Annotated in this window: 112 protein-coding genes, 1 tRNA gene, 1 other RNA gene and 1 pseudogene (2 of these 115 only partly in view); 58 read left to right on the top strand and 57 right to left on the bottom strand. The window is 58.3% G+C overall.

Annotated features, from left to right (window positions below):
• Positions 1-474 carry the 3' portion of a 16S rRNA (guanine(966)-N(2))-methyltransferase RsmD gene (rsmD, locus tag Q0903_RS04885; protein WP_299413333.1) on the top strand. Its footprint begins 78 nt before the window's first position, so the window shows 474 of its 552 coding nt (coding positions 79-552); the start codon falls outside the window, past its left edge; its stop codon occupies positions 472-474.
• Positions 475-596: 122 nt separating this feature from the next.
• Here rsmD and Q0903_RS04880 read toward each other — a convergent pair whose 3' ends face one another.
• The 3 genes from Q0903_RS04880 to sfsA all read right to left on the bottom strand — a co-directional run bounded on the left by Q0903_RS04880 (position 597) and on the right by sfsA (position 2839).
• Positions 597-839, bottom strand: a complete 243-nt coding sequence (locus Q0903_RS04880) for a hypothetical protein (RefSeq protein ID WP_299413330.1) — start codon at positions 837-839, stop codon at positions 597-599.
• A gap of 430 nt (positions 840-1269) precedes the next feature.
• Entirely contained in the window at positions 1270-2079 is an 810-nt protein-coding gene (map, locus tag Q0903_RS04875; protein ID WP_299025858.1) for a type I methionyl aminopeptidase, read from the bottom strand.
• Positions 2080-2110: 31 nt separating this feature from the next.
• Positions 2111-2839 carry a DNA/RNA nuclease SfsA gene (gene sfsA / locus Q0903_RS04870; protein WP_299413327.1) on the bottom strand — a complete coding sequence of 243 codons (729 nt, stop codon included), beginning with the start codon at positions 2837-2839 and terminating at the stop codon, positions 2111-2113.
• Between the two features lie 46 nt (positions 2840-2885).
• On the opposite strand from sfsA, the gene Q0903_RS04865 reads away from it, so the two are divergent.
• Genes Q0903_RS04865 through Q0903_RS04850 form a run of 4 tightly spaced genes read left to right on the top strand, consistent with a single transcriptional unit; the run spans position 2886 to position 5813 of the window.
• Positions 2886-3605, top strand: coding sequence for a molybdopterin-binding protein (locus Q0903_RS04865; protein ID WP_299413325.1), 720 nt, complete (start codon positions 2886-2888; stop codon positions 3603-3605).
• A complete protein-coding gene (locus Q0903_RS04860; RefSeq protein ID WP_299413323.1) occupies positions 3602-4321 on the top strand; it encodes a GNAT family N-acetyltransferase in 720 nt (239 codons plus the stop codon). Before Q0903_RS04865 ends, Q0903_RS04860 begins: the two co-directional genes overlap by 4 nt.
• Positions 4322-4332: 11 nt before the next feature.
• Positions 4333-4902, top strand: coding sequence for a peroxidase-related enzyme (locus tag Q0903_RS04855; RefSeq protein ID WP_299413321.1), 570 nt, complete (start codon positions 4333-4335; stop codon positions 4900-4902).
• Complete coding sequence (locus tag Q0903_RS04850) at positions 4899-5813, top strand: OmpA family protein (RefSeq protein WP_299413318.1); 915 nt, start codon at positions 4899-4901, stop codon at positions 5811-5813. The genes Q0903_RS04855 and Q0903_RS04850 overlap by 4 nt, the downstream gene beginning before the upstream one ends.
• Positions 5814-5886: 73 nt before the next feature.
• Here the strand turns inward: Q0903_RS04850 and Q0903_RS04845 are convergent, their stop codons facing one another.
• From Q0903_RS04845 to Q0903_RS04835, 3 genes are all read right to left on the bottom strand, one after another.
• Entirely contained in the window at positions 5887-6792 is a 906-nt protein-coding gene (locus Q0903_RS04845) for a LysR family transcriptional regulator (RefSeq protein WP_299025846.1), read from the bottom strand.
• A 146-nt stretch (positions 6793-6938) separates the two neighbouring features.
• Complete coding sequence (locus tag Q0903_RS04840; RefSeq protein WP_299413315.1) at positions 6939-8147, bottom strand: Hint domain-containing protein; 1209 nt, start codon at positions 8145-8147, stop codon at positions 6939-6941.
• 115 nt (positions 8148-8262) lie between these two features.
• Complete coding sequence (locus tag Q0903_RS04835) at positions 8263-10290, bottom strand: NADPH-dependent 2,4-dienoyl-CoA reductase (protein WP_299413313.1); 2028 nt, start codon at positions 10288-10290, stop codon at positions 8263-8265.
• Positions 10291-10446: 156 nt separating this feature from the next.
• Between Q0903_RS04835 and Q0903_RS04830 the strand changes: the two genes are divergently transcribed.
• Entirely contained in the window at positions 10447-10929 is a 483-nt protein-coding gene (locus Q0903_RS04830; protein ID WP_299025840.1) for an RNA pyrophosphohydrolase, read from the top strand.
• 2 nt (positions 10930-10931) lie between these two features.
• Here Q0903_RS04830 and Q0903_RS04825 read toward each other — a convergent pair whose 3' ends face one another.
• From Q0903_RS04825 to nth, 3 genes are read right to left on the bottom strand one after another with little or no spacing between them, the layout of a single operon-like run.
• Positions 10932-11522, bottom strand: coding sequence for a GNAT family N-acetyltransferase (locus tag Q0903_RS04825; RefSeq protein WP_299413310.1), 591 nt, complete (start codon positions 11520-11522; stop codon positions 10932-10934).
• On the bottom strand, positions 11522-12514 hold the full coding sequence (locus tag Q0903_RS04820; RefSeq protein WP_299025835.1) for an adenosine kinase: 993 nt from the start codon (positions 12512-12514) through the stop codon (positions 11522-11524). Before Q0903_RS04820 ends, Q0903_RS04825 begins: the two co-directional genes overlap by 1 nt.
• The gene (nth, locus tag Q0903_RS04815; protein ID WP_299025833.1) at positions 12511-13164 is read right to left on the bottom strand and encodes an endonuclease III; all 654 of its coding nucleotides are present in this window, start codon (positions 13162-13164) and stop codon (positions 12511-12513) included. Before nth ends, Q0903_RS04820 begins: the two co-directional genes overlap by 4 nt.
• 62 nt (positions 13165-13226) lie before the next feature.
• Between nth and Q0903_RS04810 the strand changes: the two genes are divergently transcribed.
• The 3 genes from Q0903_RS04810 (at position 13227) to Q0903_RS04800 (ending at position 15647) form a co-directional block, all read left to right on the top strand.
• On the top strand, positions 13227-14105 hold the full coding sequence (locus Q0903_RS04810; protein WP_299413307.1) for a bifunctional helix-turn-helix domain-containing protein/methylated-DNA--[protein]-cysteine S-methyltransferase: 879 nt from the start codon (positions 13227-13229) through the stop codon (positions 14103-14105).
• A gap of 158 nt (positions 14106-14263) precedes the next feature.
• Positions 14264-14941, top strand: a complete 678-nt coding sequence (locus tag Q0903_RS04805) for an OmpA family protein (RefSeq protein WP_299025827.1) — start codon at positions 14264-14266, stop codon at positions 14939-14941.
• 163 nt (positions 14942-15104) lie between these two features.
• The gene (locus tag Q0903_RS04800) at positions 15105-15647 is read left to right on the top strand and encodes an NADPH-dependent FMN reductase (RefSeq protein ID WP_299413304.1); all 543 of its coding nucleotides are present in this window, start codon (positions 15105-15107) and stop codon (positions 15645-15647) included.
• Here Q0903_RS04800 and Q0903_RS04795 read toward each other — a convergent pair.
• Positions 15644-16042, bottom strand: a complete 399-nt coding sequence (locus Q0903_RS04795) for a VOC family protein (protein ID WP_299413303.1) — start codon at positions 16040-16042, stop codon at positions 15644-15646. The genes Q0903_RS04800 and Q0903_RS04795 overlap by 4 nt on opposite strands.
• The gene (locus Q0903_RS04790) at positions 16039-17070 is read right to left on the bottom strand and encodes an FAD-dependent oxidoreductase (protein WP_299413300.1); all 1032 of its coding nucleotides are present in this window, start codon (positions 17068-17070) and stop codon (positions 16039-16041) included. The genes Q0903_RS04795 and Q0903_RS04790 overlap by 4 nt, the downstream gene beginning before the upstream one ends.
• A gap of 58 nt (positions 17071-17128) precedes the next feature.
• Between Q0903_RS04790 and mnmD the strand changes: the two genes are divergently transcribed.
• Both mnmD and Q0903_RS04780 read left to right on the top strand, forming a co-directional pair.
• A complete protein-coding gene (gene mnmD, locus Q0903_RS04785; RefSeq protein WP_299413298.1) occupies positions 17129-17788 on the top strand; it encodes a tRNA (5-methylaminomethyl-2-thiouridine)(34)-methyltransferase MnmD in 660 nt (219 codons plus the stop codon).
• A complete protein-coding gene (locus Q0903_RS04780; protein ID WP_299413296.1) occupies positions 17785-18654 on the top strand; it encodes a DMT family transporter in 870 nt (289 codons plus the stop codon). Before mnmD ends, Q0903_RS04780 begins: the two co-directional genes overlap by 4 nt.
• Here the strand turns inward: Q0903_RS04780 and Q0903_RS04775 are convergent.
• Positions 18619-20592, bottom strand: coding sequence for a lytic transglycosylase domain-containing protein (locus Q0903_RS04775; RefSeq protein WP_299413294.1), 1974 nt, complete (start codon positions 20590-20592; stop codon positions 18619-18621). The genes Q0903_RS04780 and Q0903_RS04775 overlap by 36 nt on opposite strands.
• A gap of 162 nt (positions 20593-20754) precedes the next feature.
• Here Q0903_RS04775 and dapA point away from each other — a divergent pair, with 162 nt between their 5' ends.
• Both dapA and Q0903_RS04765 read left to right on the top strand, forming a co-directional pair.
• Positions 20755-21630 carry a 4-hydroxy-tetrahydrodipicolinate synthase gene (gene dapA / locus Q0903_RS04770; protein WP_299025807.1) on the top strand — a complete coding sequence of 292 codons (876 nt, stop codon included), beginning with the start codon at positions 20755-20757 and terminating at the stop codon, positions 21628-21630.
• A gap of 91 nt (positions 21631-21721) precedes the next feature.
• Positions 21722-22885, top strand: a complete 1164-nt coding sequence (locus Q0903_RS04765; protein ID WP_299413292.1) for a M20 aminoacylase family protein — start codon at positions 21722-21724, stop codon at positions 22883-22885.
• 9 nt (positions 22886-22894) lie between these two features.
• Here the strand turns inward: Q0903_RS04765 and Q0903_RS04760 are convergent, their stop codons facing one another.
• The 7 genes from Q0903_RS04760 to Q0903_RS04730 all read right to left on the bottom strand — a co-directional run bounded on the left by Q0903_RS04760 (position 22895) and on the right by Q0903_RS04730 (position 32353).
• Positions 22895-23362: a GNAT family N-acetyltransferase gene (locus tag Q0903_RS04760; RefSeq protein ID WP_299413290.1), complete on the bottom strand. Its 468-nt coding sequence runs from the start codon at positions 23360-23362 to the stop codon at positions 22895-22897.
• Complete coding sequence (locus Q0903_RS04755; RefSeq protein ID WP_299025797.1) at positions 23359-24231, bottom strand: DmsC/YnfH family molybdoenzyme membrane anchor subunit; 873 nt, start codon at positions 24229-24231, stop codon at positions 23359-23361. The genes Q0903_RS04760 and Q0903_RS04755 overlap by 4 nt, the downstream gene beginning before the upstream one ends.
• Positions 24231-25010, bottom strand: a complete 780-nt coding sequence (locus Q0903_RS04750) for a 4Fe-4S dicluster domain-containing protein (protein WP_299413288.1) — start codon at positions 25008-25010, stop codon at positions 24231-24233. The genes Q0903_RS04755 and Q0903_RS04750 overlap by 1 nt, the downstream gene beginning before the upstream one ends.
• Positions 25011-25104: 94 nt before the next feature.
• On the bottom strand, positions 25105-27945 hold the full coding sequence (locus Q0903_RS04745; protein WP_299025792.1) for a molybdopterin oxidoreductase family protein: 2841 nt from the start codon (positions 27943-27945) through the stop codon (positions 25105-25107).
• A gap of 18 nt (positions 27946-27963) precedes the next feature.
• A complete protein-coding gene (gene pta, locus Q0903_RS04740; protein WP_299413286.1) occupies positions 27964-28962 on the bottom strand; it encodes a phosphate acetyltransferase in 999 nt (332 codons plus the stop codon).
• Between the two features lie 41 nt (positions 28963-29003).
• Positions 29004-30782, bottom strand: a complete 1779-nt coding sequence (gene xsc, locus Q0903_RS04735; protein ID WP_299025786.1) for a sulfoacetaldehyde acetyltransferase — start codon at positions 30780-30782, stop codon at positions 29004-29006.
• 83 nt (positions 30783-30865) lie between these two features.
• A complete protein-coding gene (locus tag Q0903_RS04730) occupies positions 30866-32353 on the bottom strand; it encodes a PLP-dependent aminotransferase family protein (RefSeq protein ID WP_299413284.1) in 1488 nt (495 codons plus the stop codon).
• 269 nt (positions 32354-32622) lie between these two features.
• Here Q0903_RS04730 and Q0903_RS04725 point away from each other — a divergent pair, with 269 nt between their 5' ends.
• Complete coding sequence (locus Q0903_RS04725) at positions 32623-32991, top strand: BrnA antitoxin family protein (RefSeq protein WP_299025780.1); 369 nt, start codon at positions 32623-32625, stop codon at positions 32989-32991.
• 54 nt (positions 32992-33045) lie between these two features.
• Here Q0903_RS04725 and Q0903_RS04720 read toward each other — a convergent pair whose 3' ends face one another.
• Positions 33046-33525 carry a GNAT family N-acetyltransferase gene (locus tag Q0903_RS04720; RefSeq protein WP_299413282.1) on the bottom strand — a complete coding sequence of 160 codons (480 nt, stop codon included), beginning with the start codon at positions 33523-33525 and terminating at the stop codon, positions 33046-33048.
• A 329-nt stretch (positions 33526-33854) separates the two neighbouring features.
• A complete protein-coding gene (locus Q0903_RS04715; protein WP_299413281.1) occupies positions 33855-35246 on the bottom strand; it encodes an aminotransferase class III-fold pyridoxal phosphate-dependent enzyme in 1392 nt (463 codons plus the stop codon).
• A 693-nt stretch (positions 35247-35939) separates the two neighbouring features.
• Here Q0903_RS04715 and Q0903_RS04710 point away from each other — a divergent pair.
• The 3 genes from Q0903_RS04710 (at position 35940) to Q0903_RS04700 (ending at position 39149) form a co-directional block, all read left to right on the top strand.
• Positions 35940-36944 carry an ABC transporter substrate-binding protein gene (locus tag Q0903_RS04710; protein WP_299414478.1) on the top strand — a complete coding sequence of 335 codons (1005 nt, stop codon included), beginning with the start codon at positions 35940-35942 and terminating at the stop codon, positions 36942-36944.
• Between the two features lie 133 nt (positions 36945-37077).
• Positions 37078-37884, top strand: a complete 807-nt coding sequence (locus Q0903_RS04705) for an ABC transporter ATP-binding protein (RefSeq protein WP_299025772.1) — start codon at positions 37078-37080, stop codon at positions 37882-37884.
• Positions 37881-39149, top strand: coding sequence for an ABC transporter permease (locus tag Q0903_RS04700; RefSeq protein WP_299025769.1), 1269 nt, complete (start codon positions 37881-37883; stop codon positions 39147-39149). The genes Q0903_RS04705 and Q0903_RS04700 overlap by 4 nt, the downstream gene beginning before the upstream one ends.
• 177 nt (positions 39150-39326) lie before the next feature.
• Here Q0903_RS04700 and Q0903_RS04695 read toward each other — a convergent pair whose 3' ends face one another.
• Positions 39327-41489 (bottom strand): DEAD/DEAH box helicase, encoded by a 2163-nt coding sequence (locus Q0903_RS04695; RefSeq protein ID WP_299413279.1) that lies wholly within the window; start codon positions 41487-41489, stop codon positions 39327-39329.
• A 203-nt stretch (positions 41490-41692) separates the two neighbouring features.
• Here Q0903_RS04695 and Q0903_RS04690 point away from each other — a divergent pair, with 203 nt between their 5' ends.
• From Q0903_RS04690 to Q0903_RS04670, 5 genes are all read left to right on the top strand, one after another.
• Positions 41693-42415, top strand: a complete 723-nt coding sequence (locus tag Q0903_RS04690; protein WP_299413277.1) for a hypothetical protein — start codon at positions 41693-41695, stop codon at positions 42413-42415.
• Positions 42336-43850: a DNA polymerase Y family protein gene (locus Q0903_RS04685; protein WP_299413275.1), complete on the top strand. Its 1515-nt coding sequence runs from the start codon at positions 42336-42338 to the stop codon at positions 43848-43850. The genes Q0903_RS04690 and Q0903_RS04685 overlap by 80 nt, the downstream gene beginning before the upstream one ends.
• Before the next feature lie 143 nt (positions 43851-43993).
• Positions 43994-47308: an error-prone DNA polymerase gene (locus tag Q0903_RS04680; protein ID WP_299413274.1), complete on the top strand. Its 3315-nt coding sequence runs from the start codon at positions 43994-43996 to the stop codon at positions 47306-47308.
• Positions 47309-47354: 46 nt separating this feature from the next.
• Positions 47355-48851 (top strand): malonyl-CoA synthase, encoded by a 1497-nt coding sequence (locus Q0903_RS04675; protein ID WP_299413272.1) that lies wholly within the window; start codon positions 47355-47357, stop codon positions 48849-48851.
• Positions 48848-50107, top strand: coding sequence for a glycerate kinase (locus Q0903_RS04670; protein WP_299413270.1), 1260 nt, complete (start codon positions 48848-48850; stop codon positions 50105-50107). Before Q0903_RS04675 ends, Q0903_RS04670 begins: the two co-directional genes overlap by 4 nt.
• Before the next feature lie 26 nt (positions 50108-50133).
• Here the strand turns inward: Q0903_RS04670 and Q0903_RS04665 are convergent, their stop codons facing one another.
• The 6 genes and pseudogenes from Q0903_RS04665 to Q0903_RS04640 form a co-directional block, all read right to left on the bottom strand.
• On the bottom strand, positions 50134-50400 hold the full coding sequence (locus Q0903_RS04665) for a hypothetical protein (protein ID WP_299413268.1): 267 nt from the start codon (positions 50398-50400) through the stop codon (positions 50134-50136).
• Between the two features lie 473 nt (positions 50401-50873).
• Complete coding sequence (locus tag Q0903_RS04660) at positions 50874-53087, bottom strand: hypothetical protein (protein ID WP_299413266.1); 2214 nt, start codon at positions 53085-53087, stop codon at positions 50874-50876.
• Positions 53088-53292: 205 nt separating this feature from the next.
• A pseudogene (locus tag Q0903_RS04655) lies at positions 53293-54768 on the bottom strand (hypothetical protein); the annotation flags it as partial.
• 12 nt (positions 54769-54780) lie between these two features.
• Positions 54781-55392 (bottom strand): hypothetical protein, encoded by a 612-nt coding sequence (locus Q0903_RS04650; RefSeq protein ID WP_299413262.1) that lies wholly within the window; start codon positions 55390-55392, stop codon positions 54781-54783.
• Positions 55393-56387: 995 nt separating this feature from the next.
• Positions 56388-56463, bottom strand: a tRNA-Ala gene (locus tag Q0903_RS04645).
• A gap of 152 nt (positions 56464-56615) precedes the next feature.
• Complete coding sequence (locus tag Q0903_RS04640; protein WP_299025745.1) at positions 56616-56945, bottom strand: TIGR02300 family protein; 330 nt, start codon at positions 56943-56945, stop codon at positions 56616-56618.
• A 128-nt stretch (positions 56946-57073) separates the two neighbouring features.
• Here Q0903_RS04640 and Q0903_RS04635 point away from each other — a divergent pair, with 128 nt between their 5' ends.
• Complete coding sequence (locus Q0903_RS04635) at positions 57074-57760, top strand: SprT family zinc-dependent metalloprotease (protein ID WP_299414476.1); 687 nt, start codon at positions 57074-57076, stop codon at positions 57758-57760.
• Here the strand turns inward: Q0903_RS04635 and Q0903_RS04630 are convergent.
• From Q0903_RS04630 to Q0903_RS04620, 3 genes are read right to left on the bottom strand one after another with little or no spacing between them, the layout of a single operon-like run.
• Positions 57757-58071: a multidrug efflux SMR transporter gene (locus Q0903_RS04630; protein ID WP_299413260.1), complete on the bottom strand. Its 315-nt coding sequence runs from the start codon at positions 58069-58071 to the stop codon at positions 57757-57759. The two genes, Q0903_RS04635 and Q0903_RS04630, sit on opposite strands and share 4 nt — an antisense overlap.
• Position 58072: 1 nt before the next feature.
• Positions 58073-58282 (bottom strand): helix-turn-helix transcriptional regulator, encoded by a 210-nt coding sequence (locus Q0903_RS04625; RefSeq protein WP_299025742.1) that lies wholly within the window; start codon positions 58280-58282, stop codon positions 58073-58075.
• Complete coding sequence (locus Q0903_RS04620) at positions 58279-58674, bottom strand: hypothetical protein (protein ID WP_299413257.1); 396 nt, start codon at positions 58672-58674, stop codon at positions 58279-58281. The genes Q0903_RS04625 and Q0903_RS04620 overlap by 4 nt, the downstream gene beginning before the upstream one ends.
• A gap of 128 nt (positions 58675-58802) precedes the next feature.
• On the opposite strand from Q0903_RS04620, the gene Q0903_RS04615 reads away from it, so the two are divergent.
• Positions 58803-59453, top strand: a complete 651-nt coding sequence (locus tag Q0903_RS04615) for a GntR family transcriptional regulator (RefSeq protein WP_299025738.1) — start codon at positions 58803-58805, stop codon at positions 59451-59453.
• A 77-nt stretch (positions 59454-59530) separates the two neighbouring features.
• On the opposite strand, the gene Q0903_RS04610 is transcribed toward Q0903_RS04615, so the two are convergent.
• The 3 genes from Q0903_RS04610 to Q0903_RS04600 form a co-directional block, all read right to left on the bottom strand.
• On the bottom strand, positions 59531-59962 hold the full coding sequence (locus Q0903_RS04610; protein ID WP_299413255.1) for a hypothetical protein: 432 nt from the start codon (positions 59960-59962) through the stop codon (positions 59531-59533).
• Between the two features lie 47 nt (positions 59963-60009).
• Positions 60010-60972 (bottom strand): acetyl-CoA carboxylase carboxyltransferase subunit alpha, encoded by a 963-nt coding sequence (locus Q0903_RS04605; RefSeq protein WP_299413252.1) that lies wholly within the window; start codon positions 60970-60972, stop codon positions 60010-60012.
• Between the two features lie 62 nt (positions 60973-61034).
• Positions 61035-61628, bottom strand: a complete 594-nt coding sequence (locus Q0903_RS04600) for a LysE family translocator (protein WP_299413249.1) — start codon at positions 61626-61628, stop codon at positions 61035-61037.
• Positions 61629-61700: 72 nt separating this feature from the next.
• On the opposite strand from Q0903_RS04600, the gene Q0903_RS04595 reads away from it, so the two are divergent.
• Entirely contained in the window at positions 61701-62153 is a 453-nt protein-coding gene (locus Q0903_RS04595) for an Lrp/AsnC family transcriptional regulator (protein WP_299413247.1), read from the top strand.
• 276 nt (positions 62154-62429) lie between these two features.
• On the opposite strand, the gene Q0903_RS04590 is transcribed toward Q0903_RS04595, so the two are convergent.
• Complete coding sequence (locus Q0903_RS04590) at positions 62430-63386, bottom strand: L-malyl-CoA/beta-methylmalyl-CoA lyase (protein ID WP_299413242.1); 957 nt, start codon at positions 63384-63386, stop codon at positions 62430-62432.
• Positions 63387-63632: 246 nt separating this feature from the next.
• On the opposite strand from Q0903_RS04590, the gene dgcN reads away from it, so the two are divergent.
• The 3 genes from dgcN (at position 63633) to Q0903_RS04575 (ending at position 66556) form a co-directional block, all read left to right on the top strand.
• Entirely contained in the window at positions 63633-64634 is a 1002-nt protein-coding gene (gene dgcN, locus Q0903_RS04585) for an N-acetyltransferase DgcN (RefSeq protein ID WP_299413240.1), read from the top strand.
• A gap of 91 nt (positions 64635-64725) precedes the next feature.
• Positions 64726-65691 (top strand): N-acetyl-D-Glu racemase DgcA, encoded by a 966-nt coding sequence (gene dgcA, locus Q0903_RS04580; RefSeq protein WP_299413238.1) that lies wholly within the window; start codon positions 64726-64728, stop codon positions 65689-65691.
• Between the two features lie 4 nt (positions 65692-65695).
• On the top strand, positions 65696-66556 hold the full coding sequence (locus Q0903_RS04575; protein WP_299413236.1) for a D-amino-acid transaminase: 861 nt from the start codon (positions 65696-65698) through the stop codon (positions 66554-66556).
• A 13-nt stretch (positions 66557-66569) separates the two neighbouring features.
• On the opposite strand, the gene Q0903_RS04570 is transcribed toward Q0903_RS04575, so the two are convergent.
• Entirely contained in the window at positions 66570-67301 is a 732-nt protein-coding gene (locus Q0903_RS04570; protein ID WP_299025715.1) for a Crp/Fnr family transcriptional regulator, read from the bottom strand.
• Between the two features lie 66 nt (positions 67302-67367).
• Here Q0903_RS04570 and Q0903_RS04565 point away from each other — a divergent pair, with 66 nt between their 5' ends.
• Positions 67368-67784, top strand: a complete 417-nt coding sequence (locus tag Q0903_RS04565; RefSeq protein ID WP_299413233.1) for a hypothetical protein — start codon at positions 67368-67370, stop codon at positions 67782-67784.
• A 42-nt stretch (positions 67785-67826) separates the two neighbouring features.
• Here the strand turns inward: Q0903_RS04565 and Q0903_RS04560 are convergent, their stop codons facing one another.
• Entirely contained in the window at positions 67827-68141 is a 315-nt protein-coding gene (locus Q0903_RS04560; protein WP_299413230.1) for a DUF1244 domain-containing protein, read from the bottom strand.
• 190 nt (positions 68142-68331) lie between these two features.
• On the opposite strand from Q0903_RS04560, the gene pyk reads away from it, so the two are divergent.
• The 5 genes from pyk (at position 68332) to Q0903_RS04535 (ending at position 71984) form a co-directional block, all read left to right on the top strand.
• Positions 68332-69777 (top strand): pyruvate kinase, encoded by a 1446-nt coding sequence (pyk, locus tag Q0903_RS04555; protein WP_299025706.1) that lies wholly within the window; start codon positions 68332-68334, stop codon positions 69775-69777.
• Between the two features lie 32 nt (positions 69778-69809).
• Complete coding sequence (locus Q0903_RS04550; protein ID WP_299025703.1) at positions 69810-70034, top strand: hypothetical protein; 225 nt, start codon at positions 69810-69812, stop codon at positions 70032-70034.
• A 130-nt stretch (positions 70035-70164) separates the two neighbouring features.
• Complete coding sequence (gene rpmI / locus Q0903_RS04545) at positions 70165-70365, top strand: 50S ribosomal protein L35 (protein ID WP_025059312.1); 201 nt, start codon at positions 70165-70167, stop codon at positions 70363-70365.
• Between the two features lie 11 nt (positions 70366-70376).
• Entirely contained in the window at positions 70377-70742 is a 366-nt protein-coding gene (gene rplT / locus Q0903_RS04540; protein WP_299025693.1) for a 50S ribosomal protein L20, read from the top strand.
• A 162-nt stretch (positions 70743-70904) separates the two neighbouring features.
• Entirely contained in the window at positions 70905-71984 is a 1080-nt protein-coding gene (locus tag Q0903_RS04535) for a Hint domain-containing protein (RefSeq protein ID WP_299413226.1), read from the top strand.
• On the opposite strand, the gene Q0903_RS04530 is transcribed toward Q0903_RS04535, so the two are convergent.
• Positions 71981-72394, bottom strand: coding sequence for a GFA family protein (locus tag Q0903_RS04530; protein ID WP_299413224.1), 414 nt, complete (start codon positions 72392-72394; stop codon positions 71981-71983). The two genes, Q0903_RS04535 and Q0903_RS04530, sit on opposite strands and share 4 nt — an antisense overlap.
• A gap of 176 nt (positions 72395-72570) precedes the next feature.
• Here Q0903_RS04530 and Q0903_RS04525 point away from each other — a divergent pair, with 176 nt between their 5' ends.
• Positions 72571-72984, top strand: coding sequence for a BLUF domain-containing protein (locus Q0903_RS04525; RefSeq protein WP_299413222.1), 414 nt, complete (start codon positions 72571-72573; stop codon positions 72982-72984).
• 6 nt (positions 72985-72990) lie between these two features.
• Here Q0903_RS04525 and Q0903_RS04520 read toward each other — a convergent pair whose 3' ends face one another.
• From Q0903_RS04520 to Q0903_RS04510, 3 genes are read right to left on the bottom strand one after another with little or no spacing between them, the layout of a single operon-like run.
• Positions 72991-73224 carry a hypothetical protein gene (locus Q0903_RS04520; protein ID WP_299025682.1) on the bottom strand — a complete coding sequence of 78 codons (234 nt, stop codon included), beginning with the start codon at positions 73222-73224 and terminating at the stop codon, positions 72991-72993.
• Positions 73221-74159 carry an OmpA family protein gene (locus tag Q0903_RS04515; RefSeq protein WP_299413219.1) on the bottom strand — a complete coding sequence of 313 codons (939 nt, stop codon included), beginning with the start codon at positions 74157-74159 and terminating at the stop codon, positions 73221-73223. Before Q0903_RS04515 ends, Q0903_RS04520 begins: the two co-directional genes overlap by 4 nt.
• Positions 74160-74198: 39 nt before the next feature.
• Entirely contained in the window at positions 74199-74396 is a 198-nt protein-coding gene (locus tag Q0903_RS04510; protein ID WP_299413217.1) for a hypothetical protein, read from the bottom strand.
• Positions 74397-74657: 261 nt separating this feature from the next.
• On the opposite strand from Q0903_RS04510, the gene pheS reads away from it, so the two are divergent.
• The 6 genes from pheS (at position 74658) to Q0903_RS04480 (ending at position 80741) form a co-directional block, all read left to right on the top strand.
• Complete coding sequence (gene pheS, locus Q0903_RS04505; RefSeq protein ID WP_299027685.1) at positions 74658-75731, top strand: phenylalanine--tRNA ligase subunit alpha; 1074 nt, start codon at positions 74658-74660, stop codon at positions 75729-75731.
• Positions 75728-76300, top strand: coding sequence for a hypothetical protein (locus Q0903_RS04500; RefSeq protein WP_299413215.1), 573 nt, complete (start codon positions 75728-75730; stop codon positions 76298-76300). Before pheS ends, Q0903_RS04500 begins: the two co-directional genes overlap by 4 nt.
• A gap of 224 nt (positions 76301-76524) precedes the next feature.
• Complete coding sequence (locus tag Q0903_RS04495; protein WP_299413213.1) at positions 76525-77319, top strand: polyhydroxybutyrate depolymerase; 795 nt, start codon at positions 76525-76527, stop codon at positions 77317-77319.
• Between the two features lie 66 nt (positions 77320-77385).
• Positions 77386-79785 carry a phenylalanine--tRNA ligase subunit beta gene (gene pheT, locus Q0903_RS04490; RefSeq protein ID WP_299413210.1) on the top strand — a complete coding sequence of 800 codons (2400 nt, stop codon included), beginning with the start codon at positions 77386-77388 and terminating at the stop codon, positions 79783-79785.
• Positions 79786-79875: 90 nt separating this feature from the next.
• A complete protein-coding gene (locus tag Q0903_RS04485) occupies positions 79876-80319 on the top strand; it encodes a YtoQ family protein (protein WP_299413207.1) in 444 nt (147 codons plus the stop codon).
• Positions 80319-80741 carry a hypothetical protein gene (locus Q0903_RS04480; RefSeq protein ID WP_299413203.1) on the top strand — a complete coding sequence of 141 codons (423 nt, stop codon included), beginning with the start codon at positions 80319-80321 and terminating at the stop codon, positions 80739-80741. The genes Q0903_RS04485 and Q0903_RS04480 overlap by 1 nt, the downstream gene beginning before the upstream one ends.
• On the opposite strand, the gene Q0903_RS04475 is transcribed toward Q0903_RS04480, so the two are convergent.
• Positions 80738-81358 carry a LysE family translocator gene (locus Q0903_RS04475; RefSeq protein ID WP_299413201.1) on the bottom strand — a complete coding sequence of 207 codons (621 nt, stop codon included), beginning with the start codon at positions 81356-81358 and terminating at the stop codon, positions 80738-80740. The genes Q0903_RS04480 and Q0903_RS04475 overlap by 4 nt on opposite strands.
• A 62-nt stretch (positions 81359-81420) precedes the next feature.
• Entirely contained in the window at positions 81421-82122 is a 702-nt protein-coding gene (locus Q0903_RS04470; protein WP_299413198.1) for a glutathione S-transferase N-terminal domain-containing protein, read from the bottom strand.
• A gap of 151 nt (positions 82123-82273) precedes the next feature.
• Between Q0903_RS04470 and mscL the strand changes: the two genes are divergently transcribed.
• Entirely contained in the window at positions 82274-82705 is a 432-nt protein-coding gene (gene mscL / locus Q0903_RS04465; protein ID WP_299025653.1) for a large conductance mechanosensitive channel protein MscL, read from the top strand.
• 55 nt (positions 82706-82760) lie between these two features.
• Here the strand turns inward: mscL and ald are convergent, their stop codons facing one another.
• Complete coding sequence (gene ald, locus Q0903_RS04460) at positions 82761-83876, bottom strand: alanine dehydrogenase (protein WP_299413195.1); 1116 nt, start codon at positions 83874-83876, stop codon at positions 82761-82763.
• Positions 83877-84014: 138 nt separating this feature from the next.
• On the opposite strand from ald, the gene Q0903_RS04455 reads away from it, so the two are divergent.
• Positions 84015-84470: an Lrp/AsnC family transcriptional regulator gene (locus Q0903_RS04455; RefSeq protein ID WP_299025648.1), complete on the top strand. Its 456-nt coding sequence runs from the start codon at positions 84015-84017 to the stop codon at positions 84468-84470.
• Positions 84471-84482: 12 nt separating this feature from the next.
• On the opposite strand, the gene Q0903_RS04450 is transcribed toward Q0903_RS04455, so the two are convergent.
• The 3 genes from Q0903_RS04450 to rpsU form a co-directional block, all read right to left on the bottom strand.
• Entirely contained in the window at positions 84483-85649 is a 1167-nt protein-coding gene (locus Q0903_RS04450; protein WP_299413191.1) for a surface lipoprotein assembly modifier, read from the bottom strand.
• A gap of 38 nt (positions 85650-85687) precedes the next feature.
• Entirely contained in the window at positions 85688-86365 is a 678-nt protein-coding gene (locus Q0903_RS04445; RefSeq protein WP_299025642.1) for a hypothetical protein, read from the bottom strand.
• Between the two features lie 226 nt (positions 86366-86591).
• Positions 86592-86798: a 30S ribosomal protein S21 gene (gene rpsU / locus Q0903_RS04440; protein WP_025051451.1), complete on the bottom strand. Its 207-nt coding sequence runs from the start codon at positions 86796-86798 to the stop codon at positions 86592-86594.
• A gap of 109 nt (positions 86799-86907) precedes the next feature.
• Here rpsU and Q0903_RS04435 point away from each other — a divergent pair, with 109 nt between their 5' ends.
• Positions 86908-87612, top strand: coding sequence for a COQ9 family protein (locus tag Q0903_RS04435; protein ID WP_299413187.1), 705 nt, complete (start codon positions 86908-86910; stop codon positions 87610-87612).
• On the opposite strand, the gene Q0903_RS04430 is transcribed toward Q0903_RS04435, so the two are convergent.
• A complete protein-coding gene (locus tag Q0903_RS04430; RefSeq protein WP_299413184.1) occupies positions 87609-87962 on the bottom strand; it encodes a hypothetical protein in 354 nt (117 codons plus the stop codon). The genes Q0903_RS04435 and Q0903_RS04430 overlap by 4 nt on opposite strands.
• Before the next feature lie 105 nt (positions 87963-88067).
• Between Q0903_RS04430 and Q0903_RS04425 the strand changes: the two genes are divergently transcribed.
• Genes Q0903_RS04425 through Q0903_RS04415 form a run of 3 tightly spaced genes read left to right on the top strand, consistent with a single transcriptional unit; the run spans position 88068 to position 89936 of the window.
• Positions 88068-88799, top strand: coding sequence for an ABC transporter ATP-binding protein (locus Q0903_RS04425; protein ID WP_299413182.1), 732 nt, complete (start codon positions 88068-88070; stop codon positions 88797-88799).
• Positions 88774-89388 (top strand): energy-coupling factor transporter transmembrane protein EcfT, encoded by a 615-nt coding sequence (locus tag Q0903_RS04420; RefSeq protein ID WP_299413179.1) that lies wholly within the window; start codon positions 88774-88776, stop codon positions 89386-89388. The genes Q0903_RS04425 and Q0903_RS04420 overlap by 26 nt, the downstream gene beginning before the upstream one ends.
• Entirely contained in the window at positions 89385-89936 is a 552-nt protein-coding gene (locus Q0903_RS04415; protein WP_299413176.1) for a biotin transporter BioY, read from the top strand. The genes Q0903_RS04420 and Q0903_RS04415 overlap by 4 nt, the downstream gene beginning before the upstream one ends.
• Here the strand turns inward: Q0903_RS04415 and Q0903_RS04410 are convergent.
• Together Q0903_RS04410 and Q0903_RS04405 are read right to left on the bottom strand one after the other, a co-directional pair.
• Positions 89925-91025, bottom strand: coding sequence for an acetyl-CoA C-acyltransferase (locus Q0903_RS04410; RefSeq protein ID WP_299413173.1), 1101 nt, complete (start codon positions 91023-91025; stop codon positions 89925-89927). The genes Q0903_RS04415 and Q0903_RS04410 overlap by 12 nt on opposite strands.
• Positions 91022-92221, bottom strand: a complete 1200-nt coding sequence (locus tag Q0903_RS04405) for an AMP-binding protein (RefSeq protein ID WP_299413170.1) — start codon at positions 92219-92221, stop codon at positions 91022-91024. The genes Q0903_RS04410 and Q0903_RS04405 overlap by 4 nt, the downstream gene beginning before the upstream one ends.
• A gap of 141 nt (positions 92222-92362) precedes the next feature.
• Between Q0903_RS04405 and Q0903_RS04400 the strand changes: the two genes are divergently transcribed.
• Positions 92363-93349 (top strand): NAD(P)H-quinone oxidoreductase, encoded by a 987-nt coding sequence (locus Q0903_RS04400; protein ID WP_299413167.1) that lies wholly within the window; start codon positions 92363-92365, stop codon positions 93347-93349.
• Between the two features lie 116 nt (positions 93350-93465).
• On the opposite strand, the gene Q0903_RS04395 is transcribed toward Q0903_RS04400, so the two are convergent.
• Positions 93466-94104, bottom strand: coding sequence for a ribonuclease T2 (locus tag Q0903_RS04395; RefSeq protein ID WP_299025606.1), 639 nt, complete (start codon positions 94102-94104; stop codon positions 93466-93468).
• A 128-nt stretch (positions 94105-94232) separates the two neighbouring features.
• Between Q0903_RS04395 and Q0903_RS04390 the strand changes: the two genes are divergently transcribed.
• From Q0903_RS04390 to Q0903_RS04380, 3 genes are all read left to right on the top strand, one after another.
• Positions 94233-94997: a DUF1013 domain-containing protein gene (locus tag Q0903_RS04390; protein ID WP_299413164.1), complete on the top strand. Its 765-nt coding sequence runs from the start codon at positions 94233-94235 to the stop codon at positions 94995-94997.
• A gap of 102 nt (positions 94998-95099) precedes the next feature.
• Positions 95100-96191 (top strand): endonuclease/exonuclease/phosphatase family protein, encoded by a 1092-nt coding sequence (locus Q0903_RS04385; RefSeq protein WP_299413161.1) that lies wholly within the window; start codon positions 95100-95102, stop codon positions 96189-96191.
• A 237-nt stretch (positions 96192-96428) separates the two neighbouring features.
• On the top strand, positions 96429-97607 hold the full coding sequence (locus Q0903_RS04380; protein WP_299413159.1) for a type III PLP-dependent enzyme: 1179 nt from the start codon (positions 96429-96431) through the stop codon (positions 97605-97607).
• Between the two features lie 132 nt (positions 97608-97739).
• On the opposite strand, the gene recR is transcribed toward Q0903_RS04380, so the two are convergent.
• From recR to Q0903_RS04365, 3 genes are all read right to left on the bottom strand, one after another.
• Positions 97740-98333 (bottom strand): recombination mediator RecR, encoded by a 594-nt coding sequence (gene recR / locus Q0903_RS04375; RefSeq protein ID WP_299025595.1) that lies wholly within the window; start codon positions 98331-98333, stop codon positions 97740-97742.
• 62 nt (positions 98334-98395) lie between these two features.
• A complete protein-coding gene (locus tag Q0903_RS04370) occupies positions 98396-98740 on the bottom strand; it encodes a YbaB/EbfC family nucleoid-associated protein (RefSeq protein WP_299025592.1) in 345 nt (114 codons plus the stop codon).
• Between the two features lie 249 nt (positions 98741-98989).
• Entirely contained in the window at positions 98990-100738 is a 1749-nt protein-coding gene (locus Q0903_RS04365; RefSeq protein ID WP_299413156.1) for a DNA polymerase III subunit gamma/tau, read from the bottom strand.
• Between the two features lie 291 nt (positions 100739-101029).
• On the opposite strand from Q0903_RS04365, the gene Q0903_RS04360 reads away from it, so the two are divergent.
• Positions 101030-101875: a neutral zinc metallopeptidase gene (locus Q0903_RS04360; RefSeq protein ID WP_299025586.1), complete on the top strand. Its 846-nt coding sequence runs from the start codon at positions 101030-101032 to the stop codon at positions 101873-101875.
• Positions 101876-101992: 117 nt separating this feature from the next.
• Here the strand turns inward: Q0903_RS04360 and ffs are convergent.
• Positions 101993-102090: signal recognition particle sRNA small type (ffs, locus tag Q0903_RS04355), an RNA gene on the bottom strand.
• 37 nt (positions 102091-102127) lie between these two features.
• Positions 102128-103957, bottom strand: a complete 1830-nt coding sequence (locus Q0903_RS04350) for a 5'-nucleotidase C-terminal domain-containing protein (protein WP_299413153.1) — start codon at positions 103955-103957, stop codon at positions 102128-102130.
• Positions 103958-104086: 129 nt separating this feature from the next.
• On the opposite strand from Q0903_RS04350, the gene nudC reads away from it, so the two are divergent.
• Together nudC and Q0903_RS04340 are read left to right on the top strand one after the other, a co-directional pair.
• Positions 104087-105055 (top strand): NAD(+) diphosphatase, encoded by a 969-nt coding sequence (gene nudC, locus Q0903_RS04345; protein WP_299413151.1) that lies wholly within the window; start codon positions 104087-104089, stop codon positions 105053-105055.
• 131 nt (positions 105056-105186) lie between these two features.
• Entirely contained in the window at positions 105187-105651 is a 465-nt protein-coding gene (locus Q0903_RS04340; RefSeq protein WP_299025579.1) for an SRPBCC family protein, read from the top strand.
• 3 nt (positions 105652-105654) lie between these two features.
• Here Q0903_RS04340 and Q0903_RS04335 read toward each other — a convergent pair whose 3' ends face one another.
• Positions 105655-106509 (bottom strand): prephenate dehydratase, encoded by an 855-nt coding sequence (locus Q0903_RS04335; RefSeq protein WP_299413148.1) that lies wholly within the window; start codon positions 106507-106509, stop codon positions 105655-105657.
• Between the two features lie 129 nt (positions 106510-106638).
• Between Q0903_RS04335 and Q0903_RS04330 the strand changes: the two genes are divergently transcribed.
• The 4 genes from Q0903_RS04330 to Q0903_RS04315 form a co-directional block, all read left to right on the top strand.
• Complete coding sequence (locus Q0903_RS04330; protein ID WP_299025573.1) at positions 106639-107139, top strand: cytochrome c family protein; 501 nt, start codon at positions 106639-106641, stop codon at positions 107137-107139.
• Between the two features lie 175 nt (positions 107140-107314).
• Positions 107315-109246: an extracellular solute-binding protein gene (locus Q0903_RS04325; protein ID WP_299025570.1), complete on the top strand. Its 1932-nt coding sequence runs from the start codon at positions 107315-107317 to the stop codon at positions 109244-109246.
• A 6-nt stretch (positions 109247-109252) separates the two neighbouring features.
• Entirely contained in the window at positions 109253-110407 is a 1155-nt protein-coding gene (gene yejB, locus Q0903_RS04320) for a microcin C ABC transporter permease YejB (RefSeq protein WP_299025567.1), read from the top strand.
• Positions 110407-111377: the 5' portion of an ABC transporter permease gene (locus tag Q0903_RS04315; RefSeq protein ID WP_299413143.1), read on the top strand. Its footprint extends 142 nt past the window's final position; only the first 971 of its 1113 coding nucleotides appear in the window; it begins with the start codon at positions 110407-110409; its stop codon lies beyond the right edge, outside the window. The genes yejB and Q0903_RS04315 overlap by 1 nt, the downstream gene beginning before the upstream one ends.

Raw genomic sequence — 111377 nt, 5'->3', positions numbered from 1 at the left:
CCCACCTCTGATCGCGTGCGCGAAAGCCTGTTTTCCATGCTTACCCATCTGGGTGTCATCAACGGCGCGCATGTGCTGGACCTGTTCGCAGGGACAGGTGCGCTGGGCCTTGAGGCGGTGTCGCGTGGGGCGCGGGATGCGGTGTTTATTGAAAACGGGCGTGTCGCGCAAAAGCTGATTGCACAGAATATCAATAAGTTACGGGTAGACGACCAGACCCGTGTTCTGCGGGAAGATGCCACGGCGCTGGGTGTGTGGGCAGGCGCGCCGTTTGATCTGGTCTTCCTCGATCCGCCCTATGGCAAGCGCATGGGACAGCAGGCGTTGGCGGCAGCGCGCAGTGGCGGATGGCTGGCACAGGGCGCGGTTATAATCTGGGAAGAGAGCGCGCCGATGGATGCACCCGTAGGGTTCACCCGCACCGACAGGCGTAAATACGGCGACACCCATGTGACCCTGTTGCGGCATGACTAGAGGCGGGGTGCCATGGGTACACCCGCTGTACACCCCGCGTACACCGGCGCGGTGCCAACAGGTAGAGCGGCCAGTCTTAAAACCGTTGCGGCTTTTCACGATCATGGCCATGACGGGAGCCGTTACGGGGGGGCCATGCGCATCACCATGCGGCGCGTAAAGGCAGGCTTGCCACGCTCGGCCATTGATCGGTGATTGGAGGCGATGAAGCGCTGAGCGCCCGGCATCTCTTTGCGCAGTCTGGCACACTCGACCATGCCTGTGATGATGCCACCAAATTCGGTACCGCCGTCATTTTCGCGCATGCCATCGGTGGTCTGGCACGTGGACCCACAGAAAAACCGCAGCGGCGTATCGGTTGCCACATGGGTGGACCAGGGGGCCGCAACTTGGGCTTTGATAAAAGTGCGGTTGACGGATTTGGTGGCGTCGTTGGTATCGTTTGGCGTTACTTTCTGGCGACTGTATCAGCGGTGGTTTTAATCAGGCTCTTCCGGTCTGGCCAATGGGCGGAACAGCCGTGAATCCAACGCGCATTCATCAGCTGGAGGGGTAGCGCATTTGGGTAAAGACAGCGGCTGCGACCGTCTTTTTGGCTGGTGATCAGATCGGTATCAGTCAGGGCGCGCAGGTGGTTCATTGCTGCCACGCGAAAGACATCGAAGCCTTTTGCGCACCTGTTCTGATCCGCGCGAACGTCACGCCGCTGTGCGGCGAAACTGTGCTGTCGCTGCAAAGGCAACAAATGATCCCGAGGGATTTGGAAAAGTCGTAAATCCGCCCACAGCGCCGCAGTTAGTATGTCGGGTGGAACTTACCTGCGGGCGAGAGGGTAAAAATCTCATAGCCTGTTTCGGTTACGCCGATGGAGTGTTCGAACTGCGCGGAGAGGGACTTGTCGCGGGTGACGGCTGTCCAATCGTCGGCGAGGGTCTTTGTCTCGGCGCGGCCTAGGTTCACCATCGGCTCAATGGTAAAGAACATACCCGGCTCCAGCACCGGTTTGGTGCCTGCCTTGCCATAGTGCAGCACATTTGGCGGGGCGTGGAACACGCGGCCAAGACCGTGACCGCAAAAGTCGGTCACGACGGACATGCGGTGGCCTTCGACAAAGCTCTGGATTGCGTGACCGATATCGCCGAACGTATTGCCGGGTTTGACCACTTCGATGCCGCGCATCAGCGCCTCATGGGTGATCTCGATCAGGCGCTCGGCCTTACGGGCCAGTTTGCCCGCCACATACATGCGGGAGGTATCGCCGAACCAGCCATCGACGATCACGGTCACGTCGATGTTGACGATATCGCCGTCTTTCAGCTTTTTCTCACTCGGGATGCCGTGACAGACCACATGGTTGATCGAGATGCAGCTGGCATGCTGATAGCCCTTGTACCCGATTGTCGCGGATTTTGCCCCTGCGGCGGTGACTTTCTGTTCGATGATACGGTCGATCTCGGCGGTGGTCTGGCCTACGGTCACATGCTCTGCGATTTCGTCCAGAATGGTCGCGGCGAGGCGGCCTGCTGCGTGCATGCCCGCAAAATCAGCGGCCTCGTGGATGCGAATGCCGTCTTTGGTTGTGCGACCTTTATGGGTGTCTGTCACCGCTGTTTCTCCATCATGTATTCGGGCCTGTTTAGCGTGGTGGGCGGCCAAGGGCCAGTGGGCCGGTGATATCAATGCCCTGCGGGGTGATGTGGGTGCCAAGGGCGATGGTTTCAACGCCTGCGGCGGTGGCTGCTGCATGGGCTGCCGCATATTTCGGGTCAATATCAGCAGCGATATCTACGTGGGTGCAATCGGTGCGTTGCACCAGATAGATCAGAACGGCACGGTGGCCGGCGCGGGCCACATCGGCCAGATCGTTCATATGTTTGGTGCCGCGCGCTGTCACACTGTCGGGGAATTCGGCCAGCGCGGGAGCGCGGCACAGGGTAACGGATTTCACCTCGACATAGGCATCGGGCAGACCATCACCGCGCAGCAGGAAATCAACGCGGGAGTTTTCGCCGTATTTAACCTCTGGCTGTATCGAGGCGTAGGCGGCCAGCGGACCAACCTTGCCCGCCTCCAAGGCGGCGCGCAGCACGCGATTGGGCAAAGAGGTATCGACGCCTGTGAAATGGCCGTTCTCGTGATCGACCAGCCGCAAGCCGTATTTCAGCTTTTTCTTGGGGTCATCGTTTGGTTCCAGCCAAACGCGTGTGCCTGCTTCGGCCAGTCCCAACATTGAGCCGGGGTTGGCGCAATGGGCGACAATCTCGGTAAGGCCTTTGGAATCCGCAACCTCCAGCGTGCAATCGGCAAGAAACCGTTTGTAGCGGCGAATGAGGCGGGCGGGGACAAGATCGGTTTGAAAGCGCATGTGATGGGGCTATACCGTATCGAACACAGGCTCAAGGAGAGGCGAAATGGCAAACCCAACGGCGGCGATGTTGGTGATCGGAGACGAGATCCTATCGGGACGGACGCGGGATGCGAATATGCATTACCTCGCGGGGCAACTGGCCGAGGCGGGCATCACGCTGGCCGAAGTGCGGATTGTGGCCGACGAGGCTGCGAATATCATTGAGGCGGTGCGCGCGCTGTCTGCTACCTATGACACGGTATTCACCTCGGGCGGGATCGGGCCGACCCATGATGACATCACCGCCGATTGCATGGCGGCGGCCTTTGGCCAGAGTATTGATGTGCGCGATGATGCGCGCGCGATCTTGCAGGCGCATTACGACAAGGCGGGCACGGATCTGAACGAGGCGCGGCTGCGCATGGCACGGATACCTGCGGATGCTGCGTTGATCGATAATCCAGTATCAGCCGCCCCCGGTTTCACGATCGAGAATGTTCATGTCATGGCGGGTGTGCCGAGTGTGTTCAAAGCGATGGTTGCCAGTGTGCTGCCCACTCTGACAGGGGGCGCGCCGCTGATCAGCAAAACGCTGACTGTGTACCGCGGCGAAGGCGATATTGCGGGGCCGTTCGGCGCGTTGGCCGAGGCTTATCCTGATTTGTCCATGGGCAGCTATCCGTTCCAGCGCGATGGCAAATACGGGGCGAACCTTGTGGTGCGGGGACAGGACGCCGCCCTGTTGGACGAGGCGATGGGCAAGTTGGCCGAGGTCTTTGCATGAGCATCACTGCCCACCAGCTTTATGATGTATGCGAGGGGACATGGCCGCCTGCGCGCACATGGGACGAGGGGCCGTGGACCTTGCGGGACGGTGCAGGCGGGGGCAAGCGCGTCTCTGCTGCGACGGCGCTGGGCGACGTGACAGACGGTGATATTCCGCGCGCGGAAGCGGCGATGCGCGACATGGGGCAGCAGCCGCTGTTCATGATCCGCGATGGTGATGATGCGCTGGATGCGCTGCTGGAGGCGCGTGGCTATGACTTGATCGACGAAGTGGTTCTGTACAGCGTCCCGATAGATCAGTTGACAGACAAGCCGCTGCCGCGTGTGACATGTTTCAACATTTGGGAACCGCTGGCCATTATGAAAGAGATATGGGCGCAGGGCGGCATTGGCCCCGCACGTCTGGATGTGATGGAACGGGCACAGACCAAGACGGGGATACTGGCGCGCTGGAACGAAAAACCCGGAGGCGCGGGGTTTGTCGGCATCCATGAAGGCATCGCCATGGTACACGCGCTGGAAGTGCTGCCAGACCAGCGCAAACAGGGCGTTGCGGAGTGGATTATGCGCGCGGCCTCTCTGTGGGGCGCCAAGCATGGCGCGACCCATATGGCGGTTCTGTGTGTGACGGCGAATAAACCTGCCAACGCGCTTTATACCAAGCTGGGCTTTGCCCGTGTTGGCACGTATCATTACCGTATCTTACCCGAATAAAGGAGCCTACTATGGCTGACGATGCCCCAACCGCCCTTGACCTGCCAATGGTTGATCCGCTGCCCGCAGCGACACAAAAGTACTTCGACATCTGTACTGAAAAGTTGGGGATGGTTCCGAATGTTTTGCAGGCCTATGCGTTTGATATCGACAAGCTGAACACCTTTACCGCGCTGTATAACGACCTGATGCTGGGGGACAGCAACCTCAGCAAGCTGGAACGCGAAATGATCGCGGTCGTCGTTTCAGCTGTGAACAAGTGTTTCTATTGCCTGACAGCGCATGGTGCGGCGGTGCGCGAGCTGTCTGGTGACCCGATACTGGGTGAGCAGATGGTGATGAATTACCGTGTTGCCGATCTGGACCCGAAAACGCGAATGATGCTGGATTTTGCGGTCAAGCTGACCGAGGCCCCCGAGATCATCGAGGAAGAAGACCGCGAAGCATTGCGCGCGATCGGATTTAGTGACCGCGATATCTGGGACATCGCATCGGTGGCGGGGTTTTTCAACATGACCAACCGTGTGGCAAGCGCGTCTGACATGCGGCCCAACAAGGGCTATCACGCGCAATCGCGATGAAGCGGATCGGCTGGGCGCTGGCGGCGTTATGGGTTGCAGGCGGCGCGCAAGCGGTCGAACTGCACCTGCCGACCAGTGCGCGGCAGATGATTACCCGTGATACGGCACAGGACCGCTATGAGCTGCCTGTGGCCCCGTTTGCGGACGGGCATTTGCCCACGCAGCGTATTGTCGGTGCCGTGGCGCGCAGTGCGTGGCGGATTGATCAGGCGGGGCTGACACCACTGCAAGTGCTGGCCCCGCTGCGCACGCAGTTGGAGGCGGCGGGTTTTACGATTGTGCTGGATTGCGCGGCGGCTGCCTGTGGCGGCTATGATTTCCGATTTGGTGCTGAAGTGCTGCCCGCGCCGAACATGTACGTCAACATCCGCAACTACCACGCATTGTCGGCCCTGCGTGGTGAAGAGGCCGTGAATATTCTGGCAAGCGCGTCCAGCGGGGCGAGCTTTGTCCAGATTATACAAGCAGGCAGCAATGCGGCGACAGAGGATGTTGCAGCTGTTGCCGAAGCCCCTGTGGTTCTGGATGTACCGCAAGGCAGCATGTCCGCGCTTTTGCAGAGCGACGGCTACGTGGTGCTGGCAGGTCTGGATTTTGAGAGCGGCACATCGGAACTGGGCGCTGGGCCGTTTGACGTGCTGGCTGAGTTGGCAGAAACGCTGGCAGCGCGTCCGCAACTGCGCATCGCACTGGTGGGCCATACGGATAATGTGGGCAGTCTGGACGGCAATATCGCCCTGTCGCGCAACCGCGCCGCATCGGTGCGTGCGCGGCTGGTAGGGCGGTACGGCGTGACGGCAGGGCGGCTGGAGGCGCAGGGCATGGGTTACCTTGCCCCCCATACCACCAACAGTACAGAAGCGGGCCGCGAGACGAACCGCCGTGTCGAGGCAGTGGTATTGCAGAATTAAAAAACCCCCGATTGTGCAAAGCACAACCGAGGGGCAAGTTTCACCGAGGGGAGATGGTGTTCGTGTGTCTGGCTTACCAGTCGCTTGGGCCTTTCTCGGCGAAAGCGTGGACCAGAAAATCGATAAAGGCGCGGACCTTGGGCTGGGTAAACCGGCCTGGTGGGTAGACCGCATAGATGCCTTGGGTTTCTTGGGGCAGGTCGGGGATTGCATCCTCGATCAGTCCCTGCGCCATCGCATCCGAGTAGAGGAAGCTGGGCAGATAGGCGATCCCAAGGCCAGAGATGGCGGCGTTGAGCAGGGATTGTCCGTCGTTGACCGAAAGCCAGCCAGCGGTGCGGACCTGACGTTTCTCGCCTGAAGGCGCGGTCAGTTTCCAGACATTGCCGCTGGATTGGTTCGAATAATGCAGCAGCTTGTGATCGTTCAGATCGTCGATTTTTTCGGGGCGGCCATATTTTTCGAAATAAGCGGGCGAGGCGATCATGCGTTTGGTCGTCTCGGTCAGTTTGCGGGCACGCAGGGTGCTGTCCTCAAGCTCTCCAATCCGGACGGCCATATCAAAGCCTTCGGAGATTAGTTCAACATAACGGTTGTTGAGGACCATGTTGACGGTGATGTCGGGAAAATCGCCCAAGAATTCCGATAAGACCGGACTGAGGTGGTTTACGCCGAAGTCTGTGGCCACCGAGATGCGCAGCAGGCCTGAAGGCGCTGATTGCATGGAGGTAACGAGCGCGTCAGCCTCTCCCGCGTCATTAAGAACGCGGCGGGCGCGGTCGTAATATGCAAGGCCGATCTCGGTTGGCGAGACGCGGCGTGTTGTGCGGTTGAGCAGCCGTGCGCCCAGCCGTGCCTCAAGTGACGAGACGTGTTTCGAGACGGCAGACTTTGAAATCCCCATCTTTTTGGCGGCGTCGGTAAAGCCACCCTGATCCACCACGGTGGCGAACGCTTCCATTTCTGTCAGGCGGTCCATATGCCGTCCCCTTCCATTCTTATTTCAACGATGAGCTATGACGGGGGAATGGGGCGCAATCGGGGCAGGGGTGGGACAGTAGCAAGGTAATTGCAAAACCGTTGCAAGGCAGGAAACAGGGGAACAGTGTGTTTCGACCTCTGGGTTCAGGCTGCTATCAGCCCCGCGCCACAAAGGGCGAGTGCGTTGCGCTGGTGACGTTTGACCATCTGTCGCACCTTTGCGCCTTTGGCGAGCAGGCGCGCGGGTTCTGGACCTGTTGTCGGGTCTGGTTTGTGGGCTGCGGGCAATGCGTCCAGCTCTTTGCGGGCGTTCGGTGACAGGGATGTGAGTGTGGCGGGACCGAGATAGAGGCTTTCTGTCGGGGCGCCATTCGCGAAGATCACCTCGTGACGGGGCAGCAGGATATGAAAGAACAAGAACCCGTCCAGCACCGGAGCAGTGGTGACACCGTCAGCGCCTGCCAGATCTTTGGCGTGGACCAGTATTTCGGCGGTTGCGAACATACGCGCGGCAATAGGGGAGCGCACAAGCATTCTGTGCTGGCGCGATACGGTAAGGCTGCGGTGTGGCAGCCCGTTGCCCAATGCGCCCCGCGCGATGCGTATTGCGCCTTGTCTGCTGTCTTGGGCGATTTCTGCGGCCGTGCGGTGAAACGCGAAAATCCATGTGATCGGTTGTGGGCCATGGTCAAGCGTGTTGATCCAATCGCCTGCGCGCAATGCCTCTACCCGTATGTCGCCTTTTGGCGTGGATACGGTTGTTCCCTTTGTCAGACACACATTTGTCGTGCCCGGGCTGGGTGCTTCGTTGTTTACAAATGTCGCGGCCCCGTCGCCGTCGCGTTGGATCGAAAACCCGTCTATATCATTGCCAAAGTTTTCGCCGCTGCCCGATTGGGTCGCTGTAGGGGAAAAGCCGGGATAGTCGGTGACAGGATTGTCGAACGGATCGCCGTTAAACCGTGCGGCGATATATTCGTCGCTGGCGGGATCGTAGACGACGACATTGTCGCCGCCATTGTTGATGAGCGGTGAGGCGCGTCCCGCATCAAAGAACAGATCACCGGCATTGCCTGTAGGCAATGCGCCGCCTGTCTGGACGCCAGACATGACCAGTGCGTGCCCGCCTGCTGCCAGAATTGTTCCGGGTGGAAATGTGAACCACAGGCCCACACCGTCGTCCCAGAGCTCCAGACCGCTGATGTCGATGGCGGAGGGTGAGGCGTTATACAGCTCGATATACTCGTCGGTGCTGTTGGCGGTGCCGTTGCCGTCTGTATCGAAATTGGCTGTGCCATTCGGATCAACGAGAATTTCGTTGATTACAATTCCGCCCATCAATGTGTCTGGCATCACGATACCTCCACGGCGCCAAAGCGGGAAAGCCCGCGTCTGACTGTACAGATGCCGTGGAAGTGAGGTTATTTTACGCCAATTTTAAGCAAAATTGGCGTATTTTCCCGTATGCCTAGAGTGTCGCCGCCAGTCGGGTGCCTTGATCGATGGCGCGTTTTGCATCGAGTTCAGAGGCAACATCGGCGCCGCCGATGACATGGCACTTGGTGCCCTTGGCCTCTAGCGCGTCAGCGAGCGAACGGTCGGAAAGTTGGCCTGCGCACAGAACCACCGTGTCGGCGGGTATGGTTTGCGGGTTCTCGCGCGCTTCGCCAAAGGTGATGTGTACACCTTCGTCGTCGATACGCTCATAGTTCACGCCAGCGATCATATCGACGTTTTTCATGGTCAGGGAAGCGCGGTGAATCCAGCCTGTCGTTTTGCCCAGACCCTTGCCCGGTTTGGAGGGTTTACGCTGCATCATGGTTACGGCGCGGGCGGGTTTGTGGGGCTGTGGCCCTTCGGGAGCGAGGCCCGAGCGGTGATCCGAGGTATCGGCCACGCCCCATTCGCACATCCATTCGGGCAGGTTGAGGGTTGTGCTTTCGCCCTCATGGACGAGGTGTTCTGAGACGTCAAAGCCGATACCGCCTGCGCCGATGACAGCGACATGGTCGCCGATCTTTGCGTTGCCGTTCAGCACGTCGATGTAGCTGTAGACGTTGTCGCGGTTTTGCCCTTCGATTTGGGGGTCGCGCGGGACCACGCCTGTGGCGATGATGACTTCGTCATAGCCGTCCAGATCATTGGCGGAGACTTCTGTATCGAGATTCACGGTGATGCCGTGATGCGCGACCATGGTGCGATACCAGTCGACAAAGCCCCAGAATTCTTCTTTGCCTGCGACCTGTTTGGCGAGGTTGAGCTGGCCGCCGATCTCAGAGGCGCGGTCGAAGACTGTGACGGTATGGCCCCGCTCGGCCGCGGCCAGTGCTGTAGACAGGCCTGCAGGGCCTGCGCCGACGATGGCGATGGTCTTGGGTGTCGTGACAGGCTCCAGCACCAACTCGGTCTCGTAACAGGCGCGCGGGTTCACGAGGCAACTGGAGATCTTGCCCCCGAAGGTGTGATCGAGGCAGGCCTGATTACAGCCGATGCAGGGCGCGATCTGTGCGGCGTTGCCTGCGGCTGCCTTGTTCACAAAGTCCGCGTCAGCCAGCATAGGACGGGCCATGGAAACCATGTCTGCGCAGCCTGTGGACAGTACTTCTTCTGCCACTTCGGGCGTGTTGATGCGGTTGGAAGTGATGAGAGGGATCGAGACCTTGCCCATCAGTTTTTTCGTGACCCATGCAAAGGCTGCGCGGGGCACGGAGGTGGCGATGGTTGGGATGCGCGCCTCGTGCCAGCCGATGCCGGTGTTGATGATGTTGGCGCCCGCCTTTTCGATCTCGACGGCCAATTGCGCGACCTCGTCGTAGGTGGAGCCGTTTGGCACCAGATCAATCATCGACAAACGGTAGATGATGATGAAATCGGGACCGACGGTTTCGCGGACGCGTTTGACGACCTCGATTGGCAGGCGCATGCGGTTCTCATAGCTGCCGCCCCACTCGTCGGTACGTTTGTTGGTGTGGGTCACAAGAAACTGGTTGAGGAAGTACCCCTCCGAGCCCATGACCTCGACCCCGTCATAGCCTGCCTCTTGGGCGCGGCCTGCACAGGCCGCGATATCCGCGATCTGTTTTTCGATCCCTGCCGCGTCAAGTTCGGTTGGCGGGAAGGGCGAGATGGGAGATTTGATAGCAGAGGGGGCCACGCATTTGGGGCCATAGGCATAGCGGCCTGCGTGCAGGATTTGCATGGCGATCTTGCCATCGGCCGCATGCACGCGGTCGGTGACGATTTTGTGGTTCTTCACGTCATCGTCGCTGACCATCATCGCAGCACCGGGCAGAACGGAGCCTTCCATATTGGGGCCGATGCCGCCTGTTACCATCAGGCCCACACCGCCGCGTGCGCGGGCTGCATAGAACTCCGCCACGCGGTTCCAGTCCTTTGTTTCTTCCAGACCTGTGTGCATCGAGCCCATGAGGACGCGGTTTTTGAGGGTGGTGAAGCCCAGATCAAGCGGGGCAAGCATATGGGGATAGCTGGACATGGGAAGGGACCCTTCTGGCGGATTACGTTTGGCCGCAGCATGGCGGCGCGGGCATGTGATGTCATTAAGAACGCGGCGTCAGGCGCGGGGTGGTTCCCGCGCCCGCAGGGTTGATGTAGGTTGCGGCCAAGTTGGGTCAAAATAATGGATGTGTGCATGACGCCGGAAGAGATTGAAAAACTGCCCTACCGCCCCTGTGTGGGGGTGATGGTGATAAACGCAGGCGGCGAGGTGTTTGTGGGTCAGCGGCTGGACCGCAACTATGACGCGTGGCAGATGCCGCAGGGCGGCGTTGATCCGGGGGAGGACCCCGAGCAGGCGGCGCTGCGCGAGTTGGAAGAAGAGACAGGTATCACCCGCGATCTGGTGACAGTTGCGGCGCAGACGGATGATTGGCTGCCCTATGAATTACCGCATGAGTTGGTGCCAAAGCTGTGGAAAGGCAAATACCGCGGCCAAGAGCAGAGGTGGTTTTTGCTGCGGTTCCACGGCACGGACGATCAGGTGAACATCGCCACGGCCGAGCCCGAGTTTGGCGCGTGGCGATGGATTGCGCCCGAGGCGATGTTGGACGGCATCGTGCCGTTCAAGCGCGATGTCTATGCCGCAGTGCTGAAGGCGTTTGCCGACAAGCTGTAACGCTAGATGATCGGAGTGCGTGCGCCATGGGTTTCGGGCAACAGCCCGATACTGCGGGGATCGTCGTCAATCTCGACTTCCCGCTTGTACGGTGTGAAACCCGAGCGCACGTAAAAACCGAGCGCTTGGGGGCTGTCGATGGTGCAGGTGTGAACGTGAAACCGCTTGATATCCTGCAACCAGGCCAGATCAATGGCGCGGTCCATCAGATAGCGGCCCGCCCCTGTGCCGATCAGCGCGGAGGTGAGGCCGAAATAGGCCAGCTCACAAGCACCGCTTTCGCGGAAATCAAGCTCTAGCAGGGCTTCGTCACGGCCATCTTTGGTCAGGGTGTAGAAGTGGACTTGGGGGTCATCAAGGATGGCTTGCAACTCGGCGTCCGACAATTTCAGGCGGCCATACCACAGCCAGTCCTGAGAGCCGACGCGGGAGAATACATCGCGGTACCATGCCAGCGTGGGCGTGACCTGCCGAAATGTCAGGCCCGCAGGCAGCGCCGCATCTTTGGTCGCGGCGCGGGCATGCATTTCCAGATAGGTGACGATCACCGGAAGTTTGCCCTGCGGGACCGCATACTGACCGTCGCCCAGCATCAGACCAGCCCTGCTTTGCGGAATTCTTCCATCATGTCCTTTTCGGGGCGTGGCCCGATGTGGGAGATGACTTCGGCACCGCAGAGGTTGCCCATGCGCCCGCATGTCTCGATATCGCGACCTGTGGCCATACCATAGATGAAGCCCGCCGCGAACTGATCGCCTGCGCCTGTTGCGTCTACGGGTGTGACGCGGGCAGGGGCGGGAATATCAACGCGTTCGGTATCGCGGATAATGGTCACACCGTCACCTCCACGGGTGCAGACCATGACACGGCACATGGCGGCGGTTTCGAGCATTGCTGCCTCCAGATCGTCCGTCTCGAAGAGGGATTTGATCTCGGCCTCGTTGCCGATCACGAAATCCAGTTCGTGTTCGATCATTTGCAGAAAATCAGCGCGGTGACGCTCTACGCAGAAGGGATCGGAAATGGTGATACCCGCCATGCCGCCGCCAGCCGATGCTGCGCGGGCCGCTTCGCGGAATGCGGTTTTACCTGCGTCTTGGTCAAAGAGGTATCCTTCGAGGAACATTATCTTGGCGCGGCCCGCCACATCAGCGGGCACATCCGCCGAGGACAGACCCGTGGAGATGCCCAGATACGTATTCATCGACCGCTCGCCATCGGGGGTGACAAAAATCATGCTGCGCGAGGTGGGGCGGTTGCCATCGGCCACGGGCGGATTGACGAAATCAATGCCGTTTTCGGTCATGGCATCAGAATAGAAGTGGCCCAGAGCATCATCGCGCACGCGCCCGATAAAGGCGGTATTCAGGCCCAGTGCGCCAACGCCTGCAATGGTATTGGCCACAGCACCACCGGGTGTCTGCACCCGCTCGCCCATCGCGGCATAGAGTGTTTCTGCGCGGTCTTGTTCGATCAGCTGCATAATGCCTTTGTCGATGCCCATGCCGTCCAGAAAAGCATCTTCGGATGGGGCGATCACATCTACCACGGCGTTGCCGATACCGACGAGGTCGTAAGTCTTCATTCTGTTTTGTCCTTGTATTGGCACAGGTCTTTGATGATGCAGGTGCGGCATTGGGGTTTGCGGGCTTTGCAGTGATAGCGCCCGTGCAAGATCAGCCAGTGGTGCGCGTGAAGCTGGAAATCGGCGGGGATGTTATCCTCGACTGCGCGCTCAACCGCTTCGACTGTTTTGCCCGGTGCGATGCCGGTGCGGTTGCCGACGCGAAAGATATGGGTATCGACCGCTTGGGCAGGCTGCTGCCACCACATATTCAGCACGACATTGGCGGTTTTGCGGCCCACACCCGGCAGGGATTGCAGGGCCGCGCGGGAGTTGGGGACCACGCCGCCGTATTCCTCCACCAGAATCTGGCTGAGCTTCATCACGTTTTTGGCCTTTTGACGGAACAGGCCGATTGTCTTGATATGCTCGGTCAGCCCCTCAAGGCCCAGATCGAGCATTTTTTGGGGGGTGTCCGCGATCTGGAAAAGGGCGCGGGTGGCTTTGTTGACGCCGACGTCTGTCGCTTGGGCCGAGAGGGCCACGGCCACGACCAGCGTGTAGACGTTCACATGCTCCAGCTCGCCCTTGGGCTCTGGATCTGCCTCGTGGAAGCGTTCCATGATGGCGCGGATGGTGTGATAATCGAGTTGTTTGCTTGGTTTGCTCATGGCGCAAAGGTATGCGCAGGTTTCGGGTCGCGTGCAAGGCGGGCAGGGCATATTGTGGCCCTATGACACAAGCCCAGACACAAAGGCGGGACGGCCCGCACGACCCCAGCCAGAGCTATCACTACGGTGTGATTGCGCGGGCGATTGAACTGATTGACGCCTCCGAAGCGCCGCTGGGCCTTGAGGCCTTGGCCAGTGAAATGGGGATGAGCGTGGCGCATTTCCAGCGCGTCTTCTCGAATTGGGCGGGGGTGTCGCCCAAACGCTATCAGCAATATCTGACACTGGGCCACGCCAAGACCCTGCTGCGCGAGCGGTTCACAACGCTGGAAGCGGCGCATTCCACGGGGTTGTCGGGGACGGGGCGCCTGCACGATCTGTTTGTGCGCTGGGAGGCGATGAGCCCCGGAGAGTATGCCGCGGGCGGGGCGGGACTGGAGATATTCTGGGGCTGGTTCGAGACACCGTTCGGCGCGGCGGTGGTGATGGGTACGGATAAGGGCATTTGCGGGCTGTCGCTGGCTGCCGAGACGGGCGAAGAGGCGGCGATGGCCGAATTGCTGGCGCGCTGGCCTGCTGCGACTTTTACAGAAGATCCTATGCGGCTGCGCCCGTGGGTTCTGACCGCATTCGGGATGGAAGGCACACTGGACCGCGCACCGCTCTACCTCATTGGTGCGCCTTTCCAGATCAAGGTCTGGGAAGCGCTGCTCGCGCTGCCCGAAGGCGCTGTGACGACGTATGGCGCGATTGCCCAAGCAATAGGCAATCCGCGCGCGGTGCGGGCGGTAGGTACAGCAGTGGGGCGTAACCCCATCGGCTATTTGATCCCGTGCCACCGTGTGCTGCGAAAATCGGGTGAATTGGGCGGCTATCACTGGGGGCTGCCGATGAAGCGGGCCATGCTGGGCTATGAGGCGGCGCGGACGGACGCTCTGTAACTTGCACCGCGCGTGCACCGCGCGTGCAGGCAAATGTGCGCGGCATCCCGCTTATTCCCCGTAATCGGGCATTTTGCCGTGAACCAATCCGCCTTATATTGCGTTTACCGAAAAGATGCTTCGCCCGAACGGAGCCGAAACAGTAAGGCAGTAGTACTATGACATTTCTGAAATTTCCGCTTGTTGCTGCGGTGACGGGTATCCTTGTTCTTGGGGCATGTACCGATCCCAACGGCTCGATCCTTGCGCAGCCCGATGATCCGAACCAGCGCACCAAGAACGGTGCATTGATTGGCGCGGGTGCGGGCGCGTTGATTGGCGCGCTGTCCAAGGGTGATGGCAACCGTGATCAGGGGGCCGTGCGCGGTGCGTTGATCGGTGCGGCCATCGGTGCGGGCGGCGGTGCGTTGCTGGACCGTCAGGAGCGCGACCTGCGCCAGAGCCTTGGCAATGACAACGTGACCATCAACAACACAGGCGACCGTTTGATCGTAACGCTGCCGCAGGATATCCTGTTTGCGTCAGGTTCCAGCGCAGTGCGTCCCGATTTGCAGCGTGATCTGGGGGCCATTGCGGGCAACCTGCGGGCCTATCCTGATTCCACGATCCAGATTGTTGGTCACACGGACAGCGACGGGGAGGCGGGGTTCAACCAGCAACTCTCTGAAAGCCGCGCGAATGCTGTGGCCTCGGTGTTGATCGGTGCTGGTGTGCCGTCCCAGCGGATCCAGTCGTTTGGCCGCGGCGAGGCGCAGCCAGTGGCAAGCAACCTCAACGCTCAGGGCAAGGCACAAAACCGCCGTGTGGAGATTGTAATTCTGCCTAACGCGGCCTGATTTCCCTCACAGATACCGATTGAAAGCCCCGTGTGCAGCACTGCCCGCGGGGCTTTTTTATGTGTCGCGCATCTGCGCACAGATCATGTGTGCGGACAGGCCTTGAGACGGAGCGCAATCGTCGCAAGTAGTAAGGCAGAACAACATAGTAAGGAATAAAACAATGGCGACTATCAAGCTTCTCGGGATATCGGGATCACTGCGCGCACAGAGCGACAATACAAAACTGCTGGCAGAGGCGGCGCGTCTGTTTGGCGACGCACAGTATAGCCAAGCGGATATCAACCTGCCACTGTACAATGGCGATGACGAGGAAGCGAGCGGTGTGCCTGCGGCGGTGGATGCGCTGGCCCAGCAGATTGCCGATGCGGATGCTGTTCTGATTTCGACCCCTGAATACAACAAAGGCCCCTCTGGCGCGCTAAAGAACGCGTTGGACTGGATCAGCCGTTCGCAGATCAAGCCGTGGGGCGGCAAACCTGTGGCCGTAATGTCGGCAGCAGCGGGCCGTGCGGGCGGTGAGCGCGCGCAGATGGTATTGCGCGGGTTCATGGTGCCGTTTCGTCCGCGTATTCTGCAAGGGCCGGAGATTCACCTTGCTGCCAGCTATGAGGCGTTTGACGACAACGGCCATTTGACGGGCGAGATGTATATCAAGGAGCTGACGGCGTTGATGGATAACCTGCGCGCCGAGATTGGCCGCTAGGTCTGCGTGCTGATCTCGATCAGGTTTCCGTCGAGGTCGCGCAGATAAACAGACAGGATCGGCCCCGTAGCACCAGTGCGCGCTACGGGGCCGTTTTCGACCTTGGTGCCGTGTTTCGCCAAGTGCTCCTGCCACTGCGCCAGCGGCGTGGCGGTTAGAAAGCACAGATCGGCAGAGCCCGTCTGGACATGTGCCGCCTTCGGTTCAAATTCGGCCCCGCACTGGTGCAGGTTTATCTTCATATCGCCAAAGCGCAGGGCGTGACGGGTGGTGCCATCGGCAACCGTAAAGGGCGTGTGGGTCATGCCGAGAGATTGGGTATAAAACGTAATCGTGGCGGGGATGTCTGCCACGGTTAGGACCAGATGATCGAGTGTGTCGAGTTCGGGTGTCACAGGTTATCCTCCACGCGGAAGCCTTCGGGGATTGTGTCTGTTTCCGTCAGGACCAGATCGGCCATAACTTCGGCCACCTTCGGGGCCATGCCAAAGCCGATTTTGAAGCCGCCGTTGGCAATGAAATGCCTTGCACGATCGGGCCATGCCCCCAGCATTGGCGCGCGGGAGCGGGCGCGGGGGCGCACGCCTGCCCAACGGGCAATCACGGGTGCATCCTTTAGCGCTGGCACTGCGGCACGGGCGCGGGCGACGACATCGTCCAGCTGCGCATCGGTACTGGCGGGGTCATCATACTCCCGCTCGGAGGTGGAGCCGATGGCGACGGTGCCGTCGAGGTGGGGAATGATATGCACGCCGCCCGAAAAAAGCTGCGGGCTGCCAGCGGCGTTGTACTCCAGCAGGGCGGCTTGGCCTTTTACGCCATTGCCCATGCTGCGGGTGTGGGTCTTGTTCAACGCTTCTAGCCCCGCAACGCCAGTGGCCCAGATGACCGCGCCTTTGTCGGGCGCACCGGATTGCACCGCCACCCCGCGTGCGGCCAGCGCGGCGACCAGTGCATCGCAGGCTTGGCGCGGGTGCATATGGGCGCTGAGTGTGTCGCGGATAAGGTGCTGATCGGGGCTGAGTGGTTGCCATTCGCTCTGCGGCGCGGGGACGACCTCCCAGATTGCGGCGTCTTGCCAGAGATCTTTTGCTGTCTCTTTGCGGCGCAGTGCCAAGGCGCGGGCTGCTTCGTCCGCGATGGGTTGTAAGCGGCCTGTGCGCGCATAGCCTGCGGATTTGCCGCCTGTCTGTGCGATGTCTTCCCAAAATGCTTCGGCCATGAGAAGGCTTTCGAGCTGGAAGGCTTTTTTGGGGTTCCAGTTTTCGGGCACATGGGGGGCCAATGCACCAACGATGCCGCCGCTGCTGCCTGCGCCTGCGCCATTGGGGTCGATGATTTGCACGGTGGCGCCGCGCTGGACGCAGGCCCATGCGATAGACAGGCCAAAGATGCCTGCGCCGCGAATGGTGATATCGGTCATTGCTCTGGCCTTTGATTGCGCGCTAACTGCGATTGACCGAGTGATATAGGGCAGCAGCGTGCAGGACCAGACGGCAGATATCGAATGGCGGGACGGGCGCGTGCCTGTCTCTACCCGCTTTGACGATCCGTATTTCAGCCTAGAGAACGGGATGGATGAAACGGCCCATGTCTTTCTGGCAGGAAATGACCTGCCTGCGCGGTTTGCGGACGGGTTTCACGTGGCGGAACTGGGGTTTGGCACGGGGTTGAATTTTTGCGTGGCATTGCGGGCGTTTCGGGCTGCGGCCTGTGGCGGGCGGCTGCTGTTCACCAGTTTTGAGGCTTATCCCATGGCGATGGATGATATCCGCGCTGCGTTGGGTGCGTTTGACGGGTTGCCCGATGATCTGGTGCAAGCGGCTGCGTTTCCGACCCATCTGGAGGGGCCTGATTTTGATTTGCGTGTTGTGGTGGGCGATGCGCGGGTAACTTTGCCTTCGTGGGACGGCCAAGCGGATGCGTGGTTTCTGGACGGGTTTTCGCCTGCGAAAAACCCCGAGCTTTGGTCGCCCGAATTGATGGTGCAGGTGGCGGCGCATACGGCCACAGGCGGGACTGCAGCCACCTATACGGCGGCGGGTTTCGTGCGGCGCGGATTGCAGGATGCAGGGTTTGAGGTGGCGCGCGTGCAGGGCTATGGCCGCAAGCGGCATATGACGCGCGCGGTCCTGCGGTGAGCCAGGGTAACAACATCCCGTTGGGCATTGGCCTGATGATCGCGACGACATTCGTGTTTGCCGTGCAGGACGGACTTTCGCGGCATCTGGCGGGTGAATACAACGTGCTGATGGTGGTGATGATCCGCTATTGGTTCTTTGCTGCCTTCGTGATCGCCATTGCCAAACGGCGCGCAGGCGGCATCATCGCTGCAGCGCGGACCGAACAGCCGCTGATCCAGATCACACGTGGCCTGCTGTTGAGCCTTGAGATTTGCGTTATGGTCTCTGCCTTTACCATTCTGGGGCTGGTCGAGAGCCATGCGGTGTTTACCTGCTATCCGCTGCTGGTCGCGGCCCTGTCGGGGCCTGTATTGGGCGAGCATGTAGGCTGGCGGCGCTGGGCGGCGATTGGTGTTGGGTTTGTCGGGGTGATTATTATCCTACAGCCTGGCGTGGGGGTGTTTGACATACGCGCGCTGATCCCGTTGTTGGCAGCTGCGATGTTTGCGGTCTACGGCTTACTCACGCGGTATGCGGGGCGGCGTGACAGCACTGCCACCAGCTTTTTCTGGACAGGGATGGTGGGGGGCGTTGCCATGACCCTGCTGGGCGCGTGGTTCTGGGAGCCGATGAGCGGGCAGGACTGGGTCTGGATGATCTGCCTTTGTCTGACAGGCGTGACGGGCCACTGGCTGCTGATCCGCTGTTATGAGGCGGCAGAGGCCAGCGCGGTGCAGCCTTTTGCCTATTTGCAGCTTGTCTTTGCCGCGACCATCGGGATTGCGCTGTTCGGCGAGACGGTCAGCACCAATGTCATCATCGGGTGTGCGATCATTGTGGCTGCCGGACTATTCACCTTTTGGCGCGAACGACAGCAGGGTTGAGCCGATAAGCTCCTCATAAAAGGGGATCGGCAGCGCCTCGCGGCCCAGACGGGCGCGGTAGATGGGCAGGCTTTCTGTCACGCGCATGATGTAGTTCTGCGTCTCGCGGAAGGGGACCATTTCGACCCAGTCGACGACATAGATATCGCCCGTGCGCGGATCGCCATAGTCGTTCATCCAGCGGATTGGGCGGCTGGGGCCTGCGTTATAGCCTGCGGACATCATAACCACATTGCCGTCGAAACGGCCTGCAAGCTCGGCCAGATATTGGGTGCCTAGGCGCGCGTTATAGACTGGATCTGCCGTCAGGCGCGCGGTGCTGTGCTGCGGCGCGATCCCCAGTTTTTGAGCAACCTCTTTGGCGGTGGCGGGCATCAGCTGCATCAGGCCGCGTGCGCCGACACCTGATTGCACGACAGGGTCAAATTCGCTTTCGCGTCGCGCAATGGCCAGCGACATTTCAGGTGCCATGGGCAGATCGGCCTGAGCCAGCGGGTGCAGGGCATAGTAGGGGGCCGCGATCTCAAGCCCGCGTCTTGCGGCGCGTTTGCCTATCATCACGGCGATATGGGGTTGGCCCACGTCTATGGCTGCTTGGCCCAACAGCTCCAGATCAGGCTCCAGCAGTTGTTCGGCCAGATGGGTCCAGAACCGCTCGGCGAGGTTCATCTCGCCCGAGGCTTGCAGCAGCAGACCTGCCTCGAACAGGGGCGCTTTTGCCAGCGGGCTGGTGCGCCAGTCCTGCTCGGGTGGCAGGCCGCGGAGTTTTTCGGGAAACGGGATGCGCGCGCGCTCTGCTGCGAGCAGGCCATAGAAGGATGTCTGGTAGTTTGCGCCCATTGCATAGGCAGCAGTCGCGCCTTCGTTATCGCCAGCGGCCTCTAGTGCGCGGCCCTGCCAATATCCTGCACGGCCTTGGCTGATGGGGGATTCAACGGCTGAATCGTGGTTCAGAAAATGCTGATGGGCGCGCATCGGGTCGCCCAGAAAACGCAGGGAAATGTAGCCCGACAGCCATTCCAGATCGGCGTAATCGGACCCTTCGGTCAGGAAGTGCTGCGAGGCTATCGCATAGGCGCGCTGTTTGTCGCCCGAACGCATTTCGCCGCGTGCCAATGCACGGCGGCGGTTGCCCCATGCGGCGGGGTCACCAAGGCTTTCGATGCTTTTGGAGGCCTCAAGCAAAAGTTCTTTCGCATCGCCGATGCGGCCCTTGCGGACGCGCCATTCAAACCGCGCGTGGTTCACCCCGCCTGTGGATTGTAGCGCGGCGGGTAGTTTTTCGTAGATGTTGGCTGCGTTACCTGTGCGGCGATAGAAAGCGATGCGCGATTCGGCGGCCTGCTGTGCGCTGCGGCTGGCCACGCCGTACATCTGACGGGCCTCGTCATATTCGCGCTGCCAGACCATCGCGTCGAGCCGTGCATCATGGTGGGATTTGAGCAGGTCTGCATGGGCAGCTAGAAAGGCGGCCTGGGAATTGGCGTTCATTGGCATGGTGCGCCATGCCTGGACGATGCTGGCCTGCGCTGATCCGCTGTCGCCCGTGGCGGTAAGAGCTTTTGCATGGGCCAGCACGCCGCGCGGTGTTTGCGGCGGAACTTGCGCGAAGAATGCGAGGATTTCTGCATCGCTTTGCTTGATGACTTCGGGTTCCGAGCGGCGGCGCAGGTATTCCATACCGGGCCAGTCGGGACGGCGTTTGATGAAATCGATGATCTGGGCGTAGCTGCCGCGCTGTGCGCGCAGACGGTGCCACACGATCACATCGCGCGCGACGATCCCGTCACGTTCGGCGATGTTTTCGGCTGCTGTAAAATCGCCATTGCGCATGGCGTCCAGACCCCAACCCAGCGGGCGTGGACGCTCTGCTATCGCGGGGAGTGCCATGGCACAGAGCAGCAACAGGGCCGTCAGATAGCGTGTCATGGCTTGCATTTCCTATATCGGTCACAGTAGAGCCTGTGAGCATAGCCTATATGTGCGCGGGTTCAATTCACGCCTTCGCGCGCAGGCATTGTTTCTCTTGTGTCCCTGTTGAATTGGGATGCTTTCACCCACGGCGGCCACTGCGGTCTCCAGCACATAAGGAGCGTGCACATGTTTTCAGGTTCTATGCCTGCCCTCGTCACGCCGTTTCGCAACGGCGAGCTGGATATCGAAACACTCAAGAAACTGGTGGAATGGCACGTGGGCGAAGGCTCTAACGGGCTGGTGCCTGTGGGGACCACGGGCGAATCACCCACGCTGACCCACCGCGAGCATGAGATGGTTGTGGAAGAGGTGGTCAAAGCCGCCGCAGGGCGCATTCCCGTGATTGCAGGCGCAGGCAGCAACAATACGCTGGAAAGCATCCGTCTGGCGCAGCACGCCGAAAAGGTGGGCGCGGACGGTGTTCTGGTTGTGACACCCTATTACAACAAGCCTACACAGCGTGGGCTGATTGCGCATTTCACGGCGGTGCATGACTGCTGCGAACTGCCGATCATTATCTACAACATTCCCCCCCGTTCGGTCATTGATATGACCCCCGCCACTATGGGCGAGCTGGCCAAGCTGCCACGCATTGTGGGCGTCAAGGACGCCACTGCCGATCTGTCCCGCGTCAGCGCGCAGCGGATCACATGTGGCGCTGATTTCATTCAGCTGTCTGGCGAGGACGGGACGGCGCACGGGTTTAACGCTCAGGGCGGCGTTGGTTGTATCTCGGTCACGGCGAATGTGGCACCGGCGCTGACAGCGCAGCTGCAGGCGGCCTGCAAGGCGGGGGATTATGCAAAGGCGCTGGAAATTCAGGACCAACTGATGCCGCTACATCAGGCGATCTTTACCGAGCCGGGTCTGGTTGGGGTGAAATACGCCATGTCGCGGCTTGACCTGTGCTCTGAAGAGGTGCGGTTGCCGTTGACAGCACTGGCGGACGAGACACGCGCGTTGATTGACGCAGGTCTGCGCCACGCAGGCCTGATGAAATAGGCACATTGGGGGTGGGTTTGACCCACCCTACACAACGCGGGATTTCGGGCGTAGGGTGGGTGAAACCCACGTATTTCCGGAGGCCGCAGCCATGAACATCCTTCCCCTTATCAATAACAGCACAGACGAGCTGACAGAGATTTTCCGTGATCTTCATGCGCACCCCGAGATCGGTTTTACCGAAGTGCGCACAAGCGGCATTGTCGCGGACAAGCTGCGCGACTACGGCGTGGACGAGGTCTATACGGGGTTGGGAAAAACGGGCGTTGTCGGGCTGATCCATGGCAAGCAAAAGGGCAACCGCCGCGTGGGCCTGCGCGCGGATATGGATGCGCTGCCGATCCATGAGATTTCGGGCGTTGAATATACCTCGAAGAATGACGGCGTCATGCATGCCTGTGGCCATGACGGACATACGACGATGCTGTTGGGCGCGGCCAAGCATCTGGCCGCGACACGTGATTTTGACGGCACGGCTGTGCTGGTGTTCCAGCCCGCCGAAGAGGGCCTGGGCGGTGCGCGCCAGATGATCGCTGATGGATTGTTCGAGCAGTTTCCCTGCGACGAGATCTACGGGATGCACAACTGGCCAGGAGGAGAGTTGGGCAAAGTGGGCATCACCAAAGGCACTGCCATGGCGGGGGCTGCGTTTTTTGATATCATGGTGACGGGCAAGGGCAGCCATGCGGCCATGCCTTCCCAGAGCAAGGACGCGTTGATTATCGCCGCCAGCCTAGCCACCGAATTGCAAACCATCCTAAGCCGCAATGTGCCGCCGCTGGATACTTGTGTGTTGTCAGTGACGCAAATTCACGCGGGCGCGGCCTATAACGTGGTGCCAGAGGTGGCGACGCTGGGCGGTACGATCCGTTATTTCAAGGACGAGGTTTACGCGTTGGCCGCCACACGGATGCAGGCGATTTGTGACGGGTTCGCCATTGCCCATGATGTACGGATCGACTGTGATTTGCGCAATGTCTTTGACGTGCTGATCAACGATGATGCACTATCGGACGCCTATCTGGAGGCGGCGGCGGACATTGTCGGGGCGGACAACACCTTTGAGAAACAAGACCCCGCGACGGGGTCCGAGGACTTTGCCGACATGCTCAAAGTGGTGCCGGGCGCCTATTGTGTTGTGGGGCATGGCGGGACCATGGCGCTGCACAACCCTGCCTTTAAACTGGACCCTGCGATTTTGCCGATTGGCGCATCTGTGATGGCGCGGGTGGTGGAAAAGCGGTTGCCGCTTTAGCGCAGGTGGTCAGATGTCGCGGGCCATATGCGGCAGGGTGCGGTCTGCAATGGCGCTGGAGGGTGTCTGGTAAAGCGTGACAAAGCCCAGCCTTTCATAGAACGGGACGGCAGCAGGATCGGCATCCAGCACCAGCCGCGTGAGGCCTGTTGCACGGGCGCGGGCCAGCAGTGTCGACCAAAGCTGTTGCCCGATCCCGCGGCGTTTGTGATCTGGTGAGACGAAGAACAGGCAGATCTCGGCGCAGGCGGCTTCGGTGTTGCGGCGGTCAAGTGCTGCACAGCCGAGCAGGGTGCCTTCGGCTTCGGCGACCAGGAATTCGATCTGGGTCAGGCGCTGGGGTGTCACGCGCAGAGCGTCCACACATTGCGCCATAAAGGCTTCGTCATAGCCGTTTGATTGTTTGGAGTGGTAAACAAGTGTCGTCAGCGCCGCAGCATCACCTTCGGCTGCGGCGCGGATTTTGATATCGCTCATCGCTTGCCGTAATAGAGGCCGACCACGTGTTCGGCCTGTGCAAAGAACAACCAGCGTGCAGCCAGCACACCTGCCACATGGGCCAACACGGCAATCAGGGCGAGCCAGTGGTTGAAGGGTGGCAGCAGGACAAGAACAGGCAGGACAGTCATCAGCCCGATGGCGATGATGCGCAGCTTTTGCGCATGCTTGCGGCCGATTTCGTGCACAAATTCGCGCAGCAGGTAGTTGGTGCCTGTGTGTGGTGGCTCAAACGCGCGGACGGTGCCAATATTGCCCAGACCGGTGGCGGTCTGCATGTTGGTGCCACTGTTTGCGAAAGCAGTATCGCCACGCAACCATGTACCGATCTGAATGATCCCTGCGAGCACAAGCAGAGGAATGGCGGTTCTGACTTGTCCCGCCAGCAATGCGCCCCCTGCGATGCACAGGGACATGAAATTGGCCGAGGTGTAAAAGCTGTTCCAGCGCGGAATTGTTTTTAGTTGGCCGTAGATCATTGAAGTGGTGAAGACCGTCCCCAGCGATGCGATGGCGCCAAGGATGCCGATCAGGGTCCATTGCTGGGCAAAGAACACAAGACCAGCGCCGTAGATCGCCATCAGGACCAATGCGGCGACAGCACACCAAGCTTCACGCGAGAGCCAGCTGGAGCGCCACTGTGTGAACGCTTTGAGTGCGCGTTCGGGACGGCCAAGGTGGAAGGTGGAGGAAACCAGACCACCCACGGCCAGCAAATAGGCCAGCGCAAAGAACACAAAGCCCACAAAGCCTGTGGGCGCGTGGATGCCCAGCCCCATAAAGATCAGCAGGCCAAAGCCCAGACCCGAGAAGGTGGAAAAGATGATAACGGAAGGAGCGGGATGCATCAGAGTTTCTCCAGCGTTTTGTCGAGCCAGCTGAGGAAGCCTTTGGTTTCCGTAGCGACCGGCGTAAGGTAGGGGGCGAGAATGTCGATCTGCTCGTCCTGAGGCAGAGCCAGCTGGTCCTTGGGACGAGGCGGCAGGTACTTGTTCACGGGTTTTGTGCCTTGCTCGGGCATCAGGTCTATGCCGCCGCGCTCGGCCACCAGTTTGCTGACGTCCGAATCCGGATCACCCAGATCGCCGAAGTGGCGGGCATTTGACGGGCAGGTGCGCACGCAAGCGGGCTCACGATCCTCTTCGGGCAGATTTTCGTTGTAAATGCGGTCCACGCAGAGGGTACATTTTTTCATCACACCTTCGGCCTGATCCAACTCACGCGCGCCGTAGGGGCATGCCCATGCGCACAGCCCGCAGCCGATGCAATCGCTTTCGTTCACCAGAACGATGCCGTCTTCGACGCGTTTATAGCTGGCCCCTGTGGGGCAGACGGTAACACAAGGCGCGTCCTCGCAATGCAGGCAGGATTTGGGAAAGTGGATCAGTTGCGCATCGGGTGCAGGCTGGTCCTTGAGCATGGTCGGCTGGACCTCGTAGCTGTGCACGCGGTTGAGGAAGGTGCCCGAAGGGTCTGCGCCGTAGGGGTCTTGATCGCTGAGCGGTGCGCCGTAGTTTTCGGTGTTCCAGCCTTTGCACGATATCACACAGGCATGGCAGCCCACGCAGGTATCCAGATCAATGACGAGGCCGAGTTTCTTTTCGGTATGGGTGGGCAGTTGGGTCATCGTGTCTGCTCCTTGATAGATGTTGTATGGGGGCCAGCCCCCATCGTCCTGTGGCCGATTCCCCCGGAGGATTTAAGGCCAAGAAAAATAGACATCATTGGCCGACCTTCCATTTCAGCGCCTTTGGCCCTTGGCCGACGGGGGAGTTGATGGGAGGCATGTTCGGTTGGGATTGGGCATCGAGGGGGGCCGCTACCTTTTTGACGGCGACTTTCAGGTCGAACCACGCGGCCTGTCCTGTGATCGGATCGGAGTTGGCCCAGCGCAATCCGTCGCCTTTGGGCGGGAGCAATTCGTGGATGAGGTGGTTGAGCAGGAAGCCTTTGGTGGCTTCGGGGGCTTTTTCATCCAGCGCCCATGCGCCTTTGCGTTTGCCGATAGCGTTCCATGTCCAGATCGTGTTGGCGTTGAGCGCAGCCATTTCCATCACAGGCACGGTAATGGTGCCGTGTGGCGAGGTGATCTCGGCCCAGTCTCCATCGCTGAGGCTGTGCTGGCGCATAAGGTTTGTTGGCATATACATCGGGTTGCGGCCGTGCAGTTGGCGCAGCCATGCATTCTGGCTGCCCCAGCTGTGATACATCGCCATGGGGCGTTGGGTGAGTGCTGTGATGGTGAAGCCGTCGTTGCCCTGCTGGTCTGTCTCGTACCAGATGGGCAGGGGGGACATTTTCTCTTTGATACGCGCGCGCAGGTGGTCGGGGGGCTGGCGATCGCCGTGCCCCTCGGCAGCAAGTTGGAAGCGGCGCATCGGCTCGGCGTAGAGGCTGAAGAGGTACGGCTGAGGGCTGTCATAGAGGCCCATCTTTACGGCCCAGTCCTGATAATCGGCGTTCCACGGTTTGTAGTAGTTGGCCCCGTCGGGAATATGTTCGACATAAAAGCCGCCGTTTTCGATGTAGTTGTCCAGCTGGCTGGCATTGGGTGCGCCGCGCCCGCCTTGCAAGCCGTTTTCGCCCATGCGCCAGCCAGCGAGGGGGCCAACACCCGGACGGCGTTCATGGTTGACGATATAGTCGGCGTAATCGGCGTATTTCTGGGTGCCGTCCTCGTTGGTGAAGGCGGGCAAGCCGAGGCGTGCGCCAAGGTCGCAGAGGGCAGATTGGAAGCCTTTGACGTTGCGGTCAGGTTCTACCACGGGCCAGCGGATTGCGTCTGCCACGGCGTCAGCCTCGCAAATCGGGCGGTCGAGCAGGGAAATACAATCGTGACGCTCAAGATAGGTTGTGTCGGGCAGGATGAGGTCAGCATAGGCCACCATTTCGGATGAATAGGCATCGGAGTAGATGATGCGCGGGATGACGTATTCGCCGCTTTCGTCGCGGTCCGTTAGCATGTCCTGCACGCCTGTGGTGTTCATCGAGGAGTTCCACGACATGTTGGCCATATACATGAACAGCGTGTCGATTTTGTAGGGATCGCCCGCGTAGGCGTTGGAGATCACCATATGCATGAGGCCGTGGGCGGACATGGGGTTTTCCCATGTGAAGGCTTTGTCGATGCGCGCTGGGCTGCCGTCTTCCTTGAGCGCCAGATCGTCGGGGCCATGCACGAAGCCGAGGTGCGGGCCGTCTAGCGGTGCGTTGGGCGTGACTTTGCAGTGCGGCTTGGGGTGGGCAGTTGCGGGCTTGGGGTAGGGCGGTTTGAAGCGGAAGCCGCCTGGCACTTCCACGGTGCCAAGGATGATTTGCAGCGTGTGCAGGGCGCGGCAGGTCTGGAAACCGTTTGCGTGGGCTGAAATACCGCGCATGGCGTGGAAGGAGACGGGGCGGCCTGTCATCGTCTTGTGATGCTCGCCGCGGAAATCGGTCCATTCATGTTCAAGCTCGAACGCCTCGTCAAAGGCGACGCGGGCAAGCTCGGACGCAAGTGTGCGGATGCGCTCGGCAGAAATGCCGCACCGCTCGGCGACTGCTTCGGGGGCGTATTGCTCATCCAGATACATGTCAGCCATCTGGTGGAAAACAGGCCGATGGGTGATGCCCGCCTCGCGGTGGGTGGCGGCGAGATCGGGTTTTACCCCTTTTTGATCGTAGGGGGTAAGTTTGCCTGTGTTGCGGTCGATGACCAGCTCTTTGCCGTTGTCGTCGCGCAGTTTCAGGCCGTATTCGGGGGATTTCTCGTCGCCGTTTATCAGCACGGCGGCGTCTGTGTATTGCGCGAGGTAGTGCAGGTCGATCTTGCCCGCCTTCATCAGGCAGTGGATCATCGACAGGATGAACAAGCCATCGGTGCCGGGTGTGATGCCGACCCAATCGTCCGCTACGGCGTTATAGCCTGTGCGGATCGGGTTCACGCCAATCACGCGGGCGCCGCGTTTTTTGATTTTGCCGATACCCATTTTGATGGGGTTACTGTCGTGATCCTCGGCCACGCCGAACAGCATAAACAGCTTGGTGTGGTCCCAGTCGGGCTGGCCAAATTCCCAGAACGCGCCACCCATTGTGTAAATGCCAGCAGCGGCCATGTTGACGGAGCAGAAACCGCCGTGGGCTGCGTAGTTGGGCGTGCCGAAGCTCTGCGCGAACATGGAGGTGAAGGATTGCGATTGGTCGCGGCCTGTGAAGAAGGCGAGTTTTTCGGGGTTCGTCTCACGGATCGGGCGCAGCCAGCTTTCGGCGATGCTGTATGCCTCGTCCCAGCTGATATCCTCGAACTTGCCCTCGCCGCGCGCGCCTACGCGCTTCATGGGGGACTTGAGGCGTGAGGGGGCGTTATGCTGCATGATGCCAGCGGAGCCTTTGGCGCAGAGCACGCCTTGGTTTACCGGATGGTCGCGGTTGCCCTCGATATAGGCGACTTTCAAATCGCCGAGCGGGTCTTTCTTCATATGAACATTGATGCCGCAGCGACAGGCGCACATGTAGCATGTGGTTTTGCGGATCTCGTCAGAGACTTTCGGGCTCAGGTCCAGCACGGGCTGCTTTTGGGTCATTGTCTCTCCTGACGGGGTTTAGGGGGCAGCTTGTAGGGTCGTGACCGCGATCATGTTGGTGACGTCGGCGGCAGTGCAGCCGCGCGACAGATCGTTGGCCGGTTTGGTGAGGCCTTGCAGAACAGGACCGATGGCATCACAGCCACCGATGCGCTGGGCGATCTTGTAACCGATGTTCCCTGCATCCAGATTGGGGAATATCAGTACATTGGCATGGCCGGCAGTGGGGCTGTCCGGCGCTTTCGACGCGCCGACATCGGGGACGAAAGCCGCGTCGAATTGTAGCTCGCCATCCGCGGGCAGATCGGGGTGATCCTTGTGCACGATTGCCAGCGCATCGGTGACTTTGGTCACGTGGTCGTGGCGCGCGGACCCTTTGGTGGAAAAGCTGAGCAATGCGACCTTTGGATCGTCGCCCAACAGTTGCTTGCATGAGCTTGCCGATTGCGCGGCAATCGCGGCCAGTTCGGCGGCATCGGGGTCGATGACCAGCCCACAGTCGCCGAACACCATGGCGCTGCGGCCAGACGGGTGGTTTTCGGGCAAGGCCATTAGAAAAAACGAAGAGACGAGTGCCGCACCTTTGGCTTTGCCGATCATTGTGAGGGCTGCGCGTACGGTATCTGAGGTGGTGGCAACGGCGCCGCCTACGGTGCCATCTGCATCGCCGTTGCGCACCATAAGCGCGGCAAAGATCAGCGGATCGCGGGCCTGTTGGGCTGCTACATCTTCGCTGACGCCTTTGTGTCTACGCAGCTCTAGATAGAGGGCTGTGTAAACTGGAGTGAGGTCGGAGGTTTCAGGGTCCTGAATGTGCAGGCCTTGGCGGCCTGTAGCGCCCGCATCTGCCAGCAACGCGGTGATTGCGGTCTGCGGGCCGACTAGCGTGATAGGCCCCATTCCTGCATCGAGGGCAGCAAGCGCGCCGGCCACAACCCTTGGGTCGTGGCCTTCGCTTAGGACAATGTGGGCAGGCCGTGCGGCTGCGCGGTTTTGTAGGTCGCGCAGAACGCTCATATCGGCCTTACCCTTTGGTTTGATGTGGTTTCCGCCACAGTTTAGACAGAAGGCTCGCGCATGTCAGCCGCATCGATGCCTGCAACCTGAACCGGCTGCTTCATCGCATCGCGGCGGAAGGGGTCGCCCAGCTCTTGGTTGATCATTGCTTCGATCAGTGTGGTTTTGCCGTGGTTCATCTGATCGTCCAGCGCCTTGGCCAGTGCTGCTGTCAGCTCTTCCTGAGTGCGGGCAACGACGCCTTGCAGCCCGCAAGCCTGCGCGATGCCTGCATAGGACACTTCTGTATCCAGCTCTGTGCCGACAAAGTTGTCGTCGAACCAGAGGGTAGAGTTCCGCTTTTCCGCGCCCCACTGGTAGTTGCGGAAGACGATTTGCGTCACTGGTGGCCACTCGCCGCGGCCGATTGCCGTCAGCTCGTTCACCGCGATGCCGAATGCACCGTCACCCGCGAAACCAACGACAGGCACATCAGGCTGGCCGATTTTTGCGCCAACAATCGCGGGCAGACCATAGCCGCAGGGACCAAACAGGCCGGGCGCCAGATATTTGCGGCCCTCGTTGAAGGACGGGTAGGCGTTGCCGATGGCGCAGTTGTTGCCGATGTCGGAGGAGATGATCGCTTCAACCGGCAATGCCGCTTGGATCGCACGCCATGCCATGCGGGGCGACATCCAGTCAGGCTTGGCAGCGCGGGCACGTACGTTCCAGTCTGTGCCCGGATCGTCGGCCTCGTCTGTCATGGAGGTGAGTTCCTGCGCCCATGCAGATTTCGTTTGGGCGATCAGGGCGGTACGCTCTTTGCGGCCTGCGTCACCTGCGGAATCGGCAAGTTTGGCAGTGATGGATGTGGCCACTTTGGCCGCGTCACCCACGATGCCGACAGTGACCTTTTTGGTCAGGCCGATGCGGTCTGGGTTGATGTCGACCTGGATGATCTTGGCGTCTGTTGGCCAGTAATCAATGCCGTAGCCGGGCAGGGTCGAGAAGGGGTTGAGGCGGGTGCCAAGGCACAACACGACGTCGGCCTTCGAGATCAGCTCCATTCCTGCCTTCGAGCCGTTATAGCCAAGCGGGCCAGCGAACAGCGGGTGGTTGCCAGGAAAGGCGTCGTTGTGCTGGTAGCCGACGCAAACAGGCGCGTCGAGCTTCTCGGCCAACACGCGGGACGCTTCGATGCCGCCCTGTGCCAGAACAACGCCAGCGCCGTTCAGGATGACAGGGAATTTGGCGGACGATAGCATCTCGGCTGCTTTTGCAACGGCATTGTCGCCACCCTGCGGCAGTTCGAAATCAACCACTTCGGGGATTTCGATGTCGATAACTTGTGTCCAGAAATCACGTGGAATGTTGATCTGTGCGGGGCCAGAGGCGCGTTTGGCCTGCATGATCACGCGGTTCAGCGTTTCGGCAATGCGGGATGGGTCGCGGACTTCTTCCTGATAGGCCACACAATCGGCAAACAGGTTCATCTGCTCCATTTCCTGAAAGCCGCCCTGACCGATTGTCTTGTTGGCGGCTTGCGGTGTGACCAGCAGCAGTGGCGTGTGGTTCCAGTAAGCGGTTTTCACGGCGGTCACAAAGTTTGTGATGCCGGGGCCATTCTGTGCGATCATCATGGACATCTTGCCAGTCGCGCGCGTGTAGCCGTCGGACATCATGCCGGCGGACCCTTCGTGGGCGCAGTCCCAGAATTTGATCCCTGCTTTGGGGAAGATATCGGAGATCGGCATCATGGCGGAGCCGATAATGCCAAAGGCATGCTGGATGCCGTGGCGTTGCAGCGTTTTTACAAAAGCTTCTTCGGTCGTCATTTTCATAGCAGGTAATCCTTAAGATTAGGTGTACGCGAATCTGGTTATGGCGCAAATTAGGGTTTTTGATGCCGAATAGTTAGGGCCAGTTATACTGCCCGAATAGAGCCAGCAGTGGTCATGAGATCAATCTCGGAGGCGAGCAGTTGCAGGCCTGCTTCGATGCGGGCTGCGGGAATGGAAGAATAGCCGAGACGGTAGAAGTTGTGAGGCTGTGTTTCGCCGCCGAAGAAGGATTGACCCGGCTCTATGAGAACCCCTTGGGCGCGCAGGCGTTTGGCAAGCACTTTGGTGTCCAGACCGTCTGGCGCGCGCATCCAGAAAGAGGAACCGCCGTGGGCGCCTTGGCCCGCGATATTCAGGCCGTAGCGGGTGATCCCGGCCTCCATTAAGCTGCGCCGTTCGTGCAGGGCATTCCCCATGCGGCGGATCAGCGCATCATAGTGACCGAGCGACAGAAAATACGATGCTGTGCGCTGGATATGACCGGGCGGATGGCGCAGCACGGAGGCGCGCAGGGCGCGGGCCTCGCGGATAAATGGTTCGGACCCTACCAGATAGCCAAGGCGCAAACCCGGAAAGAGGGATTTGGAAAAGCTGCCGACATAGATCACGCGCCCGTCCGTATCGAGAGATTTGAGCGCAGGGGAAGGCGCGCGCAGGAAGGATGTCTCGAATTCGTAATCATCCTCGACGATGATCGCGTCAATCTCGCGCGCGCGCTCAAGCAAGGCGCGGCGGCGGTCCATCGGCATGGTGGCATTGGTGGGGCATTGGTGACTGGGCGTGGTGAAAATCACGTCTGTATCGGGCGGAATCGCATTAGGCGGCAGGCCGTCATGGTCAACACGCACTGGCGTCACATGGCAGCGCGACTGGATCAGAATATCGCGGAGTGCGTGATAGCAGGGGTCTTCGAGCGCGGCGCGGCGGCGTTGCGTTAACAACACCTGTGCCGTCAGCCAGAGCGCGTTCTGCGCGCCCATCGTAATAAGGATCTGTTCGGGCGCGGCTGTGATGCCGCGGCGGGGCAATGTATGGCGCGCAATGAACTCGATCAGGTTCGGATCGTCCTGATCGTAGTAGTCTGATGTCATGGAATTAAAGTCGCGCTGCCCCAATGCCTGAAGCGCACAAAGCCGCCAGTTTGCGTGGTCGAACAGGGATTGATCAGCCTGTCCGTAAACAAATGGATATCGGTATTGCGACCAGTCCTGCGGTTTGGACGGGGTGACACCGCCGCTGAAACGCTGGCCGATCGCGCGGGTCCAATCAACGGCATCTTGTGTGTCTGGGCTGGGGGTAAAGCTGGGCGGGCTGGGGGCATTGTCTGACACATAATAGCCCGAGCGGCCCTTGGACATCAGGTAATCGTTCGCCAGAAGTTCGGTATAGGCGATGGTGACGGTAATGCGGCTGAGGCCCAGATGGGCGGCCAGTTTGCGCGTCGAGGGGAGCTTTTCACCGCGCTGGAACCGGCCCGACAGTATACCCTGCGCGATCATCTGCTGGATCTGCGACTGCAACGTGCCCTGTGCATCAGGGGATAGAAAGAATGTCTCGACTGGGAGGGCCATAAGGGGCCTTATACACTGGACCTAACCGCAAAGCAATCTGGACCTATTGCGTGGCGAAATGGAGTATACCCACACCTCTACCCTATCAGTTTCAGACGCAACTTCAATATAAAAATGAGACTTTTGGTTTCATTAAAAGAAAAATGATTCAAAATGGCGCGGTGCGATGCGTACACCCCCTGTACACCGCAGGTACACCGTGCGGTGTCTTATAAAGATTTTAGGGTGCTGCGGGTTTGGTTGGTGGGGACAAACCACAGGAGCGGGTGATGAACCGTAAGGATGCACATAGCCAAATGATTCACGAGTTGGAGCGGCTGCAAGAAGACATGTCGCAGAACTGGTTGGACCACAGCCTGCCCAGCGATTGGAGCGGGTTGGATTTCTGGGACGAGGTGAAGCGTAAAAAGACCCGTGTCACGCTGCGGCTGGATGCCGATATGGTGGCGTGGTTTCGCAAAATCGGCCCGAACTATGGGCCGCGTATCAATAAGGTGCTGCGGATATATTATGCGGGTGTCGTGTCTGGCAATGTATCGGCCTATCCCAATGACCGCGTTGTGCCGCGCATTATGTTGGCAGCTGACCGCGAAATGGAGGAGTGGCGCAGCGAGATGATCGGAAAGAAAAAGGAGTAAAGTGCCTGATGCTGCTGGCCCACCAAAAGGCAGGCCAGCGCCGTTGTTCAGAGCTTAGGCAAGGGACTTCCAAAAGACGATCTTGTCATCCCCTGCCGCCCAGAAATCCCTGATGCGGGCCTGTTCGGTGTAGCCGTTCTGGTGGTAGAACATGCGGGTTTGCGCAAACGCTTCGGTGCCGGATGTATCGGCGATCATGATGCGCTGGTTGCGCGCTTTCAGGTCCGTCTCTAACCGTGCGACCAGCGCACTGCCGCATCCATTGCCCTGCTGCGCAGGTGCGACCGCGATGGCCAGCATGTTCCACGCGCCTGTCGCCAATTGCTCGGGCACTGCATAGCAAAAACCTACTGCAGTGCCGTCTGTTTCGCATGTGAGCCAGAGATCGGCGGGGTCCGCCGTGGTCAAAAAGCCGTCGATCATATCGGGCAACATTTCGCTGGGGAAAAGCTCGGTGTCGTCAAGAACCTGCTGGAGAGCCGGGATATCACCGCGCTTGGTGGGTCGTATTATCATTGGTTTCGTAACTTTCATGAAGCCGCCCCGTGGCCTGTGATGGCTGGTGCGGGCGCATGGCCTGTGCGGATCATTTGTTTTTACAGTCTGTGTGATGCGCGCAAGCCGCATAAATGGGATGCCCGCCGCAGGAGCGTGCAGGCGTCTTCAGGCTTGGGTGTCCTGCCGTTCAGGACTTAGCGGTTTCCCGCAATCGTAGACATAAACTCTCCAACGGGCGGCGTCTGTGCCGCGCGTAGCGAAAGGCTAGTCAGGGAGGGGTGGTAAGGCAAGGGGTGCTTGCGCGAACATGCAAAAGGCCCCGCGTGTGAGCGGGGCCTTTTGAATTTCAGAAAAGGGCGGGCGGGTTAGCCCATTACGCGGCCCAATGCACCGTCTAGGGCGTCGACGATCTGGTTGATGTCGTCTTTGGTGCAGATCAACGCGGGTGAGAAGCACAGCGTGTTGTTCTTGCCCGGGAGGGAGCGGTTGGTGGCCCCGATGATGACACCTTGCTGCATACAGTCACCGACGACGGCGCCGACCAGCTTTTCGGGCAGGGGCGCTTTGGTGGTGCGGTCTTCGACCAGCTCGGCGCCGAGGAACAGGCCCTTGCCGCGTACCTGACCAATAACAGGGTGTTTGTCTTGCAGGGCTGCAAGCTGGTCGAGCATATAGTCGCCCATGGCGGTGCAGTTTTCCAGCAGGTTCTCACGCTCGATGATGCGCATGTTCTCGATCGCGGCGGCGGGGCCTGCGGTGCAGCCGCCAAACGTGGAGATGTCGCGGAAGTAGTTCATGGGATCGCTGGCATCATCCTTGAACATGTCGAACACGGCTTCGGTGGTGACAAGGCATGAGATGGCGGCGTAACCCGATGCCACACCTTTGGCCATGCTGACCATGTCAGGCTTGATACCGTAGTGCTGATAGCCGAACCAAGTGCCTGTGCGGCCCACGCCGCAGACGACTTCATCGATGTGCAGCAGAATATCGTACTGGTCACAGATTTCGCGCACGCGCTCCCAATAGCCGTCGGGGGGCGTGATGACGCCGCCGCCTGCCGTGACAGGCTCAAGGCACAGGGCGCCGACTGTATCGGGACCTTCGCGCAGGATGACTTCTTCGATCTGGTTGGCGGCCCAAACGCCGTAGTTTTCATCTGGTGCGCCGTCTTGTTCGTGCTTGCGGTATTCAAGGCAGTGGGGGACGCGGATGAAACCGTCGGGGAAGGGGCCGTATTGCGCGTTCCGCTCGTCCTGACCGCCTGCGGCCATCGTGGCGATGGTGCCGCCGTGATAGTCCCGCTCGCGGTAGAGGATTTTGTGCTTTTTGCCGCCGTAACGCTTGTGCGCGATCTGGCGGACCATTTTGAAGCCCTTTTCGTTGGCCTCGGAGCCGGAGGAGGCGAAATAGACGCGGCTCATTCCGGGCATTTTGGCAATCAGCATCTCGGAGAAGATGGAACCGGGGATGGAGCCTGCGGTGCCGCCGAAGAAGTTGAGTTTAACCAATTGGTCGCGCACAGCGTCGGCAATTGATTCGCGCCCGTAGCCTACGTTGACGGTCCAGACACCGCCCGCGACGGCGTCGATATGCTCCTTGCCGTGCTGGTCCCAGACGCGCAAGCCTTTGCCCTCGACGATGATGCGCGGATCGTTTGTTTCATAGGGTTTATGCTGGCTTAGGTGGTGCCAGACGTGCGCGCGGTCCGCCTCTACGATGCGGGAGATGTCATTTTCGTTAAATGTACCGTCCATGGAGGCGACCTTTCAGTTGAGTAAGGAATAGCGGGAAATCAGCAGAGCGTTCCCGTGATCTCACTATGTTAGACGGGGAAAATCATTCTGGAAATAGGGCCAGAGCATGACGAAGAATAGGGCCAGTTTTTGAAGGTATCATAAAATTGCTTGTTTCTGGCTGGTTTTCGCCCGTGCAGCGAGCAGGCTGTTTGTCGGTGTCAAAAGCAGTCTGGCGTTGGTGACGCTGACGCGCACGACCCTTTTTGCGGGATATTGAGACGTATGGAGCATAGGGTCTCTTTAGTGGCGGTTGTGGGCGCAGGTCGAGGTGGCGCTGTGTTGGGCTGACGGGTGTGTGGTTGGCCAACTGGACTCATGGCGGGTTTGTAACTGGTCATTTGATTTTCACCTGCACGCGCCAGAGTGCTGAATGTTCTGGCAGGGCGCACGGGAGATGCGCATTTATTGTGGGGATGGGCTGTTTTTCCGGTAACGCATTGGAAAAGAGCCGAACTTGGCTTGACCGCCGCAAAATGGTGGAAAACGGTTGGCGGCAGTATTGGGTCCTTGTGTCTCGAAACCGCTTAAAACTGTATTGCAAGTGGCACGGGCATCGCACAGGGTGCTTGCGTCAGTTGTCGTAAATACAACGAACGATCCCGAGCTCTGACAAGGAGACGGGCAAAAATGAAACTGGGAGAAGATTATATGATGAAGAAAACAGTAAGTGCATTCGTTGCCGGCGCTGTCATGAGCATTGCTTCGACATCTGCATTCGCAGATGGCCATGGCGAGCTTACAGTCGGTTATTTCCTTGAGTGGCCCATGCCATTCCAGTTCGCGAAAGTGAACGGGACGTATGAGGAAGCCTTGGGCAAGAAAATCAATTGGGTCAGCTTTGACAGCGGCGTTGCAATGTCTGCAGCGATGGCATCGGGCGACGTACAGATTTCGGTCAGCCAGGGTGTGCCGCCATTCGTTGTGGCGACATCGGGCGGTCAGGACATCCAGATCGTTGATGTGGCTGTGTCCTATTCTGAGAACGACAACTGTGTTGTTGCCTCTGGTCTGGAGATCGACAAGACATCCGCAGGCGAGCTGGCAGGCAAGAAAGTTGCTGTGCCGCTTGGCACCGCCGCGCACTACGGCTTTCTCAAGCAGATGGAGCACTTTGGTGTTGATGTAGGTTCTATGTCTGTTGTGGATATGGCCCCTGCCGAGGGTGCAGCAGCCCTGAGCCAGGCCTCTGTCGATATGGCATGTGGGTGGGGTGGCGCGCTGCGCCGCATGAAAGAATCTGGCAACATCCTGCTGACCGGTGCCGAGAAAGAAGAGCTGGGCATTCTGGTGTTTGACGTAACATCCGCACCTGCGGCCTATGTCTCGGAGAATGGCGACGAGCTGGCGAAGTTCCTCAAGGTGACGGCAGATGCCAACGCCATGTGGAATTCCGGTGGCGAGAACGCGGCCAAAATGCTGCCCGTGATTGCAAAAGACGCAGGCATGGACGAAGCAGCCACAGCAGAGACGCTGGCGGGCTTCAGCTTCCCCTCCGTGGAAGAGCAGCTGAGCGCCAAATGGTTCGGCGGCGGCAGCCAGACGTTTATGGGCGGTGTTGCTGACGTGTTCGTCAACAGCGGTTCCATCGACGCGGCGCTGGAAAGCTATGAAGGCACTGTAAACACAGGCCCGTTGATGGCCGTCAAAGGCATGTAATCCCTTAGGGGATTATTCGGGTCCGGCGTGCATCTGTGCGCCGGACCTTTGTTTCGCAAAGACTATTTTACGTAAAACGAGGTGGGGCCAACCCCATCCTACAGGCCGCCAGCCGTGGCCAGAAAGCAGGGACATGTCAGGACTTTCCATTGATAAACTCTCGATGCGGTTTGATTTGCCGGGTGGCGGATCGGTGCAGGCGCTCAAAGATGTGACGCTGGACCTCAAAGCGGGCGAGTTGCTGAGCGTGCTGGGGCCATCGGGCTGTGGTAAGACAACGCTGCTGAACATCGTGGCGGGATTTCTGGCGCCGACCGAGGGTGTGATGACCCTGAATGGCAAAACAATAAGCGGACCTGATGCCGACCGCGGTATGGTGTTCCAGCAAGGCGCGCTGTTCGAGTGGATGAGCGTGCGCGACAATGTAGGATTTGGCCCTTCGATGAAGGGGATGCCAAAGAACGACAAAGCAGAAATTGTGAACCATCTGCTGGACGTCGTGGGCCTGCAGGATTTTAAGGAAAAGGCGGTTTACGAGCTGTCTGGCGGGATGCAGCAGCGTGTGGCCTTGGCCCGCTGTCTGGCAAATGACCCCGATGTGATTTTGATGGACGAGCCGCTGGGCGCGCTCGATGCGCTGACGCGCGAAAAGATGCAATCGCTGGTTTTGAAGCTGTGGAAAGAGACGGGCAAGACGATCATTCTGATCACCCACTCGGTCGAGGAGGCCCTGCTGTTGGGCGAGCGTTTGATCGTGATGGCCCCGCGCCCTGGCCGTATCCACAAGGAATACCGCCTGCCTTTCGCCGAGCTGGGCGTGGAGGCAGATCTGCGCGAAGTAAAGAAGCATCCTGATTTCGCGATAAAGCGTGAGGAAATCCTCGGTATGATCTGGGACATGGAAGAAGAGATTATGGGCCGTACGGAGGAAAAAGCATGACCGGATTTATTGTACTGGCCGTTTATGTCGGCATCTTTGTCGCCGCGATGTTTGTGGTTACCCGTCTGAGTGCGGGGATCAGTGACTATACATCGCTCAAGACTGTGACCTTTGGTGATGAAAGTGCCGTTCGGCCCAATCGTGCGGCTGGCGTTATCTCTATCCTGACGCTGTTTTTGCTGTGGGGGATGTTTACGGGGTCGTCTTTGATTCCGGGGTTTCTGCACGCGCCTGCGCCCTATGCGGGGCAAACAACATTTGAATATACGGTCGAGGCCAATGGCGAGACGGATACGGCGACTGTCACCGTGTTGGTGCATGAGCGTGAGGAAAACCCCGATGCTGTGGCGGTTGAGCCGGGTGACGGTTTTGCCAAGAACGACAGCATCACCGTGGCGCAATACCGCAGCCAGCTTATCTCGTTCGACAAGAACGACGAAGTGAAGCGCAGCGAAGGTGCGACAGTTGTGGCGATCAACGGCCAGCGTGTGCGCCCCGGTGATACGGTTGAGATCGAGGGCGGTTCTGTCACGATTTCCGACAAAGGCACGCCGAATTTTGCGCCTGAGAACGGTTTGCAGATGGAGCCGCTGTATCTGCCATCGCCCGAGGCGGTGATCGAGCGGACAGGCAAGGTGCTGGACGAGGGCTTTCGGGGGACAACGTTGCTGGGCCATTTGGGCTGGTCGCTGTTCCGCGTCGTTGCGGGCTTTGTTTGCGGCGCGATTGTGGGTATTCCGCTGGGCTATGCGATGGGGCTGAGCAACTGGTTCCGTGGCTGGTTTGACCCGATTGTAGAATTCATGCGCCCTGTGCCGCCGCTGGCGTTGATTCCGCTGGTGATCATCTGGGCGGGGATCGGCGAGACGGGCAAGATCATCTTGCTGTTCCTTGCTGCCCTTTGGATCATGGCGATTGCGGCGCGGTCTGGTGTGTCGGGAGTTAACATCTCGAAGGTGCATGCGGCCTATTCGCTGGGGGCCAGTAAATGGCAGATCATGCGCCACGTGATTATCCCCAATTCGCTGCCCGAGATTTTCACGGGTGCGCGAGTTGCGATGGGTGTGTGTTGGGGCACTGTTGTTGCGGCCGAGCTGGTTGCGGCAGAAAAGGGGGCGGGCATGATGATCATGGTCGCGTCCAAGTTCCAGAACACGGATATTGTTATCCTCGGTATTATCCTGATTGGTGTGATCGGCTTTGGCATTGATATGCTGATGCGTGGGGCCGAGCGGGTTATGGTACCCTGGAAGGGCAAAGGCTGAGACAGAACATATCTGGGGGATATCTTTCGACTCTTATCGGTAGCTTTCCCAGAACGACGTGTTTGGCGCAGTCAAAAACAAAAGGCCGGAGCATCTGCTCCGGCCTTTTTCGTGTTGTAAACCAGACAATGGAGCGCGCGATTTTTTCGAAAACGCCGATCTCCGTTACGGTTGTATTTACTTGGGCTTGTAGGGTTTTCCGCTTTTCGGGCGGGCATCGCCGCCGCGCTGGGCGATGGGTTTGCCGCCCTTTTTTGCCTTGCCCGGCGGGGTGAAGCGTTTGGAGGAATCCGCCGCGCGGTTATAGCCGCCTTCCGGCTTGGCCTCCCGTGCGGGGGCTGCATCCTTGGCAGGTTTTTTCCAGACCGCTTTTGCGCCTGATTTGGCTGCTGGCTTGTCACCGCCAGCGGCATCTTTCCAGACTGGTTTCGACTTGGCCTTGTCACCTGATTTCAGCGGTGTCCGCTCGGTCTTGTGGGATTTGGGGGGGCGCGTCGCGTCGCGTTTGCCTTTTGCGGGTGCTGTGCGTGGCTTGTCTGTGCGCGGCTTGTACTCGGCTGCGGGGGCATCGCTGCGCGGTGGCTTTGGCTTGCGCGCGGGTTTGGGCGCATCGGGATCATAGGACGGTTTGCCAGTGGCGGCGGGTTTGTCCTTCCACGCAGGCTTTTTGTCATAGGCAGGTTTGGGGCCTCGGTCGTCAGACCGTTTGCCGCCGTCTTTGTAACCGCTGCCTTTGTTGTCTGGGCGTCCTGTGCGAGGGCCAAAGTCTGGCACGCCGTCGAGGCGGGTGAGGGTCACGCCGTCCTCGGCCTTCATATCCGCACCTAGGGCCTTCACCAGTTTCGGCACGGCGCCTTCGGCCACTTCCACATAGGAATGGCGCGGCTGGACGCGGATCGCGCCGATGTCATCGCGGGTCATGTCACCCACGCGGCAGAGCATCGGCAGCAATGTGCGCGGCTCTGCCCCGTCGTTGCGGCCAGTGGAGACAGTGAACCATACGGATTTGCCAAACTCCATGCGCGGTGCGCTGTCTTTGCCGTCACCGGGGTTGGACAGCTCTTCGGGTGCCGAGCCGCGCGAGCGGTGCAGGTTCACGAAGGCTGTGGCCAATTGTTCGGGCGTGTACCGCTCGACCAGCTCGGCGACAAATTCGACCGCATCTTCGGGAGTAGGGGTGGTCCATGCATCGTCGTTCAGCAGGCGTTCCTGATCGGCTGCGTTTACCTCGGCGGCCGATGGCGGCAGCGCCCATTCGGCCTGAAGTTTGGCCCAGCCCATAAGGCGGGTCGCTTTTGAGCGCATTTTGGGCGGCACGATGAGGGCAGAAACCCCCTTGCGCCCCGCGCGGCCCGTCCGGCCCGAGCGGTGCAGCAGCGTGTCGGCGTTGGTGGGTAGATCGGCGTGGATCACCAGCTCGAGGTTGGGCAGGTCGATGCCGCGGGCGGCAACATCTGTTGCCACGCAGACGCGGGCGCGGCCATCACGCAGGGATTGCAGGGCGTTCGTGCGTTCCTGCTGTGACAGCTCACCCGAGAGCGCCACAACCGAGAAGTTGCGGTTTGTCAGGCGCGTGGTAAGGCGTGCCACTGCGGCGCGCGTGTTGCAGAACACAATCGCATTCTTGGCCTCATAAAAGCGCAGAATGTTGAGGATCGCGTTTTCGGTATCGCGCGGGTTTACCGTCAGCGCGCGGTATTCGATGTCGGAGTGCTGCTTGCCATCCGACACGACCGATACGCGCTGCGCATCGCGCTGGTAAGCTTTTGCCAGTTTTGCAATCGCTGCGGGCACGGTGGCCGAGAACATCAGTGTACGGCGGGTGGCGGGGGATTCCCCCAAGATGAATTCAAGGTCTTCGCGGAAGCCCAGATCGAGCATCTCGTCCGCTTCGTCCAGCACCACGGCGCGCAGGTCGGTCAGATCAATGTTGTTGCGTTTGATGTGGTCGCACAGGCGGCCCGGTGTCGCCACGACGATGTGTGCGCCACGGTCCAGCGCGCGCCGTTCGGTGCGGGTGTCCATGCCGCCGACGCAGGTTGTCACGATTGCGCCCGCCTTGCCGTAGAGCCACGTCAGCTCTCGGCTGACCTGCATGGCCAGTTCGCGCGTGGGCGCGATAACAAGGGCGAGCGGTGCGCCTGCGCGGCCAAAATGCGTCTCGTCGCCCAGCAGGGTGGGGGCGATGGCCATGCCGAAGGCCACAGTTTTGCCCGAGCCTGTTTGCGCGGATACCAGAAGGTCGGCGCCGTCGAGTTCGGGCGCGATAACGGCGTCCTGAACGGGTGTCATTGTGTCGTAGCCTTGGGCGGCCAGTGCGTCTGCGATCGTTTGAATCAAGGGGTGTTCCTGAGCGGGTAAAGAATGGAGTTGGCCAGCCCCTAATGGGTTATGGCGCGTTTGTATACGGGGCATTTCGCGCGGGCTGCTTTGTGCCATGTGCATGGCTGGTGGGATGTGGTGCGTATTCAGGTGAAAAACGGGGGTGTTAAAAAAGGGTATTTCATGTAGAACAAAAAGAGAACAAAATGAAGGGATGTATGATGGACGATTCTTCATTGGGCCAGTTGGTGCGGCTGGGTGCCATGCGCGGTGTGGCGGATGTGCCTGCCGTGGAGGCGGTGCCAAGCGCGGGTGCGGATGCAGCGCAGGGCGTGCTGAAAGATGCGCTGTCTGCGCGGCCATTCGATGCGGCGGTGACGGCCTTTGTGCTGGCCTGTCTGCCGCCGTCCAAGGCACCTGTGTTATGGGTGCAGGACCGCGCCTCGCGGTTGGAAAACGGGCGCGTATACAGCCCCGCGCTGAAGGGCGTGCGCCTGCTGCGCGTCGAGGTAAGCCATGCGCGCGATGTCTTGTGGGCGATGGAGGAAGGTGCGGCCTGTGCCGGTCTGTCGGCGGTGGTGGGCGAGGTGCATGGCGCGCCGCCTGTACTGGATTTCACTGCGACCAAGCGGTTGGGGATGCGGGCGGAGGCTTCTGGCGTGCCGGTGTGGTTGATCCGCTCGGGTACGGTCGAGGGATTGAGTGCGGCACGCGAGCGGTGGCGCATCGGAGCGCTGCCGTCGGAGGTGCATCCCTACAATGCCGCCGCTCCTGGTGCGGCTCTGTGGGAGGCAGAGCTGTTTCGCGCGCGCGGGCGCAGTCCCGGCACATGGGTGGTGCGCGATGAGGGGCGTGGACGCGCGCATGGTCTCCGTTTTCTTTCCCGATCTGGCGATGGACCGCTGGAGGCGGATCACAGCCGCGCAACGCACGCTGCCGGATGATGCAGTGCCTGTGGTGTTGGCGGCTACGGGCACCCATGGCCCTGTTGTACATGCAGTGAATGCGGCGGGCGTGGCGCGCGGTATCGTGGCGGGCGCACGGGTGGTGGACGTGCAGGCGATCCATCCTGACCTGCATGTGGAACAGGCGGATATAGAAGGCGACCGCGCCTTGCTGGAACGGTTGGCGATCTGGGCGCGGCGCTGGTGCCCGTGGACCGTTGCCGAAGACGACGGGATTGTTATGGATGTGCGTGGTGCGGCGCATTTGTTCGGGGGCGAAGCGCAGATGCTGCACGATATGCATACGCGGTTTGTGATGCAGGGTCTGGGCGCGCGGCTGGCGCTGGCGCCTACGCGCGGTGCGGCGCAGATGTTGGCGCGGTATGGTGCGCAGGGGGTGATTTGCGGGCCGCATGATGTGGGAGAGGTGTTGTCGCCATTGCCTGTTGCGGCCCTGCGATTGCCTGCTGATACCGTGCGTCTGCTGGAGCGGTTGGGCCTGAAGACTATTGGCGCGCTGGAGAACGTGCCGCGCGTGGGATTGATGCGGCGGTTTGCAGGGCTGGCAGCGGTACGCAATCCGTTGGTTTTGCTGGACCGCGCACTGGGGCGTAGTGCCGATCCGCTGGATGCCCCTGTGGATGCGGAGCACTGGATGGCACGGGTGCGCATGGCCGAGCCTGTGATTGATCCTGTGCCGTGGCTGGAGGGGTTGGCAGAGGATCTGGCCGCCCAACTGGCAGCCGCCGAGCAGGGCGCGCGGCGGCTGCGGCTGACGATCTACCGTGTGGACGGGGAGTGGCGGTTTCGCGATGTGGCCACGGCAAGTGCGAGCCGCGATGCGGCGCATTTTGTGCGTTTGGTGGCTGGTAAGTTAGAGGGGATCGACCCGGGTTTCGGCTTTGACATGATGACGCTGGAGGCGCTGCGCGCCGAGCCGCTGTCGCTGAGGCAGGACCGTCTGGACGGGCAGCGCGATGCGGGCGCGGATGTGGCGGCGCTGCTGGACCGTCTGACCGCCAAACTGGGCCCCTCCAAGGTGACGTGGGACGCGTGGGTCCAAAGCCACAAGCCCGAGCGGGTAGAGCGCCGTCTGCCTGTGTTGGCGGGTGTGGCGGAAGCACCGATTGGACTGACCAAGGAGCGGCCCTTGCGTATGTTCGAGCCGCCCGAAGAAATTACAGTGCTTTATGCGGTGCCAGAGGGGCCGCCTGCGCGGTTTTCATGGCGGCGGGTGGCGTTTTTGATGACGCGGTTCGAGGGACCTGAGCGGATCGCACCTGAATGGTGGCGCGATCGCAGCGGCACCAGGCTGCGTGATTATTACAAGGTCGAGGTGACGGACGGGCGGCGGTTCTGGCTGTTTCGCGACGGAATTGTGGGGGATGCCCGCGGGGGGGACCCGCGCTGGTTTGTGCATGGGGTATTCGGATGAGGGCTGTGTGTGTGAGGGCTGGGCGGCATGCGCGTGCCGCGACATCCCGCCCGCCCTCCCACAGGATGCGCTGTGCCGTCTGTGCGAAGAGCGCCCGTCAGGGCCAGCGATGAGGGCGCCGTTGAAGGGTATGTTGCCACCTGATGCCACAGCAAGAAGGACATAAGCGGCGCTCCATCGAGGAGGATGACCCGTTTCACTGGAACGCCCCCGGCCCTTATGTCGAGCTGGGCCTGTCCACGTGTTTTTCGTTTCTGCGCGCGTCCTCGGATGCTGTCGATCTGGCGGTGACGGCCAATATGCTGGGCTATCATAGTATTGGTGTGGCGGATCACAACACATTGGCGGGGGTGGTGCGGATGCATGTGGAGGCGCGCACGGCCAAGGTGAGGCCCCTGATCGGTGCGCGTTTGGTGCTGTTGTGCGGGACAGAGTTGCTGGCCTATCCGGTGGACCGTGACGCCTATGCGCGGTTGTCTACCTTGTTGTCCAAGGGAAAGATGGCGGATGTGGATGGAGGCTGGCAGGCCAAGGGCGAGACGCATCTGACGCTGGAGATGGTGGCGGCGCACAGCAGCGGTGTGCAGCTGATTGTGATGCCGCCTGAAAATCTGGATGTGTTCGAGGCGGGGATGGGGCGGCTTTGTAATGTGCTGCCTTCGCTGCGGCATGTAGGTGCGGCATATTTATATCGTGGCGATGATGTGGGGCGGATCAACCGGCTGGACCGCATCGCAAAGCGGCATGGCTTGGCGATACTGGCGACGAATGATGCGCTTTATCACCACCCTGCGCGGCGGCCTTTGCAGGATGTGATGACCTGTATCCGTCATGGTAAAACGATTGATACGGCTGGATTCTTGCTGGAGGTGAATGCGGAGCGGTATTTGAAACCACCCGCCGAAATGTGCCGCCTGTTTGCGCCCTGGCCCCATGCGATCGCGGCCACGCGGGCGGTGGCGGATGCCTGTGCCTTCAGCCTTGATGACCTGAAATACGAATACCCGCACGAGATTGTTCCCGAGGGGACTACAGCCATGGGAGAGTTGGAGCGGCTGACGTGGGAGGGAGCGGCGTGGCGCTATCCGGACGGCGTGACGGACCGCGTGCGCGCGATTATTGAAAAGGAGTTCGATCTGATCCGCTCCAAGGATATCGCGCGGTACTTTCTGACCATCAACGACATTGTGCGGTTCGCGCGGGAGGAGGCCAGCCCGCCGATCCTGTGTCAGGGGCGCGGATCGGCCGCCAATTCGGTGGTGTGTTTCTGTCTGGGGATCACGGCGGTGGACCCCGAAGAGCATGACGTGCTGTTCGAGCGGTTCCTGAGCGAGGAGCGTGACGAGCCGCCCGACATTGACGTCGATTTCGAGCATGAGCGCCGCGAGGAAGTGATCCAGTACATGTACCGCACCTACGGGCGGGAGCGTGCGGGGCTGTGCGCAACTGTGATCCATTACCGCCCGCGCAGTGCCATCCGTGAAGTGGGCAAGGCGATGGGATTATCCGAAGATGTGACCAGCAAGCTGGCCAGCACAGTCTGGGGCAGTTTCGAGGGGCAGATGGGAGACGAGCGCGTCAAGGATGCGGGGATGGATCTGTCGGACCCTTATCTGCGCCGCGTGATTGCCATAGCGCGGCAGATGACGGGGATGCCGCGGCATCTGAGCCAGCACGTAGGCGGGTTTATCCTGACGGAACGCCCGCTGACGGAGATGGTGCCGATTGGCAATGGGGCGATGCCAGAGCGTAGTTTCATCGAGTGGGACAAGGATGACATCGACGCGCTGGGTATCTTCAAGGTGGATATTCTGGCGTTGGGGATGCTGACCTGCATTGCAAAGGTATTCGATCTGTTGGGCGCGCATTACGGGGTGCAGCATGATCTGGCGTCTGTGCCGAGTGATGATGCCGACACCTATGACATGCTGTGCGCGGGTGACAGTCTGGGCGTGTTTCAGGTAGAGAGCCGTGCGCAGATGGCGATGCTGCCCAAGCTGCGGCCACGCAAGTTCTATGATCTGGTGATCGAGGTGGCGATTGTGCGGCCCGGCCCCATTCAGGGCGATATGGTGCATCCGTATTTGCGGCGCAGGCAGGGGCTGGAGGGGGTGTCTTATCCCGCACCCGGGCCGGAGCATCCGCAGGATGAGTTATTGCGGATTTTGGGGCGTACCCTGGGCGTACCGATTTTTCAGGAGCAGGCAATGAAGATCGCGATTGATGCGGCGCGGTTCAGCCCCAAGGAGGCGAACGAGTTGCGCAAGGCGATGGCGACGTTCCGCTCCCGCGGGACGATTGAGCTGTTGCAGCAAAAGATGGTCGGGCGGATGACCGAGCGCGGCTATGACGAAGAGTTTGCGCAGCGGTGTTTCAACCAGATCAAGGGGTTCGGCGAATACGGGTTTCCCGAAAGCCATGCGGCGAGCTTTGCCAAGCTGGTCTATGTGTCGAGCTGGATGAAGTGCCATTACCCTGCGGCCTTTGCTTGTGCGTTGCTGAACAGTCAGCCGATGGGGTTTTATGCGCCTGCCCAGATTGTGCGCGATGCGCGCGAGCACGGGGTGGAGGTGCGGGCGGTGGATGTGAATTACTCTGATTGGGACTGTACGCTGGAGCCTTGTGAGGGCGGGTTTGCCCTGCGTCTGGGCCTGCGGCAGGTGGACGGGATGCGCAGGGATGCGGCCTTGCGCATGATGGGCGCGCGGGATGCGGTCTTTGTCGATGTGGGCGATGTAAAAGCGCGGGCGCGGCTGGACCGTGGGATGATTGGCAAACTGGCGGCTGCAGACGCGTTCCGCTCATGCGGGATCGACCGGCGTGCCGCCTTGTGGCAGGCGCAAGGGCTGCGCGATGCGCCTGCACTGGCGCTGTTTGATCACGCACAGGCGGCGGGCGAAGGGGCCGAGCCCGAGACGCATTTGCCCGCCATGGCGCAGGCCGAGCATGTGGTGGCAGATTACCAGACGCTGCGACTGTCGCTCAAGGCGCATCCGATGGCGTTTTTTCGCAGCAGTCTGAAGAGCCAAGGCTTTTCCAGCAGTCACAACCTGATCCATATGGCGCATGGGGCGCGTGTATCGCTGGCGGGGCTGGTGCTGGTGCGGCAAAAACCGGGCAGCGCCAAAGGTGTATGCTTTATCACGCTGGAGGACGAGGACGGGGTGGCCAATCTGGTGATCTGGCCCAAGCTGTTCGAGCATTACCGCGCCCTGATTATGACTGCGCGGCTGATGGTGGTGCATGGGCGTGTGCAGACCGATGGCCGCGTGATCCATGTCGTGGTGGACAGGTTGGAAGACCGTACCGCGCGGCTGGACAGTCTGGGCGACGCGCCTGTGCCTGCCACGGCCGTGCGGGGCGATCATATCACCCATCCGCTGCCGAGCCATGTGGGCGGCGGGCGTAAACATCCGCGTGACGTGCGTGTAATTCCGAAATCTCGTGATTTTCACTGAGGAAATGTTGGGATAGAGTGCAAGGGTTAACGATAAAGGTCTTTTCATGAACAACCCGCTCTATGACACTATGTTCGCGCCGCACGCAGGCAAGGACACACCCTTTTTGTATCTGCCCGAGGGCGGGATTATCACCCACGGCGCCTTTGTCGAGCGTGCTGCACAGTTGGCGCATGCACTGGTATCGCTGAGCGTCCATTCGGGTGACCGCGTGGCAGTGCAGGTGGAAAAATGCGCTGATATGCTGGCCCTCTATGCCGCTTGTGCGCAGTTGGGTGCGATTTTTCTGCCGCTGAACACGGCCTATACGGCGGCAGAGCTGTCGTATTTCGTATCGGACAGTGGGGCAGCATTGCTGGTGGGTGATCCGGCGCGCAGCGATGAATTGCGCCCTGTGGCGGATGCGGCGGGGGCGGTCTTTGCCACGCTGGATGCAAAGGGTGGCAGCCTGAGCGATGTGGCCGATGCACAGGCAACATCGTTTGACACGATTGAGCGGCATGAGGATGATCTGGCAGCATTCCTCTATACCTCTGGCACCACGGGCCGCTCAAAAGGCGCGATGCTGAGTCAGAAGAATCTGATTTCCAATGCGCGCACGCTGACGGAGCTATGGCAGTTCACGGCGGATGATGTGCTGCTGCACGCGCTGCCGATTTTCCACACACATGGCCTGTTCGTGGCCAGCAACGTGATGCTGATGAGTGGCGGTGCGATGGTCTTCCTGCCCAAGTTGGACATTGATGCGCTGGTTGCATGGATGCCGCGCGCAACCAGTATGATGGGGGTGCCGACATTCTACACGCGCTTGTTGGACGATGCGCGGTTTGACCGTGACCTTGCTGCAAACATGCGGCTGTTCATTTCGGGCTCGGCCCCGCTGCTGGCGGATACCCATGTGGCATTCGAGGTGCGCACAGGCCACCGTATTCTGGAACGCTACGGCATGACGGAAACCAATATGAACACCTCCAACCCTTACGAGGGTGCGCGGCGTGCGGGCACGGTGGGATTGCCGCTGCCTGATGTTGAGCTGCGGATCGCGGATGCTGACGGGGTAGAGCTGCCGCACGGCGAGACGGGTGTGGTCGAAGTGCGTGGGGATAATGTGTTTCTGGGCTATTGGAACATGCCCGAAAAAACCGAAGAGGAAATGCGCGAGGACGGTTTCTTCATCACCGGTGATCTGGGGGTGCAGGATGCGGATGGGTACGTGACCATCGTCGGGCGCGGCAAGGACCTGATTATTTCCGGCGGCTACAACATCTATCCCAAAGAGCTGGAGTTGCTGATGGACGCGCAGGACGGTGTGTTGGAGAGTGCCGTGATAGGCGTGCCGCACGATGATCTGGGCGAGGTGCCGCTGGCGGTGCTGGTGCCGCAAGCGGGCACGCAGATTGATCTGGAAATGGTGAAGGAAAATGCCGCTACGGCGCTGGCGCGGTTCAAGCAGCCGCGTGAGTACCGCATTCTGGAGGCGTTGCCGCGCAATACCATGGGCAAGGTGCAAAAGGTCGCCTTGCGCGCGCAGTTCGGGGCATGATTGACCCTGACAAGCAGGCGTTTCTAACATCGCTGTTTGATGCGGCGGTACAGGCGGCAGATGCAAAAAAGGCGCTTGCGCCCTTTATGCCTGCGCGTCCCAAGGGGCGCACTGTGGTCATCGGAGCGGGTAAAGGTGCTGCACAATTGGCCGCTGCGTTCGAGGACCTGTGGGGCGAGCCTGTCGAGGGCGTGGTTGTCACGCGCTATGGTTATAGCTGTGCAACACGCCACATTCGCGTGCTGGAGGCCGCACACCCTGTGCCCGACGCCGCAGGTCTGGTGGCCACGCAAGCCTTGTTTGATGCGGTTGCAGACATGGGGCCTGATGATCTTGTGGTGGCGCTTATCTGTGGCGGTGGCTCTGCCTTGTTGCCCTGTCCGCCCGAAGGTCTGACGCTTGAGGATGAGCAGGCCATGAACGAGGCCCTGCTGGCCAGTGGTGCGCCGATTGGCGTGATGAACGCGATCCGCAAACATGCAAGCGGCATCAAGGGCGGCAGGCTGGCTGCTGCTGCGTATCCTGCACGGATGGTAAGCCTGATTGTATCGGATGTACCGGGGGATGATCCGGCGCAGGTGGCATCAGGCCCTACGGTGCCTGACGCGGTGACGCTGGCAGACGCACGTGCGATGATTGAGGCAAGGGGCATCGCATTGCCGCCGCGCGTTTTGGCGGCGCTGGACCCCGCGCCTGTGCCGGACGATCCCGTATTTGCACGCAGCGAAGTGCATGTCGTCGCTTCAGCCCGCCTGTCGCTGGAGGCAGCGGCGCAACAGGCGCAGGCGGCAGGCATCCCTGCCGTGATCTTGTCGGATGCTATAGAAGGGGAGGCCGAAGTGATCGGTCAGATGCACGCCGCCATTGCGCGCGAAGTGGTCGCGCAAGGCCGTCCGTTCACTGCGCCTGTTGTGATTTTGTCTGGTGGCGAGACAACTGTGACCCTGCGCCACAAAGATGGGCGCGGCGGGCGCAATACGGCGTTCTTGCTGGGTTTCGCACAGGCCATCGAGGGTGTGCAGGGCATTACTGCGTTGGCGGCAGATACCGATGGCATCGACGGATCAGAGGACAATGCAGGCGCTTTTGCTGACGCAGGCACAGTTGCCGCGATGCGCGCAGCGGGGGTGGACCCGATGGATGCGCAGCGCCGCAACGATGCATGGGGGGCGTTTGATGCGGTTGGGACGATTTTCAAACCCGGACCCACAGGCACAAATGTAAATGATTTCCGCGCAATCCTGATCGAAAATTAGGTCAGGGAACAACGCCGCTGCGCTGGCTAGTCCATATGGTGGAACAGGGCCGATGCCACAGGTACCAGCCCCGCGTCAGGGCCACGGCGGGCAAAGCGGTGACATTCGGCCACGGTAGCGGGGCGATAAACGGCTGTTTGGCGCGGTAATGTCCCTGTGGGCACAAGGGTGGTCAGCACACCGAGCGCGCGGTAATCGGCCACGCCCAGCCAATCGGCGGGAAACCATGCGTCAGGGCAGATCAGATCAACCTCCAGTAGGGTCGCGTTTTGCCAGCGCCGGAATGGGAACATGGACATTTCCCATGCGCAATAGGGTGCCTGAACCGAATGCTGAGATGGTCATTTTCGAATACATCAATGGCTTCTACAATCCACGACGCCGCCATTCAGCATTTGGCTGCAAAAGCTTCGTCGCTTTCGACCAGAAGGTGGCTAGAACGAACAATTGGGGCGGCACAAAAGCGGGGCAGGTCCAGTCTCCCATTTTTGAGCAAGGAGGCAGATCTTTCGGCCTTGGGCCCTTGGTCTCGCCAGTGCGGGCTCCAGACCTGAGCGGTGACCACGTATAAGCAGACGGCAGATTTACGCGGAGTTCGCTTGCACCGTTTCAAAGATCGGTTTGAAACCATTACCGAGAAAAGAAAGCGCTCTTACGTATCCCCATCCGGAACGGAAGGTTTCGCCTTTGGATGTCTTGTCAAACGGTGTCCGGTTTATGGCTACAGGCTGGACGGAAATCTGTGCCTAGAACACGGCAGCAATTCTCAATCCTCCGAGGGTTGCCCGTTTTCCAGCTCGCTGGGCTGCTGCAACAGCTGCGCAATTATTCTGGCCGCTGCTTCTGGGTTTTGCCGCACGAGGCTTTCGATAGATGGATCGGTACCCGTGGGTAATCCCCCCGCACCATCGTTCGAAGCTGGTGGTGAAACCGCTGTCTGTGTGACCTCGCTCGTTGACGGGAGAAATTTTGAAAAGGCGCTGATGATCACTTCCTCCATCCTGCCTTGCAGGTCGAAGCCCAACGCTTTCTGACATTCAGCCTGCCATACGTCTTCGGATTGCATGCCGATAGCGATAAGTGGTCCGATCGTGCCGATCGTCTCGCCCGTCTCCCGTACTGGGGTGTCATAGGAAATGCGGATCAACTCATAGGGATCGTCAGTACCGCTCATCATGTTTCGGATAAAGTCGGTTAGGTAGGTCGACATTTTAACTTTTGCATCAAATGCCTCTGTGCCACCTCCATCGACTAGCTGATCCGCAAACGCGGGCAGGGTAACTGCATATGCTTCCCGCAAGAATGGTGCGAACTCTGCCACTTTTGAACCAATCGGAATTTCTATTTGCACCCCTTGGGACTGGCCTACTCTGTTGACAAGCAGTCTTATGGTCTCGGCCAAATCATCTGGACCAAGCTGTTCTTCTGACGGCTGAATGTCGTTTTCTGTTAGCAATTCAATTGACCGTTTGATTTTGTCTACACTTCTTGGTTCGCTCGCTCCGAAACCATCTGCAATGGCCCCTGCAACAGTCATCAACCGACCAACTTCCCGGAGGGGTAGCTCGGCGTTTGGTTGTCCTACTCTATCCGCGGTGCTGCCCATCAAATTCACGAGGCAATCTACACCATCATTTACGACCATGGCTTCGAAAAAGTTCTGGCTGGAGCGAAGCGCTCCAAGAATGCCAATACCGTTCACAATCATTCGAAGGGCCGTCACCTCGTGCGCGCGATCTTTGATCCGTATAAGCTCTACACCAGCGTTGAAAAATGCGGAGCTGACATTCTGTGAAAGCCCTATGGGTTCGCGCAACAATCCGACAACCGTGTACCTTAGCGCCTTCAGAAGGAGATGATGTACCTCAAGATCGGGTACGGAAACCATGTGAAACCCGCTAAGCCGATTTGACCATAATTCTGCTGCGAATGGGACGTTGTCTTCGTCTGTTGTTTTTATACCGAACTGACCTGCAATCATGTCGATGTCTTCTGGTGCTTTGGTTGAGCGGGTATCGGCAAGCAAGGTCGAGGTTTTAATGAGATCGTTGCTCAGTTTGTTCCAGACCTCGGGGTAAAGTACCGAGTTGGCGCTGTTTTGTTTCATGCGGCCGATACCCGCTGCCAGATTATTCGCGCTGCTTTCAAGCACTCTATCCAGATTGGTACGGTCTGTTTCGCCAAGGCTCATGTTTGCGATCATGCGAAGAACTTCGTGATAATAAATCACTGTCCATGATTCATATTCCTGCCTCCGCGACATCCCCCTGATTGCAATGGAGCCAAGCGTGGCGAGACCAGTCAGGCTCTGGATCTCTCCGATCTCTAGGGGGCCAAAAGCAGAACCTTGCTGTTCGCTTATCAGTCCACTGCCCAACAACTGGCGCAGCGCCGGTACAATTTTGATAACGGCTTCGTTCAACTCTGGATTTCGGGCAACGGGTGCGAGCAAGGCAATCGCCGAATCCAGAACTTTTTCACTGGAAACCGAACTATCGCCACTGACGTTTCTGGCAATCATGGGTGCAAAATATTTGACCATAAGCGCTGCAACGCGTGATGTGTCACGGGCATTTTTTCGAAGAGCATCCGACAACAGGGCGATGCCATCATCGAAAGAGTAACTTAACGGGGATCGCTCCAGGCCCAGTTCTGTATCCGTGAAGGAAACCGCTTCAGGCATGGTGACTGGAATGGCTTCCATGGGTACAGACGAGGGGCGGTTTGTATCTGTGTTTGTGGAACCAGAAACCTCGATTTTGCCAAGTGTGTTTGAAACCGTACTGGCCGGTACCTGCCCTGATGTCATTGAACGGAAGCGCCCGATTTTTCTGAGATTGCCCCTGCTGAAGTCGTTTCTGTCAATCAGTTGGTAAAATAGCTCTTCAAGAATGAGTTGAGTTTTCTGGTCTAATACTAGGCTTGAGTTTCTTGGCAATCTCGGCGCTGAGTTAGTAGATAGATTTGTACGGTCGGGCACACGAAATTGTAAATCCTAGCCTATTACTTCGCGCCAAAACGTATCCATGAGGCGCCGAACCATTGGGTTCTCGGTGCTTAGGTCATCCTGCTTTGACTCGTTGCTAATCTGGTCATTGCTTCTGCTACTGTCTTTTTCGACAACATCTCGGAGGTTCTGAGTTTCTTCGAAGTTAGATGTGCTCGACTGGTTCTCATCTGCCATATCATTCCACCAAGTAGCTGTAAGCGTTAAGGACAATCTGGTCGAAACCGTTCAAAAGTACTGCATAGCGATTTTCGTCAAAGGCGGACGATTGTACAGTTTTTTCATTCATCCGCGCCATCGCCAATACAAACTCATCGTCTTGCATGAGGTGCTCTGTTGCGGCGATGACGGTGCGGATCGAAGGTGCATTCCATTCTGCCATGACGGCCTCAAATTTACTTGGTTCAATGGCAGTGCGCTTGCGCTGTGCTTCAAAGCTCAGCTCGTCTTCGATAGCGCCCAGTCTTGTGTCGGTTATAAAATCAGGCTTGGTGAACTTTGTGGAACAGGCGAACCGGTGCGCTGGTTTAATGCAAGATTGCTCTATGATGTACTGAAGCGTTGCTTTTACGCCGTCATCTTGTTGTTCGACAGATCCAAAAACAACACTTTTCACTGAAGGAAGGTCCATCACGATTTGAACGATGTCAAGATAGCTGAGCCGTGGCAAAAGAATTGGCGCGTCTGAAACGTATTTACTTTCAAATTGGCGCAGCAGTTGTCTGTCGACTGTGGGGGTTCTACGCTTTCGTTCGCCCCCCTTTTCCTCAGTCGTTTGTAGATCTGTTGAATCAGGGCCCTGTACCATCTGAATGTAACTCTGGTTCAGGCGCTCCCGGCGCATCAGTTCCCAGGTGTTCATTGCCTCCACCCAACTACCAGTGGTTTTGGAGCCGGTATCGTTGGTTTTTCCTGCGCCAGTTAACACTCCATCCCGCCGCAGTTTTATCAAAGCATCGAAATCATCAGATAGCCCGTTTAGAATGTCTTCACGGCTCCCGATGGCATGTTTTTCAAAGGGACTTTGACGTCCGCCGTTGCCGAGCACAAGATCGGCTTGGGCCGCCTCCATAGAAGATCCAAGGTCGGGTAGATCGACTGATAGAGGGTCGAAGACTTTGTAACGGAGTTGATTGGCTGTGTAGGGTAGTACGATTGCCAAATGGGGCAGGTTCAGGCCGCGCCGAAGAAGAGTGACATAGTTTTGCGCAACAAGGGGCGCGCAGCGGTCCACGTCATCAACAATCAGCACAAGAGACGCACCGTTTCTGCCGCCAGGCCCACGTTTCCACGTGCACCATGCGAGGTTTTCCAGAGTTCGTGTCCAGTTCAGGCTTGGCGGATTTGGTGTAAGCCCGCCCTCTACGCTTACTGTTGACACTTTGAGCTTTAAGCCCCCGAGTGATCGTACGGCGGATGAAATCGTTTTCGCAATGATGCGCCATGCGGGGACAGCCAACCAGCCATAGGGCCACATCACTCGCCTGTCGGCGATCAGATGCCGGACGATCGCATACTCCGGATCAGGCTCCATCTGGTTGCTCCACGCGTTGTAGTACGACACTACTAGATTGACTGGATGCATAGAAGCGGTCTGTCCGGAATCTACCCGTGGCAGGTTAGAAAGGCGCTCGAAATTTCTAACAATTGAAGTCTTGCCTGTCCCCTAGCTCGAATTGATACTCACAATTTTGCCTTCGTATGGCGTGCGCTCTAGCGTGTCATTCGCGGAGTCGTCGCCGCCGCCGCAGTTCTCGATGAGCTTGTTAATTGCAACCCATTGGCTGGGCAGGGGGCGCATTCCGCCTTCGAAACGTGTTGTCGAGCGCGGCGAGATCATCTGCGAACGTAACCCAATCATAAGGCGCGGCAGATAGACGACAGCAAGAACAGCAACTGCCATTTGTGTGATACGGTCTGCAGTCGCTTGCTTGGCCCAAAAGGCAGTTTCAGGGAACAACAGGCTCTGCGAAGCGACCAGAAGGCTTGCGCCTGCAATGATGGCAAAAGCCCAAATAAATACGCTTATTAATCCGAATGTGCGCCAGTATGCGAACGTAAGATACGCAACGAATAAAGCTGTCGCGGTTATCCAAAAATCAAAACTCAAGCTTTCGTACCAAGTGTACATGCATGTTCCCCAGGCAGCTTTTCCTTGACCAGCTTGGGCTACAACGCAGCGGGCAAAGTCTACATGGTGCGTGAATATGCCTTCGGAACCTGCTTCGGAAAAGGAAGTCAGAATGTTAAAAGCCGTTTCGGTAAAAACAAAAAACAAATCTATTGCCCTTAAAAGCCGGTACTGGGGTCTTGAGTAAGAGAAAGTTGGTGCACATAAAAGTCAAGAACCAAATCGTATTAGGGGCAATATCAATAGTTTGGCCTTTCCATATTTTAGAGATGCCATAGCATTCGGTATTCAAAACACTTGAAGCACTGATCTATTAAGTACTGTTCTCTGATGAATACGAGTTCAGACTTTGGTATACGAATTTTATGAAGAGCTTTTCTACTTAGCAATCAAGATGCCACCGTTTGGACCGAGCAGGTGATCCGCGTACATTACCTTTATAAAGAAGATGGGACGAGTGGGGGGGGGACAAGTCTTTGCTGTTCTAGGCCGGTTCTATTCAGACAAGGCAGATTTCAGATATGTTGGTGCTGCTGTAAAATTTGGATTTAAGGGTTCAGCTGCAACCACGTAGGCTCGCAGAGCTGTACAAGGCCTTGTCGCCATTCATGACCGTTCAAATCGAAGCTTAGATCATACCTATCACTTTTAATTGGTCATGGCCTTGAAGGTGAATTAATTTGAATTTTCGTGTTATCATTTCGAGAGGTGTGAAGCTATTTTCGTCAGTCTCATTTTGTCACGAATTCTTGTGTAGAGGGGCAACTCAGGTTTTCAGTAGGCTTTAACGCGGGTATAGGGGTAACCGCATCAGGGAGCCAAGAAAGCAGCGTTCTCCAATGAAAATGAGGAATGCCCTGAAACGGGGCGTATCTATTTTGCGGGCATCGGCAATCATTTCTCAGCAGCTTGGCCTAAAGCTCAAGATGAGATGGTGCTGGTTTCACCACTCCTGATCAAACTCCCAAATGTATGAGAAACGCATTTTGTGTGGCTTTGAAATTGTAGAGAATCTTGAATTGCTGATGACACGGTCCACCTGCATTCGTACGAATGACGTGTTTCCCGTTGAATAGATCTGAAGTCTGTAAGCGCAGGCAAGAGCGGCTGGCTGATGTCGTGCTGCGGCTCTGGGAATGGTTTGGTGGAGCATAGCGGGATCGAACCGCTGACCTCCTGCATGCCATGCAGGCGCTCTCCCAGCTGAGCTAATGCCCCAAATCACGCAAGCGTGGATTGGTGTCCCTTGGGGGACGGGTCGTGCAGCCCCTTGGGGCTGTGTGCATCGCCCCGTTAGGGCCGATGCGCTGTCTACTAGGCATAAGAAGCGGCGGGATCAAGCGAAAAACGCAATGCCCCGCCGACTGATATCAGCTGTCGTCTTCGGGTGATGCGACATCCGCGATTTCTTCGAGCGGAACCGTATCATCATCGTCTTCGTCATCGTCCAGCAGATCGTCGTCCAGATCTACATCTACATCGTCGTCATCTACCAGATCTTCGTCGTCCTTGACCTCGGCTGCTTTTGCTTTGGTCGTGGCCGCATCGGCCGCATCTGCGGCGATCATGCGTGATTTGGACTGGTCTACTTCTACCACTTCGCCCGTGTAGGGGCTGATGATCGGGTCTTTGTTCAAGTCGTAGAAACGCTTGCCCGTGGTGGGGCAGAGGCGCTTGGTTCCCCATTCTTCGTTGGGCATGTGCTTCCCCTTTTTGAGTGCTGCTGTTGTGTCTGGATGGTGTTGTCTTTAGTGATTCAGCGCAAATGCCATATGCAACGGGTGCTGTCCAGCCCAATGCCTATCTGTCCCAACGCCGCGAGCCCTGCATGTCTGACCCGCATCTCCCCGGAGAGCCGCCGATTCCCCTGATCTTGCGCCGTTCTGCGCAGGCCAAGCGGATATCGTTGCGCATAAGCCAATTGGACGGGCGTGTTACTTTAACCATGCCGAAACGTCTGGCCGAGCATGAGGCGTTGGAATTTGCCCGCAGCAAGGAAGGGTGGATTCGCAAGCATTTGTCCGCGCGCGGCGAGGATGTTGTGGTGGGCGAAGGAGCAGAGCTGCCGCTGGGCGGCAAGATGTACCGCGTGCAAGCTGGCACGGGGCGGCGGGTGCAGATCACGCCCGAAGGAATATTCGTGCCTGGCCCGTCCGCGCGCATGGGCGCACGGCTGGCGGCGCATTTGAAAGAAATCGCGCGCGACCGATTGGCGGGAGCCAGTGACGACTATGCCGCGCGATTGGGGCGCAGTTATACCCGATTGTCGCTGCGCGATACGCGCTCGCGCTGGGGGTCATGCACCTCGGACGGTGGGTTGATGTACTCATGGCGCCTGATTATGGCCCCGCCCGAGGTGTTGGATTATGTCGCGGCCCATGAGGTGGCGCATCTGGCGCAGATGAATCATTCGCCCTCGTTCTGGGCCGAGGTGACGCGCATCTATGGCGATTACGCTGCACCACGCAGATGGCTGCGCAGTCACGGCAGTACGCTGCACCGTTACAAGTTTTAAGCGAACTTCAGAGTGGCGATCCCGGCCGCGACCAGTGCGATGCCTGCGAGGCGCATGGTGGTTGCTTCTTCGCCGAACAAGACAATACCGACGAGGGCTGCACCGATCGCGCCAATGCCTACCCAGACCACATAGGCGGTGCCCAACGGCAAGTCCTTCATCGCCATGGCGAGTAACCAGAAGCTGATGAAGGCAGCCACACCTGTGAGAATGCTGGGGCCGGTCACGGTAAAGCCGTTGGAGGCCTTCATGGCGGAGGCCCAGACGACCTCGAAGAGGCCAGCGACAAACAAGAGAATCCATGCGTTCATGTCAGTTCCTTTCGGGAGGGAGTTCAAAGAGATCATGCACGCTGACGTTCAGCACGCGGGCCAGCGTTAGCGCGAGGGTGGTGGAGGGGGTAAACACGCTGTTTTCTACGGTGTTGATTGTCTTGCGCGATACACCTGCGGCTGTGGCCAGCTCCGCTTGGGTCATGCCGGCAGCTTTTCTATAGCGGGCAAGATGGACGATCAGGTTCATCTGCTGCCTCGGAAATCCAGCAATGCGTGGGTGAGAAGAAATACAGCAGATGCGCCCGTGAGGGTAATGGCGAGTTGGAGTGTGCCGCCTGTACTGGTGAGCCAGAGGGTGGTGCCGATTACGATCGCAGCCCAGAAGCCGGTACTGGCGGCAGTGCGACGGTCGGTGTGGTAGCTTTCGTCCAACGCGGCGTTTGTGTTTTGCGGGCCTACAATCAGGGCAGCGAGAGCAAATGCAATGGCTGCGATGATCCCCGCGCCGAGGGGGAGAAAATGCGGCAGGTTCTGGGAGGGGATACCCCAGAGTGCGGCCAGAGCGTAGCCGCCGCACATCAGCCCAGCGAGTGCAAAGGCGATCATGCGCACTGTGGCTATTGTGTCAGGTGTGATCATTGGCTGTCCTTCCGGGTTTAGTAACCCTTAGGTGACATATCCGTCGGGAAAAGTTACGTCAAGGTTACATATTGAATGCGACGGGATCCGAAGCTTGACCATCAAACTGTTTGTGATCACAAAAGACTATGAATTTAAATCCCCGTCCCGTTGACCCCGCCCCATTGGCCCATGACCGTGTTTACCGCCGGTTACGGACCCGAATTATGCACGGTGACATCGCGCCGGGTCAGGCGTTGACGCTGCGCGGGATTGGCAAGGAGTACGGTGTGTCCATGACGCCCGCGCGGGAGGCCGTGCGCCGCTTGGCTGCCGAAGGCGCGCTGAGCATGTCAAACTCGGGACGGATCGCGACACCCGCGCTGAGCAATGAGCGGATCGAGGAGTTGGCGGCCCTGCGGGCCTTGATCGAGGTGGAGCTGGCCAGCCGCGCTTTGCCACGCGCGCATCTGGCGCTGATCGAGCGGTTGCAGAACATCAATGCCAAAGTGGCCGAGGCTGTCGCGCATCGCGATGCCGTGACCTATATCCAGACGAATCTGGAGTTTCACCGAACCCTCTATTTGCGCGCCCAAGCGCCAGCGATGTTGGCCATGGCCGAGACTGTCTGGTTGCAGATGGGGCCGACAATGCGGGCGCTTTATGGTCGATTGCGCCGTACCGAGCCGCCGCAATTCCACCGCCTGATTATTGCGGCATTGCGGGCGGGGGACGAGCCGGGATTGCGGTTGGCAGTCCGTTCGGACGTAACGCAGGGGCTGCGTATGTTGGCCAGCTGAGCGGGATTTGCAGCTGGTGGCGTCCGTAGTTGGGGCGGGATTGAGTTTATTGGAAAAATAAAGAAGCGCGGTGTGCGTCAGGCCGAGGGTGTGACCATGGTCTGATGTAGGAAATCTGTCTGGGCTGTTGTGTCCGGGACGGGTTGGCCGCGCATCTTGCTGACGTGGGCGAGGGCGGTATGGCTGCTGTAGCCGAAGTGACCCAGCACTGTGCAGGCAAGCAGGCCCGAGCGACCAATGCTGGCATAGCAATGAACCGCAATATGAGCGCCGCCTCTAAGGCGCTCTGCGATGTTGTTCGCAAATGCAGCGAATGGCGCAGGGTCGGGCAGATGCATGTCGCGGATGGGATGGGTGAGATAGGTGAGGCCGAGGGAAGCGCAGGCGTTGGCCTGTTTGGCGAGGCCAATTTCGGCCGCCTCGGCGGGTTCGAGCATTGATACAACTATGTCTATGCCGCTTGCCGGAAGCAAAGCGATATCATCGGGCAGGACTTGCGGCCGCGTCATGATTGTCAGCGCGCCCGGCAGGTTTTGTGCGATAGGGTAGAGAGTGATCAGGCTGCCAGCCCTCTGTCGCCCATGTCGAGGTATTTCTCGCGGCGGTGTTTGATCAGCTCTCGGGGGGTCTTGCCTTCGAGCGAAGTCAGCATTTCTGAGATGGCCTCGGCCACGGCACCAATCGCTGCTTGGGGGTTGCGGTGCGCGCCGCCTTTTGGCTCGGGTATGATGCGGTCGTTCACGCCCAGTTGTTTTAGGTCTTGGGCTGTCAGGCGCAGCGCCTCGGCAGCTTCGCGCATTTTCTCGGCGTCTTTCCAAAGGATCGACGCACAGCCTTCGGGCGAGATGACGGAATAGACAGAGTGTTCCAGCATCGCCACGCGGTTGGCGGTGGCAAAAGCCACTGCGCCGCCAGAGCCGCCCTCGCCAATGATGACGCTGACAAGCGGCACGCCGATTTCCAGGCATTTTTGTGTAGCGCGGGCGATTGCCTCGGACTGGCCGCGTTCTTCGGCGCCTTTGCCGGGGTAGGCGCCTGGCGTGTCGACCAGTGTGATGACCGGCAAGCCGAAACGGTGGGCCATCTCCATCAGGCGCACAGCCTTGCGGTAGCCTTCGGGGCGGGCCATGCCGAAATTACGCTCGATCCGCGATTTGGTATCGTTGCCTTTTTCATGGCCGATTACCATGACAGGCGTGTCGTTGAACCGTGCAAGTCCGCCCATGACGGCGTGATCGTCCGCGAAATTACGGTCGCCCGCGAGGGGGGTATATTCGGTGAACAGCGCCTCGATGTAGTCGCGGCAATGGGGGCGGTCGGGATGGCGGGCCACCTGACATTTGCGCCAAGGGGTTAGGTTTTTATATAGATCATCCAGCATTTTGACTGCTTTGGCATCGAGGGCAGAGGCCTCTTGGCTGACGTCGGTGTCAGGGTCGCGCCGTGCCATCGCACGCAGCTCTTCGGCCTTTCCCTCAATCTCGGCGAGAGGTTTTTCGAAATCCATATATTGGGTCATGACGCGCTCCGTACTGGTACAATGCCTTATATGGCTATGATTCAGGGGCGATGCAACGGCGGTTAGAGACCCAGAACCGGGTAGAGCGAGGCAATCAGCAGGGCGGCCATGGTCCAGTTATAGGCACGCAGGCGGCGCGGGTTGGTAAGGAACCGCTGCATTTGCTGTCCTGCAATCGTCCAGATGGAGACCGAGGGCAGGTTGACGAAGGCGAACATGAATGCTGCCACGGCCAGCCAGACCATCGCGGCATCGCCCACGTAGACGGTGATGGCGGTGAGGGCCATGGCCCATGCTTTTGGGTTGACCCATTGGAAGGCGGCGGCCTGAAGAAAGGTCATGGGTGCGCCTGCCTGTGCGGTTTTGGTGATGGCAGCGGCGTTCGCGATTTTCCATGCGAGCCAGAGCATATAGATCACGCTGGCAATTTTCAGCACGTCATAGATTATCGGAAAGCGGTCAAATATCTGCACCAACCCGGCGCCTACGGCGAACATCATAATCATGAAGCCGATGGAGATGCCCAACATATGCGGGATGGAGCGGCGAAAGCCGAAGTTGGCCCCCGAGGCCATAAGCATCAGGTTGTTCGGCCCCGGTGTGGCGGAGCTGACGAAGGCAAAGACCGCCAGTGCGGTAAGTGTTTCAATATTCATGGCGCAATGATTGATTGAAACCTCGTGCATGAAATTGCAAAAGTGGCTAAATTTTTGGAAAGATGACAACAAATGGCTGATATGGACGACAAATCCGAACATATATTGCGTGTCTTGGAGCGTGATGGGCGGATCAGCAATTTGGAACTGGCCGAGCGTGTCGGCCTGTCGCCCTCGGCCTGCTTGCGCCGTGTGCAGGAGCTGGAGCGGCGTGGCGTGATCAAGGGCTATCGCGCGGTGTTGGACCGTGCCGCCATGGGGGCAGGGTTTGTTGCCTACATCGGTGTGGGACTAAGCAACCATACCAAGGCCAGCCAGGAGGCGTTCGAGCGGGCGGTGGCGCGGGCGCCCGAAGTCCGTGAGTGTCATAACATCACCGGAACGATTGAATATCTGTTACGGATCGAATGTGCTGATCTGACTGACTATAAACGTTTCCACACCGATCATCTGGGGGCATTGCCACAGGTTGCTACGATCACGTCTTATGTTGTGATGGGGTCGCCGAAAGACGAACGTGCCTGATTCTGGAAACAGTCTGTTTTCACACCGATGCTTGCACGTCCTGCGTGTGCCGCGCAGATTGTGGCCAGAATGTGTTTGAATGGTGGCAATTTATGTCTTTGGTTAACTATTTGCTGATTGGTCTGTTGGGGATGATATTGGGTATCTCGCTGTATATGACCAAACATGATTTTTCGCGCAGCGGGGCGTTGCAGACCAAAAGTCCAATCATATTGACCTAAACGCAAAACGGCCCGCAGAGTGCGGGCCGATTGTAGTTTCTAGGTCAGAACGCGTTTAGCCGTTGATCATTTCCGATTGGCGCACGATGACTTCGGCCTGTTTGATGGACGCGATATCCACAAGACGGCCCTTGTAGACGGTAGCACCTTCGCCGTTTGCCTTTGCAGTTTCCATAGCTGCGAGGATTTCGCGGGCTTCTGCCACTGCTTCGTCCGACGGGGTGAAAACCTCGTTGCTGATTGCGATTTGTTTGGGGTGGATCGCCCATTTCCCGACCATGCCGAGGGTTGCAGAACGGCGCGCCTGCGCGCGGCAGCCTTCTTCGTCCGAGAAATCACCGAACGGTCCGTCCACAGGCAAAATGCCATGGGTGCGGCATGCGGCAACGATTGCGGTTTGTGCCCAATGCCATGGGTCGGACCAGTATTTATTGCCTTCATGCAGCATATAGTAATTTTCTTGCGTGCCGCCGATGCCGGTGGTTTGCATCCCCATGGAGGCTGCAAAATCGGCTGCACCGAGGCTCATTGCCTCCAAGCGGGGGGAGGACGCGGCGATTTCTTCTACATGGGCGATACCAGCAGCGGATTCGATGATCACTTCGAGTGCGATGCGTTTTGTACGGCCTTTTGCGGCCTCTACGGCCGTGACGAGCGCATCGACGGCGTAGACATCTGCTGCGCAACCGACTTTCGGGATCATAATTTGATCGAGGCGTTCGGATGCCTGCTCGAGCAGGTCAACAACATCGCGGTACCAGTAGGGCGTGTCGAGGCTGTTGATGCGCACGGACAGGGTTTTGTTGCCCCAATCAACGGTGTTGATTGCTTCGATCACATTGGCGCGGGCGATGTCTTTGTCGGTCGGGGCGACGCTGTCTTCGAGGTCGAGATTGATGACATCAGCGGCAGAGGCGGCCATTTTGGCAAACAGCTTGGTATTGGAGCCCGGGCCGAACAGCTGGCAGCGGTTGGGGCGGGCTGGGGGAGTGGGTTGGAGGCGAAAGCTCATGACTGCTGATCCTTATGGGACATAAAATGTCGTATAATTGCCCGATGGGGTTATAAAATTGCGCCTTTGGCTGCAAGGGTATTTTGCACACGCAGCAATTTGAAGCGTTGCACGATTTGTGCGTAGATAAGGCCAGATGTCGGAGATTTATGCGCCCAGATGGTGATATGCGGCAAATGTGCAATTGAATTGCGATGAATTTGCGGCAATCTGCGCGAAATTCATCCTCAAATGGAGATTCGGACCATGATCCAGACACCCTACCTGCTGTTTTTGGGCGATGCGCCTGACCAATTGGCTGCCAAAGTGGCCCAAGGGATCAAGGACTGGCGCCCGGAAAATGCTGTGGGGCAGCTGCGCATGGAAGGGTGCAAGGCCGACGTGGGATTGCAGGACATGACACTTGCCCATGCAAAGGCGGCAGGGGCCAAGACGCTGGTTATTGGTGTAGCCAACCGCGGCGGCTATATCTCGGCTGCTTGGAAAGAGGTGCTGATCGCGGCGCTGGCGATGGGATATGATCTGGCCTCGGGGTTGCACAACTTGCTGAATGAAGAAGAAGATCTGGTGGCAGCGGCGGCAGAACATGGCCGCACCTTGCATGATGTGCGGATTCCAACGGTCGAGTATCCGATTGCGAGTGGCGTCAAGCGGACGGGCAAGCGGGTACTGGCGGTCGGGACCGATTGTTCGGTCGGAAAGATGTATACGGCGCTGGCGCTGGATGCCGCAATGCGCGCGCGGGGAATGAAAAGCACCTTCCGTGCAACGGGCCAGACGGGGATTTTGATCACCGGCGACGGTGTGCCGCTGGACGCGGTTGTAGCCGATTTCATGGCGGGGTCGATCGAGTATCTGACGCCTGACAATGATGCGGATCACTGGGATGTGATCGAGGGGCAGGGCAGCCTGTTCCACGTCAGCTATTCAGGTGTGACGCTGGCGTTGATCCATGGGGGCCAGCCTGATGCCCTGATCGTCTGCCATGAGCCGACGCGCCCGCACATGCGCGGTTTGCCTGATTATAAAGTGCCGGAGATGTCGGCGATCCGTGATGTGGCGTTGACCCTTGCGCGGGTTGCCAACCCCGCCTGTCAGGTCGTTGGTTTTGCCGTGAACACCCAGCATATGTCCGACGCCGAGGCGAAGGCCTATCTGGAGGGTGTCGAGGCCGCGATGGGCTTGCCTGCAGTTGATCCGTTCCGCTTTGGGGCCGAGCGTCTGGCCGAGGCGTTGGAAGCGATTTGAACCCTTGCACCTGTAGTGGTTACGGGATTGAGTTTAAGGGAAAAATAAAGAAGCCGTCTGGTGAGGGCGTGCTTTGATTTGAGGGGACGGTATGCAGATTGAAGTGACGGCAGACGTGTTTCGCCTGGCGCAGGTTTTCACGATCTCGCGCGGGTCGCGGACCGAGGCACGGGTGCTGACTGTCCGGATCTCCGATGGCGGTCATACGGGCATGGGCGAATGTGTGCCCTATGCGCGCTACGGCGAGACGCTGGAGAGTGTGACTGCGCAGATTGAGGGGTTGTCCGGTGTGCTGACGCGGGATGCCTTGTACGATCTGTTGCCTGCGGGGGCTGCGCGCAATGCGGTGGATTGTGCGTTGTGGGATCTGGAGGCAAAGTGCCGTGGAAAAGCGGTGTGGGAGCTTGCAGGGCTTGCACCTTTGAAGCCCGAGATCACGGCTTATACTTTGTCGCTGGATATGCCCGAAAAGATGCGTGCGCAGGCGGCGGAAAACGCGTTTCGGCCCCTTCTCAAGATTAAACTGGGCACGCCTGATGACATGCCACGGCTTGAGGCGGTGCGTGCGGGCGCGCCTGACAGCACGATCATTGTGGATGCAAACGAAGGCTGGTCGGCGCAGGTTTATGCCGATCTTGCGCCGCATCTGGTGCGTCTTGGCGTAGCTTTGGTGGAGCAGCCTTTGCCCGCGGGAGAGGATGATGCGTTGATCGGGATGCAGCGCCCTGTGCCTGTCTGTGCGGACGAGAGCTGCCATGACCGTGGCAGTTTGCCCTCTTTGAAGGGCAAGTATGATATGGTGAACATCAAGCTGGATAAAACGGGCGGATTGACCGAGGCGTTGGCGCTGCGCGACGCGGCGCTGGCTGAGGGCTATGACGTGATGGTGGGCTGTATGGTCGGTTCGTCGCTGGCGATGGCGCCTGCGATGTTGGTGGCCCAAGGGGCCAGAATTGTCGATCTTGACGGGCCGCTGTTGTTGGCCGAAGACCGCGCTGCGGCGATGAAATTTGATACGGCTGGTGTGCATCCACCCAGCCCAGAGCTTTGGGGATAAGACCATGCGGACAGTTTATGTGAACGGCGAATACCTGCCCGAGAATGAAGCGACTGTTTCGATCTTTGATCGCGGTTTTTTGATGGCGGACGGTGTCTATGAAGTAACTTCTGTGCTGGATGGTAAGCTGATTGATTTTGACGGCCATGCCGTTCGGCTGAACCGATCGCTGGGGGAGCTGGATATGCGCAACCCGATCAGCAAGGAAGATTTGTTGGAGGTTCACCGCGAGTTGGTCCGTGTGAACGGGATTGATGAAGGGCTGATCTATCTCCAGATCACGCGCGGCTCGGACGGGGACCGTGATTTTGCCTTTCCCGATCCCGAAACAACCGAGCCGACGATTGTTTTATTCACACAGAACAAGCCCGGATTGGCGGACAGCCCTGCAGCCAAGCGCGGCGCAAAGATTATCAGTATCGAGGACATCCGCTGGGGCCGCCGTGACATCAAAACAGTGCAACTGTTGTACCCGTCTATGGGTAAAATGATGGCAAAGAAGGCGGGCTGTGACGATGCGTGGATGATTGAGGACGGATACGTCACAGAAGGCACGAGCAACAACGCCTATATCGTGAAGGGCAACAAGATCATCACGCGGCATCTGGGCAACGAGATTTTGCACGGGATCACCCGCGCGGCCGTGCTGCGTTTTGCGCGTGAGGCGCAGATGGAGGTCGAGGAGCGGTCGTTTACCATTGATGAGGCTAAGGAGGCGGATGAGGCATTTACAACATCTGCCAGTGCGTTTGTGATGCCTGTGGTCGAGATTGACGGCGTCGCGTTAGGCGAGGGGGTGCCGGGCAGTGTAGCGCTGCGCCTGCGCGAGATTTATCTGGACGAGATGCGCAAGGTGGCAGTTTAAGGCCTGCCCCTGATCAAATCAGAGGACGCGTCATAGGTTCACGGTCAACGTCGAGTTGGGCCATTTCGCACATTGCTTTGTAGTCTAGTATGTTAAGGGATCCCTTGCGCCATTCGGCGATGCCTTTTTCGCGCATGATTTTGAGCGTTTTATTGGTATGTACCAGCGAAAGACCCAGCGAATCCGCGAGGTCCTGTTGGCGGTAGGGCAGGGGCATTTCGGCCCCTTGCAGCATCCCCAGAGCGGCGGCGCGGTCAAACAGGCGAACAAAGGCCCGTGCGATCCGCGCTAGGCCGTCCAAGTGGCCGATAATAGCAAGGCTTTCGCCTAAAATATGCTCTTCTACCGCTGCGATCCAAGTCAGGTCAAAGGCGCGCTCGGGGTGGTCACGAAACATCGTCCAAAGCATTTTCCGGTCAAATACACAGAGCTTCATTTCGGTTGTCGCTTCGACAGAGTGCTGCATCTCTTTCATCACGCCAGCCTGTAGCCCGATGAAATCACCGGGCAGGACAAAATTGATGACGGTTCGGTCTCCGGTTTCGAGTGTCTTGTAACGTAGGCCCATCCCTTCAAGCACAGTATAAAGCTGGGGGCTGTTTGATCCTTCCATCATCAGGGTGGTCTGGGGCTCGACCTCAAGTTCTCCGGCCTTGAATTTCTGCATGAATCCTATCTCGCGTTCATCCAGCGGATCAAAGATCGACAGTGTTCTGAGAGGGCAGTTCACGCATTTCGTCGTCACAAGTAATTCCTCCGTGCTATGTCGTAGTTTAATGCGGCAGAGCGGGATATGTTCCAGACAGCACGAATGAATACACCAGAATCACGGTCAGACGCCGAAGATAGTTTGTTATCACCCGCTGCGCAGAGCGTCCCTGTTTTCCTTGTACAGGACACGGATGCGTTTATCGCGGAAGATATTTTAGGGTCACTCAAAGCAACCGGACCTTGCCGCGTGATTGATGTGCGGCATCCTCAAGATATCGCAACGGCTCTTGCCAGAGAGCCGCGCCTTACTGCTGCATTTCTGGAAATGGACTTTGGCAATGTAATGCTGCTGGACGGGGCGCAAACCTTGCTCAAGCATGGTGCGCATATCGTTCTGACCAAAGATCAGCAGGACGACGATCCTGTGCATAGTGCAGGTTGGAGCCTTTTGAATCGACCTTTCACCGAGCAGATGATCCACCGAATATTGGTCAACAACGGTCTGTTCAGCGGATAGCAGGCTACTTAATTGTGGCGCTGTGGCGCGGTGCGGTAACCGCTATTCCTTCACATTTTGTGCAAAGGAGGTTTTGAACGCATCTTTTTGTGCATCATTGGCGTCGGTTTGATAATTGGCTTTCCAGTCGTCCATGCTCATCCCGTAAAACAGCTCACGAGCTTCCATTTTGCCGATTTCGATGCCGCGCTCTGCGGCGGCTTCTTGGTACCAGCGGGACAGGCAGTTGCGGCAAAATCCGGTGAGGTTCATCATGTCGATGTTTTGGACATCGGTGCGGTCTTCCATCAGGTGCTTTTGCAAGCGGCGGAAGGCAGCAGCCTGAAGTTCGATCTCGGTCTGGGTGGGCGCAGTCATAGGTGGCTCCTTTGCGGTTCTGGTTGAAGATGGCGACGGGGGCGCGGGCGTCAAGGTGCAAGCTAGTGCCGCTTGTCACAAGATTGAAACTGTTTTCGGCTTTTAGTGGGGGCGGTCAAACGATATGGCTAGGAAAACGAGGGTATGTGTGCGCTAACATCACCCTGATATGGTCAAGAGGAGCGATATTATGAGACGCCAACGCAATGTTAAAATTCTGGCAACGCTGGGGCCTGCCTCTGACACCGTTGAGATGATCGGCCAGCTGCACAAAGCGGGCGCGGATGTGTTTCGCCTCAATATGAGCCATGGCAGCCATGACGAAATTCGCGCCAAGCATGCGATGATCCGCGAGGTCGAGGCGCAGACAGGTTCGACCATCGGGATACTGGCCGACTTGCAAGGCCCCAAGCTGCGGGTTGGTGTCTTTTCTGGTGACAGTGAAGAGCTGGTGGTGGGCGCGTCCTTCCGTCTGGATCTGGACCCCGCCGAAGGGGATGCCAGCCGTGTGTGCCTGCCACACCCCGAGATTTTCGCCGTGCTGGAAGAGGGCGCATCGCTGTTGGTGAACGATGGCAAGATCAGACTGCGCGTGCAAACTTGTGGCGCGGATTTTGCTGACTGTGAAGTTGTGACCGGCGGGACGATTTCGAACCGCAAGGGCGTGAACGTGCCGGATGTCGTGCTGCCGCTGGCGGCACTGAGCGATAAGGATCGCGCTGATCTGGAGTTTGTTTGCGAGTTGGGCGTCGACTGGCTGGCGCTGAGTTTTGTGCAGCGGCCGGAGGATGTGGACGAGGCGCGTGCGCTGGCCAAAGGGCGCGCGGCGATTCTGTCAAAGATCGAAAAGCCATCGGCGGTCGAGCGGTTTGACGACATTCTGGCCGTGAGCGACGGCATCATGGTTGCGCGTGGCGATCTGGGTGTCGAATTGCCCGTATCTGCCGTGCCGCCGATCCAGAAACGGCTGGTGCGACGTTGCCGCGCTGTCGGTAAGCCTGTGATCGTCGCAACCCAGATGTTGGAGAGCATGATCGAGAGCCCGATGCCGACCCGTGCCGAGGTGTCTGACGTGGCGACGGCGATCTATGAGGGTGCGGACGCGGTGATGTTGTCGGCAGAATCAGCTGCGGGCAGCTATCCCGTCGAGGCGGTTACCACGATGGACAATGTCGCGATGGAGGTCGAAAAAGACCCGACCTATACCCAGATTATCGAGAGCAGCCGCACCGCAACGCGATCCGGCATTGCGGATGCAATCGTTGCCGCTGCGCGCGAGATTGCGGAGACAACGGACGTAAAGGCGATCTGTTGTTTCACCCAATCGGGCACCACGGCGCTGCTGATTGCGCGGGAGCGTCCGCGTGTGCCAATCATCGCACTTACCCCCCTGAAGCGCACTGCGCGGCGGCTGGCGCTGAGCTGGGGAGTGAACTGTGTGCTGACAGAAGAGCTGGACCGTTTCAAGAAAGCGGTGGTCAGCGCGGCCCGTGCGGCGCGTGAAGAAGGCTTTGCGACAGAGGCGGATTTTGTGGTGGTGACAGCAGGTGTGCCGTTCAACGTACCCGGTAGCACCAATATCTTGCGTGTGGCCCCATGTGATGAGCGTTTGATTTTCGCGGCTGATCCAGAGTAACGTCTGGTTAACGTGAAGTCAGGAGATCATGCATGGACACGGATTTAGCGCTCGTTTTGGGTATTATCATTGCGGCATTGTCGGTTCCGTCAATCTTGTCAGCATTGTCGGACAAACGTGCGCCGCGGGCATCGGCGATTACGATTCTGATCGCGGGCGGCCTGATTGTTTTTGCTATTCAGGGAAAGCCGGGCGGCTATAACCTGCAAGAGATACCTGACGTGTTTGTAAACGTCATTGCCCGCTACATGCCCTAAGCGGCACGGGCCTGCTTATCCCCTATTGCGTTAGGGCGCGGAGCGTCCTATAGGCAGCATTCATTCCTGCGCGGCCGGCTCAAGTGGCATGCCGAGTGCGCGCTTCAACTGTAGACGACAGGAGACAGAAATGCCCAAGATGAAGACGAAGTCGAGCGCGAAGAAGCGCTTTAAGATCTCGGCGACCGGAAAGGTCATCGGTAGCCAGGCTGGGAAACAGCACGGCATGATCAAGCGGAGCAAGAAATTCATCCGTAACGCACGCGGCACGACAGCATTGTCCGAGCCGGATGCAAAGATCATCAAGGGCTTCATGCCCTACGACCGCTAAGGAGAGCCGATATGTCACGTACAAAAGGTGGTACAGTTACCCACGCCCGTCACCGCAAGGTCGTCAAGGCAGCAAAAGGTTATTACGGCCGTCGCAAGAATACCTTTAAGGTCGCGCGTCAGGCAGTAGACAAAGCCAATCAATACGCAACCCGTGACCGCAAGGTACGCAAGCGGAACTTCCGCGCATTGTGGATCCAGCGGATCAACGCGGCCGTTCGCATGCATGACGAGGCGCTGACATACTCGCGCTTTATCAATGGTCTGAACCTTGCCGGTATCGAAGTTGACCGCAAAGTTCTGGCTGATCTGGCCGTGAACGAGCCCGAAGCATTCGCTGCGATTGTTAAGCAGGCACAGGCGTCTTTGGCCGCCTAAGCTGCACTGCACGACACAAGATTTTGAAAGCCGCTCCTGTTTTGGGGCGGCTTTTTTCATGCGGTGTCGGCGCATCCGTCCTGCCTCAATTCACCTTTGATTAACCATAATCCTGCCCTGCACGCTGTTTATTTCTCTCTCTGACCGAAAGAGGGACCTGTCATGGCACGTATAAGTGAACTGCATTATTCAAACGCGCTGGCCACAAATTCCGGTGTGTCAGAGTTTTTGGAAGTGGCTTTGGGGCCGTTGGATGATCCGGCGGATTTTACCGTCTCTTTCTATCAGGATACGGGCGTATTGGGGTTTGAAATCACGCTGGATGATCCGCGTATCACCGTGACGACAGATCCTGACAACGGCGAGGTGATCTATGTCCTTTCTGCCGATAACCTGCCGATTTTGCTGACAGACCCTGATGGTGGCGGCGCGACTAATTTCGAGGCTTACGCCCTGACCGAAACCGGCACTACACCAGCGCAGGTTATTGATTTTTACGATATTGGCGGCGGAACGCAAAATATTACCGCGTTGTCAGGTGCGGCTGCGGGGGCTGTTTCGGATAACGTACAGCCGCCTACGGGGCCTCAAACGGCGACGACCACGATTCAGTGGAATCAGCCCAATCCGGATACCATTGTGTTCGAGACGATTTCGGCTGGAGATACGGGGGTTGCGTGTTTCACAACAGGGACGATGATTGACACACCAGACGGCCCGCGCCTGATTGAAAGCCTTCAAAAAGGCGATCTGGTAGAAACACTGGACCATGGTCCACAGCCCGTGCGCTGGATCGGGATGCGCACTGTTGCGGGCGTTGGTGATCTGGCGCCTATCAAAATAGCTGCGGGAACCCTAGGCGCCCTGCAAGATACGCTTGTCTCGCCCCGTCATCGCATTTTGGTCAGTGGGTGGCGCGCTGAATTGCTCTTTGGTGCTGATGAGGTGCTGATTGCCGCCAAGGATTTGGTGAACGACCAGACAGTCCGGCCTGCGTCTTGTGCGCGGGTTACTTATATTCACCTGCTGTTTGACGATCACCAGATCGTCGAAACCCAAGGCATGCTGAGCGAGAGCTTTTTGCCGGGGGGATATATTGTTGATGCGACGGCATCACAGACCCGAGAAGAGTTGTTGAACCTGTTTCCGGACCTTAGATCGGGCACAGAGGGGTATGGCCCTGCTGCGCGCCGTATCTGCACCGGTAAAGAGGCCGAACTGATAATGATCGACGCAATCTAGTCGCGCGGGGGCGGCAGCTTGTCTGCTGTGGGCAGGCCTTCTGCGATCACGTGGAAGGGCTGCTGGTCACAGGTAAAGATTGCCATTTCCGGCCCTGTATAGGCCTTTGGATCATCCAGTGTGCCGACCTTGAGCACGAGCAGAGGGCGACCGGGAAGGCGGGTGAGCAAATGCGTGCCGCAATTGCCGCAAAAATCGCGTGTGCGGGGCGTTTCCAGATCACTGCGACTGAACTGCTGCGGGATGCCTTTGGTGTAGTTGAACGCGTCTTCGGGAATCATCATGAAATAGTTGGGACCGCCGCCCGAGATATACTGGCATTCGCGGCAATGGCATTGCGCCTGCCAAACAGGATCTGCATGCGTTTCATAAGTGATATCGCCACAATAGCATCGGCCCGTCTGTGTCATCCCACTGTGTCCATCTGATTGTATCCGAGGTGGCTCAGGCTAGGGCGTGCGGTGCTGATCTGTCTAGCAGAATTTGTTAGAAAAGGCGTGATAGGGATGATTTCGCAGTTGGGCTTCGTCGTTGCCGCTGATACAGTATACCTACTAAATGATGTAACTTTGGAACGGGTAGCCACATGAACTTGACGCGACTGGTGTATTACAGCCAACGGAACCCGTCAGAGAGCCTTGATATCGAGGCGTTGATTGAGACGTGCCAGCGTAACAATGGCCGCATGAATGTATCGGGCTTGCTGCATTACAACGGCGACCATTTCTTGCAGGTCCTTGAGGGTGGTCGCGTTGAGGTTTCGGCCCTGTATCATCGCATTGCGCGCGACACGCGGCACAGCAATATCATCCTGATGGGCTGCTATGACGTGCGTGAACGGATGTTCCCGCGCTGGTCGATGGGTCTGCACCAAGGCATGGATGCGCAGACGCGCGAAATCTACATGCGTTATTTCGCAACGGACGACGTGAACCCAGAGACGGTCAACGTCGAAAGCCTGCTGGATGTTCTGCAAGACCTCTCGGTTGAACTGACGTAATCTGGACTAGCCTCGCCGCTGGCGGCGCTTTTCCTGCGACAGCCGCGCCTGAGCGCGAATCTGTTCCGCCTCGGCAGTACTGGTGCGGCGACGCATTTTCCTGATTTCAGAAGTGAGCATATCAATTTGCCGCGCTGTGCGTTGCTCGGCCTGATTGCGGGCATAGACGTATCCCACTGTGCCAGCCGCGAGCATTGCCAGCAGAATAATCAAAAACCGAAGCAGCAGCGCAAGGCTCATCCGTTCGTCTCCTCACGGCGCAGAACGCGGAAATCAACGCGGCGGTTTTCAGGCGCATCGGATAGGACGTTTGGGTCAAATGGCACGCGGGTGCCAAAGCCGATGGCCTCAAGCTGGTCCTCGGTGGCGCCCATCGCCACCAGCCGCGACATGGTTGCTTCCGCGCGCTGCCAGCTCATCTGGAAATTCGCAATTTCGGGCCCTGTACTGTCGGAGTGGCCTGCAACCATCAGGCGCGCATCGGGGCAGTTGTTGAGCCCCTCGACCACGTTGCCCAGAACAGGCGCGTCTTCGTCTGGCAAGCGTGCGCTGGCCAGATTGAAGGGCAGGGTGACGCCGCGCACGAGGCTGGCCAGTTCGGTTACGCAGTCGGCTTCAATTGTGGCGGTGGCCGAGGTCTCGACCGGTTCAGCAACCGCTTCCTGTGCAATTTCCTGAACGGCGGCAGAGGTCAATGCGTCAAGCGTAGAGGACACACCCCCTGTTGCGCGCGTGACGGTTTCGGTCTGGTAAAACAGATCTGTGTTGGCGGCCTGAGCGGCCTCTTGCACCGCAAGGCTCTGGGACAGGCGGCTCTGTTGTAGCGCACGCAGTGTTGTTTCGCCCAACTGCTCGTCTGACTGCTGGGTCTTCGCCACGTTTACGGCGACGAATTCTGGTGCAGCGGCAGGTGCAATGACGGGGGCGGCAGCCAGTACTGGAACGGGGGACGAGGGCTGCGCATTTGTCGCTGTTTGCAAAGCCTGATCAACCTGACGGGTCATATCAAAGCCAACGGCAATTATACCGCCTACCAAAACCAGTCCGACCACCGCACTGGCGACAATGGCCTTGCCGGGTCCGCGTTTGTTGCGCGACAGACGCTCTGCATTGGCGAGAGAGAATCCCGCTGCCCTCAGGCGTTGCATTTCAGCCGTTTTCGATTTTTCAAACATCTAGTGTCTCCGACGTAATTCTCTTTGGCACAACATGCTCTACGGGTAAAAAGTAACGTAAGTTCCAGTCTCGCCATGCTCGATAGACAGCTGGATGCGCAGCAATGATGCGGTTTCGCGGATCATTGCTTCGTTATCGGCAAGCGACAGGCCTGCATTTTCATCGGTCAATGAGACGGTCAGCCCCAACTCCCGCACTGTGTGCTGAAGGACGCTTTTGAGACGATGTGAATACATCACAGGCTGCATGTCTGCTCCGATTGACCAAAGGTGCCGCTGGGGCATTTCTATACTGTACTACTCAATATTGTAGGGGGCCACCCTTGATCCCACTAGTTATGGAGAGTTTTTTATTTTTTTTGCGGCCCGCCCGACGGGCCGCGGGGCTGGACGCATTTTCTTCGTCTTGATGGCGCGGATATGTCTGTGCGGCTGGACGGGTTGCGTTTGGCGGCGGTTCTGGTAGCAGGTTTGCAACTTCTGAAGGACGCGCATGATATGGACGATCTCAAGCAAAAATACCTGAGCCAGATTGCAAATGCAGCCGATGAGGCCGGATTGGAAGACATCCGTCTGGCCGCTGTGGGCAAGAAGGGCGAAGTCGCGCTCAAGATGCGCGAACTGGGCAAGATGACACCCGAGGAACGTCAGGTGGCAGGCCCTTCGCTGAACGCTTTGAAGGACGAGATCAACTCGGCGTTGGCAGCGAAGAAGGCGGCGCTGGGCGATGCCGCGCTGGACGAGCGTTTGCGCAGTGAGTGGCTGGATGTGACGCTGCCCTCACGCGTGCGGCCTGCGGGGACGTTGCACCCTGTGTCTCAGGTCACCGAAGAGCTGACAGCGATCTTTGCCGAGATGGGGTTTTCCGTGGCTGAGGGGCCGCGCATTGATACCGATTGGTACAACTTCGATGCGCTTAACATCCCCGGCCATCACCCCGCGCGCGCCGAGATGGACACGTTTTACATGGCGCGGGCCGAGGGGGACGCGCGCCCGCCGCACGTCCTGCGCACGCACACCAGCCCCGTGCAAATCCGCACGATGGAGGCCGAAGGAGCGCCATTGCGCATCATCTGTCCCGGTGGTGTGTATCGTGCCGATTACGACCAGACCCATACGCCGATGTTCCATCAGGTCGAAGGGCTGGCGATCGACAAGGATATCTCGATGGCAAACCTCAAATGGGTGCTGGAGGAGTTCTTTGCCGCGTTCTTCGAGATTGACGGCATCAAGACCCGCTTTCGCGCCTCGCACTTCCCGTTCACCGAGCCATCGGCAGAGGTGGATATCCAATGCTCATGGGTCGACGGGCAGCTGCGCATCGGTGAGGGCGATGGTTGGATGGAAGTTCTGGGTTCCGGCATGGTCCACCCCAAAGTGCTGCACGCTGGCGGGATTGATCCCGACATCTGGCAGGGCTTTGCCTTTGGCATGGGGATCGACCGTATTGCGATGTTGAAATACGGGATACCCGATTTGCGCGCGTTCTTTGATTCAGATCTGCGTTGGCTGCGGCACTATGGGTTCGCGAGCTTGGATCAGCCGAATTTGCATGGTGGGTTGAGTAGGTGAGTGGACTGCTAGCCGAACTGTGGGGTATTATTGAGCCGGTTCATCAGTTTCTCAGTGCTGTCGCAATATCTCTTGTAACTGCTCTACTTGTTGCAATGTTTCAGCCACGCGTCAAAATTACGTGGGGCTCAACAAACATGAGTTTTCACAAGTTCAAACTTGACCCAGAGAATGAGCCAATAGTTATTTCGACTGAAAAGTTATTTATTCAGAACACTGGACGGAAAGCGGCGGCTGGCATTGAACTGATACTCAATGATATACCAAGCAGCTACACTATTTGGTCTCCTCGAGAGCATACTTCAAAAGCGCTAGAAAAAGGTGGTTTTTCTATCCTGATTCCGACTCTTGCTCCGAGGGAACTCCTAATTGTAGATCTGATAGATATTGACCGCCGAAATCTGCAACTGATAGCGGTAAACTGTCCCGATACCTTGACGAAACAAGTAAGATTTTTAGCGCAGCGACAGTTTGGAACACCCGTAAATGCAGCTGTAGCATATCTAATGTTTGCAGGATTTGTTGGAACAATTTACGTTATTCTAAATCTGCTTTCTGGAGGGCAGTAAAATGAAATTCACTCTCTCTTGACTCAAAGAGCACCTCGACACCACGGCTTCGGTCGATGAGATCACCTATGCCCTGACCGATCTGGGTCTGGATACCAGTTGCCAAGGCTCAATCTAGGGGTGATGGCACTGGAAGCACGCTCAGAGCTTGAGTGGGACTAGGCTACAAACAGACCCACAGTTTTGTGACGTGACACTGCGATCTTTGGGGCTAACCTCGCGCTATGAAACTCGCCCTCTTATTTCTCGCCCTCCTTCTCCTTCCCGCCATCGGGCCTTGGAAATCTGACTGTGGGGGTGACGTGCCTTGTGCGCTGGGCGAGTGGTCTTATCACTTGCTTGCGCCTGACGAGTGGGACGGGGAGGCGGCTTTGCCTGTATTGTTGCATTTCCACGGTTGGGGGCGGCAGGGGGATTTGATCGTCAAGCATTCCCGCATCGCGACCCATACGCGCAACCGTGGTGTGCTGCTGCTGGCCCCCAATGGCTTGGGCCGCACGTGGGATTTTCGGCGCGAAGGCAGTGCCGATGTGGATTTTGCCGCTGCGGTGATCGAGGATGCGGCGGGTATGTATCCGATTGATCGCGACCGCATCTATATCTCGGGGTATTCCTACGGCGCTGCGATGGCGTGGCGCTATGCCTGTGACAATGGTTGGGACGTCGCCGCCTTGCTGGCCATTGGTGGCAGCTTGCCGCAGGACACTGATTGCGCCACTGCGCCACAAAGCGTGCGGCATGTTCACGGGCTGGCTGATACGGTGATGGATTTTCCGTTGGGGCCTGACGGTGATGTGACCTATCCCGTGGCACTATGGCGTGACAGCTTCGGCTGTGGTGACGCGCCCCGTCTTGAGGAATGGCAAGCCGTTGAATGGCTGACGCTGGAACGGCGCACATGGGAATGTGATGGTGGGACAGTCACGCTGGACCTGCACAGTGGCGGGCATTTCATCCCTCACGGTTGGATCGGCTGGCAGTTGGACCAACTGGCAGGGCGCGCACCGCGATATCCGTGAAGGGCGTTGAATATGGGGCCATAAGGCGTTACCCAAACGCCAATCGCCGCCCAAAGGACGCCTGCTATGAAATTCACTCTCTCCTGGCTCAAAGAGCACCTTGATACCACGGCTTCCGTGGACGAGATCACCTATGCCCTGACCGATCTGGGTCTGGAAGTTGAAGGCGTCGAAGACCGCGGTGCCAAGCTGCGCGATTTTACATTGGGTTTCGTGAAATCCGCTGAAAAGCATCCAGATGCGGACCGTTTGCGCGTGTGTCAGGTAGAGACGGACGAGGGCCTGCAGCAGATTATCTGCGGGGCGCCCAACGCGCGCGAGGGGATCACTGTGGTGATCGCCAAGCCCGGTGTTTATGTGCCAGGCATTGATACGACGATTGGTGTGGGCAAAATCCGCGGGATCGAAAGCTTTGGCATGATGGCCTCCGAGCGGGAGCTGGAACTGTCCGAAGAGCATGACGGCATTATCGAGCTGCCCTCGGGCAATGTTGGCGACAGCTTTGTTGATTGGCTGGCCGAAAATGATCCGGCTAAAGTGGACCCTGTGATCGAGATTGCGATCACGCCCAACCGTCCCGACGCACTTGGCGTGCGCGGGATTGCGCGTGATCTGGCCGCGCGCGGGCTGGGCAAGCTGAAAAATCGCGATGTAGCGGCGGTTGAGGGGGCATTCCCCTGTCCCGTAAGCGTCAGCATTGACGAAGACACGCTAGAGTATTGCCCCGTTTTCTATGGCCGTGTTATTCGCGGTGTCAAAAATGGCCCCAGCCCTGCATGGTTACAGGACAAGCTGCGCGCGATTGGCCTGCGGCCCATCAGCTTTTTGGTCGATGTGACGAATTTCTACACTTACGACCGGAACCGCCCGCTGCACGTGTTTGATGCAGACAAGATCGCGGGAAACGCGCTGCGGGTACACCGTGCCAAGGGCGGCGAAACGCTGGTGGCGCTGGATGACAAGGAATACACGTTCCAGCCCGATATGACGCTGATCTCGGATGCGAACGGCGTCGAGAGCATTGCAGGCGTGATGGGGGGGCTGCCCTCTGGCGTGACGGAAGAGACCGTGAATGTATTTGTTGAGGCGGCCTATTTTGATCCGGTGCGCACGGCCTATACGGGCCGCGCGCTCAAGATCAATTCGGACGCGCGGTACCGTTTTGAGCGCGGGATCGACCCTGAGTGGACCCCCTACGGGATCGAACATGCTACGCGCATGATCCTTGATCACGCGGGTGGTGAGGCATCCGAAGTTGTTGTGGCTGGCAAGGTGCCTGACACCAGCCGTGCCTATCGTTTGAACGCAAAGCGTGTGATCTCGCTGGTGGGGATGGATATTCCGGAGGCCGAACAGCGCCAATCGCTGACTGCACTGGGGTTCCGCCTGGAGGGCGACATGGCCCATGTCCCCAGCTGGCGCCCCGATGTGCAGGGCGAGGCCGATCTGGTGGAGGAAGTGGCGCGTATTGCATCACTGACCAAGCTGGAAGGGCGGCCCCTGCCACGTTTGACAAGCGGCGTGCCGCGCCCCGTCATGTCGCCCGCGCAACGGCGCGAAGTGGCCGCACGGCGCACGGCCGCCGCGCTTGGGTATCATGAATGCGTGACCTACAGTTTCATCGACCAACCTTCGGCGGCACTGTTTGGTGGGGGGACCGATACGACGCGTTTGGAAAACCCGATCAGCAATGACATGAGCCATATGCGCCCCGCGCTGTTGCCCGGTTTGTTGCAGGCAGCTGCGCGCAATCAGGCACGCGGCTTTTCCGATATGGCATTGTTCGAAGTGGGGCCTGCGTTTAGCGGCGGTGAACCTGGTGAGCAGCACATGCTGGTGACAGGCCTGTTGGTCGGGCGCACCGGACCCAAGGATGTTTTGGGGGCGTCACGTGATGTGGACTTGTTTGACGTCAAAGCGGACGCCGAAGCGGTATTGGCCGCTATGGGTGCGCCTGCCAAAGTACAAATTTTGCGCGGTGCGTCTGAATGGTGGCACCCTGGTCGCCATGGCATGATCTGTCTTGGTCCGAAAAAGGTGCTGGGCGTTTACGGCGAAGTACATCCGCGTGTATTGGCTGCGATGGATGTGAAGGGGCCTGTGATGGCCTTTACCCTCTGGCCTGCCGAAGTGCCTCTGAAGCGCAAGGCAGGCGCTACGCGGCCTGCGCTGCGGATCAGTGATTTGCAGGCGGTGGAACGTGATTTCGCCTTTGTTGTTGATGAAGAAGTCGAGGCGGCGACGCTGGTGAATGCTGCGATGGGTGCAGACAAAGCCCTGATCGAGGATGTTCGGGTATTTGACGAATTTTTAGGCGGTAGTCTGGGGGAGGGGAAGAAATCACTGGCCCTGACGGTACGGATGCAGCCTGTCGAGAAGACTCTCAAGGATGCGGATATTGAAGCGGTTGGCGCCAAAGTGATCGAGAAAGTAACCAAGGCCACGGGTGGCGTGCTGCGCGGATAAACGCAGGCCGCGCGCGTGTTGTGGGTGCGGGATTGAGTTTAAAGGAAAAATAAAGAAGCGGGGCTGTGCTGGCCTGCCAAGGAGCTACAGATGTTGAAAGTGTATTTGTCGGGTGAGATTCATACCGATTGGCGCGAACAGATTACCGAAGGAGCGGCGGGGCTTGATGTTGTGTTCTCGGGGCCTGTGACAGACCACGCGGCGAGCGATGATTGTGGCGTGGCGATTCTGGGCGCCGAAGCGGATAAATTTTGGCATGACCGCAAAGGGGCGCAGATCAATGCAATCCGCACGCGCAAGGGGATTGCCGATTCGGATGTGGTTGTTGTGCGGTTTGGTGAGCAGTACAAGCAGTGGAATGCGGCTTTTGACGCCGGCTATGCCGCGGCGCTGGGAAAATCGTTGATTATCCTGCACGGGCCGGATCATGCTCATGCGCTGAAAGAGGTGGATGCGGCGGCCCTTGCTGTTGCCTCCGAGCCGTCGCAGGTGGTGGATATTTTGCGCTATGTTTTGACAGCAAAGCTGCCGTAATGCGGTTGGTTGCTTTGGTGATGTGGGTTTTGGTTGCAACAACGACCGTTGCTGCGGCGCAAAGCTACTCCAAGGCAGCACAATATTTGATTGCAAAAGAGATCAGGGCAGGCTGCCCTGCTGGTGGTCGGTTTGCTGCTGCGGGAGCGGTTGAGCGGGACCTGAACGGTGACGGGCGCAAGGATCTGATCCTGTCTCATGACCGTTTGAGCTGTAAGGGTGGCAGCAGCATCAGCAAGTCTTGTGGTATGCAGGTTTGCACTGTGAAAATCTATCTGCGGCAGGGCAAGCTGCTTAGGCAGAAAATGGATTTTCTAGGGGGCGGCGTGACTTTGGGACCGACCAACGTGCCGGTTATTTCAGGCTATGCCCATGGCGGTGATGCTTGGGCGATCCGGTGGAACGGGCGCACATTTCGTTAGGCTGGCTGGCTGGCCCTGATGCCTTTGACGACGAGTAACGCGCCGACGCCGATCAGACCCAGACCGCTCAGCTTGTCTATGTTGATGCGTCCGCTTGCACGCAATACCAAGCGGCGTGCAAGCATCGCGTAGGCCCAAATGCTGGCGGCATCCAGTGTGATAAAGACAGCCCCGTAGATCAAAGACTGTACAATGATAGAGTGTTCGGGCGAGATAAAGCCAGGAAACAGGGCGATGAAGAATACGATTGCCTTGGGGTTAGTGACACAGGCGAAAAAGCCTGCCCAAAAGGCGGTGACACCGCTGTCTTGTGGGGGTACCTCTGGTGATGTTGCGGGTGCTGTGAAGCTTTTCCAGCCCAGATAAATCACGAATAGACCGCCTGCGATTTGCAAAAAAGGCAGTATAAATTCAGCCAGCCCGATCAGCGCCTGAAGGCTTGCGACTGCGATCACGATATGGACAGCCGAGCCTAGGGCATCGCCCGATATCGTGAGTGCTGCTGCGCGGTTGCCATAGCGTACAGCCTGTGCCGAGGCCAATGCACAAGACGGTCCTGGCAAGCCAACAATTAGAGCTGTAGCCGCGATAAAGCTGAAGAAGAGAACTGGATCCATCGTGGGCACCTTGCGTTTATCAAGGTACCCACAATCGGTCCAATGCAGGTCAGGCGCAACCCCTAGGCGCGGGGCGGGATGACTAGACCTTTTTGCACTGCTGGTCGCGCGGTGAACCGATCAAGATAAGCTACGAGGTTCTTGTGATCTTCCCACCCGACAGCGTCTTTCACGCCGTAGAAATCAAGTGCGCGCAGCCATGGGGCAATGGCGATATCGGCCACGGTATAGTGCGTCCCCGTGATCCAGTCTTGGCCAGCCAGCTCGAGGTCGAGAACAGCCAGCAGACGCTTGGCTTCGCCCAGATACCGCTGCTGAGGGCGTTTGTCCTCCCACTCGGCACCTGCGAATTTGCTGAAAAAACCAAGTTGCCCCAGCATCGGGCCAAGGCCTCCCATCTGGAACATCAGCCATTGGGTCGCTTTCGCTTTGTCGGTTGCCGTCTCGCCCAGCAGCTTTCCCGATTTTTCGGCGAGATAAAGCAGGATTGCGCCGCTTTCGAACAGGCCGATGGGTGTGCCGTCAGGCCCGTTGGGATCAACGATGGCAGGGATTTTATTGTTGGGGTTGAGAGAGAGAAACGCGGGGCTTTTTACATCCGCATCTGACAGGGTAACGGTATGGGGCTCATAGGATAGGCCTGTTTCTTCTAGCGCGATAGAAACCTTTACACCGTTGGGCGTCGGAAACGAATAAAGCTGGATAATGTCGCTATTTGCAGCGGGCCATCTTTTGGTAATCGGAAATGCCGTTAGGTCAGCCATTTTGAAACTCCTTCTCTGATATGCAGTAAAATAGGGAGTTTTCCCCATCATAACAGTCTATCCATGGTGCGCGCATGTGATATCTTATGTGCGACGGTGTAATGGGTGGGAAAACCTGCGGCCGGAAAATGTAGTACAAGGGACGAATACAATGATGAACGAATTCAAGGACTTTATCGCCAAGGGCAATGTCATGGACATGGCTGTTGGTATCATTATCGGTGCAGCATTCACGGCGATTGTATCATCGCTGGTGGGCGATCTGATCAATCCGATTATCGGCCTGTTCATGGGCGGGATCGATTTCACGAACAACTATGCCGTTCTTAGCGGTGATGTAGCTGAAGGTGCATCGCTGGAAGCGGCCCGTGAAGGTGGCGCTGCTGTCTTTGCCTATGGCTCGTTCATCATGGCGATCATCAACTTTCTGATCATTGCATTTGTTGTGTTCATGCTGGTCAAGCAGGTCAACAAGATCAAAGATGCAACGACCAAGGAAGAAGAAGCAGTTGAAGAAGCACCAGCAGGCCCAACACAAGAAGAGCTGTTGGCAGACATTCTGGCGGCACTGAAAAAAGCATAAGGCTTTTGTTGTAGAAATGATGAGGGGGTCGCAGTGATGCGGCCCCCTTTGTCGTTTATTTGAGCGCCAGTGCGGGGGAGATAACATCGATCCCCAGTGCTTTGCCGACTGCATAATAGGTCAGTTGGCCCGCATGGACGTTGAGACCTGCAAGCAGGTGCTTGTCATCGGCGCAGGCTTTTTTCCAACCTTTGTCGGCGAGGGCCAGCATGAATGGCATCGTGGCGTTACCAAGCGCGATGGTCGAGGTGCGGGCCACGGCGCCTGGCATGTTTGCCACGCAGTAGTGCATGATGCCGTCCACATCATATATCGGGTCTTGGTGTGTGGTGGCGCGCGATGTCTCGAAACAACCGCCTTGGTCGATGGCGACGTCTACGAGGGCGGCACCGGGTTTCAGCTCGGACAGTTGGGCGCGTGTGATCAGTTGTGGGGCTGCAGCACCGGGGATAAGGACCGCACCGATGATGAGGTCAGCCTGACGGGCCAGCTCGATCGTGTTGCCCGCAGAGGCGAAGCTGGTTTTGAACACACCAGAGAATGCATCATCAAGATAACGCATACGCGGCAGCGAACGGTCGAGCACTGTGACGTCTGCGCCCATGCCAGCAGCAACGCGGGCCGCGTGCGTTCCAACGACGCCGCCACCGATCACTACAACGCGGGCGGGGCCGACACCCGGTACGCCGCCCATGAGCACACCGCGCCCGCCATTGGCCTTTTGCAGGGTCCAGCTCCCTACTTGGGGGGCGAGTTTTCCTGCGACTTCGGACATGGGCGCCAGCAGTGGCAGGCCGCCTGCGCTGTCGGTTACCGTTTCATAGGCGATGCAGGTGGCACCAGAGGCGAGCAGATCCTTGGTCTGCTCCGGGTCAGGTGCGAGGTGAAGATAGGTAAACAGAACCTGCCCCTCGCGCAGCATCTTACGCTCGCCTGCCTGTGGCTCTTTCACTTTCACGATCATATCGGCAGCGGCGAAAACCTCGGGCGCGGTGCCGAGGATTTCGGCCCCTGCTGCGATGTAATCCGCGTCTTCAAATCCTGCACCCGTACCTGCGCCTGTCTCGATGACAACGCTATGGCCGTGCTTTACAGCTTCGAACGCGGCGTTCGGCGTCATGCCAACGCGGAATTCTTGTGGTTTGATCTCTTTTGGGCAACCGATTTTCATAGAAATTTTCCTCCTCCGATGATTGGCTGACACATACGCCTGCTGCGTCACATTTTCAGACGATTTCCTCTCGCCAAATGATGCCTGATTAGAATAATCTGCTATGGAATGGTTCTTTCACGCAAAAGGCTTGCGCATATGTTGGATAGTATAGATCGAAAGCTGCTTGCCGCGCTGCAAAAACGGGGGCGGATGTCGAATGCGGAGCTGTCCGATCAGGTGAACCTGTCTCCTTCTGCGTGTCATCGTCGCGTGCAGCGGCTGGAGGCCGAGGGTTATATCCGAGATTACGTCGCTCTCCTGGACCCGCGCAAGTTGGGCGTGCCGACGACAGTATTTGTCGAGATTACGTTGCAGGGGCAAGCGGACGAGGTGTTGGAGGCTTTCGAGAAATCGGTGGCGCGGATACCGGATGTGCTGGAGTGTCATCTAATGGCGGGGTCGGCTGATTACCTGCTTAAGGTTGTGGCCGAGGATACCGAGGATTTTGCGCGCATTCACCGGCAATATCTGGCGCGCTTGCCGGGTGTGGGGCAGATGCAGTCGAGTTTTGCCCTGCGAACTGTGTGCAAGACCACCGCGCTGCCTGTTTGAAGAAATGCTGGCTTAGAACCTGCGCGAAAGAGCCAAACCGCATGCACGCTCGGTCGCGTCAAACAACGCGACGTTTGAGGATGTCTTGGCGAAGCTGCAAGTGAGTTTCGGGACAATACCGCCCAGACTCAAGCGGCTGTTAAAGACCGTGACCGAGACATCGGCAAAGCTGTCGTGGCGCGAAAAACCGATGTCGGTGTTAAAGCGGCGCTGGCCTGCAAGCACGCGGCCCGAAATTTCGTACCCGCCGCGAAAGGCGCGGCTGGCCTGTGCTGTCGCAGCAAGGCTGGTAAAGCCCAAGGCTCTGCGCGCGGCATCTGCATGCACGGCCTGTACGCCAAAGCGCAACGACAGTGCAGGGTTGGGTGTGCGTGAATAGCCCAGATCCAGTAATGTGCGCAGGCCGTCATTGGCTGGGTTCTGCTGCATTTTGAGCATTGAAAACTGGAGAGTGCCGTCGATCTGGCGCCCCTGTGCTAGGGGCGTTGCGGCAAAGATCGTTACGCCTGTGCGGCTGTAATCGCCCTTCTCGCGCTGCCGCTCCAGATGAAAGATGCGGGTGCTGAAATCAGTTGTTCGGGTATTGGTGGCAAAGGTCAGGCCCAGCTCTGTTTCCGTCTCGGCGCTGTAGAGGGCCGAATAGAGGTGGCGTGCGGCGCGCCAGTCTAGCGTTATGCGCCCTTTTGCACCCAGATTGCCGCGCACATAGCCGCGCAAGCCGATCTGGCCCGCCCATCCGGAAATGCGGCGGCTCTCGGGGGCGATCTGCCCTTCGCCCAACACGCCCCCTGACAGGGTGGTATTGTCTGTGCCTTGGTTCAGGTTGGTGGTGGGGTTGAAGCCGAAGATCAGGCTGATGCCGACAGGACGTTCCGATACAATGCGGCGCAATACAGCGGTATAGAGGGCGCGGCTATCGGCGCTGGGCGCGCGTTCTTTGAGTATTTCAAACTGGTATTGCGCAGCCGCCATTTGGCCGTCGAGGATGAGAGCATAGCCCAGCTCTTCTCGCACTGCGATGTCGCGGGGACGGGCCCGCAAGAGATCACGCAGGATCTCGATGGCGGGCTTGTACTCTCCGGATGCGCGCATGATGCGCGCTTGATTGAAGTCAGTCTGTGCCTGTGGTGCCTGTGCAAATGCCCCGCCCGAAAGGGCCAGCCAAAGCGCGGCTGACACACTAGCAAGGCGGGGGAATAGCCGTCTGCCCCGCAAGATCAATTAGCGACACCAACCAGACCGCCTGCAACGGTGGTTGTGCTATCGCGTCCGTGGAAGGTGGCAATCACGCCCTCGCTGCCGATCTGACCATCGAGGCTGGTTTGCACGGTGCCCGACACAGTATTGTTGCCGAAAACTGTCCGTCTTAGGCTGTAGTCCACCGTTGCGGTGCCTGTCACGGCTTGGCCGTTGATCTGGCCGTCGACATCCAGATCGGATGTGTTGCCTGTCAGTGTCCCGTTGTCGAAATCAGCGGTCAGCGTGGCGCGGCCTTCGCTTGCTCTGCTGCCGCGCAGGCCGTTGATGAACAGGCTGCTGCGCTCAACCTCGGCTGCGACCTGATAGTTGTAACGCGTATCATACGTGACAGTGCCGCCTGTTACAGGTTCGCCAACGGCAGCGCCGTCCTCAATCCCTGCGAGGGCCACGATCTGGCCGCGTCTGGGGTTGGTACCTGTTGCATAGGCGACCAAGCCTACCTCGGATGACGTGACAGATCCGTTCGAGACATTGTCCAACGATGTATCAATTGCGCCCGAAGACACCGTCGCGGTCCCGCTGGCCGTAATATTGTCTGCCAAATTCAGGTTTGATCCACAGGCCGAGAGGGCCAGCGCCATTGCCAAAGAAGCTGGGACGACCAGCGCCGATTTGATTGATTTGAGGTGCGTCATCAGCAGGGTTCCTGTCGTTTAATATTTGAAATCGCGTGTATAATGCCCTGCCGGATTTTTGTACGCCCGTTGGGACAGGTGGTGCATTTGCGTGCTTGGGCTTGCACGAAAAGCACAGTCATAGGTTGAGCGGGGTTCTAAGACGCCCGTGATGAGGTGTAAAAAAACCCCGCCGTCACAGGGACAACGGGGTGATTTATTCTTACGCTTCTAACGAGGGGCTGATTTACATCATACCTTCGCGCTGGAGCTTTTTCCGTGCCAGTTTCCGGGCGCGGCGGATCGCTTCGGCTTTCTCGCGTGCTTTTTTCTCGGAAGGTTTCTCGAAATGCTGCTTGAGCTTCATTTCACGAAACACACCCTCGCGCTGAAGTTTTTTCTTCAGGGCGCGCAGCGCTTGATCGACGTTGTTATCACGAACACTAACCTGCATGTGGTTTTCACCACCTTTCTAGTTTGAAGTTGCAAGGATTTGCAGGAAGTGGCGCTATAGCAAAGACGTGCTATATTGTCCAGTGTCGCGAGCCCTTAGGAGAGACGCCATGACAAATACCGCTACACCGCCCCGTACATCGCCCAAAGACCTGCTTGTGCAGGCGGCTATGATGCATGTGCCATTTGATGGCTGGTCGCAGGCGACCTTTGACGCGGCAATTGACGATTCGGGGGTTGAGCGTGCGGTGGCCGAGAGCGTTTGTCCGCGCGGCGCTGTGGATCTGGCGCTGCACTATCACGCGCTTGGTGATGCCGCGATGCTGGCGCGATTGGCCGAGGCCGATCAGGAGGAGATGAAATTCCGCGATCGTGTGGCCGCCGCTGTTCGCTTCCGTCTGGAAGCGGTTGAGGACAAGGAAGCGGTGCGCCGTGGTACAACACTGTTTGCGTTGCCAATGTACGCGCCCGACGGTGCCAAGGCGATCTGGGGCACGGCGGACGCGATCTGGAACGCGTTGGGCGATACCTCTGACGATGTGAACTGGTATACCAAACGTGCAACGCTGAGCGGGGTCTATTCCTCGACGGTGTTGTACTGGTTGGGGGATAGCAGCGATGGCCATGCGGACACATGGGCCTTTCTGGACCGGCGGATCGAGAACGTGATGCAGATTGAAAAGATCAAGGCGCAGGTGAACAATAGCCCCGTTCTGAGTAAGCTGATGACAGGCCCTGCGTGGGTGATGAGCCATATCAAAGCGCCCCAGCGAATGCCGCAATCGGGGCTGCCTGGCCGCTGGACGCGCCCTTAGGTTCTAAGCCAGAGCGTTGCCAGTGTTATGCTGTGCAGCGCGACTACTGCCAGATTTGTAACGACCACGGGGTTGTTGACACCGACAATCAGGGCTGTTGCGGTTTTGTATATAATTTGCAGCGGAAACAGCACCAACGCGATGCTCAGCGCGATCTGCGGTGCGCCAAAACCTGCACGGAGCAATGCGTAAAGGCTTGTTAAAAGGATTGCAAAGTAGACGCAGGCAAGGATGCGGCGCGCCGGTGTGTCGGGGCCAAACGCTTCGGACATTCCTGATGCATCGCGCCATAGTGACAGGCAAACAGGGATTAAGATCAGGACATTTGCGGCGTGGGATATGTAGAGCATAAAAGGGGAGCTAGCTTTGAGCTGGTCAATGTCACGTTTGATGCTTTTCGGGCGGGGGTGCGGCTGATAGATCGCGGGTGAGATTTTTGGACGCGGACAAACCACATGGCGCAGACACTCCCCCTGATCGAACTGGATGCTGTTGATCTGACGATTGATGGCCGCGCGATCCTGTGCGCCGTGTCTTTGCGCACTGACGCGCGACGTGTGGCGGTGCTGGGGCGCAACGGGTCAGGCAAGACGACACTGGCGCGGGTGATGGCGGGGTTGCAGGCACCCGACGCAGGGCTTGTTAGAATTGCCGGTGTGGATGTAGCGCGCGCGCGGCGCGATGCTTTGGGTGCGGTGGGGATTTTGTTCCAGAATCCTGACCACCAGATTATCTTTCCCACCGTTTCGGAAGAGCTGGGCTTTGGCCTGCGGCAAATGGGATTGGGCAAGATCGAGGTCGCGGCAAAAGTGGAGCAGGTATTGGCACGCTTTGGCAAAGCGGCATGGCATGATGCGGCCATTCACCAGCTGTCCCAAGGGCAGCGGCAATTGGTGTGTCTCATGTCTATCCTGGCGATGTCGCCCCGTGTGATCGTGCTGGACGAGCCGTTCGCGGGGCTTGATATTCCCACGGCTATGCACCTGACCCGCGTGTTGGAAAGGGCCGAGCCTGCACTGGTGCATATCACCCATGATCCACGCATGATTGGGAGCTACGATCATGTCGTTTGGGTTGATGCAGGGCAGGTACAAATGCAGGGGGCCCCTTCAACGGTTGTGCCTGCCTTCGAGACTGCGATGCAAGAACTGGGGGCGCGGGATGATCTCTCTGACCTCACCGGTTAAGACGCGCGCGCATGACTGGCCTGCGGGGGCCAAGCTGGCTGCCTTGTGTATGGCATCCATGGGCCTGTTTATGGCCTATGATCTACGTGTGCAGGGGGCAGTCATGCTGGCTGTACTTTTGCTTTATGCGCTGCCGGGACCTGTGTTTCTGCGGTACGGGCTGCAGCGGATATGGGCGCTTTGGCCCTTCGGTGTCGTGCTGTTGGGTTGGCATATCTGGATGGGCACCCCACAGGAAGGCGGGATTGTTGCGTTGCGGATGTTCAACGCGGTGGCGCTCGCCAATCTTGTGACCATGACAACGAGTTTGCAGGCGATGATGGCCGTGGTGCGCCGCTTGGCGGCACCCTTTGTGCGTTTTGGTGTAAATTTACGCGCGATCGAGCTTGCAGCCGCGATGGTGATCCGCTTTACGCCTGTTCTGGCGGTCAAGGGGGCGGCGCTGGCGCAGGCATGGCGCGCGCGGTCGCGGCGCCCTGCCGGATGGCGGATTGTAATGCCGCTGATGGTGCTGGCTCTGGATGATGCTGATCATGTCGCCGAGGCGCTGCGGGCGCGTGGCGGGTTTGAAGTGGATAAGAAGATATGACGACGGAACGGACAATTACACAAATCGCGCTGTTCACAGCATTGATTGCCGCCTTGGGGCTGATCCCGCAGTTAACGCTGGCGTTTGGCGTGCCCATCACAGCGCAAAGCCTTGGCGTCATGTTGTGCGGTACGGTACTGGGTGCGCGGCGCGGCGGGTACGCTGCTTTGCTGTTTGTAGGGCTGGTTGCCATTGGTCTGCCCCTGCTGGCGGGCGGGCGTGGTGGTCTGGGTCTGTTCACGGCCCCTACGGCTGGTTTCCTGATCGGCTTTCCGGTTGCTGCCTTTGTAACCGGACTGGTGACAGAGCGGTTGCGCAATCTGTCTGTCGGTCTGGCGGCGGGCATTGCGGCTGTGGTCGGTGGTGTTGTGGTGCTTTATGCGTTTGGGATCATAGGTTTGGCGATTGTTCTGGACCGCGCGCTGGCTGAGGCCGCATTGCTGGTTACTGCGTTTTTGCCCGGTGATATTATTAAGGCCGTTTTGGCAGGGCTGATCACAGCGGCGCTGTTTCGGGCGCGCCCCAACAGCGTTTTGTCACGCGTGTAATACAAGCGCCGAGGCGATACCGCCTGCCGCTGCTATCGTTGCAAGACCCGTGCCGCCATGCTGGCGTAACTCATGATACAGGCGCACGGCATTTATCGTTCCTGACGCGCCTATGGGATGGCCCCGCGCCAGCGCGCCACCGCTGCGATTTACGCAATCAGGGTCAAGGCCCGCGCCTTGCACGCAAGCAATTGCTTGCACCGCAAAAGCCTCCATCACTTCTGCCGTTGTGATGTCGCTTGGGGCCAATTTGGTTTGGTGCAGGGCTGCTCTTATTGCAGCAAGGGGCGCTATTCCTGGCATTTCGGGTGTGCTGCCTTTGCTGGCGCCGCCCAATATGGCAACCCCGTCAGCACCTAGTGCGCGCATGACTTCTTCCGAAACGACGACACAAAACGCGGCGGCGTCTGCGGCGACGGCCATATTGGCGGCTGTGATGCTGCCGTGCACCTCTTTGGCACGTGCGGCGAGTTTGAGGGTCATGCGGCGGGCGAATGGATCATCGCTTTGACCTGCGAGCGGTATGACTTCAGCGAGGCTTGCCCTGTTTTCCAAAGCGGCGGCGTGGCTGCGAACGGCCCATGCGTCCTGCTCTGCACGGCTGATCCTCCGCGCTGTGGCGAGCGCATCCGCAGCGGCGGCCATGTCTGGATCACGTTCTGGCCACGGCACAAACGGGGGCTGGCCGTAGGCCTCTGGCGGGCTGCCATCGGCATAGGTGCGAAAGCGCTGGGGCCTGCGCGAATAGCTTTCCACCCCGCCTGCGACGACGATATGGGCAGCGCCGCTCTCAATCAGTGCTTTGGCCAGTAAGAGCGCATCGAGCCCGCCAGCACATTGGCGGTCGATGCTAAGACCTGCGACAGAATCAGGTAGACTTGCCGCAAGAGCGACCAGCCGTGCAGGATTGCCACCGCCGCCCAAAGCGTTTGATACGATCACTTCGTCAACGCGGTCGGATGAAACCTGCGCTTGAGCAAGTGCTGCCTGTAGAACGGGTGCGCCGAGTTGATCCAGCGACAATGCGGCGAAAGCCCCACCGCGAGGCACAACAGCACTGCGGACGGCTGCGATGATGTGGGCGGTCATGACGTGTTCCCTATCAGTTGTGCGATGCGTTGTAGATCGGGTTTGCCCGACGGCAAAAGTGGCAGCAGATCAAGAAAGGCAACCTCGCGCGGCGCGTGTAGATTGTTGTGGCGGCATTGAGTAACGATGCTGGCATGGCGGGTATCGTCTGGTGGGCCTTCCAGCACAGCGATCAGGGAATGGCCGCGCAGGGCGTCCCTTCGGGGTAAAAGAACACAAAGCGGCAGACCGCAGACTTCGGCTATCTGGGTCTCCAGCTGGTCGAGGTAGATGGTTTCATCTGCGATATTTACGATACGCCCCGCCCGCCCGCGCAAAAAGAGATAGCCCTTGGGGTCAAGCCAGCCTTGCTCGCCCACCGTTACCCAATCGCCATCGCGGTGTGTATGGGGGCTTTCGCCCTGAAGGTAGCGGTCAAAAAGATAGGGGCTGCGCACCCATATTGTGCCAGTGCCGGTGTGATCCTGATTGCGGATGTCGACCTCGACCTGCGGATAGGGGCGTCCCACTGATCCATCGGGGGTTTGCACATCGCCTAGAGTGACAAAGCTGGTTTCGGCTGCGCCGTAGAACACATGCAGGGACGCGTTCGGGCATAGTTGGGCGATATGAGCACGTACCGCGGTGTTGAGCGCGCCGCCACCGCAGAAAATCAGGCGGACCTGTTGCAAGGGTCTGGAGGCGGGCAGTAGGCGCAACTGGGAAGGTGTCGCATAGAGGATCGTGCATTCGTGACGGGTGAGCGCATCTAATTGCCGGGGTCGTGAAAGCGTGCCGAGGGCATGCGTTTTCATGCCAAGGTGGACCCCTTCGAGTAGACCGTAAAGGGCAAGTGAGTGGCCCAGCCCGCCTAGGACCGCGATGCTGTCGGATGGCGCGTAGGCAAATTGTTTTGCGTTTGTGTTGAAGTTGTGAATCCATGAGAGCTGACTGCGGGCGATGACTTTTGGCTGGCCTGATGTGCCGCCTGTGAGGGTGGCAAACTCTGTATCGTGCAGCCTGTTGATCGCGCGCTGAGGTGTGTCACTGACGCAAAACGCAGTTGGACTTCCCAATGTGGTGCGCAGATCGGCCAATGCCTGTGGTAGCGGATGCGGGGAGATATGCGCGCGGGGGGCGTCGGAGGCGCCCTCGACGAGGGCAAGCCCTGCATAGGCCTGCGTCTGGGGGTGCCATTGGAAACGCGACAGCTGCATTAATTTATCCTTATTCGCAGGCGGTGCCATTCTGCTTTAGCAAAGGGTGAAGGCCCTGACCACAGGCGGGCTTAGGGGGTGGCCTTGGCCAGACAGCAGCCTATGATGAAACCAACAAAACCAATTGCAAGGAGTGGGCCAATGTCCCAGATGATGCGCGCTGTCGAGATTACCAAACCGGGCGGGCCGGAGGTGCTGAAAGAAACCCAGCGCCCTATGCCGGAGCCTGCACAGGGTCAGGTGGTGCTAAAGGTTGCATGGGCAGGGGTTAACCGCCCCGATGCTCTCCAGCGCGCCGGTGCTTATGCACCGCCCCCCACGGCAAGCGACCTGCCAGGTCTTGAGGCCTCGGGAGAAGTGGTTGCCATTGGCGAGGGCGTTTCGGGCATCGCGCTGGGTGACAAAGTCTGCGCTCTGCTGCCCGGTGGTGGCTATGCCGAATACGTGGCGACCCCTGCGGCCCATTGCCTGCCAGTGCCCAAAGGGATGGGCATGAAGGAAGCGGCCTGCATGCCAGAGACGTTTTTCACCGTTTGGTCCAATGTTTTCATGCGTGGCGGGCTGAAAGCAGGCGAGCGGATCTTGATCCACGGGGGCTCAAGCGGAATCGGCACAACGGCGATCCAGCTGGCGACGGCCTTTGGGGCGCGGGTATTTGTAACTGCTGGCAATGCCGATAAATGCGCCGCCTGTGTGGAATTGGGGGCCGAGCGGGCAATCAACTACCGCGATGAAGACTTTGTCGAAGTGATGAAGGCAGAGGGTGGTGCGGATGTGATCCTTGATATGGTCGGTGGCGCATATATCGCTCGCAATATTGACGCGCTCGATCTGGAAGGGCGGCTGGTGCAAATCGCATTTTTGGGTGGACCGAAGGCCGAAATCAACTTTGCACCGTTGATGATGAAACGGCTTACCATGACAGGCTCTACCCTGCGGCCGCAATCCGATCTGGCAAAAGCGCGGATCGCGACAGAACTGCGCGAGGCGGTTTGGCCTCTGCTTGCTTCGGGACGGATCGCACCTGTGATGGACAGCGAGTTTGCCTTTGAAGAGGCGGCCGCGGCGCACGCGCATATGGAGGCCAGCCAGCACATCGGTAAGATTGTGCTGAAAGTTGCGGGTTGATCCAGCGGACGCGCTGACGCGCGATTATATATCTTATCGGGGGCCGAACGCAGGAGACTGTGTTCGGCCTTTGGCGTCGGGATATGAGTTTATTGGAAAAATAAAGAAGCGGTTGGTTAGCGCAGCGGGGTGAAGACTGCATCTTTTAGGGTGCAATCGCGGATCACATCGCGCCCGCAAGGGACGGGTGTGAGGGATTTTGACAGGCATATGCGCGCCTCTTGAATATAGCCCTGTCGGCAGGTGATTGTAATGGTGTCACGGGTGAGGTGCGGGTTGTCTTTGATAAAGGCGTCCTCGACCACCGATGCAGGGAGTTTGACGGTGCGGTCAAGTTTGCGAAAGACCGTCGGGCGGATGACTGTCGCGTAGGCTTTGCGGGACAGTGCATAATAGTCTTGTGCGCTCAGGTCGGTACAGGTGCCGTGTTTGTTCCATTGGTGCCACGCCAGCCCGCCAGTGCCCATGATGTCGGCCATTTCTCCTGTCATGCGGCGGGAGGGTGCGCGCTGGGCGGTTTTGCAGTAGGAAGGGTAGCCGCGGTGGAATTGTGGCCATAGGCCATGCAGGATCCAGCCGTGATCCTCTGATGCGTCGCACTGGGGGGAGTTGCGTTCGTCGCCCTCAAGCGCGCACCAGTTTGCAGACCAGCTGAGTGCCATGACATAATAGTCGAATTCGCCGGCACGCTCGCCTTCCGCGCGGGCGGTGAGAGCAGTAAGGGTCACGATCAAGGTGAGCAATATGCGGCGCATCTGGGGTCTTTCCTTATTGGCGGTCCTTGTCTATATAGGCCACAAGTTCCCCCAAATTGGAAACGGTTCTGGCCTGCCAGGACAGCCTAGTTCAGGCGACGGGGAAGGTGCGTTTAAAGGAGAGACACATGGGCAAACCGATTATGGCAAAAGCCACCGCCGTCTGGCTGGTGGACAACACGACCATCGGCTTCAAGCAGATTGCGGATTTTGTCGGCATGCATGAGCTGGAAGTGCAGGGCATCGCGGATGGTGATGTGGCGGCAGGCGTCAAGGGGTTTGATCCTGTGACCAACAACCAGCTGACGCAGGAAGAGATCGACAAGGCGCAGGAAAACCCGCTTCACAAGCTGGCGTTGAAGTTCAACGCTGCTGCTCAGGGTGAAGAAAAGCGCCGTGGTCCACGGTATACGCCGCTGTCCAAGCGTCAGGACCGTCCTGCCTCGATCCTTTGGCTGGTCAAGTTCCACCCCGAACTGACCGACGCGCAAGTAAGCAAGCTGGTTGGTACGACCAAGCCTACCATTCAGGCGATCCGCGAGCGGACGCATTGGAACATCTCGAATATCCAGCCGATTGATCCGGTGGCGCTGGGCCTTTGCAAGCAGTCAGAACTGGATGCGATGGTGCAAAAAGCGGCAGCCAAAAAAGCTGCCGAGGGTGGTGTGATGAGTGATGACGAGCGTCGCAAGCTGGTGAGCACCGAGCAGAGCCTTGGCATGGACACAGAGCCTAAGATACCGTCGGCGATCGAGGGTCTTGAGACCTTTACATTGTCGGGCGATGTTGCCGATGATGAGGATGAAGAAAAGAAAGACAGCGATTTTGCAGATGCCGAGAGCTTCTTTAACCTGCCCGACGGGGACAGCGACGAGGACGAAGACAAGAAATAAGGTGCTGCGGCGTGCTGGCCGCAAGGCTGGCGTGCGCCACGTAGTCAAAGGGGCGCCTGCTATCGGGCGTCCCTTTTTGATTTTGAGTGAGGAAGAACTGCGATGATTACCTATGTGGAGTGGTTATTGGTCGCACTGACGGCGTTTTTGGTTTTGCTAACGGCTATGCCGCTGATGCGTTGGCAGATCGGTGCTATACGTGGCCCTGCGTTCTTTCGACTTCAGTTGTTTTGGGTGGCCGGCGGGGTGGCTGTACTCGCGTATCTCTTGCCCGTTCGTGGCGAGATTGCCCTGATCAATGGTCTGATCGCGGCGATTCAATTGGGGTATATTGTTAAATTCACCGCCTTGTGGCGGCGCCAATCGCTGGATGCCGACGCCGAGCTAAGGGCCGATACAGCCCGCCACATCTCCATTCTTGCGGCAAATATCAAAAAGTCGAACCGTGATTATGATGCACTGATCCATCTTGTTGATGTGCATGCACCCGATATCCTTTTGGCAATAGAGGTCGATAGCGTCTGGATTGATGCATTGAAGTCTGCACTGTCAGATGATTATCCGCATTGGGTGAGCGTGCCTGAGGAAACAGGCTATGGTATGGCTGTCATCTCGAAACTGGCTTTGTCGGAGACGGATGTGCGCGAAGTCGTGACTGAAGGCGTGCCTTCAGTGCGGACGGCTGTAACCTTGCGCGCAGGCGGGCAGGTGCGTCTCTATGTGGTGCATCCAGAGCCGCCTGTTTTTAGCCATGATACTCTTGGGCGGGATAGCGAAATTGCCCACATAGGGCTGGAAGCGCAGCAGGATCCGATGCCGGCGATCGTGACCGGAGATCTGAACGATGTGGCATGGTCGCGCACGACGCGGGTGTTCCAGCGTCTATCGGGATTGTTGGACCCGCGGGTCGGGCGCGGGTTTTATAACACTTTTCACGCGTTTCACTGGTGGGCGCGTTGGCCCCTTGACCATCTGTTTCATGATCCGCAATTTCGCGTGCTGAGCATTGCGCGGTTACCCAAAATCGGGTCAGATCACTTTCCGATGTTGTTTGCATTGGCGCTGGCTGACGGGCCTGCGCAAAAAGGTGAAGTCGCCAGTGCGGACGTAGAGGAGAAGGCCGAAGCGCGCGAGATGATCCGCAAGGAACAAGACCGCGAACGTGATCCTATCGGCACTGATTGGGAAGACTAATATCGTGGTCCCGCTGTGGCAGAATAATCGCGGCTGATTGCGTCGGCGGAGGATTTTGGGTCGCGCTCGTTTTCTATCTTGCGCGAATCTCAAAAAGGCTTAAGCGCCGTTTCACAGACGCCAACGCACGCGCCTCTGGCCGGTCAGCCTGTTCCTGACTGACCCGCGTTTATGTAGCGACGGTAACGTCTCTTGAAACGACACTTGGGGTATTTTGCCCCCTTTTGCTCTTTGGAGATGACCATGAACGCTACAGTCCCCGGCGCCTTGCGCGCCGCAACCCCGATCTATGCTGATCCTGCTGCAGTCTACATTGCTGCGAATGATTTTGACAAACCAACGCTGGTGGTTAGTCGTGCACGTGTGGCTGCAGCCTATGACGCGCTGAAATCGGGGCTGGGCATGGCGCATATCCACTATGCTGTCAAAGCCAATCCTGCGCCTGAAATCATACGTACCTTGGTGCGCAAAGGATCGGGGTTTGATGCGGCATCGCGTCAGGAAATCGAGCTGTGTTTGTCGCAGGGCGCGCGCGCGCAGGACATTTCCTTTGGCAATACAATCAAGCGCAGCAGCGACATTGCCTTTGCCCATCAGGCAGGTGTGCAACTGTTTGCAGCCGACAGCGAGGCGGAGCTGGACAAGATTGCGCAACATGCTCCGGGTGCAAAGGTGTACATCCGCCTGATTGTCGAAAATTCACTTGCCGACTGGCCCCTGTCGCGCAAATTCGGCTGTGCGCCTTCGGCCATGTTGGGGTTGTTGGACTATGCCCGCGCTTTGGGGCTGGTTGCCTATGGGTTGTCTTTCCACGTCGGGTCGCAAACCCGACGTGCAGAGTACTGGAACCCTGTTCTGGATGACGTGGCACTGCTTTGGCACATGGCGCGTGCAGTGGGGCATGATCTGCAGCTTCTCAACCTCGGCGGTGGTTTCCCTGCGTATTATGGTGAGCATGTGCAGGCACCTCGTAGCTATGCGGCGGCTGTTGTCGCGGCCGTCGCTGCGCGCTTTGGTCATGTGCCGCATCTGATGGCAGAGCCCGGTCGTGGTTTGGTGGCTGAAGCGGGGCATATCGTGGCAGAAGTCATGCTGGTGAGCCGCAAGTCGGTAGATGATGTGCACCGCTGGGTTTATCTGGATATCGGGCGCTTTTCCGGTTTGGCAGAAACAGAGGGCGAAGCGATCCGTTATCAGATCGTTACACCGCATGAAGGAGGTGAGACGGGGCCTTGTGTACTTGCCGGTCCCAGCTGTGACAGCGCGGATATTCTGTATGAGAAACGCCCTATCAACCTCCCGCTGGCGCTGCGCCACGGGGACAAGGTGATGATCCGCAACTGTGGCGCCTATACCAGTTCTTATAGCTCGGTCGGATTTAACGGGTTCCCACCTCTTGATGTGATTGTCCTGTAAAGGGCTTAGTCACTTGGTACGAAACGGGTCGCTTTGCCGGGAACAGGCAGGCGGCCTGACGGGCTGCAACGTCTTGGCGGGCGGCGCAGAATTATTGACAAATTATGGCGTTATTTTTTTGAGGAAATCGGGCTACAGCTGCTTGCGCGCGCGCATCGCTGCGGTGATCGTTCCATCGTCGAGATAGTCCAGTTCCCCACCGATGGGTACGCCTTGGGCAAGTGAGGTCAGACGTACCTGATGCTCAAGCTGGTCGGCAATGTAATGGGCGGTGGTTTGCCCGTCGATAGTGGCGTTGAGCGCGAGGATCACTTCGCTGATTTCCTCGCTTTTCACTCGGTCCAGCAGGCGGGGGATGCGCAGCTCTTGCGGGCCGATGGCGTCCAGCGCGCTGAGTGTGCCGCCAAGAACATGGTAGCGGCCCTTGAATACGCCCGAGCGTTCCATCGCCCAAAGATCTGCAACATCCTCGACAATACACAATTCACCATTGGCACGTTTTTCGCTGGTACATATGTCGCACACATCTGCTGTGCCGACATTGCCGCAGTTCAGGCACTCCCTTGCGGTTGCTGCGACTTGCTGCATCATATCGGCCAAAGGCGACAGCAGCAGGGCGCGTTTGCGGATCAGATGCAACACTGCGCGGCGCGCCGAACGCGGGCCGAGGCCGGGCAGTTTTGCCATCAGCTCGATCAAGGCGTCGATGTCGCGGGTAGAACTCATATGTTTACTCCCGCGGCATCTTTGGAATTGAGTTTAGGGGAAAAATAAAGAAATGCTGCGGGTCAGAAGGGGAGCTTCATACCGGCTGGCAAGCCCATGCCTTCGGTTAGTTTGCTCATTTCTTCCTGTGCGCGGTCGGATGCTTTGCCTTGCGCGTCTTTGATTGCGGCGAGGATCAGGTCCTCGACGACTTCTTTGTCGTCGCCGTTGAAGATGGACGGGTCGATGTCGAGTGCCTTCAGCTCACCTTTGGCTGTGCAGGTGGCTTTGACAAGGCCAGCGCCCGCTTCGCCTTCGACCATTATGTTGTGCATCTCTTCTTGCATCTCGGCCATTTTGCCCTGCATCTCCTGGGCCTTCTTCATCATCCCGGCCATATCGCCGAGGCCACCTAGTCCTTTGAACATTTCATTTCCTTTTTTGCTTTGCGCGGTTTGAAGGCGCTATAAATGCTTGCAACAGATATGGCAGTACATAGACCTATGAACAAGATGGGAGAGCCAATACATCCTTCACGGCTTGCTTCTCATGTCATCAAAATGATCGCTTCGGATCATGCTGTGGCGGGAGTGCCGTTCCAATAAACGCGTTCTTTGTCGCACACCTCTGTAGTGGCGGCGTGGGAAGCAGATTGATGTATCGCCATGAGTTGCGCATCAGCTGTCCTCGAACGGATCCCATTCGTCTTCGACTTCGGGTAGCGCCTCGGTGACGGCTGCAGCGGCGATGTCTTCGGGTGTTCTGATTGTTGTAATTTTGGCCTGTGGGAACTGCGCCAAAACGGCCTGCATCATCGGGTGGGCCTGCGCATCGGCGCGTAATGCATTTTCCTTTGCGTCGCGCAGAGAAGCGATTGTTGCGGCGCCGCCTGAATTCACCACCGTGACGGCCCAGCGGTTGCCCGTCCACAACTGTAACTTGTTCCCGAGCCTCTGCGCGAGATCGCGGGGGGCGGCATCCGTGGGCACAAACTCAATGCGTCCCGGTTGGTACGCCGCCAGTTGCAGGGAGGTTTCCACCTCGACCAGAAGTTTGACATCGCGGTTGTGGCGTATCAGCTCTAACACATGCTCGAATGTAGGATAATGTGCCAACGCGGTCTGTGCATCGTGGGCCAGCGCCGTCGTCTGACCGGATGCGGTAGGGTTCGCGGCCATGCGGGTCTGCGCCGGTTGGACTGCTTGGGTGCCGCCGGTGCCCTGCGAGGAGCGTCCGGAAGGCATTGGGGAGCCACCAGTCGGTGCGGGCGAATTTTGCAACGTGCGCACCAACTCTTCGGGCGAGGGGAGGTCAGCCACATGCGTCAGGCGGATAATCGCCATTTCGGCAGCCATCATCGCATTGGGCGCACTTGCGACTTCTTCGAGCGCCTTTAGCAGCATTTGCCACAAGCGGGTGAGTACGCGGATCGGCAAGGCATTGGCCATTTCGCGACCGCGATCACGTTCTTCGGGCGAGATTGTCGGATCTTCAGCGGCATCAGGCGTGATCTTTACAACGCTGATCCAGTGCGTGATTTCGGCCAGATCACGCAGCACAGCCATGGGATCTGCGCCTTCGGCATATTGCGCACCGATTTCGGTCAATGCGCCCGCGGCGTCACCCCGCAAGATCATGTCCAGCAGGTCAAGGACGCGCGCGCGATCGGCAAGGCCGAGCATTGCACGTACTTGCAGTGCCGTCGTCTCGCCCGCGCCGTGACTGATGGCCTGGTCCAGAAGGGAGGTCGCATCGCGGGCCGAGCCTTCGGCGGCGCGGGTGATGAGTGCGAGGGCATCGTCGGCTATTTGAGCGTTCTCGCTGCCAGCGATCTTTTGCAGTAGGGCGATCATCACTTCCGGCTCGATCCGGCGCAGGTCGAATCGCTGGCAACGCGACAGCACTGTCACAGGCACTTTGCGAATCTCGGTTGTGGCAAAGATGAATTTTACATGCTCTGGCGGCTCTTCCAACGTCTTGAGCAGGGCATTGAAAGCCCCCGTCGACAGCATGTGCACTTCGTCGATGATGTAGACTTTGTAGCGGGCAGAAGCGGCGCGATAATGAACGGAATCAATGATTTCGCGAATATTCGCGACCCCTGTGTTTGAGGCGGCGTCCATTTCGATAACGTCAACATGGCGGCCTTCCATGATCGCCGCGCAGTGTTCACAGGTGCCGCACGGCTCGGTCGTGGGGCCGGACGTGCCGTCGGTGCCGATGCAGTTCATACCTTTGGCGATGATCCGAGCCGTTGTTGTTTTACCGGTGCCGCGGATACCTGTCATGATGAACGCCTGCGCGATGCGGTCCGCCTCAAATGCATTCTTCAGTGTGCGCACCATCGCCTCTTGCCCCACCAGATCGGCGAAGGTTTCGGGGCGGTATTTGCGGGCAAGCACGCGGTAGGCGGTGGTCTCTGACATGGGGGTCCTGACGCGGGGATTCGGTGATTTGGCTCAAAGTATGCGCTCCGCAGGCTCGGGGCAACGGGGCCAATGAATTGTATCAGCCCGCCCAGCGGATGGCATGATGGCAATGCTGCCTAAGGTACACTGGGTCAGCTTGATTTATACGCTGCTGTGGGTTTGTGAGACACCTTGCCCGGTTCCGGCTGTCTTCGGTCTCTTGGCCCGTGTTGTTACATTTAGTAGATGTAGGGCTTTGGTGTTGTGCTAGCATGGCAAGCACAGTCACAAGTATGGGGAGGGCGTCTGATGCGGCTCAGAGGGATCAAACGCAGCAAAAACGTCGAGATGCGCAGCGGTGGTGGTGGCCGTAGGCGCGCAGGTGGCAAGAGCAGCATCGGGCTGGTCGGTGTGTTGGCTGTTCTGGCCATCGGGTATTTTACCGGCATTGATGTCTCGCCGTTATTGCAAGGTGGCAGCCCTGCCCAACATCAAACCCAAAGTGCGGATTCCGGTGATGATGCCGCGGCCCAGTTTAGTGCGCAGGTTCTTACCACTACCGAAGGTGTGTGGCGCGATGTTTTCCGCGATCAGCTGGGCCGTGAATATGTGCCGCCCAAGCTTGTTATTTTTCAGGGCGTCACACAGAGCCCTTGTGGCGGTGCAAGCGGTGCAACGGGTCCGTTTTACTGCCCTGCGGACAGCAAAGCGTACCTCGACACGCAGTTCTTTCGGGCGTTGGACCAGCAAATGGGCGCTGGAGGAGATTTTGCAGCTGCATATGTGATTGCCCATGAAGTGGCGCATCATGTGCAGAACGAACTGGGAATTTTGCCCAAGGTTAATGCTGCGCGCCAACGGAGTTCCGAGACCGAAGCGAATGCGCTGACTGTTCGGCTGGAATTGATGGCTGACTGCCTATCGGGCATCTGGGCGCGCAATGTGCAAGGTCTGATGGAGCGCGGCGATCTGGAAGAAGCGCTGAATGCAGCGCGCAAGATTGGTGATGATTATTTGCAGCAGCAAGCAGGGCGCGTGCCGCAACCGCATACATTTACCCACGGCACCTCAGAGCAGCGCGCACGTTGGTTCGGACGCGGGTTTGACAGTGGTGCTGTTGGGGACTGCGATACTTTTGCCGCAGCACGGTTGTAGCGGCTGCTCTTCGCTGCCCTGCGGGCGCTCATCGCTGGCGATGGCTTTGCCCTTACGTGAACTTGTTTTGAAGATGCAGACCGTACAAGGCGATTTGCTATGCTAGGCAAAGTAGCTAGGTGAGAGATTGATAACGACCCAAGCGGGACTCGTTGTGGCTGCTGCCTTCCGGCTCTGACCAGGTTGGCGAGGCGCCTGCCCGCACCAACCTCTCGAGTCGAGATATAAGGAATAGAAGACGCAGCTGCAAGGCTAGAGCGTAATAGATAATTTGATAAATCCATCTGGCGTAGAGCCTAGCAAACGAGGCCGCAGGTGCGCGATACCTGCAAGACAATCGAGCGCATCGGGATGGGTTAGCAGGATCGCCGAGGTGTTCTCCAATGATTGGAAACGCCAAGGGATTTGGCCCTTCCAAGGGTCTGCTTCTGGCGTTGCCAGGACCTCCAGCATGGCTTCGTGCAGCGACATCCGGCTGGTCGTGACGATGCGTGCATCGGGTATCGGCGTGTAGCCCCCTCCGCCGGCAATGCGGAACCGCGTGGTTGCCAGATTAAATACCTGATCCGGATCGAGTGGGGCGCCCTGATAGGTCATATCCGATATCCGCTTCAGCGGCGGCGCGGCGGGGTTGATGGTGTATTCAAGCCCGTAGATTGTATCGAACTGGAAAGCGGGGATTTCTTCGTTCACCAACATCTGATGCGGCGTATCAGGGGCCAATTTGTTAAAAACCAATGCCCCGTGTTCCAGCCACTGATGCAGTTCAATCGCTGACATGCTGACAACGACAACGCGGTTTGCGAAAGGGACCAGCCCTGCGATGTGGCGGCGTAGTACCGGCCCTTCAGGGATGCACAGATAATTGCCAAGTCCGTCACGTCCCCCAGCGCCATGTGCCGCTGCCGCAGCCAGCAGTGGCTGCGCTGCCTCAGGCCGACCGGTCAGGGATTTCTGTGCGATAAGGTAGTGCGCCCGTGCGGTCAGATATTGCGTGCGCGCCGGAGCTGCGAGGGAGAAATAGCTGTGCATATCTTGTGTCGCCGTCGCTACAGGCGCGCGTAACCCCCCCCTGACAGCGGCGTGCTGCGGGGCGGCCAGCGCGGAAATCGCGGGGTCTGGTATGACATTCGCGCCATTCGGTCGTAACGCGCAATTATGCCCTACAACTTGCCAGCCGCGGGATAGGTCGTATTTCAGATCAAGGTCCATGACAGCCAGATTTGATCCGGCATGCCCCGCCATCACGGCAGGTACACCGCTCAGTGTGCTGTTGTGGATGTCTACGCCTTCACGCTCTGCGTAATCGGGGGCAGGCAGGTGACGGTGCGTGTGCCCCAAAATCAGAGCATCAATATGCCCACCCGTTGCCAGTGCTTGTGCGGCCTGCCCATCGCTATCGGATCTGTCTTGGTGGCCCACCCCCATGTGGGCAAGCGTGACAACCAAATCGGCCCCAGCTGCCCGCAGGCTGTCCGCGCGGTCCGCGATACACTCGGCCGGAATTTGAATACTTGCCTGCGCACCAAGGTGATCACTGTTCCATGCAGCACTTTGCATCGGGAGGACAGAGAGTACGCCGACGGTTAGCGGGGCAAGGGCATCGGTGCCAACTGGCACTTGTATTAAAAGGCTATCGCGCAAAGGTCGCAGATCAACATCGCGCAGGTTTGAGTTAAGGATCGGCATGTCCAGCGCTGACGCGACTGACTTGAGGTAGGTCAGTCCGTGGTCCAGATCGTGATTCCCTAATCCCAGCGCATCGTATTTCAGCAGGTTAAGTGCGGCGATGATCGGATGATTGCGGTCCACTTCCTGCTGGGCCAGATGGCTGGCGAGGGGGGTGCCCTGAAAGGTGTCCCCGTTGTCAAACAAGAGCGTCGGAGTGTCGTCGGCCTGCGCTTGCGCGCGTGCCTCGTTTATCAAGCGGGCCAATCCCGCCAATCCACCGCCTTGTGTCGGGCGATCTGTAATGTAGTCATGTGGCAACAAATGACCGTGCAAATCCGTGGTCGCCAATATCCTCAATCGCGCAATGTTGCGCGTTTCGGGAGCGAGGGAGCGGGTCGGTTTTGCGCACATACCAAAAAATACCACCGCTGGTTGCAAGGGTAAATCACATAGTCACTTGACGGAGCGTCGGAATGGCGCGCTTGGGTGGCTGTTGCTGGATTTGACGTTAAGCTGGATGCGGAACAAAGGGGCGAAAAGATGAAGAACGCAGAGCATGTGACATTCGGGGGATCGGGGCTGGACCGCGCGGGAGAATTGCGGGGCAACCCTGACGGGCTTGCTGCTGCGGCGGCGGATCCTGACGCCCGCGCAATTGTCTTTTGGCGCGGCAAGCCCCTGATGTCGACAGAGCGTCCTGCCGGATTGATCCGTCTGGGGATGGATCATGCGGTTCTTAATGATGCGGCAGAATCGCCCATCTTGCTGGGGCGCGAAGAGGGGGGACCTGTGTTTGCGGTAGATATTTCCTCTTGGACCCCTGCTGGTCTGGACGAGAGTAGCCTTGGCGGGTTTCTGGACCCTTCCGAGCAACGCCACCCTGCCTTGCCCGACTGGATGGTGTTTGCAGAATTGCGCCGTGTTATGACATGGCTGACACCGCGCGACGCAGAGCTGGCAGCCTCTGGCAGGGCCGTGTTCGGCTGGCACGCAATCCACCAGTTCTGCGCACGGTGCGGTGCCCAGACACAGATCAGCCAAGGCGGCTGGCAGCGTAGCTGTGGCAGCTGCGGCGCGTCGCATTTCCCACGGACGGACCCCGTTGTTATCATGCTGATTACTCATGGTAATTCGGTTCTTGTCGGGCGCTCGCCAGGGTGGCCGCAGGGGATGTACTCCTTGCTTGCGGGTTTTGTCGAACCGGGTGAGACGTTGGAGGCGGCGGTGCGCCGCGAGGTGTTTGAAGAATCAGGTGTGCGTGTGGGTGAGGTCGGGTATCTGGCCAGTCAGCCCTGGCCGTTTCCTGCTTCCTTGATGTTCGGTTGCTGGGGGCACGCGACGAGTGACCAGATCACCATCGACCCAGTCGAGATCGAGGACGCACGCTGGGTCACGCGCGAAGAAATGATGACAGTTTCGCAGGGCCATCACCCAGAAATCATGCCCGCCCGTAAAGGCGCCATTGCACATTTTCTGATCGAACGCTGGCTATCAGACACGCTAGACTAGAATTTCTGTTAACTAATTGTTAACGAATACGTAGATACGGGAGTTGACCGATAGGCTGCGCGCTCTAAACTTCCGAGTGGAGCTGTTCGTACAGTGAAACCCGAACAATAAGAATAACGAGTGAGGCTTGCATGAAGTTTTCGACGAAAGAAGATGTCGAAGCACCAATTGCGGCAGTGTATGACATGCTGTGCGATTACGAAGTGTTTGAGCGTGCGGCAATGCGACGCGGTGCAGATATCCAGCGTACAGACACAAAGTCGGTCCCCGGTGTCGGTACGTCGTGGCGCGCTGCATTCAACTTGCGCGGAAAGCGCCGTCAGGTAGACATTGAGACTGTCACATTCGACAAGCCCAACGAAATGGTGCTTGAGTGTCGCTCGCAAGGGTTGTTGACGATGATGACGATTGAGCTTGTCGCTCTGTCCAAAAGCCGTACCCGCGTGATGGTGTCATTCGATATCAAGCCGCTGAACCTGTCGGCGCGCCTGTTGGTGCAGTCTCTCAAGTTGGCCAAGACATCGCTTACCAAAAAGTACAAGCTGCGGGTGGCTGAGTTTGCAAAGCAAATGGAAGACCGTCACAACCGCGCCTAGGTATCAGGCCTTGATGTCCCAGCGACCGGGATGGGCAGGGTAGACGCCCAGAATGTCCAACATGTTGGTGAAATAGCCGAGCTCTTCCAGCGCACGTTGAACCGGCGGGTCGTCTGGGTGGCCTTCGATATCGGCATAAAACTGGGTAGCGGTGAACGAGCCGCCAACCATATAGCTCTCCAGCTTGGTCATGTTCACGCCGTTCGTGGCAAAACCGCCCATGGCTTTATATAGTGCGGCAGGGATGTTGCGCACTTCAAAGACAAAAGTGGTCATCATTTTTTCCCCGCGCCGCGTCAGATCAATATCTTTCCCCATGAGCAAGAAGCGCGTTGTGTTGTGGTCGAGATCTTCAATCCCGTCTGCCAGAACGTCCAGCCCGTGTATTTTGGCCGCGACGGAGCTTGCCAAGACGCCTTCGTGATCCGGCCCGCTTGCGGCCAACTCTTGTGCTGCACCTGCGCTGTCTGCCGCAGGTTCGGATGTTATGCCGTGCTCTGTCAGATAGCTTCGCGCTTGCGGTAAAAGCACCAGATGGGCGCGGACATGCTTGATTTGATCCAGTGTCACACCCGGGCGCGCCATAAGGGCAATGCGCACGCGCACGAATGTTTCATGAATAATGTGCATCCCGCTTTCGGGCAGCAGGCGGTGGATATCGGCCACCCGCCCATAAGTGGTGTTTTCGACAGGTAGCATCGCCAGGTCGGCACGATCCTCGCGCACTGCGCGCAAAACACCCTCAAATGTTGTGCATGGTACGGGGATGCCGTCAGGGCGCGCTTGGAGGCAAGCCTCGTGGCTGTAGGCGCCCAATGCGCCCTGAAACGCGATGCGCGGCGGCTGGTTTGCGGTCATCACATCGGTCCTTTGTAAAAACATTCACACTTGGTCGTTTGGTCGCGGTAACTACATCTTGCTTGCAGGCAGGGAAAGCAATAGATAGCGCGTCAAACGAATGAACAAATTATAGCGATGGACTGACCCATGGATACAATGACCCTTACGAAAGTTGCTGCCGGTGTGCTTGGTGCGTGGCTGGTGCTGTTGCTGGGCAAATGGGGCGGCGAAGAGCTGTACCATGCGTCCCTGCACGGTGAAGCTTCCTATGTGATTGAAGTTGAAGGCGCAGAAGCGGCCGAGCCCGAGCCAGAAGTGCCGTTCGAAGAGCTGCTGGCCTCGGCCTCTGTTGAAGACGGTGCAAAGGTCTTCCGTAAATGTACCGCATGCCACAAAGTGGAAGCGGGTGAGAATGCAGTTGGTCCTTACCTGCACGGTGTTGTTGGTCGTGATATTGCGGCAGCGAACGGCTTTGAATATTCGGGCAACTTGGTGACACAGGCGGATGTCTGGACGCCTGAAAACCTGAGCGCGTTTCTTGAGCGCCCCAGCAGCTGGGCACCAGGCACGACAATGGGTTTTGCTGGTCTTAGCAAACCGCAGGACCGTGCAGACGTCATCGCCTATCTGGACAGCCTCGACGACTGATAGTGCAGTTGTGCTTGACTGAAGAATACAAAAGGTCGCCTCAGGGCGGCCTTTTTGGTGTTTGGCATCAGATTTCCGTTAGATCACAGGTTTGCAACTTGTAACTTGGCGCGCGCCGCGATTAGCCTATCTTTCGTCTGGAATACCCGTTTGATTTGTAATCAGGAGCCCGCCCATGATGTCTCGTCTTCCGCAATGGATACGCCGCCCACAGTTGACCCGCCTAAGCGGCGCAGTTCTTTTTGCCGCAGCAAGCGCCGTCTGGGCAGGAGCAGCCACAGCGGAGAACCACGAAGAGATCATCAAGAGCCACGGCTACTCTTTTTACGGGGATCTGAAGTACCCTGCGGATTATCCGCATTTTGATTACGTCAATCCTGATGCGCCAAAGGGTGGCGAAATTTCCGTAGCCCGCCCCAGCGCACTTGATTCGATGAACCCTTACAACGGCAAGGGGCGCGCGGGTTTGTTCTCGATTATGCATTATGAGGGCGTGCTGGGCCGCGCACCAAGTTATGTGGCCGCACCTGCTGATGTCTATGCAGAGTACTATTGCCTGCTGTGCGAAACGCTTGAGTATCCGGCCGACAAATCATGGGTCATTTTCAACATGCGCAAGAACGCAAGGTTCTCGGATGGCTCACCCGTTACAGCGCATGACGTTGTGTTCTCGCATAATTTCTACCTCGACGGTGGCTTGAAGTCTGCTGCAGATAACATTCGCAAACGCGTGATTGGCGTTGAGGCACTGGATGACTATACGGTCAAATTCTCCTTTGCGGATGGTATTCCGCGCCGCAGTCTAATTGCATCTGCAGGCAATGGACCGATCTGGTCAAAAGCGTGGTTTGAAAAAACCGGCGTGAAAATGTCTGATGACTGGCGCGGGGATAACCTGCCAATCGGGTCTGGGCCGTATAAGATAGTTACGGAAGATCTGACCCGTTCCATCGTGTTGGAGCGGGTTGAGGACTACTGGGGCGAAGATCTGCCCTTTAATATAGGCCGCAACAACTTTGACCGTATCAGGCAGGAAATCATCACGGATGATACTGCATCATTCCAAGGGTTTAAGACGGGTCTATACACTTTCCGCCAAGAAACTGACTCCCGAAAATGGGCTGTAGACTATGATTTTCCGAAAGTTCAAAACGGATATATTGTCAAAAAGGAGCTGCCCGACGGCGCGCCTCCTATCCCGACCGGCATCATCTTTAATCTGGGGAGCGAGGTGCTAAAGGACAAACGTGTGCGTCAGGCCATTGCGCAGATGTTCAACTTTGAATGGACAAATGAGAGCTTGCAATACGGTCTGTTCAAGCAGCGGGTGTCTTTCAGTCAAGACACACCGTTGATGGCGGTCGGCAAGCCTGAGGGCGCCGAGCTTGCTCTGCTAAAGTCGTTGGGCGATGTTGTTCCTGACGAGCTGCTGACCCAAGACGCGGTTGTGCCGCATACTTCACGGGCAACGCGCCTGCTGGATCGCACCAATCGCCGGGCAGCAAGTGATTTGTTGGACGCCGCAGGGTGGACCGTGGTTGACGGAAAGCGCCGCAATGCCGCGGGTGATTTGCTTAAAATCAACTTTTTGTTCAACTCCTCAAGTGGCCCGACACTCTCGGCAGTTATAGAGAACTTTGTAAGCAATCTTGGCGCAATCGGAATCGATGCAACGTTGGAAAAAGTCGACGGTTCTCAATATACCGCCCGCGAACGTGATCGTGATTATGATCTGTTGTTTGATCAATACGCCCCGATCCTCGGCTCTGGCACTGGTTTGCTGCAATACTACGGTTCGGACTCGGCGGCGTTTTCGCTGTTCAACCCTGCTGGTCTGGCAAGCCCGCTGGTGGATGCGATTATTGACGCTTCACTCAATTCCGAAACATCAGAGGCAGAAGATACAGCGATCATGGCGCTGGATCGCGCCCTGCGGTACGAGCTGTTTATGATCCCTGTATGGTATAACGACAGCTTTTGGGTGTCCTATTACGATATGTACGAACATCCCGAAAACATGCCTGCCTATGCACTGGGACATCTCGATTTCTGGTGGTACAACGCCGAAAAAGCGCAAAAACTGCGCGATGCTGGTGTGCTGAGGTAGCCATTCATGGGCGCGTATATTCTGCGAAGGTTTTTGCTGATCCCCGTCACCCTGTTCGGGATTATGTTGGTCAACTTTACACTTGTGCAATTTGTGCCAGGTGGTCCTGTCGAACAAGCGATTGCGCGCATCCAAGGCGGTGGCGACGTCTTTGGCGGGTTTGCGGGCGGCGGCAATGATGGCGGTGGCGGGACCGAGTTTCAGCGAGGTTCTGACAGTGATTATGTCGGTGCGCGCGGTCTACCGCCCGAGTTTATTGAAGAACTGGAAAAAGAATTCGGATTTGACAAGCCGCCTGTTCAGCGGTTTTTCAATATGCTCTGGAATTATATGCAGTTCGATTTCGGCGATAGTTACTTCAGGTCTATCTCGGTCATAGATCTGATTAAGGAAAAATTGCCCGTGTCGATCACGCTGGGGCTTTGGTCTACGTTGATCGCATATCTGATATCCATCCCGCTGGGGATCAAGAAGGCCGTGCGCGATGGATCGCGGTTCGATACGTGGACCTCGGGTGCGATCATCGCGGCATATGCGATCCCTGGTTTTCTGTTTGCTATCTTGCTGCTGGTGCTTTTTGTGCCTGCCAACTGTTTTCGTATTCCCGGTCTCGCGGATATCTGGGAGAATGGCGCAGCCTACAACCCCACCTGTTATGAGCTTTTTCCGCTGCGTGGCCTGACATCAGACAACTTTGACGAGCTGAGCGCGTGGGGCAAGGTAAAGGACTATTTCTGGCACATCACCCTGCCTGTGCTTGCCTCAACCATCTCTGCGTTTGCGACGCTGACGTTGCTGACCAAAAACAGCTTTCTCGACGAGATCAAAAAACACTATGTCATGACGGCCCGTGCCAAGGGCCTTTCCGAGAGCAAGGTCCTTTACGGCCACGTGTTCCGCAATGCGATGTTGATCGTAATTGCAGGGTTTCCAGCTGTCTTTATCGGCGTCTTTTTTGGCTCCAGCCTGATCATCGAGACGATCTTTTCACTCGACGGTCTGGGGCGTTTGGGGTTCGAGGCGGCCGTCGCGCGGGATTATCCTATCGTGTTTGGCACGTTGTTCATCTTTGGCCTGATCGGTCTGGTGGTCGGTATCATTTCCGATCTGATGTATGTGCTGGTTGATCCGCGCATTGATTTCGAGAAGAGAGAAGGTTGATGGCACTGTCTCCGCTCAATCAACGCCGCTGGCGTAATTTCACGCGCAACAGGCGTGCTTACTGGTCGCTATGGGTGTTTTCGATCGTCTTCACCTTGTCTTTGTTTGCCGAGTTTCTGGCCAACGACAAACCGATCCTCGTGAACTATCGCGGGGAAATGTACACGCCGGTCTTTAGTTTCTATCCTGAAACCGCATTCGGCGGCGATTTCGAGACCGAGGCGGCCTACCGTGATCCAGAGGTCAAATGCCTGATCGCCAGTGGGGGATTGGAGGACTGTTTCGACGATCCTGAGGGCATCATTGAGAAAATTGACGCCGGGACTTTTGACAGTACCACCGAGGGTTTTCAACAGGGTTGGGCGCTGTGGCCGCCGATCCCTTTCAGCTATGACACTGCCGTCGACCGCCCAGGTGCAGCCCCGCTGCCACCTAATGGCGAGAACCTGCTCGGCACAGACGGGACCAAACGGGATGTAATGGCGCGGGTTATCCATGGCTTCCGCCTGAGCATTGTTTTCACTTTGCTGGTAACGGGCCTGAGTACGATCATCGGTATCGCAGCTGGTGCTGTGCAGGGCTTCTTTGGCGGCTGGCTTGATCTGATCTTCCAGCGGGTGATCGAGATATGGACGTCTACACCGTCGCTCTACGTTATTATTATCATGTTCGCGATATTGGGGCGAAGTTTCTGGCTTCTTGTATTCTTGTTGGTGCTGTTCAGTTGGACGGCACTGGTGGGAGTCGTGCGGGCCGAGTTTTTGCGCGCGCGTAACCTTGAGTATGTGCGCGCGGCGCGGGCCTTGGGTGTGAGTAATACGACGATCATGTTCCGCCATATGCTACCCAACGCAATGGTTGCCACGCTGACAATGCTGCCCTTTCTGATCACAGGCACGATTTCCTCGCTGGCTGTGCTTGATTTTCTGGGCTTTGGCCTGCCGTCCTCGGCGCCTTCGCTGGGGGAGTT

This window comes from uncultured Sulfitobacter sp. (assembly GCF_947502895.1).
In the GTDB taxonomy this organism is placed as follows: Bacteria; Pseudomonadota; Alphaproteobacteria; order Rhodobacterales; family Rhodobacteraceae; genus Sulfitobacter.
The sequence above is the reverse complement of the archived record's forward strand: the minus strand, read 5'-3'. Positions and strand labels throughout refer to the sequence as shown.

Coding starts and splice junctions, on each gene's coding strand:
- Q0903_RS04850 (WP_299413318.1), top strand. CDS start 4,899: ATGAAGCGGATCGGCTGGGCGCTGGCGGCGTTATGGGTTGCAGGCGGC.
- Q0903_RS04810 (WP_299413307.1), top strand. CDS start 13,227: ATGACACAAGCCCAGACACAAAGGCGGGACGGCCCGCACGACCCCAGC.
- Q0903_RS04615 (WP_299025738.1), top strand. CDS start 58,803: ATGAATTTAAATCCCCGTCCCGTTGACCCCGCCCCATTGGCCCATGAC.
- Q0903_RS04480 (WP_299413203.1), top strand. CDS start 80,319: ATGCGGTTGGTTGCTTTGGTGATGTGGGTTTTGGTTGCAACAACGACC.
- Q0903_RS04670 (WP_299413270.1), top strand. CDS start 48,848: ATGATTGACCCTGACAAGCAGGCGTTTCTAACATCGCTGTTTGATGCG.
- Q0903_RS04415 (WP_299413176.1), top strand. CDS start 89,385: ATGACGACGGAACGGACAATTACACAAATCGCGCTGTTCACAGCATTG.
- Q0903_RS04475 (WP_299413201.1), bottom strand. CDS start 81,358: ATGGATCCAGTTCTCTTCTTCAGCTTTATCGCGGCTACAGCTCTAATT.
- Q0903_RS04690 (WP_299413277.1), top strand. CDS start 41,693: ATGGACGATTCTTCATTGGGCCAGTTGGTGCGGCTGGGTGCCATGCGC.
- Q0903_RS04575 (WP_299413236.1), top strand. CDS start 65,696: ATGCGGACAGTTTATGTGAACGGCGAATACCTGCCCGAGAATGAAGCG.
- pheT (WP_299413210.1), top strand. CDS start 77,386: ATGAAATTCACTCTCTCCTGGCTCAAAGAGCACCTTGATACCACGGCT.
- Q0903_RS04535 (WP_299413226.1), top strand. CDS start 70,905: ATGGCACGTATAAGTGAACTGCATTATTCAAACGCGCTGGCCACAAAT.
- rpsU (WP_025051451.1), bottom strand. CDS start 86,798: ATGCAGGTTAGTGTTCGTGATAACAACGTCGATCAAGCGCTGCGCGCC.
- Q0903_RS04700 (WP_299025769.1), top strand. CDS start 37,881: ATGACCGGATTTATTGTACTGGCCGTTTATGTCGGCATCTTTGTCGCC.
- Q0903_RS04775 (WP_299413294.1), bottom strand. CDS start 20,592: ATGCAAGCCATGACACGCTATCTGACGGCCCTGTTGCTGCTCTGTGCC.
- Q0903_RS04565 (WP_299413233.1), top strand. CDS start 67,368: ATGAATACACCAGAATCACGGTCAGACGCCGAAGATAGTTTGTTATCA.
- Q0903_RS04665 (WP_299413268.1), bottom strand. CDS start 50,400: ATGTTCCCATTCCGGCGCTGGCAAAACGCGACCCTACTGGAGGTTGAT.
- Q0903_RS04675 (WP_299413272.1), top strand. CDS start 47,355: ATGAACAACCCGCTCTATGACACTATGTTCGCGCCGCACGCAGGCAAG.
- Q0903_RS04605 (WP_299413252.1), bottom strand. CDS start 60,972: ATGACCCAATATATGGATTTCGAAAAACCTCTCGCCGAGATTGAGGGA.
- sfsA (WP_299413327.1), bottom strand. CDS start 2,839: ATGCGCTTTCAAACCGATCTTGTCCCCGCCCGCCTCATTCGCCGCTAC.
- dgcA (WP_299413238.1), top strand. CDS start 64,726: ATGCAGATTGAAGTGACGGCAGACGTGTTTCGCCTGGCGCAGGTTTTC.
- Q0903_RS04620 (WP_299413257.1), bottom strand. CDS start 58,674: ATGATCACACCTGACACAATAGCCACAGTGCGCATGATCGCCTTTGCA.
- Q0903_RS04600 (WP_299413249.1), bottom strand. CDS start 61,628: ATGAATATTGAAACACTTACCGCACTGGCGGTCTTTGCCTTCGTCAGC.
- Q0903_RS04720 (WP_299413282.1), bottom strand. CDS start 33,525: ATGAAAGTTACGAAACCAATGATAATACGACCCACCAAGCGCGGTGAT.
- yejB (WP_299025567.1), top strand. CDS start 109,253: ATGGGCGCGTATATTCTGCGAAGGTTTTTGCTGATCCCCGTCACCCTG.
- Q0903_RS04825 (WP_299413310.1), bottom strand. CDS start 11,522: ATGCTGGGCGACGGTCAGTATGCGGTCCCGCAGGGCAAACTTCCGGTG.
- Q0903_RS04485 (WP_299413207.1), top strand. CDS start 79,876: ATGTTGAAAGTGTATTTGTCGGGTGAGATTCATACCGATTGGCGCGAA.
- Q0903_RS04325 (WP_299025570.1), top strand. CDS start 107,315: ATGATGTCTCGTCTTCCGCAATGGATACGCCGCCCACAGTTGACCCGC.
- dgcN (WP_299413240.1), top strand. CDS start 63,633: ATGATCCAGACACCCTACCTGCTGTTTTTGGGCGATGCGCCTGACCAA.
- Q0903_RS04410 (WP_299413173.1), bottom strand. CDS start 91,025: ATGACCGCCCACATCATCGCAGCCGTCCGCAGTGCTGTTGTGCCTCGC.
- Q0903_RS04845 (WP_299025846.1), bottom strand. CDS start 6,792: ATGGACCGCCTGACAGAAATGGAAGCGTTCGCCACCGTGGTGGATCAG.
- Q0903_RS04865 (WP_299413325.1), top strand. CDS start 2,886: ATGGCAAACCCAACGGCGGCGATGTTGGTGATCGGAGACGAGATCCTA.
- Q0903_RS04520 (WP_299025682.1), bottom strand. CDS start 73,224: ATGAGCCTTGCGCTGCTGCTTCGGTTTTTGATTATTCTGCTGGCAATG.
- Q0903_RS04420 (WP_299413179.1), top strand. CDS start 88,774: ATGATCTCTCTGACCTCACCGGTTAAGACGCGCGCGCATGACTGGCCT.
- Q0903_RS04510 (WP_299413217.1), bottom strand. CDS start 74,396: ATGTATTCACATCGTCTCAAAAGCGTCCTTCAGCACACAGTGCGGGAG.
- Q0903_RS04860 (WP_299413323.1), top strand. CDS start 3,602: ATGAGCATCACTGCCCACCAGCTTTATGATGTATGCGAGGGGACATGG.
- Q0903_RS04640 (WP_299025745.1), bottom strand. CDS start 56,945: ATGCCCAACGAAGAATGGGGAACCAAGCGCCTCTGCCCCACCACGGGC.
- Q0903_RS04705 (WP_299025772.1), top strand. CDS start 37,078: ATGTCAGGACTTTCCATTGATAAACTCTCGATGCGGTTTGATTTGCCG.
- Q0903_RS04340 (WP_299025579.1), top strand. CDS start 105,187: ATGAAGTTTTCGACGAAAGAAGATGTCGAAGCACCAATTGCGGCAGTG.
- nth (WP_299025833.1), bottom strand. CDS start 13,164: ATGAGCAAACCAAGCAAACAACTCGATTATCACACCATCCGCGCCATC.
- ald (WP_299413195.1), bottom strand. CDS start 83,876: ATGAAAATCGGTTGCCCAAAAGAGATCAAACCACAAGAATTCCGCGTT.
- Q0903_RS04400 (WP_299413167.1), top strand. CDS start 92,363: ATGTCCCAGATGATGCGCGCTGTCGAGATTACCAAACCGGGCGGGCCG.
- Q0903_RS04625 (WP_299025742.1), bottom strand. CDS start 58,282: ATGAACCTGATCGTCCATCTTGCCCGCTATAGAAAAGCTGCCGGCATG.
- Q0903_RS04630 (WP_299413260.1), bottom strand. CDS start 58,071: ATGAACGCATGGATTCTCTTGTTTGTCGCTGGCCTCTTCGAGGTCGTC.
- pyk (WP_299025706.1), top strand. CDS start 68,332: ATGAGACGCCAACGCAATGTTAAAATTCTGGCAACGCTGGGGCCTGCC.
- Q0903_RS04530 (WP_299413224.1), bottom strand. CDS start 72,394: ATGACACAGACGGGCCGATGCTATTGTGGCGATATCACTTATGAAACG.
- Q0903_RS04595 (WP_299413247.1), top strand. CDS start 61,701: ATGGCTGATATGGACGACAAATCCGAACATATATTGCGTGTCTTGGAG.
- Q0903_RS04370 (WP_299025592.1), bottom strand. CDS start 98,740: ATGTTCAAAGGACTAGGTGGCCTCGGCGATATGGCCGGGATGATGAAG.
- Q0903_RS04390 (WP_299413164.1), top strand. CDS start 94,233: ATGGGCAAACCGATTATGGCAAAAGCCACCGCCGTCTGGCTGGTGGAC.
- Q0903_RS04560 (WP_299413230.1), bottom strand. CDS start 68,141: ATGACTGCGCCCACCCAGACCGAGATCGAACTTCAGGCTGCTGCCTTC.
- Q0903_RS04380 (WP_299413159.1), top strand. CDS start 96,429: ATGACCATGAACGCTACAGTCCCCGGCGCCTTGCGCGCCGCAACCCCG.
- Q0903_RS04350 (WP_299413153.1), bottom strand. CDS start 103,957: ATGTGCGCAAAACCGACCCGCTCCCTCGCTCCCGAAACGCGCAACATT.
- Q0903_RS04395 (WP_299025606.1), bottom strand. CDS start 94,104: ATGCGCCGCATATTGCTCACCTTGATCGTGACCCTTACTGCTCTCACC.
- Q0903_RS04855 (WP_299413321.1), top strand. CDS start 4,333: ATGGCTGACGATGCCCCAACCGCCCTTGACCTGCCAATGGTTGATCCG.
- dapA (WP_299025807.1), top strand. CDS start 20,755: ATGTTTTCAGGTTCTATGCCTGCCCTCGTCACGCCGTTTCGCAACGGC.
- Q0903_RS04385 (WP_299413161.1), top strand. CDS start 95,100: ATGATTACCTATGTGGAGTGGTTATTGGTCGCACTGACGGCGTTTTTG.
- Q0903_RS04715 (WP_299413281.1), bottom strand. CDS start 35,246: ATGGACGGTACATTTAACGAAAATGACATCTCCCGCATCGTAGAGGCG.
- Q0903_RS04470 (WP_299413198.1), bottom strand. CDS start 82,122: ATGGCTGACCTAACGGCATTTCCGATTACCAAAAGATGGCCCGCTGCA.
- Q0903_RS04365 (WP_299413156.1), bottom strand. CDS start 100,738: ATGTCAGAGACCACCGCCTACCGCGTGCTTGCCCGCAAATACCGCCCC.
- nudC (WP_299413151.1), top strand. CDS start 104,087: ATGAAGAACGCAGAGCATGTGACATTCGGGGGATCGGGGCTGGACCGC.
- Q0903_RS04430 (WP_299413184.1), bottom strand. CDS start 87,962: ATGCTCTACATATCCCACGCCGCAAATGTCCTGATCTTAATCCCTGTT.
- Q0903_RS04435 (WP_299413187.1), top strand. CDS start 86,908: ATGACAAATACCGCTACACCGCCCCGTACATCGCCCAAAGACCTGCTT.
- Q0903_RS04405 (WP_299413170.1), bottom strand. CDS start 92,221: ATGCAGCTGTCGCGTTTCCAATGGCACCCCCAGACGCAGGCCTATGCA.
- rplT (WP_299025693.1), top strand. CDS start 70,377: ATGTCACGTACAAAAGGTGGTACAGTTACCCACGCCCGTCACCGCAAG.
- Q0903_RS04820 (WP_299025835.1), bottom strand. CDS start 12,514: ATGAAGACTTACGACCTCGTCGGTATCGGCAACGCCGTGGTAGATGTG.
- Q0903_RS04335 (WP_299413148.1), bottom strand. CDS start 106,509: ATGACCGCAAACCAGCCGCCGCGCATCGCGTTTCAGGGCGCATTGGGC.
- Q0903_RS04835 (WP_299413313.1), bottom strand. CDS start 10,290: ATGTCCAGCTATCCCCATATGCTTGCCCCGCTTGATCTGGGCTTCACC.
- Q0903_RS04800 (WP_299413304.1), top strand. CDS start 15,105: ATGGCGACTATCAAGCTTCTCGGGATATCGGGATCACTGCGCGCACAG.
- Q0903_RS04550 (WP_299025703.1), top strand. CDS start 69,810: ATGGACACGGATTTAGCGCTCGTTTTGGGTATTATCATTGCGGCATTG.
- Q0903_RS04425 (WP_299413182.1), top strand. CDS start 88,068: ATGGCGCAGACACTCCCCCTGATCGAACTGGATGCTGTTGATCTGACG.
- Q0903_RS04790 (WP_299413300.1), bottom strand. CDS start 17,070: ATGACCGATATCACCATTCGCGGCGCAGGCATCTTTGGCCTGTCTATC.
- Q0903_RS04455 (WP_299025648.1), top strand. CDS start 84,015: ATGTTGGATAGTATAGATCGAAAGCTGCTTGCCGCGCTGCAAAAACGG.
- Q0903_RS04525 (WP_299413222.1), top strand. CDS start 72,571: ATGAACTTGACGCGACTGGTGTATTACAGCCAACGGAACCCGTCAGAG.
- Q0903_RS04805 (WP_299025827.1), top strand. CDS start 14,264: ATGACATTTCTGAAATTTCCGCTTGTTGCTGCGGTGACGGGTATCCTT.
- Q0903_RS04360 (WP_299025586.1), top strand. CDS start 101,030: ATGCGGCTCAGAGGGATCAAACGCAGCAAAAACGTCGAGATGCGCAGC.
- Q0903_RS04830 (WP_299025840.1), top strand. CDS start 10,447: ATGACGCCGGAAGAGATTGAAAAACTGCCCTACCGCCCCTGTGTGGGG.
- Q0903_RS04590 (WP_299413242.1), bottom strand. CDS start 63,386: ATGAGCTTTCGCCTCCAACCCACTCCCCCAGCCCGCCCCAACCGCTGC.
- xsc (WP_299025786.1), bottom strand. CDS start 30,782: ATGAAAATGACGACCGAAGAAGCTTTTGTAAAAACGCTGCAACGCCAC.
- Q0903_RS04760 (WP_299413290.1), bottom strand. CDS start 23,362: ATGAGCGATATCAAAATCCGCGCCGCAGCCGAAGGTGATGCTGCGGCG.
- Q0903_RS04710 (WP_299414478.1), top strand. CDS start 35,940: ATGAAGAAAACAGTAAGTGCATTCGTTGCCGGCGCTGTCATGAGCATT.
- Q0903_RS04330 (WP_299025573.1), top strand. CDS start 106,639: ATGGATACAATGACCCTTACGAAAGTTGCTGCCGGTGTGCTTGGTGCG.
- Q0903_RS04635 (WP_299414476.1), top strand. CDS start 57,074: ATGTCTGACCCGCATCTCCCCGGAGAGCCGCCGATTCCCCTGATCTTG.
- recR (WP_299025595.1), bottom strand. CDS start 98,333: ATGAGTTCTACCCGCGACATCGACGCCTTGATCGAGCTGATGGCAAAA.
- mscL (WP_299025653.1), top strand. CDS start 82,274: ATGATGAACGAATTCAAGGACTTTATCGCCAAGGGCAATGTCATGGAC.
- Q0903_RS04750 (WP_299413288.1), bottom strand. CDS start 25,010: ATGACCCAACTGCCCACCCATACCGAAAAGAAACTCGGCCTCGTCATT.
- Q0903_RS04445 (WP_299025642.1), bottom strand. CDS start 86,365: ATGACGCACCTCAAATCAATCAAATCGGCGCTGGTCGTCCCAGCTTCT.
- pheS (WP_299027685.1), top strand. CDS start 74,658: ATGGACGATCTCAAGCAAAAATACCTGAGCCAGATTGCAAATGCAGCC.
- Q0903_RS04765 (WP_299413292.1), top strand. CDS start 21,722: ATGAACATCCTTCCCCTTATCAATAACAGCACAGACGAGCTGACAGAG.
- pta (WP_299413286.1), bottom strand. CDS start 28,962: ATGAGCGTTCTGCGCGACCTACAAAACCGCGCAGCCGCACGGCCTGCC.
- Q0903_RS04745 (WP_299025792.1), bottom strand. CDS start 27,945: ATGACCCAAAAGCAGCCCGTGCTGGACCTGAGCCCGAAAGTCTCTGAC.
- Q0903_RS04685 (WP_299413275.1), top strand. CDS start 42,336: ATGGTCTCCGTTTTCTTTCCCGATCTGGCGATGGACCGCTGGAGGCGG.
- rpmI (WP_025059312.1), top strand. CDS start 70,165: ATGCCCAAGATGAAGACGAAGTCGAGCGCGAAGAAGCGCTTTAAGATC.
- Q0903_RS04725 (WP_299025780.1), top strand. CDS start 32,623: ATGAACCGTAAGGATGCACATAGCCAAATGATTCACGAGTTGGAGCGG.
- Q0903_RS04840 (WP_299413315.1), bottom strand. CDS start 8,147: ATGCCAGACACATTGATGGGCGGAATTGTAATCAACGAAATTCTCGTT.
- Q0903_RS04730 (WP_299413284.1), bottom strand. CDS start 32,353: ATGGCCCTCCCAGTCGAGACATTCTTTCTATCCCCTGATGCACAGGGC.
- Q0903_RS04755 (WP_299025797.1), bottom strand. CDS start 24,231: ATGCATCCCGCTCCTTCCGTTATCATCTTTTCCACCTTCTCGGGTCTG.
- Q0903_RS04495 (WP_299413213.1), top strand. CDS start 76,525: ATGAAACTCGCCCTCTTATTTCTCGCCCTCCTTCTCCTTCCCGCCATC.
- Q0903_RS04610 (WP_299413255.1), bottom strand. CDS start 59,962: ATGACGCGGCCGCAAGTCCTGCCCGATGATATCGCTTTGCTTCCGGCA.
- Q0903_RS04515 (WP_299413219.1), bottom strand. CDS start 74,159: ATGTTTGAAAAATCGAAAACGGCTGAAATGCAACGCCTGAGGGCAGCG.
- Q0903_RS04680 (WP_299413274.1), top strand. CDS start 43,994: ATGCCACAGCAAGAAGGACATAAGCGGCGCTCCATCGAGGAGGATGAC.